This window comes from Pseudodesulfovibrio sediminis (assembly GCF_020886695.1).
In the GTDB taxonomy this organism is placed as follows: Bacteria; Desulfobacterota; Desulfovibrionia; order Desulfovibrionales; family Desulfovibrionaceae; genus Pseudodesulfovibrio; species Pseudodesulfovibrio sediminis.
The window spans coordinates 3,140,201-3,255,543 of the sequence record NZ_AP024485.1; the positions used below are offsets into that span (position 1 = coordinate 3,140,201).

The 115,343-nt window shown below is 55.8% G+C and carries 101 protein-coding genes (2 of these 101 running past the window's edge); 42 read left to right on the forward strand and 59 right to left on the reverse strand.

All coding sequences use genetic code 11. From position 1 onward, the window contains the following. Window positions 1–333, reverse strand: partial view of a TadE family protein gene (locus tag SRBAKS_RS14885; protein WP_229591679.1) — the 5' portion only. Its footprint begins 69 nt before the window's first position; the window shows 333 of its 402 coding nt (coding positions 1–333); the start codon lies at window positions 331–333; its stop codon lies off the left edge, out of view. A 380-nt stretch (window positions 334–713) separates the two neighbouring features. On the opposite strand from SRBAKS_RS14885, the gene SRBAKS_RS14890 reads away from it, so the two are divergent. Genes SRBAKS_RS14890 through SRBAKS_RS14925 form a run of 8 tightly spaced genes read left to right on the forward strand, consistent with a single transcriptional unit; the run spans window position 714 to window position 6,945 of the window. Next, window positions 714–1,019: a c-type cytochrome gene (locus SRBAKS_RS14890; protein WP_229591680.1), complete on the forward strand. Its 306-nt coding sequence runs from the start codon at window positions 714–716 to the stop codon at window positions 1,017–1,019. Window positions 1,020–1,027: 8 nt separating this feature from the next. After that, window positions 1,028–1,957, forward strand: a complete 930-nt coding sequence (locus tag SRBAKS_RS14895; RefSeq protein WP_229591681.1) for an SCO family protein — start codon at window positions 1,028–1,030, stop codon at window positions 1,955–1,957. Beyond that, the gene (ctaD, locus tag SRBAKS_RS14900) at window positions 1,957–3,564 is read left to right on the forward strand and encodes a cytochrome c oxidase subunit I (RefSeq protein WP_229591682.1); all 1,608 of its coding nucleotides are present in this window, start codon (window positions 1,957–1,959) and stop codon (window positions 3,562–3,564) included. Before SRBAKS_RS14895 ends, ctaD begins: the two co-directional genes overlap by 1 nt. Further along, entirely contained in the window at window positions 3,557–4,153 is a 597-nt protein-coding gene (locus SRBAKS_RS14905) for a cytochrome c oxidase subunit 3 family protein (RefSeq protein ID WP_229591683.1), read from the forward strand. The genes ctaD and SRBAKS_RS14905 overlap by 8 nt, the downstream gene beginning before the upstream one ends. Window positions 4,154–4,164: 11 nt before the next feature. Next, a complete protein-coding gene (locus tag SRBAKS_RS14910) occupies window positions 4,165–4,455 on the forward strand; it encodes a cytochrome C oxidase subunit IV family protein (protein WP_229591684.1) in 291 nt (96 codons plus the stop codon). Window positions 4,456–4,458: 3 nt separating this feature from the next. Next, a complete protein-coding gene (gene coxB / locus SRBAKS_RS14915) occupies window positions 4,459–5,676 on the forward strand; it encodes a cytochrome c oxidase subunit II (RefSeq protein WP_229591685.1) in 1,218 nt (405 codons plus the stop codon). Further along, window positions 5,673–6,503 (forward strand): protoheme IX farnesyltransferase, encoded by an 831-nt coding sequence (locus SRBAKS_RS14920; RefSeq protein ID WP_229591686.1) that lies wholly within the window; start codon window positions 5,673–5,675, stop codon window positions 6,501–6,503. The genes coxB and SRBAKS_RS14920 overlap by 4 nt, the downstream gene beginning before the upstream one ends. 16 nt (window positions 6,504–6,519) lie before the next feature. Beyond that, the gene (locus SRBAKS_RS14925; RefSeq protein WP_229591687.1) at window positions 6,520–6,945 is read left to right on the forward strand and encodes a DUF4079 family protein; all 426 of its coding nucleotides are present in this window, start codon (window positions 6,520–6,522) and stop codon (window positions 6,943–6,945) included. Between the two features lie 75 nt (window positions 6,946–7,020). Here SRBAKS_RS14925 and SRBAKS_RS14930 read toward each other — a convergent pair whose 3' ends face one another. The 3 genes from SRBAKS_RS14930 to xylF all read right to left on the reverse strand — a co-directional run bounded on the left by SRBAKS_RS14930 (window position 7,021) and on the right by xylF (window position 10,170). Continuing rightward, window positions 7,021–7,779 (reverse strand): ATP-binding cassette domain-containing protein, encoded by a 759-nt coding sequence (locus tag SRBAKS_RS14930; RefSeq protein ID WP_229591688.1) that lies wholly within the window; start codon window positions 7,777–7,779, stop codon window positions 7,021–7,023. 9 nt (window positions 7,780–7,788) lie between these two features. Beyond that, window positions 7,789–9,012, reverse strand: a complete 1,224-nt coding sequence (locus tag SRBAKS_RS14935) for a sugar ABC transporter permease (protein WP_229591689.1) — start codon at window positions 9,010–9,012, stop codon at window positions 7,789–7,791. A 135-nt stretch (window positions 9,013–9,147) separates the two neighbouring features. Then, complete coding sequence (gene xylF, locus SRBAKS_RS14940; RefSeq protein WP_229591690.1) at window positions 9,148–10,170, reverse strand: D-xylose ABC transporter substrate-binding protein; 1,023 nt, start codon at window positions 10,168–10,170, stop codon at window positions 9,148–9,150. 592 nt (window positions 10,171–10,762) lie between these two features. Between xylF and SRBAKS_RS14945 the strand changes: the two genes are divergently transcribed. From SRBAKS_RS14945 to SRBAKS_RS14965, 5 genes are all read left to right on the forward strand, one after another. Then, entirely contained in the window at window positions 10,763–11,977 is a 1,215-nt protein-coding gene (locus SRBAKS_RS14945; protein ID WP_229591691.1) for an ROK family transcriptional regulator, read from the forward strand. A gap of 56 nt (window positions 11,978–12,033) precedes the next feature. Then, window positions 12,034–13,341 carry a xylose isomerase gene (xylA, locus tag SRBAKS_RS14950; protein WP_229591692.1) on the forward strand — a complete coding sequence of 436 codons (1,308 nt, stop codon included), beginning with the start codon at window positions 12,034–12,036 and terminating at the stop codon, window positions 13,339–13,341. Window positions 13,342–13,399: 58 nt separating this feature from the next. Beyond that, a complete protein-coding gene (xylB, locus tag SRBAKS_RS14955) occupies window positions 13,400–14,899 on the forward strand; it encodes a xylulokinase (RefSeq protein ID WP_229591693.1) in 1,500 nt (499 codons plus the stop codon). Window positions 14,900–15,170: 271 nt separating this feature from the next. Next, entirely contained in the window at window positions 15,171–15,695 is a 525-nt protein-coding gene (locus tag SRBAKS_RS14960; RefSeq protein WP_229591694.1) for a peroxiredoxin family protein, read from the forward strand. A gap of 12 nt (window positions 15,696–15,707) precedes the next feature. After that, window positions 15,708–16,295: a peroxiredoxin gene (locus tag SRBAKS_RS14965; RefSeq protein ID WP_229591695.1), complete on the forward strand. Its 588-nt coding sequence runs from the start codon at window positions 15,708–15,710 to the stop codon at window positions 16,293–16,295. Window positions 16,296–16,300: 5 nt separating this feature from the next. On the opposite strand, the gene SRBAKS_RS14970 is transcribed toward SRBAKS_RS14965, so the two are convergent. The 11 genes from SRBAKS_RS14970 to SRBAKS_RS15020 all read right to left on the reverse strand — a co-directional run bounded on the left by SRBAKS_RS14970 (window position 16,301) and on the right by SRBAKS_RS15020 (window position 29,556). Then, window positions 16,301–17,017: a response regulator gene (locus SRBAKS_RS14970; RefSeq protein ID WP_229591696.1), complete on the reverse strand. Its 717-nt coding sequence runs from the start codon at window positions 17,015–17,017 to the stop codon at window positions 16,301–16,303. Then, window positions 17,014–19,026, reverse strand: coding sequence for an ATP-binding protein (locus SRBAKS_RS14975; protein WP_229591697.1), 2,013 nt, complete (start codon window positions 19,024–19,026; stop codon window positions 17,014–17,016). Before SRBAKS_RS14975 ends, SRBAKS_RS14970 begins: the two co-directional genes overlap by 4 nt. Beyond that, the gene (locus tag SRBAKS_RS14980) at window positions 19,023–20,246 is read right to left on the reverse strand and encodes an ABC transporter substrate-binding protein (protein ID WP_430708944.1); all 1,224 of its coding nucleotides are present in this window, start codon (window positions 20,244–20,246) and stop codon (window positions 19,023–19,025) included. Before SRBAKS_RS14980 ends, SRBAKS_RS14975 begins: the two co-directional genes overlap by 4 nt. 249 nt (window positions 20,247–20,495) lie before the next feature. Further along, window positions 20,496–21,224: a 4Fe-4S dicluster domain-containing protein gene (locus SRBAKS_RS14985; protein ID WP_229591698.1), complete on the reverse strand. Its 729-nt coding sequence runs from the start codon at window positions 21,222–21,224 to the stop codon at window positions 20,496–20,498. 12 nt (window positions 21,225–21,236) lie between these two features. Next, window positions 21,237–24,269: a formate dehydrogenase-N subunit alpha gene (gene fdnG / locus SRBAKS_RS14990; protein ID WP_229591699.1), complete on the reverse strand. Its 3,033-nt coding sequence runs from the start codon at window positions 24,267–24,269 to the stop codon at window positions 21,237–21,239. 26 nt (window positions 24,270–24,295) lie between these two features. After that, window positions 24,296–24,529: a hypothetical protein gene (locus SRBAKS_RS14995; RefSeq protein ID WP_229591700.1), complete on the reverse strand. Its 234-nt coding sequence runs from the start codon at window positions 24,527–24,529 to the stop codon at window positions 24,296–24,298. 200 nt (window positions 24,530–24,729) lie between these two features. Further along, window positions 24,730–25,614, reverse strand: coding sequence for a transposase (locus SRBAKS_RS15000; RefSeq protein ID WP_430709133.1), 885 nt, complete (start codon window positions 25,612–25,614; stop codon window positions 24,730–24,732). Window positions 25,615–25,652: 38 nt separating this feature from the next. Continuing rightward, on the reverse strand, window positions 25,653–26,540 hold the full coding sequence (locus SRBAKS_RS15005) for a formate dehydrogenase accessory protein FdhE (RefSeq protein ID WP_229591702.1): 888 nt from the start codon (window positions 26,538–26,540) through the stop codon (window positions 25,653–25,655). Between the two features lie 232 nt (window positions 26,541–26,772). Next, a complete protein-coding gene (gene fdhD / locus SRBAKS_RS15010) occupies window positions 26,773–27,552 on the reverse strand; it encodes a formate dehydrogenase accessory sulfurtransferase FdhD (RefSeq protein WP_229596993.1) in 780 nt (259 codons plus the stop codon). A 116-nt stretch (window positions 27,553–27,668) separates the two neighbouring features. Further along, window positions 27,669–28,823, reverse strand: coding sequence for a M20 family metallopeptidase (locus tag SRBAKS_RS15015; protein ID WP_229591703.1), 1,155 nt, complete (start codon window positions 28,821–28,823; stop codon window positions 27,669–27,671). A gap of 328 nt (window positions 28,824–29,151) precedes the next feature. Next, window positions 29,152–29,556, reverse strand: a complete 405-nt coding sequence (locus SRBAKS_RS15020; protein ID WP_229591704.1) for a response regulator — start codon at window positions 29,554–29,556, stop codon at window positions 29,152–29,154. 579 nt (window positions 29,557–30,135) lie between these two features. Between SRBAKS_RS15020 and SRBAKS_RS15025 the strand changes: the two genes are divergently transcribed. The 8 genes from SRBAKS_RS15025 (at window position 30,136) to SRBAKS_RS15060 (ending at window position 38,044) form a co-directional block, all read left to right on the forward strand. After that, window positions 30,136–31,854 carry a sensor histidine kinase gene (locus tag SRBAKS_RS15025; protein WP_229591705.1) on the forward strand — a complete coding sequence of 573 codons (1,719 nt, stop codon included), beginning with the start codon at window positions 30,136–30,138 and terminating at the stop codon, window positions 31,852–31,854. Continuing rightward, window positions 31,847–32,278 (forward strand): response regulator, encoded by a 432-nt coding sequence (locus tag SRBAKS_RS15030; protein ID WP_229591706.1) that lies wholly within the window; start codon window positions 31,847–31,849, stop codon window positions 32,276–32,278. The genes SRBAKS_RS15025 and SRBAKS_RS15030 overlap by 8 nt, the downstream gene beginning before the upstream one ends. A gap of 24 nt (window positions 32,279–32,302) precedes the next feature. Beyond that, on the forward strand, window positions 32,303–32,689 hold the full coding sequence (locus tag SRBAKS_RS15035) for a response regulator (RefSeq protein ID WP_229591707.1): 387 nt from the start codon (window positions 32,303–32,305) through the stop codon (window positions 32,687–32,689). Then, window positions 32,686–33,099: a response regulator gene (locus tag SRBAKS_RS15040; protein ID WP_229591708.1), complete on the forward strand. Its 414-nt coding sequence runs from the start codon at window positions 32,686–32,688 to the stop codon at window positions 33,097–33,099. Before SRBAKS_RS15035 ends, SRBAKS_RS15040 begins: the two co-directional genes overlap by 4 nt. A gap of 21 nt (window positions 33,100–33,120) precedes the next feature. Then, window positions 33,121–34,401: a sulfite exporter TauE/SafE family protein gene (locus tag SRBAKS_RS15045; protein WP_229591709.1), complete on the forward strand. Its 1,281-nt coding sequence runs from the start codon at window positions 33,121–33,123 to the stop codon at window positions 34,399–34,401. A gap of 1 nt (window position 34,402) precedes the next feature. Further along, window positions 34,403–35,089 carry a hypothetical protein gene (locus SRBAKS_RS15050; RefSeq protein ID WP_229591710.1) on the forward strand — a complete coding sequence of 229 codons (687 nt, stop codon included), beginning with the start codon at window positions 34,403–34,405 and terminating at the stop codon, window positions 35,087–35,089. A gap of 127 nt (window positions 35,090–35,216) precedes the next feature. Beyond that, window positions 35,217–36,707 (forward strand): PAS domain-containing sensor histidine kinase, encoded by a 1,491-nt coding sequence (locus SRBAKS_RS15055; RefSeq protein ID WP_229591711.1) that lies wholly within the window; start codon window positions 35,217–35,219, stop codon window positions 36,705–36,707. Continuing rightward, window positions 36,704–38,044 (forward strand): sigma-54-dependent transcriptional regulator, encoded by a 1,341-nt coding sequence (locus tag SRBAKS_RS15060; RefSeq protein ID WP_229591712.1) that lies wholly within the window; start codon window positions 36,704–36,706, stop codon window positions 38,042–38,044. Before SRBAKS_RS15055 ends, SRBAKS_RS15060 begins: the two co-directional genes overlap by 4 nt. A 31-nt stretch (window positions 38,045–38,075) precedes the next feature. Here SRBAKS_RS15060 and SRBAKS_RS15065 read toward each other — a convergent pair whose 3' ends face one another. From SRBAKS_RS15065 to SRBAKS_RS15125, 13 genes are all read right to left on the reverse strand, one after another. After that, on the reverse strand, window positions 38,076–39,353 hold the full coding sequence (locus SRBAKS_RS15065) for a mechanosensitive ion channel family protein (RefSeq protein WP_229591713.1): 1,278 nt from the start codon (window positions 39,351–39,353) through the stop codon (window positions 38,076–38,078). 245 nt (window positions 39,354–39,598) lie between these two features. Beyond that, a complete protein-coding gene (gene aguB / locus SRBAKS_RS15070; RefSeq protein WP_229591714.1) occupies window positions 39,599–40,480 on the reverse strand; it encodes an N-carbamoylputrescine amidase in 882 nt (293 codons plus the stop codon). 9 nt (window positions 40,481–40,489) lie between these two features. Further along, complete coding sequence (locus tag SRBAKS_RS15075; protein WP_229591715.1) at window positions 40,490–41,557, reverse strand: agmatine deiminase family protein; 1,068 nt, start codon at window positions 41,555–41,557, stop codon at window positions 40,490–40,492. A 19-nt stretch (window positions 41,558–41,576) separates the two neighbouring features. Then, window positions 41,577–43,010 (reverse strand): aminobutyraldehyde dehydrogenase, encoded by a 1,434-nt coding sequence (locus SRBAKS_RS15080; RefSeq protein ID WP_229591716.1) that lies wholly within the window; start codon window positions 43,008–43,010, stop codon window positions 41,577–41,579. Between the two features lie 11 nt (window positions 43,011–43,021). Next, window positions 43,022–44,377 carry a putrescine aminotransferase gene (locus tag SRBAKS_RS15085; RefSeq protein ID WP_229591717.1) on the reverse strand — a complete coding sequence of 452 codons (1,356 nt, stop codon included), beginning with the start codon at window positions 44,375–44,377 and terminating at the stop codon, window positions 43,022–43,024. Window positions 44,378–44,429: 52 nt separating this feature from the next. Then, complete coding sequence (locus SRBAKS_RS15090) at window positions 44,430–45,992, reverse strand: amidohydrolase (protein ID WP_229591718.1); 1,563 nt, start codon at window positions 45,990–45,992, stop codon at window positions 44,430–44,432. A 57-nt stretch (window positions 45,993–46,049) separates the two neighbouring features. Then, window positions 46,050–47,099, reverse strand: coding sequence for a polyamine ABC transporter substrate-binding protein (locus SRBAKS_RS15095; RefSeq protein ID WP_229591719.1), 1,050 nt, complete (start codon window positions 47,097–47,099; stop codon window positions 46,050–46,052). Further along, entirely contained in the window at window positions 47,092–47,910 is an 819-nt protein-coding gene (locus tag SRBAKS_RS15100; protein WP_229591720.1) for an ABC transporter permease, read from the reverse strand. Before SRBAKS_RS15100 ends, SRBAKS_RS15095 begins: the two co-directional genes overlap by 8 nt. Window position 47,911: 1 nt before the next feature. Beyond that, window positions 47,912–48,832 (reverse strand): ABC transporter permease, encoded by a 921-nt coding sequence (locus SRBAKS_RS15105; RefSeq protein WP_229591721.1) that lies wholly within the window; start codon window positions 48,830–48,832, stop codon window positions 47,912–47,914. Beyond that, a complete protein-coding gene (locus SRBAKS_RS15110; RefSeq protein ID WP_229591722.1) occupies window positions 48,825–49,847 on the reverse strand; it encodes an ABC transporter ATP-binding protein in 1,023 nt (340 codons plus the stop codon). The genes SRBAKS_RS15105 and SRBAKS_RS15110 overlap by 8 nt, the downstream gene beginning before the upstream one ends. 11 nt (window positions 49,848–49,858) lie before the next feature. Then, entirely contained in the window at window positions 49,859–51,640 is a 1,782-nt protein-coding gene (locus tag SRBAKS_RS15115; protein ID WP_229591723.1) for an aldehyde ferredoxin oxidoreductase family protein, read from the reverse strand. Window positions 51,641–51,643: 3 nt separating this feature from the next. Then, complete coding sequence (gabT, locus tag SRBAKS_RS15120) at window positions 51,644–52,948, reverse strand: 4-aminobutyrate--2-oxoglutarate transaminase (RefSeq protein ID WP_229591724.1); 1,305 nt, start codon at window positions 52,946–52,948, stop codon at window positions 51,644–51,646. A gap of 383 nt (window positions 52,949–53,331) precedes the next feature. Further along, window positions 53,332–55,038 (reverse strand): sigma 54-interacting transcriptional regulator, encoded by a 1,707-nt coding sequence (locus SRBAKS_RS15125; RefSeq protein ID WP_229591725.1) that lies wholly within the window; start codon window positions 55,036–55,038, stop codon window positions 53,332–53,334. A gap of 210 nt (window positions 55,039–55,248) precedes the next feature. Here SRBAKS_RS15125 and SRBAKS_RS15130 point away from each other — a divergent pair, with 210 nt between their 5' ends. The 3 genes from SRBAKS_RS15130 to SRBAKS_RS15140 are packed head-to-tail and all read left to right on the forward strand — an operon-like array spanning window position 55,249 to window position 56,872. Beyond that, window positions 55,249–55,722 (forward strand): MauE/DoxX family redox-associated membrane protein, encoded by a 474-nt coding sequence (locus tag SRBAKS_RS15130; RefSeq protein ID WP_229591726.1) that lies wholly within the window; start codon window positions 55,249–55,251, stop codon window positions 55,720–55,722. A gap of 22 nt (window positions 55,723–55,744) precedes the next feature. Further along, complete coding sequence (locus SRBAKS_RS15135) at window positions 55,745–56,278, forward strand: rhodanese-like domain-containing protein (RefSeq protein WP_430708945.1); 534 nt, start codon at window positions 55,745–55,747, stop codon at window positions 56,276–56,278. A gap of 45 nt (window positions 56,279–56,323) precedes the next feature. Then, entirely contained in the window at window positions 56,324–56,872 is a 549-nt protein-coding gene (locus SRBAKS_RS15140) for a C-GCAxxG-C-C family protein (protein ID WP_229591727.1), read from the forward strand. Window positions 56,873–56,895: 23 nt separating this feature from the next. Here SRBAKS_RS15140 and SRBAKS_RS15145 read toward each other — a convergent pair whose 3' ends face one another. The 17 genes from SRBAKS_RS15145 to SRBAKS_RS15225 all read right to left on the reverse strand — a co-directional run bounded on the left by SRBAKS_RS15145 (window position 56,896) and on the right by SRBAKS_RS15225 (window position 74,428). Next, on the reverse strand, window positions 56,896–57,816 hold the full coding sequence (locus tag SRBAKS_RS15145; protein ID WP_229591728.1) for a metal ABC transporter solute-binding protein, Zn/Mn family: 921 nt from the start codon (window positions 57,814–57,816) through the stop codon (window positions 56,896–56,898). A 201-nt stretch (window positions 57,817–58,017) separates the two neighbouring features. Then, window positions 58,018–58,278, reverse strand: a complete 261-nt coding sequence (locus SRBAKS_RS15150; RefSeq protein WP_229591729.1) for a glutaredoxin family protein — start codon at window positions 58,276–58,278, stop codon at window positions 58,018–58,020. An 11-nt stretch (window positions 58,279–58,289) separates the two neighbouring features. Beyond that, the gene (gene nadB, locus SRBAKS_RS15155; RefSeq protein WP_229591730.1) at window positions 58,290–59,876 is read right to left on the reverse strand and encodes an L-aspartate oxidase; all 1,587 of its coding nucleotides are present in this window, start codon (window positions 59,874–59,876) and stop codon (window positions 58,290–58,292) included. A gap of 7 nt (window positions 59,877–59,883) precedes the next feature. Next, window positions 59,884–60,750, reverse strand: coding sequence for a hypothetical protein (locus tag SRBAKS_RS15160; RefSeq protein ID WP_229591731.1), 867 nt, complete (start codon window positions 60,748–60,750; stop codon window positions 59,884–59,886). Window positions 60,751–61,240: 490 nt separating this feature from the next. Next, complete coding sequence (locus tag SRBAKS_RS15165; protein WP_229591732.1) at window positions 61,241–61,585, reverse strand: hypothetical protein; 345 nt, start codon at window positions 61,583–61,585, stop codon at window positions 61,241–61,243. Window positions 61,586–61,722: 137 nt separating this feature from the next. Continuing rightward, on the reverse strand, window positions 61,723–62,199 hold the full coding sequence (locus SRBAKS_RS15170) for a ferritin-like domain-containing protein (protein ID WP_229591733.1): 477 nt from the start codon (window positions 62,197–62,199) through the stop codon (window positions 61,723–61,725). 86 nt (window positions 62,200–62,285) lie between these two features. Then, on the reverse strand, window positions 62,286–63,122 hold the full coding sequence (locus SRBAKS_RS15175; protein WP_229591734.1) for an FAD/NAD(P)-binding protein: 837 nt from the start codon (window positions 63,120–63,122) through the stop codon (window positions 62,286–62,288). 21 nt (window positions 63,123–63,143) lie between these two features. Continuing rightward, window positions 63,144–64,199: a 4Fe-4S dicluster domain-containing protein gene (locus SRBAKS_RS15180; RefSeq protein WP_229591735.1), complete on the reverse strand. Its 1,056-nt coding sequence runs from the start codon at window positions 64,197–64,199 to the stop codon at window positions 63,144–63,146. Beyond that, complete coding sequence (locus SRBAKS_RS15185; protein ID WP_229591736.1) at window positions 64,199–65,152, reverse strand: 4Fe-4S dicluster domain-containing protein; 954 nt, start codon at window positions 65,150–65,152, stop codon at window positions 64,199–64,201. Before SRBAKS_RS15185 ends, SRBAKS_RS15180 begins: the two co-directional genes overlap by 1 nt. A gap of 22 nt (window positions 65,153–65,174) precedes the next feature. Then, the gene (locus tag SRBAKS_RS15190) at window positions 65,175–65,636 is read right to left on the reverse strand and encodes a hydrogenase iron-sulfur subunit (protein ID WP_229591737.1); all 462 of its coding nucleotides are present in this window, start codon (window positions 65,634–65,636) and stop codon (window positions 65,175–65,177) included. Next, window positions 65,603–67,582, reverse strand: coding sequence for a CoB--CoM heterodisulfide reductase iron-sulfur subunit A family protein (locus SRBAKS_RS15195; protein WP_229591738.1), 1,980 nt, complete (start codon window positions 67,580–67,582; stop codon window positions 65,603–65,605). The genes SRBAKS_RS15190 and SRBAKS_RS15195 overlap by 34 nt, the downstream gene beginning before the upstream one ends. A 31-nt stretch (window positions 67,583–67,613) precedes the next feature. Further along, window positions 67,614–68,513: a CoB--CoM heterodisulfide reductase iron-sulfur subunit B family protein gene (locus SRBAKS_RS15200; protein ID WP_229591739.1), complete on the reverse strand. Its 900-nt coding sequence runs from the start codon at window positions 68,511–68,513 to the stop codon at window positions 67,614–67,616. Next, window positions 68,510–69,070 (reverse strand): 4Fe-4S dicluster domain-containing protein, encoded by a 561-nt coding sequence (locus tag SRBAKS_RS15205; protein ID WP_229591740.1) that lies wholly within the window; start codon window positions 69,068–69,070, stop codon window positions 68,510–68,512. Before SRBAKS_RS15205 ends, SRBAKS_RS15200 begins: the two co-directional genes overlap by 4 nt. Before the next feature lie 176 nt (window positions 69,071–69,246). After that, entirely contained in the window at window positions 69,247–70,428 is a 1,182-nt protein-coding gene (locus SRBAKS_RS15210; protein ID WP_229591741.1) for an iron-containing alcohol dehydrogenase, read from the reverse strand. A 308-nt stretch (window positions 70,429–70,736) separates the two neighbouring features. After that, a complete protein-coding gene (locus SRBAKS_RS15215) occupies window positions 70,737–72,086 on the reverse strand; it encodes a sigma-54-dependent transcriptional regulator (RefSeq protein ID WP_229591742.1) in 1,350 nt (449 codons plus the stop codon). Window positions 72,087–72,089: 3 nt separating this feature from the next. Beyond that, window positions 72,090–73,286: a two-component system sensor histidine kinase NtrB gene (locus SRBAKS_RS15220; protein WP_229591743.1), complete on the reverse strand. Its 1,197-nt coding sequence runs from the start codon at window positions 73,284–73,286 to the stop codon at window positions 72,090–72,092. Next, entirely contained in the window at window positions 73,286–74,428 is a 1,143-nt protein-coding gene (locus SRBAKS_RS15225; protein ID WP_229591744.1) for an iron-containing alcohol dehydrogenase, read from the reverse strand. Before SRBAKS_RS15225 ends, SRBAKS_RS15220 begins: the two co-directional genes overlap by 1 nt. 367 nt (window positions 74,429–74,795) lie before the next feature. Between SRBAKS_RS15225 and SRBAKS_RS15230 the strand changes: the two genes are divergently transcribed. Beyond that, a complete protein-coding gene (locus SRBAKS_RS15230) occupies window positions 74,796–78,194 on the forward strand; it encodes a PAS domain S-box protein (RefSeq protein WP_229591745.1) in 3,399 nt (1,132 codons plus the stop codon). 93 nt (window positions 78,195–78,287) lie between these two features. Here the strand turns inward: SRBAKS_RS15230 and SRBAKS_RS15235 are convergent, their stop codons facing one another. The 4 genes from SRBAKS_RS15235 to SRBAKS_RS15250 all read right to left on the reverse strand — a co-directional run bounded on the left by SRBAKS_RS15235 (window position 78,288) and on the right by SRBAKS_RS15250 (window position 83,881). Beyond that, window positions 78,288–81,386, reverse strand: coding sequence for an efflux RND transporter permease subunit (locus SRBAKS_RS15235; RefSeq protein WP_229591746.1), 3,099 nt, complete (start codon window positions 81,384–81,386; stop codon window positions 78,288–78,290). A gap of 2 nt (window positions 81,387–81,388) precedes the next feature. Then, on the reverse strand, window positions 81,389–82,480 hold the full coding sequence (locus SRBAKS_RS15240) for an efflux RND transporter periplasmic adaptor subunit (RefSeq protein WP_229591747.1): 1,092 nt from the start codon (window positions 82,478–82,480) through the stop codon (window positions 81,389–81,391). Further along, entirely contained in the window at window positions 82,480–83,148 is a 669-nt protein-coding gene (locus SRBAKS_RS15245) for a CerR family C-terminal domain-containing protein (protein WP_229591748.1), read from the reverse strand. Before SRBAKS_RS15245 ends, SRBAKS_RS15240 begins: the two co-directional genes overlap by 1 nt. A gap of 253 nt (window positions 83,149–83,401) precedes the next feature. Continuing rightward, window positions 83,402–83,881 carry a methylated-DNA--[protein]-cysteine S-methyltransferase gene (locus SRBAKS_RS15250; RefSeq protein WP_229591749.1) on the reverse strand — a complete coding sequence of 160 codons (480 nt, stop codon included), beginning with the start codon at window positions 83,879–83,881 and terminating at the stop codon, window positions 83,402–83,404. A gap of 389 nt (window positions 83,882–84,270) precedes the next feature. On the opposite strand from SRBAKS_RS15250, the gene SRBAKS_RS15255 reads away from it, so the two are divergent. From SRBAKS_RS15255 to SRBAKS_RS15315, 13 genes are all read left to right on the forward strand, one after another. Then, on the forward strand, window positions 84,271–84,855 hold the full coding sequence (locus SRBAKS_RS15255) for a TetR/AcrR family transcriptional regulator (protein WP_229591750.1): 585 nt from the start codon (window positions 84,271–84,273) through the stop codon (window positions 84,853–84,855). 13 nt (window positions 84,856–84,868) lie between these two features. Then, complete coding sequence (locus tag SRBAKS_RS15260) at window positions 84,869–86,995, forward strand: SulP family inorganic anion transporter (RefSeq protein WP_229591751.1); 2,127 nt, start codon at window positions 84,869–84,871, stop codon at window positions 86,993–86,995. A 22-nt stretch (window positions 86,996–87,017) separates the two neighbouring features. Further along, window positions 87,018–88,235, forward strand: a complete 1,218-nt coding sequence (locus SRBAKS_RS15265; protein WP_229591752.1) for a response regulator — start codon at window positions 87,018–87,020, stop codon at window positions 88,233–88,235. Window positions 88,236–88,253: 18 nt separating this feature from the next. Next, window positions 88,254–89,981: a sensor histidine kinase gene (locus SRBAKS_RS15270; protein ID WP_229591753.1), complete on the forward strand. Its 1,728-nt coding sequence runs from the start codon at window positions 88,254–88,256 to the stop codon at window positions 89,979–89,981. A gap of 4 nt (window positions 89,982–89,985) precedes the next feature. Further along, window positions 89,986–90,336 (forward strand): response regulator, encoded by a 351-nt coding sequence (locus SRBAKS_RS15275; RefSeq protein ID WP_229591754.1) that lies wholly within the window; start codon window positions 89,986–89,988, stop codon window positions 90,334–90,336. A 14-nt stretch (window positions 90,337–90,350) separates the two neighbouring features. Continuing rightward, window positions 90,351–90,995, forward strand: coding sequence for a sensor histidine kinase (locus tag SRBAKS_RS15280; RefSeq protein ID WP_229591755.1), 645 nt, complete (start codon window positions 90,351–90,353; stop codon window positions 90,993–90,995). A 35-nt stretch (window positions 90,996–91,030) separates the two neighbouring features. Continuing rightward, entirely contained in the window at window positions 91,031–91,459 is a 429-nt protein-coding gene (locus SRBAKS_RS15285) for a response regulator (protein WP_229591756.1), read from the forward strand. Between the two features lie 257 nt (window positions 91,460–91,716). After that, window positions 91,717–92,136, forward strand: a complete 420-nt coding sequence (gene rbsD / locus SRBAKS_RS15290) for a D-ribose pyranase (protein WP_229591757.1) — start codon at window positions 91,717–91,719, stop codon at window positions 92,134–92,136. Window positions 92,137–92,148: 12 nt separating this feature from the next. Further along, window positions 92,149–93,651 (forward strand): ribose ABC transporter ATP-binding protein RbsA, encoded by a 1,503-nt coding sequence (gene rbsA / locus SRBAKS_RS15295; protein ID WP_229591758.1) that lies wholly within the window; start codon window positions 92,149–92,151, stop codon window positions 93,649–93,651. Further along, window positions 93,648–94,625 carry a ribose ABC transporter permease gene (rbsC, locus tag SRBAKS_RS15300; protein ID WP_229591759.1) on the forward strand — a complete coding sequence of 326 codons (978 nt, stop codon included), beginning with the start codon at window positions 93,648–93,650 and terminating at the stop codon, window positions 94,623–94,625. Before rbsA ends, rbsC begins: the two co-directional genes overlap by 4 nt. A 19-nt stretch (window positions 94,626–94,644) precedes the next feature. Further along, window positions 94,645–95,523: a ribose ABC transporter substrate-binding protein RbsB gene (rbsB, locus tag SRBAKS_RS15305; protein ID WP_229591760.1), complete on the forward strand. Its 879-nt coding sequence runs from the start codon at window positions 94,645–94,647 to the stop codon at window positions 95,521–95,523. A gap of 66 nt (window positions 95,524–95,589) precedes the next feature. Continuing rightward, on the forward strand, window positions 95,590–96,516 hold the full coding sequence (gene rbsK / locus SRBAKS_RS15310; protein ID WP_229591761.1) for a ribokinase: 927 nt from the start codon (window positions 95,590–95,592) through the stop codon (window positions 96,514–96,516). A gap of 6 nt (window positions 96,517–96,522) precedes the next feature. Beyond that, window positions 96,523–97,527 carry a substrate-binding domain-containing protein gene (locus SRBAKS_RS15315; RefSeq protein WP_229591762.1) on the forward strand — a complete coding sequence of 335 codons (1,005 nt, stop codon included), beginning with the start codon at window positions 96,523–96,525 and terminating at the stop codon, window positions 97,525–97,527. A 258-nt stretch (window positions 97,528–97,785) separates the two neighbouring features. On the opposite strand, the gene SRBAKS_RS15320 is transcribed toward SRBAKS_RS15315, so the two are convergent. From SRBAKS_RS15320 to modA, 4 genes are all read right to left on the reverse strand, one after another. Next, the gene (locus tag SRBAKS_RS15320) at window positions 97,786–99,054 is read right to left on the reverse strand and encodes a DEAD/DEAH box helicase (protein ID WP_229591763.1); all 1,269 of its coding nucleotides are present in this window, start codon (window positions 99,052–99,054) and stop codon (window positions 97,786–97,788) included. Window positions 99,055–99,486: 432 nt separating this feature from the next. Further along, on the reverse strand, window positions 99,487–100,212 hold the full coding sequence (locus SRBAKS_RS15325; RefSeq protein WP_229591764.1) for a Rossmann-like domain-containing protein: 726 nt from the start codon (window positions 100,210–100,212) through the stop codon (window positions 99,487–99,489). Window positions 100,213–100,220: 8 nt separating this feature from the next. Beyond that, on the reverse strand, window positions 100,221–100,889 hold the full coding sequence (locus SRBAKS_RS15330; RefSeq protein ID WP_229591765.1) for a molybdate ABC transporter permease subunit: 669 nt from the start codon (window positions 100,887–100,889) through the stop codon (window positions 100,221–100,223). A 5-nt stretch (window positions 100,890–100,894) separates the two neighbouring features. Beyond that, window positions 100,895–101,623, reverse strand: coding sequence for a molybdate ABC transporter substrate-binding protein (gene modA, locus SRBAKS_RS15335; RefSeq protein ID WP_229591766.1), 729 nt, complete (start codon window positions 101,621–101,623; stop codon window positions 100,895–100,897). Between the two features lie 189 nt (window positions 101,624–101,812). Here modA and SRBAKS_RS15340 point away from each other — a divergent pair, with 189 nt between their 5' ends. Next, window positions 101,813–102,874, forward strand: a complete 1,062-nt coding sequence (locus tag SRBAKS_RS15340; protein ID WP_229591767.1) for a TOBE domain-containing protein — start codon at window positions 101,813–101,815, stop codon at window positions 102,872–102,874. A 23-nt stretch (window positions 102,875–102,897) separates the two neighbouring features. Here the strand turns inward: SRBAKS_RS15340 and SRBAKS_RS15345 are convergent, their stop codons facing one another. From SRBAKS_RS15345 to hutC, 5 genes are read right to left on the reverse strand one after another with little or no spacing between them, the layout of a single operon-like run. Further along, the gene (locus SRBAKS_RS15345; RefSeq protein ID WP_229591768.1) at window positions 102,898–104,625 is read right to left on the reverse strand and encodes an HAL/PAL/TAL family ammonia-lyase; all 1,728 of its coding nucleotides are present in this window, start codon (window positions 104,623–104,625) and stop codon (window positions 102,898–102,900) included. An 8-nt stretch (window positions 104,626–104,633) separates the two neighbouring features. Then, on the reverse strand, window positions 104,634–105,566 hold the full coding sequence (locus SRBAKS_RS15350; RefSeq protein WP_229591769.1) for a formimidoylglutamase: 933 nt from the start codon (window positions 105,564–105,566) through the stop codon (window positions 104,634–104,636). Beyond that, window positions 105,563–106,780 carry an imidazolonepropionase gene (hutI, locus tag SRBAKS_RS15355; RefSeq protein ID WP_229591770.1) on the reverse strand — a complete coding sequence of 406 codons (1,218 nt, stop codon included), beginning with the start codon at window positions 106,778–106,780 and terminating at the stop codon, window positions 105,563–105,565. Before hutI ends, SRBAKS_RS15350 begins: the two co-directional genes overlap by 4 nt. 13 nt (window positions 106,781–106,793) lie before the next feature. Further along, window positions 106,794–108,446, reverse strand: a complete 1,653-nt coding sequence (hutU, locus tag SRBAKS_RS15360; protein ID WP_229591771.1) for a urocanate hydratase — start codon at window positions 108,444–108,446, stop codon at window positions 106,794–106,796. A 24-nt stretch (window positions 108,447–108,470) separates the two neighbouring features. Continuing rightward, window positions 108,471–109,184, reverse strand: a complete 714-nt coding sequence (hutC, locus tag SRBAKS_RS15365; RefSeq protein ID WP_229591772.1) for a histidine utilization transcriptional repressor HutC — start codon at window positions 109,182–109,184, stop codon at window positions 108,471–108,473. A 381-nt stretch (window positions 109,185–109,565) separates the two neighbouring features. On the opposite strand from hutC, the gene SRBAKS_RS15370 reads away from it, so the two are divergent. Genes SRBAKS_RS15370 through SRBAKS_RS15380 form a run of 3 tightly spaced genes read left to right on the forward strand, consistent with a single transcriptional unit; the run spans window position 109,566 to window position 112,983 of the window. Next, on the forward strand, window positions 109,566–110,816 hold the full coding sequence (locus SRBAKS_RS15370) for a response regulator (RefSeq protein ID WP_229591773.1): 1,251 nt from the start codon (window positions 109,566–109,568) through the stop codon (window positions 110,814–110,816). 9 nt (window positions 110,817–110,825) lie between these two features. Further along, window positions 110,826–111,971 (forward strand): HD domain-containing phosphohydrolase, encoded by a 1,146-nt coding sequence (locus tag SRBAKS_RS15375; RefSeq protein WP_229591774.1) that lies wholly within the window; start codon window positions 110,826–110,828, stop codon window positions 111,969–111,971. A gap of 22 nt (window positions 111,972–111,993) precedes the next feature. After that, window positions 111,994–112,983 (forward strand): HD domain-containing phosphohydrolase, encoded by a 990-nt coding sequence (locus SRBAKS_RS15380; protein ID WP_229591775.1) that lies wholly within the window; start codon window positions 111,994–111,996, stop codon window positions 112,981–112,983. Here SRBAKS_RS15380 and SRBAKS_RS15385 read toward each other — a convergent pair. Beyond that, window positions 112,980–115,343, reverse strand: partial view of a PAS domain-containing sensor histidine kinase gene (locus SRBAKS_RS15385; protein WP_229591776.1) — the 3' portion only. The gene runs 231 nt beyond the window's last position; only the last 2,364 of its 2,595 coding nucleotides appear in the window; its start codon lies beyond the right edge, outside the window — the gene reads right to left on this strand; the stop codon is at window positions 112,980–112,982. The genes SRBAKS_RS15380 and SRBAKS_RS15385 overlap by 4 nt on opposite strands.

Below are 115,343 nucleotides of genomic sequence, written 5' to 3' on the forward strand. Positions count from 1 at the left end.
GCCGAGAATCAGAAATTCGAAAGGAACTGCCACGGTGACGTCCACGGGTTGTTCCGGCTCTCGGATGCCGATGGAGATGTCAGAGGTCTGGTTGATACCACCGATTTTCAGCTCCTTGAGGATGGTTTCTTCGATCTGGGTTTGCGTGGCCTCGTTCAGGATGGCGACACGGGCGCCCTCAAAAGCCGCGTCTCGCACGACACTCTCGGTCCAGAATAGTCGGGCTGCATCCATGATTCCCACCAGGAGCATAATGAATATGGGCAGCAGCAGAGCCATCTCAACCGCGGCCAATCCATGCTTGTGTTGTGTTTTTTTTCTTCGATGCCTCATGAGTCGCTCCTGTTTGTTGCGCTGGTACGGACGCATGTAATTATAGTCTGTGAAGCAAGGGGTATGCCATGAATAATGGATGTAAATTTTTTACTTAACCTATCTGATTAAATGAGAATAAAATTTGTGACCGGATTGCTGTTTGCGTCGTAATCCGGTGGGGAAAGCCATAAGAAATGGAGTCGTTTTCGGCCAATAATCCAAGAATTGTGGACTTGAACGGTGGGGTAAGAGTGCCTCGGGAAGCGGAGACGGGCCGTGTTCTGAACCGGAAGGAGAGGGGGAGCCTGTTAAAACAAATAACTGTTTACAATAAAAGAGCCTTTGGCGTATTAAGGGAATACCGATTGGAATCAACCATTAAATGACATGAGGGAGTAATGAAGAAAATACTTGCCATCCTGACCATCGTGTTCTGCTTTGGCGTGACCGCTGCCTTTGCCGTTGACGGTGCGGAGCTGTATAAAACGCGGTGCGCCAAATGCCATCGTGACGGCACCGAATCCTCCAAGGCCGGTGGCGGTGTAGTGCTTAAAGGGCAGAGCGCCGAAGAGATCGAGATGAAGCTCAACGGCTACCTGGAGGGCTCCTACGGTGGAGCGAAAAAGAAGACCATGGCCCGCGTGCTCAAAAAGTTCTCACCTGAAGAGCTCAAGGCTATGGCTGCGCACATCTGTACTCTTTAGGAGGGACCATGCGCAGTCTCTTCCTGATACTGCTTGCGATGACCATCCTGGCCGCTCCCGTGTGGGCGGCCAGTGATGGTGAGCCCATGGACATGGCCGCTCAACCAGCCATGGACCATTCCGAACATGACAGCATGGCCGCTCAGCCTGCCATGGATCATTCCGAACATGACAGCATGGACGCAATGGATGGCATGGGCGCAGCTGACCATGACCACGAAAAGATGATGGAAGAGGCCGAGAAAGCGGACCTTCCCGTGGGTATCGACGAGAAACTCGGGAACATGCTGCCCGACGTGGAGTTCATGGATTCCACTGGCAAGCGCGTTTCGCTGCACGAGCTGATCGACATCCCGGTCATTCTCCTGCCCATCTATTACCGATGCCCGGACGTCTGCAATCTGCTCCAAGGGTCCATGGCCTCCATCCTGCCGGATGTGAAGCTGCAACCCGGCAAGGAGATCAGGATTGTTTCCCTGAGTTTTGATCCGCGTGAAAAACCCAAGGACGCGGCGCGCGCCAAGCGAAACTATCTGGCTCTGGCAAACGGCTATCCGTCGGACCAGTGGTTGTTTTTGACCGGAGACATGCACGCCATTGACGCGGTCCTGGATTCCATCGGGTATACGGTGCAGAAACAGGGCGGCCTGTGGGCGCATCCTGTGGCGGCCATCGCCATAGCCCCCGGCGGCAAGGTGGTGCGGTATCTGTATGGCACCACGTTCCTGCCTTTTGACATCACCATGGCAGGCACCGAAGCCGCTGAAGGCAAGGTCGGCCTGTCTATCAAACGACTCCTGTCCTACTGTTATAACTATGATCCGGACGGACGACGCTATGTCTTTGATATCCTGCGCGTCTCCGGCTTCTCCATCCTCGGGTTCGTGGTCATTTTCCTGGCCTGGCTGATCTTCGGGGGCAAGAAAAAGAGGCGCTGATGGTCGTTTCCCAAGGTTTTATGGCGCCCGGAGACAAATCCTGGGTACGCGAGTGGCTCTTTACCATCGATCATAAGCGCATAGGCATGCTCTACCTCTGGAGCATCCTCGCGTTTTTTGTGGTGGGCGTCTTTCTGGGGCTGCTCATACGGCTCGAACTTTTTTCGCCGGGCAGGGACCTGATCGGGCCGCAGGTCTATAACGCGGTCTTCACCCTGCATGGGGTGATCATGATCTTTCTTGTGGTCATTCCGTCCATTCCGGCGGCCTTTGGCAATCTCTTCCTGCCGCTGCAACTGGGCGCGGAGGACGTGGCCTTTCCCCGGCTGAACATGTTTTCGTTCTGGTTGTATGTCATTGGCGGGGCCATTGCGTTGACCTCGCTCTTTACGGGCGGGGGGGCACCGGACACCGGCTGGACTTTTTATGTGCCGTTTTCGGCGGTGACCACCACCAATGTCTCGGTGGCGGTGCTCGGGGTCTTTGTCCTTGGGTTCTCGTCCATTCTGACTGGCCTGAATTTCATTGTCACCATCCACCGGCTCCGCGCTCCCGGTCTCAAGTGGCGACGGCTGACGCTGTTTGCCTGGGCCTTGTATGCCACGGCCTGGATTCAGGTGCTGGCAACCCCCATCCTGTCCATCACCGTGGTTCTCATCGCCATCGAGCGTCTGCTCGGCATGGGTATTTTCGATCCGGCCCGAGGCGGTGATCCGATCCTGTACCAGCACCTCTTCTGGATTTATTCGCACCCGGCTGTCTACATCATGATTCTGCCCGCCATGGGCGTGATCTCGGATATCATCCCGGTCTTCTGTCGCAAGCCCATCTTCGGCTACAAGACCATTGTGGGATCAAGCCTGGCCATCGCCTTTGCCGGTTCACTGGTCTGGGCGCACCACATGTTCGTGTCCGGCATGTCCGATACGGCGGTCATGGTCTTCTCGCTCCTGACATTCGTGGTTGCCGTGCCTTCGGCCATCAAGGTCTTCAACTGGGTTTCCACCCTGTACAAAGGGTCTATCCGGCCCGAACCGCCGCTCATTTACGGGCTGGGTTTCATCTTTCTCTTTGCCATGGGCGGCATCACCGGGCTGGTGCTCGGCTCTGCCGGAACCGACATGCACGTCCATGACACCTACTTTGTTGTCGGCCATTTTCATTATGTGATCTTCGGCGGCACCGGGTTCGGCATGTTCGCGGCCATCCACTACTGGTTCCCCAAGATGTACGGGCGCATGTACAACAAGAAGCAGGCCAATATCGCCGCCGGATTGCTGCTGGTCGGCATAAACGGTCTGTATTTTCCCATGTACCTGCTCGGTCTGGCAGGCATGCCGCGCCGCTATTACGACTACCTGCCGCAGTTCACGGAATTGCATCGGCTGTCCACCTATGGATCGTGGTTCACGTTTGCCGGGCTGGCACTCATGATCTACAACCTGATCAGATCTCGCTACCATGGAGCCCCCGTGGGCAGGAACCCGTGGCAGGCAGCCACACTGGAGTGGACGTTGCCTTCGCCGCCCCCTTCCCACAACTTTGACGTGGAACCGGTGGTCACGCACGGTCCCTATGCATTCAGCGAAGTGAGGGACGATGACTGATCACAGGGACTATCAGGGCGCGAAGATGGGCATGTGGCTCTTCCTGTTTACGGAGATTCTGCTCTTTGGCGGATTGTTCGTGCTCTACTCGGTGACGCTGGGCCGGTTCCCGGCCGAGTTCCATCAGGCGAGTCAACTGCTGGACGTGACCATGGGCACCACCAACACCGTGATTCTGATCACCTCCAGTCTGTTCGCGGCCCTGGCCGTGACCGCGCTGCAAAAGGGCAACGCAAAGCTGGCGCAAATCTTCATTGCACTGACTATCGCGTTTGCCTGCGGTTTTCTGGTCATCAAATACTTCGAGTGGACGCACAAATTTCACGTGGGCATCTATCCCGGTTCACCCGATATCGCTGACTGGGCACCGGGCAAGCAGGCGTTTTTCTCCCTGTACTTTGCCATGACCGGCCTGCACGGCATCCACGTGGTCATCGGCATGGCGGTGCTCAGCTGGGTTTCCTGGCTCATCCGGGTGGGCAAGTGCACGCCAGAGTATTTCGTGGCTCTGGAGAATGCCGGGCTCTATTGGCATCTGGTTGATCTGATTTGGATATACCTGTTTCCGTTGTACTACCTCATCACCTAGGCTGGTCGATTATGAGCAATACACACAGTGAACACCATGGGCCGGGCTACGGGCTGTTTATCGCCATCTGGGGCGTACTCATGTGTCTGACCGTGGTTACGGTCTGGGCCGCGAGTATTGATCTCGGCTTTTTGAATGTGGTTGCGGCCATGACCATAGCTTCTACCAAGGCGCTGCTGGTGACGTTTTTCTTCATGCACCTCAAGTACGAGAACATAACCCTGAAGACCATGGTCCTGCTGGCCTTTGTGATCCTGGCCATCTTTATCGGTTTCACCTTTTTTGATACAGCCTACAGGTAAGCCATGTATCCACAAGTCTTCTCAGCAGCCAAAGGCGTGGATCAGGCCTTCCTCATCATCTTCGGGTTCAGCGTGTTCATCATGCTGGCCATCACCTTTGTCGCCCTCTTTTTCATGTGGCGTTACAATTACAAACGCAACCCCGTGGCTACCGAGATCAAGGGTTCCATTCTGCTGGAGATCATCTGGACCGCGCTGCCGACCATCATCGTCATGGGCCTGTTCTGGACCGGCTGGACCTCGTTCAAGGCCATGCGCACCATCCCGGATGACGCCATGGTCGTGCAGGTGGAAGGGCGTATGTGGTCCTGGCTGTTTACCTATGACAACGGCAAGACTTCCAAGGAGCTGGTGGTGCCCATCAATACTCCGGTAAAGGTGGCGTTGACGGCCAAGGATGTCATCCACTCCTTTTATATACCGGCCATGCGCGTCAAATGGGACATGGTCCCGGGCATGGACACCGCGGCCTGGTTCGAATCGGACACGACTGGTGAGTTTGATATTTTCTGCGCGGAGTATTGCGGTCTGAAACATGCGGACATGATGGCTGTTCTCCGGGTGGTGGAGCAGGCCGAGTATGATGCGTGGCTGGCTGACTCCGGTCAGGCAGACGTTGATCAGGGTTTTGCCCTGCTCGAAGAATTCGGGTGCTTTGATTGTCATTCCATGGATGTATCCGAAGACGCGGCTCCCACCTTGCTGAATCTGGCCGGTCAGGAGCGCACCGTGGTCCTGCCCGACGGCTCCGAGAAGGTCGTCACCGCAGACGCCGCATACGTGAAGCGGTCCGTGCTTGAGCCGGGGGCGGAGCTGGTCAAGGACTGGGACGACGAGATGCCGTCCTATGCCGATGAAATTTCCGCGGAACAGCTCGACATCATGGCAAAATATCTGCTGTTGCGCGGCAAGTCCCACCCAGGCGAAGGCATGGCTGATGAACAGGGGTGTTTTGGCTGTCATACCACCAATGGAGATGAGGATGTGGGGCCGACATTCCTCGGGCTTTACGGCTCGGAGCGGAAGGGCACAGGGCCGGACGGCAAGCCTGTCACGATCTCGGCGGACGAGGCATATCTCAAAACGGCCATTGTTGATCCAGCGGCCTTTATCCCCGAAGGATACGAGGACGAAATGCCCATCTATGACGATATTGATCAGGAAACCCTGGACGGTCTGGTGGACTACATCAAAAGCCTTGGCGGGGAGGCTGGTCAGTGATCCGTGATATTTCCTCGCTCATGCGTCCGTCTGTGAGCCTGGCTGTTGCGGCCGGTACGCTGTTTGGTGCGCTCTATCGCGGCTCGGCAGAGACCGGGAGCGTTGTCGAGGCCGTGATCGGTGCATTCATTCTGTGCGGTGGCTGTTCGGCCCTGAACCAGATTCAGGAGCGGGATCGCGATGCGCGCATGGAGCGGACACGCCACCGGCCCGTTGCTGCCGGGAGGCTGACGGTCAACGAGGCCTGGCCGTTGTCGCTGGCCATGATTCTCAGCGGATTGGTACTTTTCTTTCTGGCCGGAGGCTGGACGCTGCTCATGCTCGGCATGGGCATACTGCTGGTGTATAATGGAGTGTATACGCCCTTGAAACGGGTGACGCCCACCGCGCTTCTGGCCGGAGGCTGTGCCGGGGCCGTGCCGCCGCTGGTCGGCTGGCTGGCTGCCGGAGGAGATGCGCTGGACCCGCGTATCCTGAGCGTGACCGCCATTTTCTATCTGTGGCAGGTGCCTCACTTCTGGCTGTTGGCGGAAAAGCACCGCGCCGATTACGAACGGGCCGGGTTCGCCATGCTCCATGCGGCACTGCCTCCCCAGGTGCGTTCCGTACTCATGGCCCTGTGGGTGAGCGCGTATTTCATCGGGCTGGGGTGTCTGGCCGGGTTGTCGGGAGCCGCCTCATTGCAGTGGGTGGTTCCGGTTTCATTTCTGCTGGCGGGCGGCGTGGTTGTCGGGCTGGTGGTCACTGGGCGCATTCGTCCTGCAACGTTTGCCATGCATGCATCCCTGCCTCTGGGACTGATGGCGCTTTTGTTGAACCGACTATAATAAAGAGAGTGATACTATGTTGTGGCTACATCCGTTCATTCAGGCGACTGCGCTGATTCTCGCGACCTATGTCATGTATATGGGGATCAATCGTTTTCGTTTCCAGCACTTGAAGCAGAAGGCAGCCTTCAACTGGAAGCGTCATGTTCTGCTTGGTAAGATGGTCAACTGGCTTTGGCTGATAGGGTGGCTTCTCGGTCTGTATATGACCTTTACCAGTTGGGGGTCCATTAATCTGACCGGCGGCCATTATGTGATTGGAACACTCATGGTGCCGTTCATTATTGTCAGTCTGGTCACTGGATTTATTCTGCAAAAGCCCAGCGGCAAGCGTCCCGGTCTGGCGTTGACCCACGGTGTAACAAATGGAGTGCTTTACTGCATGGCCCTGTTCCAATCATTTTCGGGCATGGAAGTCGTTAAACTCTTTCTTTTGGAATAATGCGTCTGTCTGCTGATCACGAAAAAGGCCGCCCCATATGGGGGCGGCCTTTTTATTTTATTGGTGATGCCTGGTTCAGGCTGCTTCGGACTGACCGGGGTTCTTACCCAGAATGATCATTCCGAGCACTTCATCCTTGGTGACTTCATCTGTGCGTCTGGTGCCCACCAGCTTGCCGTTCTTGATGACCGAGACCCGGTCTGCGAGGTCGAAGACATCATGCAGGTCATGGCTGATAAGGAAGATGCCGATGCCCTCTGATTTGAGTTGTTTGATCAGTTCGGCGACCATGGCTGTTTCCTGTGGGCCGAGGGCCGCCGTGGGTTCGTCCATGATCAGAATCTTGGCATTGAAATAGATGGCCCGGGCAATGGCCACGGACTGCCGTTGACCGCCGGACATGTTGCGGACCGGGTCGGTGATATTGGTGAAGTTGGGGTTGAGCCGCTGGATAACCGAACGCGCTTCCTGTTCCATGCGCCTGTCGTCCAGCGTGCCGTAAGGTGTCATGATTTCACGGCCCAGAAAGAGATTGGCCGGTGCATCCAGATTGTCTGACAATGCCAGGGTCTGATAAATGCATTCGATGCCGTATTTGCGGGAATGGCGGGGGCTTTTTATGTCCGCTTTTTCGCCGTTGATGAGGATGGTGCCCTCGTCGCAGGGGATGGCACCGGACAGTGTCTTCATGAGGACGGTCTTGCCTGCGCCGTTGTGGCCGAGCACGCCGACCACTTCGCCGGGCATGAGGTCGATGGATACGTCCTGTACTGCGTGCACGCCGCCGAAACGCTTGCTGATGTGGCGCATTTCAACCAGTGGAGTCTGACTCATGATGCGCTCCTATCGTCTGTTCTTGTTGTAGACTACATCAAACCACACGGCCACGATGAGGACCATGCCGATGACAACCTGCCGCATGGCGGATGAAACGCCGAGCAGGACCATGCCTGATTCCAGGGACTGCATGATCAACGCGCCGAGGATGGCCCCGGCAATGGACCCCAGCCCACCGGCCAGCGATGTGCCGCCGATGACAGCCGCCGCGATGACGTTGAGTTCCGCCATCATGCCCATGGAGTTGGCCCCTGCATTGAGTCGCGCCGTGGTGATGACCGCGGCCACGCCGCACAGCACGCCCATGACGCCAAAGATATACATGGTCACCCGTTGCACATTGATGCCGGACAACTCCGCCGCCTCCGGATTGCCGCCGATGGCAAACACATAGCGACCGAATTTGGTGACCTTGGCGAGCAGGGTCATGATCGCCACGACGCCGATGAGAATAAGTACCGGAATGGGGATGCCGCGAGGAATTTCGGTGCGCGGCTTGTAATAGGAATTCATGATCAGGACAAAGCCGCAGATCAGGCCTATGCCCACGGCCAGGGTCAGTAGATCCGCCCATATGGGCTTGGGTTTACACCCGAATTTGATCCGTTTCGTCCGATTCCGGCATACGCGAAAGAGCAGGATCGCCACGCAGATGGCGCCGAATATCCAGCTTCCTGTGGCACCGATGGAGCCGTGGATGCCGCCGCCGAGGAGCTGGTACGTCTTGTCCATGGGCGCGATGGTCCGTCCGTCCGTAACGAGGTAGGCCGCACCGCGGAAGACGAGCAGGCCACCGAGCGTGACAACGAATGCCGGGACGCCGCGAAAGGCGATCCACCAGCCCTGCCACAATCCGATCAGGCCGCCGAGCAGCAGGCCGCAGACAACGGTCGTCGGCCAGTTCCAGGCCGCGCCCAGCGTAAAGACATGTACTTGCAGGAAGGCGATGACCATGCCGGTAAAGCCCATGACGGAGCCAACGGAAAGGTCGATATGACGGGCCACGATGACGAGCACCATGCCTGTCGCCATGATGCCGACCACGCTGGTCTGTACGGCCAGGTTGTACAGGTTGCGCGCCGTGAAAAAGATGCCGCCGGTCATGTAGTTGAGCGTGAGCCAGATGACGAGCAACGCTCCGATCATGGCGAGCATGCGGGTGTCGATCTCCAGGTCTGCGCTCAGTCGCTCAAACAGCGAGACTTTGGTCTCTTGCGTTTGGGAATCCATACGATTTTTAATCCTGAAATATGTTGCTGTGTACTTTCTGCATACCCTGCATAAGGTGGTCCTAAAGGACCGGCGGGTCGGGGAAAGGGACGCTCTGCAGCGAGCGTCCCTGGTATGTACTATGACGTCAGCGGGTTAGGGGCATTGGCCTTCAACACCCTGACACAGGACCTCTTTCTTGATCCAGCCAGCTTCGACAACCACGTTCAGGTTGGCCTTGGTCACGGGTACCGGGGCCAGCAGAATGGCATCCATTTCAATGCCCTTGGCGCCGCCGGACCACTTGATAGTGCCCTGCGGGGTCTTGCCCTGAGCCAGTTCGACAGCGATCTTGGCTGCGGCAGAACCCAGTGCGCGGGCGTCCTTCCAGACGGAGACGGTCTGGGTTCCGCGAGCAACGCGGTTCAGCGCGGCATGGTCGCCGTCCTGGCCGGAAACCGGGGTGATGCCTTCCATGCCCTGAGCGGTAAGGGCGGCGACAACGCCACCGGCAGTACCGTCGTTGGAAGCGACAACAGCGTCGATCTTGTTGTCATTGGCGGTCAGAATCTGTTCCATGTTGCGCTGGGCCACTTCCGGCTTCCAGCCATCAGTGCCCTGTGCGGCGACGTTCTTGATCTTGCCGGCCTTGATGGCGGCGTCCAGCACTTCAAGCTGTCCTTCATACAGAAATTCGGCATTGGGGTCGGTAGGTGCGCCCTTGATAAAGGCATAGTTGCCTTCGGGCTTGACGGCTAAAACTGCGCGGGCCTGCATGCGGCCGACTTCCTTGTTGTCAAATGTCAGGTAGAAGACGCCTTCTTTTTCGATGAGACGGTCATAACCGACAACGGGGATGCCTTCGGCTTCGGCCTTGGCAATGGCGGGCATGACAGCGTCAGAGTCCCAAGCAAGGATGATCAGGGCATCGGCGCCGCGAGCGAGCAGGTTCTCGACATCGGCGATCTGCTTTTCAGCGGAAGCCTGAGCATCTGCCATGATGTACTTGGCGCCCATTTTTTCAAGCTGGGCCTTGATGGCCGCTTCATCTGTTTTCCAACGCTCTTCCTGGAAGTTGGACCAGGAAACGCCGACGATCAGATCCTTGGCCATGGCGTTCGCACCAAAGGCCAGGATCACCAAGGCAGCCACTGCCATGACAATAAGTTTTTTCAACATGTGGGGTTCCTCCTTTCCACAATAATTGTGTGTCTTCGTCCCGGACAGGGAACCATCAGATATGGCCACCTGCCCCTTTTCGCACTCAACGCTCCGATCTCTCAGAACATCCGCAACTGAATCCTCAAAACGGGACAACGGGCATCGGCTACAGCCGCTTTCATCTGCCTCCCAGCATATGAAAATGCCTCATCATGGGATGAATATTGCCAAAAAAAAATGTTGGTTGCAAGAATTAATTCTCTTAATAAACTATATATTTTCTCACTGTTTCCGGTTTTTTGTATTATGTTGAAATGTTTTTGTAACTAATTGTTTTAATTGCGTTATATTGAAATTAATTGTATCGCTCACTGAGCCATGTCGTTGTGCTTCGTGTGTTCTTTCTTTCCCCCATTGTCTTGCATTGCACTATTTTCCTTGGTAATCAGGGTTTAGAGATTTCAGAAAAGAGTTTTTTGCTGCATGAGTGAAATGTCGATAACATACTGAAATGGTGCATTTTACTGGTTTTCATGAAGGTGTGAACTCATGCAAGTGATTGACCTTATGAGAGAAATTTAAATTTTGTGAATGAATTAAAGAGGGGGCCATGATCAAAGTTGCGAATCGTGATTTCACCCGAGCCGTAAATCAATTCAATATATTGAACAGGATACGTGAAGCCGGACGTATTTCTCGTGTGGAAATTGCGGAACAGACCGGTCAGAGTCGCGCCTCGGTGACCAATATCACTGCAGCCATGATCGAGCAGGGGCTTATTCGTGAAGAACAGTCCGGGGACAAGCCGTCCAGAGGACGTCGGCGGATCATGCTCGCCCTCAACCCGGATGCCGCTTTTGTCGTCGGGGTCAAGATATCCGAGCTTCAGGTCAGTTTCGCTGTTGTCGATTTCATTGGCGATGTGAAATCTTCATTGATCATGCCCATCCGGGTCAGTGAGCGCAGTGAGGAGATCGTGGCGGACTTTATCGAAGACGGCGTGCGTCATTGCGTGAAGGATGCCAAGCTGAATATGGAAGACATCGCCGGATGCGGCGTGGCGGTGTCGGGTTTCGTGGATTCGGCCAGCGGCACCTGTCTGTGGACGCCCCTCAAGGAAGGACAAAGCCTGATACGGCAATTGTTGGCTGAACGGTTGAACATGGATGTTTTTCTGGAGAACGACGCCAACTCGGTGACCGTGGCCGCGCAGTGGTTCGGCCAGGGCAAGGGTGTTGATGATTTTCTGGTGGTGACCATGGAGCACGGTGTCGGCATGGGCATTGTCGTGAACGGCAACATGTATCGAGGGCATAATGGAATTGGCGCGGAATTCGGCCATGTTGTCATGGTGCCGGACGGCGAGCCGTGTCGGTGCGGCAAAAACGGCTGTATCGAGTCCTATGTGAGTGATGGTGCGATACTTAGGCGATCACGAGCGTTTCTTTCCAGACGACGGGGGGAGAAACCGGATCTGGATCAGTTGACCATTGAAGATGTGACCGCCATGGCAAAAAACGGCGACGCCGGACTGAAAAAAATCTTTCGCGAGGCCGGGACGATCCTCGGGCAGGGTATTTCCGGGCTGATTCAGATTTTCAATCCGCAGAAAGTCATCATCATGGGCGAAGGCGTCCGTGCCGGTGATCTCGTGTATGCGCCCATGCGGCGAGCCGTGAAGAAATTCGTCAACGCCGAACTGTACGAGGCAACGGAGATACTCCTTCAGGAATGGCATGACGACGATTGGGCGCGTGGTGCGGCCGGGTTTGTCCTGAGTGAATTGTACAAGTCGCCACTGGACTGTATTCGTCGGGCAAAATAGCCTGAAAGAATAATCAATAGATAATAAAACCAGCCTGATAGATGGAGGTTCTTTCAATGAATGAATTTTTCCCCAAAGTGAAGAAGATCGAGTTTGAAGGCAGGGATTCCACCAATCCGTTGGCGTTCAAGTTTTATGATGAAAGCCGGGTCGTGGCCGGCAAGACCATGAAAGAGTATCTTCGATTCGCGGTCTGCTACTGGCACACGTTCAAATCTCAGGGAGGCGATCCCTTTGGCGCTCCGACCTTTGAGCGGGACTGGAATCAGGGCACTCCCATGGAAGTGGCCGAGAAGACGCTGGCCGCCAACTTCGAGTTCATCACCAAGCTCGGTGCGCCGTATTATTGTTTTCACGACCGCGACATCTCGCCCGAGGGCGAAACCTTCAGCGAGTCCTGTTCCAATCTGGAAACCATTGTGGGCAAGGCCAAGGGGTATCAGGAGGACACAGGCGTGCAGTTGTTGTGGGGCACGGCCAACCTGTTCAGTCATCCCCGGTACATGCATGGTGCTGCCTCCAACCCGGACCCGCATGTCGTGGCCTGTTGTGCCATGCAGGTCCGTCAGGCCATTGCCGCAACACAGGAACTCGGCGGGCAGAACTATGTTTTCTGGGGTGGGCGTGAAGGGTACGAAACCCTGCTCAACACGGACATGAAGCGGGAACGCGCCCAGATGGCCGCATTCTTCCACATGTGCGTGGACTACGCCAAAAAGATCGGTTTCACGGGCCAGTTTCTCATTGAACCCAAGCCCAAGGAACCTACCAAGCACCAGTATGATTACGATTCCTCCTCAGTGCTTTCCTTTCTGCGCGAATTTGATCTGATCGATCATTTCAAGCTCAATATCGAGGCCAACCATGCCACGCTGGCCGGTCATTCCTTTGCCCATGATCTGGCCGTGGCTGCCGAGGCGGGCAAGCTCGGCTCCATTGACGCCAACACCGGCGACCCCTTGCTGGGCTGGGATACAGACCAGTTCCCCACTGATATCAACGACGTCACCCGGGCAATGCTGGTGATCATCGAGGCTGGCGGACTTGGTTCCGGCGGGCTGAACTTCGACGCCAAACTGCGTCGGGGGTCCATTGACACCGAAGACATGTTCCACGCCCATATCGGCGGCATGGACACCTTTGCCCGCGGACTGCTGACGGCACAGGCGCTTATCGAAGATGGACGTATCAACGAATTCAAGGCCAACCGCTATGCCGGTTGGGACACGGGATTCGGCAAGTCCATGCTCGACGGCAACGAGACCCTGGAATCCATGGAGGCCAAGGCCATGGAGCTGGGCGAACCAAAGCGCGTTTCCGGCAAGCAGGAGATGTTGGAGAATATTCTCATCAACGCCATTTAGGTCACGTACAATGGGGGGGCTTTGTAAGAGGCTCCCCTTCTTTTTTGGGAGTAGAGACATGAGCCAGCTTTATATCGGTATCGATTCGGGGACGCAGGGGACCAAAGCGGTTGTGCTGGACAGTGATTCCGGCGAGATATTGGCCGAAGCCTATGCCACGCATGCGTTGCTGGAAGACAGTACCGGGTTGCGTGAGCAGGACCCGGCGTGGTGGATTGCGGCCTGTGAGCAGGTGCTTGGTGAAGTCACGTCAAAGGTGGATGCGGCCAGCATCAGAGGCATAGGCGTGTCCGGCCAGCAGCATGGGTTCGTGCCGCTGGACGTGGATGGCAACGTCATTCGTCCGGCAAAACTGTGGTGTGACACGGCCACCACTGAACAATGTGCGTCCATCACCGAAAAAATGGGTGGGCCCGAAGCCGTGGTCAACGCCATCGGCAACTCGGTGGCTGCCGGGTTCACGGCGTCCAAGGTCGTCTGGCTCAAAGACAATGAGCCTGAGAATTACGAACGGTTGGCCACCATTCTGCTGCCCCATGACTATATCAATTTCTGGCTCACTGGAGAACGCAAGACTGAGTGCGGCGACGCTTCAGGGACTGCCTACTTCGACGTGGCAAAGCGGGGCTGGAGTGAGGAAGTTCTCGCGGCCATGGACCCTTCCGGCAAGCTGGCCGAATGTCTGCCTGAACTCATTGAATCGGACCAGCCCATCGAGGTGGTCCAGCCGGAACTGGCTAGAAAATTCGGACTGGCCGCAGACGTGCTCGTATCGTCCGGTGGCGGCGACAATATGATCGCGGCCATTGGTACGGGCAACGTGGCTCCCGGCGTGGTCACCGCTTCGCTCGGCACATCCGGTACCATTTATGCCCATGCAGACAAGCCTGTCATCGACCCCAAGGGCGAGCTGGCTGCGTTCTGTTCATCCGCTGGCGGTTGGCTGCCGTTGATCTGCACAATGAACGTGACCGTGGCCACGGAGCTGACCAAAGCGGTACTGGGAAAAGATACTGTTGAACTGAACGCTTTGGCCGAAAAAGCCGGAGTGGGCGCGGGCGGTGTCATGTTGCTGCCTTATTTCAATGGCGAGCGGACCCCGGCGCTGCCCGGTGCCACAGCCTCGTTGCACGGCTTGACTCCCGGCAACTATACTCCGGAGAATTTGTGCCGGGCCGCCATGGAAGGGGCCACCTTCGGTCTCAAATACGGTCTGGATGTACTCAAGCGGCTCGGTGTCAATCCCACTGAAATCCGTCTTGTTGGCGGTGGAGCCAAGTCGAAGCTCTGGCGGCAGATCGTGGCCGACGTGTTCGGTTGTCCGGTCGTCCGGCCTGTGGTCGAAGAAGCGGGGGCCCTCGGAGCCGCCATTCAGGCTGTCTGGTGTGTGCAACGGGCAGGGGGCGCTGACGTCGCTCTGGCGGATCTCACGGCGCAGTATGTGACCATGGACGCGTCTGCTGGGGCCATGCCTGTTGCTGAACATGTCGAAAAATATGCTGATTTGTATGAAAAATATCTGGCGCTGGATGCTGCCATGCGTACTCTGAACGCATAATCCGGCATACCAAATATCAATAGAAAAATCCTGCAATGCTTAGATGTTGTGGGGCTTCTTTGTTGTGGGTGGGGCAAGTCTATACACCGGAAGCGCTGGATTGGAATATGATGTGCGTCACAGAGTAACGCGCCGAGATTCAGAGAGGGTGTTAAACCGAGATAATGATAATCCCTATTGCTGAAAAAGTTAAAGTTGAGCATTTTAGGAAAAGGGAAAATAACTCAACTGCCGTCTGTAAACGCGGACGACATCATATTGTGAGGAATATATGAAACGTTTGGCACTGTCCTTCATGGCTCTGCTGCTTATGGCAACACCTGTTCTGGCTGCCGATATCTTTCCTGACCTGGAACTCAAGGGCGGCATTTCTGCTGATGCTGCCGCGTACCTGGGAGTCTCCGGTTCACAGATCAAGGTGTCCTCCATTCAGGCGGACTATCTCTTTGTGGAGATCTACTCCATGTATTGTCCCATCTGTCAGCGGGATGCTCCCAGAGTGAATACTCTGTTTCAGGAAGTGGCCGCAGCAGGGCGGGACAATGTGAAGTTCATCGGCGTGGCCGCGGGCAACACCAATTTCGAGGTCAACTTCTACAGGAAGAAGTTCTCCGTGTTGTTCCCGTTATTTGAAGATGAAAATTTTTCCTGCCACAAGGCTGTTGGCGGTGTGGGGACACCCTCCTTCTACCTGGTGGATCTCAAGGCTGGGCGTCAGATTCTCTTTTTCCAGGAAGGAGCGATCAAGGATGAGGCCGCCATGCTCAAGATGATCCTGGATACAACCGCACCCTAGCGGAGGTGAACTATGAATCGATTGATTATATTTAGTATATTGTCCCTTGTGCTGTTTGCCGCTGTGGCTGTTGCCGGCGGTAAACCGGGTTTTGAACCAGTACCCGCCCCGCATCTTGCTCCCAATGATTCTGTGCTCAAGGTGAATGTGGGGGATACGGCTCCGGATTTTGCGCTGCCTTCCGTAAAGGGAGAGATTGTCCGTCTGAGTGATTTCAAGGGTAGGAAAAACGTCGTGATTTCCTTTGTCCCTGCGGCCTGGACACCGGTCTGTTCCGATCAGTGGCCCGGCTACAATCTTGCATTGGAGATGATCAAGGCGCAGGACGCCGAACTCATCGGTATCAGCGTGGACAATCTGCCGAGCCAGATTTCATGGATCAACGCCATGGGTGGGCTCGATTTTACGGTGCTGTCCGATTTCTGGCCGCATGGCGCGACCGCTTCACAATTCGGCGTTTTAAGGCACGATGGTATGGCCGAACGTGCCCTGTTCGTCATTGACAAACAGGGTGTCATTCGCTTCATCGATGTGCATGATATCAACAAACGTCCCGATCTCGGTGCCTTGATAGGGGCGCTTGAGAAAGTGAACCAATAACCTGATTACTGAGCGGCCAGGGCTTCTTCGACAGTGTCGAAAAGCTCGGCCAGCTTGGTAATGCCCACACTCGCCAGCACGGCTTTGAAATTGGATGACAACCCCGAAAGGATGACCCGAACATTCTGGTTTTGATCCTGCTGAAGCAGGTCTGTGAGACCGGTGATACCGGCTCCGTTCAGCGAGGCGTTCTTCTCGAAATCGATGAGAATGACGTCTTTCCCAAGGGCCTTGGCCTTTTCGAATGTTTCGGAAAGGTGGGGTATGGTTGTCGCCGTGACATTGCCGCGCACTCCGATAATGGCCGTATTGTCCTGTTCTTCAAATTCGATCTGTTCCTCTTCACTTCTGGCAATGGCCAGCCGTTCATCTGTCCGTTTGAGGGCGAGCTCCAGTGCTTCGCGTTGGAGCGGCTTGTTGATGAAGTCCGTGGCGTCCAGGTTGAGCGCCTGGAGGGCAAGGTCCATGTCGCCATGTCCCGTGATGACGATAACCTCCGCATGCGGACTGATCTTCTTGATCTCCTTGAGTGCCTCAATGCCATCCATGACAGGCATCTTGATGTCAGTGAGTACCAGATCGGGGCGTTCGGCGTCATAGAGATTGACGCCTTCCTGACCATTCTCGGCAGTCAGGACTTCGTAGCCATATGCCTGCAACAGCAGGGTAAACATTCTCAGAGTGGGTTGTTCATCGTCAATGATGAGTACTTTTTGTATCATGCTTTGGAGCCTCCTCGCACTTTGGCAGCCGGAAATTCCATGCGGAAGATCGTGCCTTTATTCATAACGGACTGAATACGGATTTCACCGTGGTAGTCCTTGACTATTCCATAGGTAATGGCCAGGCCGAGACCCATGCCCTGTCCAACACTTTTGGTGGTGTAAAATGGTTCAAAAATCTTTTGTCTATCAGCCTCGTTGATGCCGCAGCCGGTGTCTTCCACTTCGCAGAAGACGCGATTGTTCGCGGCCCCGGTGCGGATGGAAATGCGTCGTTCAGTCTCCATATCCTGTGGTGACGAACGGTCATTGACGGCATCCCTGGCATTGGTCACCAGATTGAAGACCACCTGCTGCAAGCGGTTTGACTGGGCCAGTACCGGGGGCAGCCCTGTTTTGAGATCGAGTTCGAAACGGATGTTGTCCAGCTCGAATTGTCGTCGGATCATGGACAGGACAGCTTTTATGGGTTGGTTGAGGTCGACTTTTTCTTCTATGAGGTCGGACCTGCGGCCAAAGGAACGCAGGGTGTTGATGATCTCGGCTGCGCGATCAACCTGGGTTGAAATATCCTCGACCACCTGCAGATAGTGCGCCTTGGGTACGTCCAGATTTTCTTTTTCGGCCATGGCGAGAAAGTCGCTGCCCATTTTGATGGCATTGAGGGGCTGATTGATCTCGTGGGCCACACCCGCGCTCATTTCGCCAAGGGATTTCATCTTGCCTGCCTGGATGAGCTGGGCGTCTTTTTCTATGAGCTCGGTGATATCGGTCACGGCAATGATAATGGCGTGTCGGCCCCGGTAGGATATGGGGCAGGCATGCATGTTCACGAAGAACGGATCACTGTTGTTCTTGTAGTGGAGCAGCTTGGGGAAGTAGACGCATCCACCTCCACCTTCGGAGAAATAGGTCATGCAGCCGGGATTGTGCTCTGGGCCGAGGTCAACGAATTTCATGCCGATAAGTTCTTTTTTCGAATAACCGTACAATTCCTCGGTGCGCGGGTTGGCGTCACGGATTTCGCCGGTGTCGCAGTCCACGACAAAGATGGGGTCCGGGCCGGAGTCGAAAAGGGACCGGTATTTTTCCTCGGATTCGCGCAATCTGCGGCGGTAGAGCTTGATGGACCAGACCATGTTGCGGAACGAATCACTGAGCTGCACCACCTCGTCGCCTTTGTGTTTGCGATAAAAGGCGCAGTCTGCGCATTTGCGGTGGGTTCCGGCAGGGGCTTCTCCGCTTTTGGATTGGTCGAAATGCCAGCAGGGGAGGTCCGTGTTGGTGAACGCCGGGCATTTGGAGGCGTCCCAGGCGCCGTCCGCGCCGCTTTGGAGTGGGATGTCAAAGTTGCCTCGGCTGATTTCATCGGACAACCGGGTCAAGTCGGACACCGGTTTGGTGATGTACTTGGAGAGCCAGGAGCTGAGCACAACCGTGATGATGATCACGGCCGAGATGAAGCCGAGAAACGCCACGCGCAGTTTGCCGACAAGGGAATCGATGTGGCCCTTGTTCAGGCCGACATGCACGGTTCCGATGCGATACAGCCCCTCGTTGATGGCGGCAGCCAGGTCATATATGGGTTCGCCATTGAGCCGGACCAGTTTGATGGAATCGTGCTTGCCCTTGGGAATGGTGTTGGTGCGAATGGTATCCGGCAGTTTGCTGATCAGCGTATGCGCCAGTATCTGGCCCTGCTGGTTTTCGATGAATATATAGGCTACCAGGTGCTTGCGCTGCCTCAGTTTTGCCTCGTCGAAGATGAGTGTCAGGAGCTGGGGAACGTCGTTATCCAGAATGTGTGAGCCGCCGCGTTCCGCCACGGAGTGAGCAATGGCATACCCGCGCATTTCCAGTTCATGGGTGAGCGAGCTGACCAGGATGTATCTGGAGATGAGGGCGATGGCCACGGATATGAAAAGGACCGCTGCCAACATGGAGAACAGCAGTTTTTCGCGGAGGCCGATCAGGGCGAAGCGGGTGGTGAATTGCTCCCGTATACTCATTGAAGCGCCTCCATCTTCTGCTTCAATCCGGGCCAGTCCGCAAAAGGCACGAAATGATCACCTTCAAGGCGGGTAAAATAGATGGTCTCCATGCCCTGGCGATCTTCCGGGCCATAGGTGATGGACATGCCTGGACCAAGGGGAAGGTTCTTGATGGATTCAATGGCGTCGATAAATTTTTCACGGGTCAGGTCACGACCGGCTTTGCGCAGCCCTTCCACCAGAACCCGGGCGTTGAGAAACCCCTCAAGCCCGACGAAGCTGGGGGTGTCGTCCGGGAAATACTGGTTGAGCAGATTGACATAATCGGAGGCAGCCCCGGAATTCATGGAGATAGTGGACGGGGGAGGGACCACCTGCGACATGAGCACATTTGCCGGTGAAGTGGTCTCGATGCGTCGGGCAAGCTCTTCCGCGCCCACAAAGGAGACCGTGTAGAAGATGGGGTTGTATTGATGTTCGCGGGCCAGGTTCACGAAGCGGGCGCATGCCCTGTAGGTGCCGATCATGACCACGGCCTCGGCTCTTGTCGTCAGAATGCGATCCAGTCCTTCCTCCACATCCTGGGTTCCCCGAATATAGGATCCGCGAGCCACCGGCTCCATATTGAATTTCTTGAGGGCCAGCTCCGTGCCGATCAGACCGTCGAATCCATAGGCATCATATTGGTAGAAGACGGCGATTCTGTTGATGTCCAGGTCCTTGACCAGATGCGTCACGGCGGCTTCGGTCTCCTGATAGTAGGAGGCCCGTATATTGACGACATAGCGGTTGAAGGGGTCCCGCAGGCCGTTGGCGCCGGTGAACATGCCGATAAGGGGAATCCGGGCCTCTTCCACCAGGGGGAGCGCTTTCACCGTGGTGGGGGTGCCCACATAGCAGAATAACGCGAACACCGAGTTGTCGATGATGAATCGCTGGGTGTTTGCCAGGCATTTGGGCGGGTCGTATGAGTCGTCTTTGGCCTCAATTTCTATGGTCCGGCCATGGACGCCGCCTGTTTCATTGATATGATTGATATAGGCGTAGGCACCGCGAAGGGTCTGGGTGCCGAGATACCCGGCATGGCCGGTCAGCGCCAGGGAAGAGCCGAGCCTGATGGTGGTGTCGGATACGCCGGGAACATGAGAATCTGCGGACGAGGAGTCGTCCGAGGCGTTGCAGCCTGATAATGCCAGGATCAGGCACAACAGGCAGGGTATCCAGATCAGGTTTCTCACGTCTTGGCTCCAGCGGTTACGAAGCATAAGCAACTCGTTTGATTACTTGCTCATCAGCCAAAAGACAAGGAAGGCCTATTCCCTCAGGAATTGACCCCGACGAAACGGCTCGCCGGGGTCTGGAAAAACTCCGCTCGCTTGAGCGCCATGTAGGTCCTCACGACGGATGCGTACGGAGGGGTTCTTTGCTGAACACCATGAATGATCCGGTGCGGATCGTTACCGATCCGCACCGGGTTGGTGTTGTCGTTACGACGTCATGTTCTTGACCGGGCGTCCCAGCTTGGCCAGGAACTGTTTCCTGGACATGGGGCCGCGTTGCCGGATGGAGGAGGCGTCTGCGGACAGGGACTCATAGTAGCTGTCCGGGTCGGTCTGCACCAGATAGATAACGCGCACGCTGTCGGCGTCCACCAGCTCCGCATCGGGGTATCGCTTCTGCGCTGCTTCGAGACGCTTGTCCGCAAGGGCCAGCATTTCTTCGCGGTCGCCGAAGTTCATGGCGCCGGTGGGGCAGGTCTGCACACAGGCGGGCAGCAGCCCGATCCTGACGCGGTCAATGCACATGTCGCATTTGACCACCTGTCCGGTTTCCTCGTTGACACGGGGAATGTCGTAGGGACAGGCCATGCCGAAGCCGTCCTTGTCCGGTTCCTGCGCTGTCAGTTCGGTATAGACCACGGCACCGGTTTCCTGGTCATGGACGATGGAACCGGGAACGGTCATGGCGTCCAGGCAGGGCGGCTCGACACAGTGGCGGCACTGTTCCGGGAAGAACAGCCACTGCATGTTTGCGTTGTCACCCACTTCCTCGAAGCGGACCAGCTTCAGGGTCACGCCGGACAGATCCTTGGGGTTCTGGTGAGAGCCCCAGTTTTCGGTCTTTTCAGCGGGCAGCTTTTTCCATTGCTTGCAGGCAACCTGGCAACCACGACAGGCAGTACATTTGGTCAGGTCGATGAAGAATGTCTTACTCATGTCTTAACTCCTTTACATCTTCTTGACGTTGACCATGAACGCCTTGGTTTCGGGGATACCCGTGTTCGGGTCACCAACGGACGGGGTCAGGATGTTCGCGGAATCGCCGCCATCCTTGGGCCATGTCCAGCCAAAGTGCCAGGGCAGGCCCACCTGATGGACGATGGTTCCCTGCACTTCAAACGGCTTCAGTCGTTTGGTGATGATCGCCTTGGCCCAGATGGAGCCTCGGAGTGATTCCACCATGACCTTGGTGCCGTTTTCGATCCCTCTGAGTTCGGCGAGTTCCGGGCTCATTTCCACGAAGACCTGGGGTTCACACTCGGTGAGCCATGTGCAGTTTCTGGTCATCAGACCGGTCTGCCAATGTTCGGTCACGCGGTAGGTCGTGCCCACGAACGGGAACTTGGGATCACAGACAGCCTTTTCTTCGGTGTCGAAGGAGAGGGCGGTCGGGTTATGCAGGGTGCCGGAGAAGGGATGTGACTTCACCGGACATTCCAGCGGTTCGTAGTATTCGGGGAACGGACCATCTGCGCGGCCGGGGCCGTACAACTGGCCGAAGCCGTGTTTGCGCATGATGAAGGCGTACTTGGAGCCGGGGGCCCAGCCGCCATCGGGCACATCGCCCTTCCACTTGGTTTCGGGGCCGGTCCATTGGATAACAGGCTTTTCCGGGTTCCAGGGGTTGCCCTTGAGATCGACGGACGCTCTGTTGTAGAGGATGCGGCGGTTGACGGGCCAGCACCAGGAGAAGTTCGGATAGAGTCCGATCTTTGCCTGCTCCGGGGTCTGGGTCAGGTCGCGGCGAGCGGCCATGTTGCCCTTGCTGGTGTACGAATGACAGTACAGCCAGTTGCCGGAGGCGGTGGAGCCGTCGGCCTGCAGGTAAGCGAAGCTGGGAACCAGGTCGCCCTTCTTGAACTGCTTGCCCTTGACTTCCACGTCACGGGTGAAGTGGCCGTTGATCAGTTTTGCGGTCTTGTGCGGGTCGAACACTCCATCGGTGGCGATGGCATCCCAGGTAAGCCTGGTGATGGGTTCGGGGTATACGCCGCCTTCCTTCTTGTACAGGTGCTGAATCTCTTTCATCAGCTCGTACATGAGGTCGCCGTCCGGCTTCAGGCCGTGCGGAGAATCCGGGCCTTTGTAGCGCCATTGCATCCAGCGACCGGAGTTGGTGATGGAACCTTCCTTCTCAATGGAGACCGCGCAGGGCAGGAAGAAGACTTCGGTTTTGATTTTCTTTGGATCCATGCCGGGGCCTTCCCAGAACCAACCGGTTTCATTGGGGAAGATGTTGACATTGACCATCCAGTCCAGATTGGCCATCGCTTCCCTGTTCTTGTTGGCGTTGGCGCCGGAACAGGCGGGGTTCATGCCCCATGCGAACAGTCCCTTGAACTGGCCCTTATCCATCTTGTCGAACAGAGTCAGCCACGAGTACTCGGCGGCCGATGCGGAATCGAGTCTGGGAAGGAAGCCGTAGGCATCCGCCGGCGTGTCATCCTGCCACATGGACTTGATGAGCGAGGCGGAATATTTCGGATAGTTCTGCCACCAGTTGGCGGATTTGGGATCATGGGAGACAGGCGTGTATGCCTTGTCATACGCTGCCAGGGTGTCCTGTCCTGCCTTGGGAGTCTTCAGGTAGCCGGGGAGGATGTGGTAGAGCAGACAGTGGTCGGTGGAACCCTGAACGTTGGATTCACCGCGCAGGGCATTGACGCCGCCGCCAGCGATACCGATGTTGCCCAGCAGGAGCTGGATCATGGCCATCGTACGGATGTTCTGCACGCCGACGGTATGCTGGGTCCAACCCATGGCGTACATGATGGTACCGGCCTTGTTGGGTTTACCTGTGGCAGTGTAGAGCGTGTACAGTTCAGTCAGCTGTTTCTTGCTCACACCGGAGATGGTGGAGACCTCGTCCAGATTATACCGTTCGTAGTGTTTCTTCAGCATCTGATAGACACACTTGGGATCTGTGAGGGTCGGGTCCTTTTTCGGGTTGCCGTCGGCATCCATGGCAAAGGCCCACTGGGACTTGTCGTAGGATTTGGTTTCGGCGTTGTATCCGGCGAAGATACCATCATCGAATTTGTATTTGTCACCGATGATGAAGGATGCGTTGGTGTAATCGACGACGTAATCCTTGAAGATCAGGTCGTTGTCCAGGATGTACTTGATCATGCCGCCGAGCACTGCAATGTCGGCGCCGGAGCGGATGCCCGCATACATGTCGGCTTTTGCCGAGGTCCTGGTGAAGCGTGGGTCGACGTGGATGAGGGTAGCACCCTTTTCCTGCGCCTTGGTCACCCACTTGAAGGAGATGGGGTGGTTTTCGGCAGCGTTACTGCCCATTATAAGAATACAATCTGAGTTCTGGATGTCGATCCAGTGATTGGTCATCGCACCGCGTCCGAACGACTCTGCCAGAGCCGCAACAGTTGCGCTGTGTCAGATACGAGCCTGGTGTTCCACATACACCAGACCAAGGCTGCGGAGCATTGTCTGGTAGGCCCAGCACTCCTCGTTATCCAGAGCGGCGGAGCCTACGGAGGCGATACCGTCGCAGCGATTGACAATCTGGCCTTTCGCATTCTTTTCGGTCCATGTTGCGTCACGTGTTTTTTTCACGTTGTGGGCGATTCTTTCGAGTGCCCATGCGAGTTCGACTTTTTCAAATTTGTCGGAATAGGGTGCCCTGTACAGGACGGAATCCGGGCGGCGGTCGTTGTCGGCCAACTGCCAGATGGATGCACCCTTGGCACACAGAGCGCCTTCAGAGACGGGGTGATCGGGATCACCTTCGACGTTGATGGCTTTCATGGTTTTCAAGGATGTGTTGACGACGAGGCCACAGCCCACTGCACAGTAACAGCAGATGGATGTGGTTTGTTTGCTCCACTGCGGGGACATGGCGGCAGCGCGATCGACCATGGGAGCCGCTTTCGCCTTACAGCCAAGCCCGAGTCCGCCAAAGACCGTGGCCGTGGCCGCGACAGCGGAGAGCTTGAGGAAGTTTCTTCGATTGGTATGCATTCGACCTCCTGAGGTTGTGTACGGACTCAACGTCCGCGAATCTCGCGTCCCAGGGACACGAGCAAATCATAGCCGCACAACTGCGGAACATGGGAGGAAGCAGGCAGGAAGGAGATGCCGCAGTCGCCCCGTTGGCGAGTGCTCGATGGCGTCATTCCCTGCGCAGCGACCTGGACCATGTCCGTGCCAAAGCCCAGCCCGGCGAAAGGAATGTCCTGGGCTTCGGGTGCAGTTGCCGTTTGATTGTTAAAAAACCGCATAAGCGTACCTCTCCAATTTGGGTTCTATGATCTTGTTATGGATGAGGCGAGGAAACACAGCAATGAACCCCGTCTTATGTCGATTTTCACACAGGCGGATTCAGAAGACTTTGAGGTAAGTGGGCGATATGAGTGCGTTTCAATTATGTCAAAAATGACATAAATTGATAACTATACCATGGTTTGACACCCAGAGGGGCTTATTCCATGGAAGGAACCAGCGCGCAGAGATAGGCGGCCAGTATTTCGGGCAGGGCTTTGTCGCGGTTATTGAACCGGAATTCAAGTTCTTTCATGTAGAGGGGGAAGCGCTGGCAGGAAATGCCTCGGAATCGTTTTACGCGGGATTGGGCGTATTTCCAGAAATCGTCCTGCACTTCGTCAATGTAGGGCTGTTCGTCGTAGCGGCGAATGACATTGTATGGCAGCGAATCGTTGCCGCAGAACATGAGGGCGTCATATTCCTTGTACCGGTCGGAGTAGACAAGGTTGCCCGTGCGGATGAGCTTCAGGTGGAAGTTCATGTGAAAGTGAAACAGCGTCTCCGCCTGAAGACCGAGGACGAGATCGATGAAGACCATCTTATCCTTGCGCAGGATGCCGTAGACCGGGATGGTGTCCATGCGCATCTCCCGAGGGCCGCCCGTGAGCCGGTTCCCCTTGAGATAGGAATCCAGCCCTGTGGCCGGACTGATGAGCTGGCGCGCGTCAATGGCATGGGCCAGGATGGCGAATCGGATCGCGGTGAGCGCCTTGTACACAGTATTGTATGAAAGCGAGAGTTCCTGTTTCATCTGATGGACGCTTTTCTCTTCAACGAACAGGGTGACCAGTCGCAGCCATTCGCTGGGGCTGAGCGCACCGTTGTTGATCCATCGACAGGAAAAGGGCTGGAAGGTGTATTTGCAACTGGCGCAGCGGAGCCTGTCCCCTGACAGGGTGTAGACTTTTCGGTGACCGCATCGCGGACAGAAAGGGGCACCTGTGGGCCATAAATGGCCCAACAGGTATTCCCGCGCCTTGTCGTCATCGTGCAGAAGCGTCTCAAAGCCCCCGGCAATGTCCGGCGTATACGCATGGGGTATGGTATGCGAATTAAGAGTCACCGAAGCATGGCCCCCCTTTAGAAGCCCCAGGCAGACAAGGTTGCCCTTTTGTAGCCTTGACCGGCCGCCACGTAGTCGAGTGCCAGGGAATCCAGGTCATCCAGGATGGGCACGGCAATACGGTCCAGATCGCGGAAATCTATTGTCTTGATATATGTTTTGCAGGTGTCGCAGACATCGACACGGAAGCCGGGCTCTTCTTCTACGGTGAAGAACGTCAGCTTTTTCTGGTCTTCTTCGCCACATACGGGGCAGGCAATGCGCTTGACCCGGTATTCGTGACGGCAGAAGGAACAGGTGCAGTGGCGGAACCCTTCTTTTTCCCTGAGCGTGGAGATCAGGGGCAGGCTGCCGCAGATGGGGCAGGTCCCGACCGGATTGACTTTGACCTCGGGCAGGTTGGGAGCCAGTTGCGCGCCCACGGCCTCCAGTGACGGGCTCAAGGAGGCAAAGGCGAGGAAGGACAACGTGCGCGGGGCCTCGGGCATGCGTTCAGCCCAGGGCGCAAAGAATTTGTGGTCGTCTTCAAGGAATTTTTGAAACAATTCGTCTGAGGTCAGGTCGTTGGAATCAAGCGCTTCCCTCACGGCCCGGGCTCCATCGCCCAGAGGGCCGCCCATGTCGACAAGCAACGTGATAAACGTGCCGAGCAGCTTTTCGGCCTGGGGCTTGTCGATGGGAAAATCCTCGCGGCCCAACAGCGGTACACCTTGCAGCACGGCTTCGGGTGAAGCAAAGTGCTCGATGCCAGGGAGCGTAACCTCTGATTCGGCTCGGGCTTCCAGCTGTTGTGCGGCCACAGCTTCGAGCAGATCTATCAACTCTGTGGAAATATATGATTTCTTCTTCAGTTGAGTAATCTTGCCTTTGAGCCTGCGCCGAGAATCATCCAGATTAAATTCCATGGTGTATCCTTTGGGTATTTTCCGAATTTTGAAAACGGTATGGCTGTCAACGTATCTTGCCAAAGATGTGACACTTGCTCAAGGTTTGGCACTAAAAGGTGATAAAAGTAATAAATAAAATATGTTCTGGTGTACCTGATTATGTCTTTTTTAGCATAATTCGAGAGAAAAAAGGAAAAAAAATGCAGTTTATAACAGGGTGTGACAACGCCGTTTTTTGAGGGGGGCGAGGCTAGAATCCGATGATCCTGCCCTGGTCGTTGTAGACCCAGAAACTGTCGTCCTTGATGTTGCCGATAAGCGTGATGCCGGTCTTGCGGGCCAGCTCTACCGAGAAGCTGGTGGCCACGGCCGTGGAGGCCAGTATGGGCACACCAATACGGCATACTTTAAGGAGTATTTCCGAGGCTATACGTCCTGTTGAGACGATCATCTTGTTCTCCACGGAAACGTTGTCCAGGAAGCACTGTCCACAGATCATGTCTATGGCATTGTGGCGTCCGATGTCCTCCCGGAACAGGAGCATTTTGTCCGGGGTACACAGGGATGAATTGTGGCATCCACGGGTGGTGTTGTAGAGGGTGGAGCGGCTGTGCAGTTCTCTGGCCAGGGAAAGAATTTGTTCCGGTGTGACTTTTATATCGCCTGTCAGTCTCCGTTTGGAGATAGTGGTTACATTCCGACCGAAATTGGTTCCCTTGCCACACCCGGAGGTGATGGAGCGTTCCATGATCCGATCCTTCCACGGGTCATGGCAGGTCTCGACTTCAGCGACCAGTCGATCCCCTTCGTCCCTGACGGTCAGGTCGGTGATCTGGTCCGGACTGGAGATGAATGCATCGGACTTCAGGAACCCGATAGCCAGGTATTCAGGGTACTTTGCCGTGCAGAGCAGAGTGACGACCTCTCGCCCGTTAAGCATAATGGTCAGTCCGGTCTCCCGAATGGACGTGATATGCTTTTTGGCAAAGCCTGTTTTGTACTCGTGAATATCGTAATCGAATGAATCCATGCAGTTCCCTCCGGCCAGTGTGGCCTGCATGGTACGGAATATACCGCATGGATTCATTGTGGGGCAATCCTGCCCCATTTACCCCGGCTTTTACACCGAAGTGGATCGCCCCCCCGTTACTGATATTTTTTGTGTCCGTTGATAATGGACACCGCTGTCAGCAGGGCGCTGTGCATCATGGAGTCGGCAAACATGTATTCGTCCACGGTATGCAGCTTGCCGCCAAAGGGGCCGAGGCCATCCAGCACCGGGATGCCGATTTCCGAAATGATGTTGGCGTCGGACCCGCCGCCGCGAAAGTTCGGGCGCACATCCATGCCCAGCTCCCGGGCCGAGGCTTCGACAACCGAGTACAACCCGAGGTTGGCCTCGGTTTCCATCATGGGCGGGCGTTCGATGACGATCTCCACATTGCAGGCTGTGCCGTCCACTTCGGTGGAGTTCACGATATCGTTGATGGCCGCCCAGACGTGTGCGCGGTGCGCGGGAGAGGTGAACCGTGTCTCCACCCGTGCCGTGGCATGCGCGGCCACGGTGTTCGGCCCCACGCCGCCTTCGATGACGCCGGAGTTCAGCGTGGTGCCGTCGTCGTACCCGTTCAGTTTTTCCATGGCCGTGATCTTGTGGGCCAGGGCCACGATGGCGCTGGGGCGGGGCACCGGACAGTGTCCGGCATGTGCCGCCTGCCCTGTGGCCGTGACGTCAAAGACGATGCGTCCCTTGCGTCCGGTGATGATCTCGCCGCCCGGGCCGCTGGACTCCATGACAAAACAGAAATCGGATTTTCTGGCTTCTTCAGTGATGAGTACGCGGGAATTGGGGGAGCCGGTTTCTTCATCCGAGTTGAAGACAAAGCCTAGAGGGATATCGTCCAGCCCTGCTGCCTGGAGTGCCCGGGCCGCAAATATGGCGGTGACGATGCCTGATTTCATGTCGATGACGCCGGGTCCGTAGATGGTGCCGCCGTCTTTGCGGTATGTATCGAACCCCATGTCCGGGGGAAAGACCGTGTCCATGTGCCCTATCAGGAGCGCGCCGCCGCCTGTATTCAATCGAGCGGCGTTCGCGGCCACCACATGATCGCCGCTGACAGGCTGGGAGTCGATGCGGGTCGTGAACCCCATTTCTTTCACGGCACGCAGAAAGACGTTCGCCACCGCGTCCACGCCCGGCTTGTTGGCTGTCCAACTGTTGATATTGATTACCTTCTCCAGGAGATCGAACATGGCCTGCTCGTTCTCTGTCAGAAACTGTTTAATGGTCTGTATCATGGTCTGTATTCCTGTGTTCAGAAGCTGATAGTGCGATGTGGAGGGAGGGTACGCCCGGGCTGGACATTATTCAAGGGAACAGAAGGGATGGGCAGAGATATCTGAACAACTCCGCATGGAGAATGCTACTGCTTCATTTTGCAGGGTTTTCGCAAAGGAAAAGCCTGTGGTGTGAGCCACAGGCTTTTGTGGGGTGATGCGGGTGAACACGGGGAGAGCCGGTATATTCACATCACATCGGTTGCTACACTCGTTCAGTCGTTTGTCTATGCGTATCCTGTTGTGCGAACAGGCCCCACCTCTCAGCGCCTGAGTCGTCCTTGTGGTGTCAGCTGATCCGACACGGCGGCTTCTTGCCATACAGCGGCACGGGTTCGGCGGCGTTACGTATTACCGCTGTCAGAATGTCAACATGGACGGGCTTGGTCTGGTAATCGAAGGCTCCGGCCCTGAGGCAGTCCATGGTCTCCTTTGGGTTGTCGTCAGTGAGCATGATCACCTTCACGCCCGGAAAAGTGGCGCGGAGGACCTTGATCTGTTGCAATCCGCCGAGACCGGGCATGTTCATGTCGAGCACAGCCACATGGCAAGGAGCCTCTTCCAGTCCGTTGAAGGTTTCATTGTAGTTCGTTGCCGTGTTTACGGTATAACCGTATTGTTCAAGTCTTTCGGTTAAAAGGCTGGCAAAGCCTGTGCCGTTGTCAAACACGAGAATGTGTACCTGATTGGCCATTGGTTCTCCTTGTCCTTCCCCTTTCATGTAATCAGGTCCAGATACAATGACCGTGCCAATGGTTGGGCCAGTTCGAAATTTCTACAATAATATATTGAAGTAAATTCGCTCTGTTTATTCATTTAATTCAAGTTATTATATGGTCACTCGCGGAGTTTTCAGGGTTGAAGAATAAAATATTGTGTAAAGGGGAACAGAGAGTGTGTCGTCAAGGTTGAACGACAAAGTGGGGTGAAACGCCCCGTTTTTTGATGGCAGGAGCGAAAAATGAGGGGCTCAGTCGCTCTAGAGGTGCGTTTTATCTGTCGGTACATTTTGTACCGGTGATACAAATTGCACCGATTCGTGTGAGGTCAATGTGATTAGCCCGCTTTTTCTGGCTGGGTAAAGGTGTGCCATCCTCAACGACGGGTGGAGAGAATTGTAAGCTAACACGCCATATTCCTTGTTATTAATGAAAATGTGTGGATTCTTCAGTGTAATCTGATATGTGAAAAGTGGCACATACTTTGCCTATGTTTGTGCAGGAATCGGTTGGAGCCGGTGATGGAAGTCAGAGTGACATAAAGAGAGTGAGCCATGCATCCAGAGAAAAAATCCTCATATGAAGGGTTGTCCCGCAACATTGTGTTGACCGTGATTACTGTCTCCATGGCTCCGTTGATTCTCGTGGGTGGCCTGATTTTCCATCAATTCCGTTCCATATATAGAGTAAAGGTCTATTCGCATCTCTGCGAGGTGGTGGACAAGCACAAGGATACGGTAAACACGTTCCTGTTGGAAAAGCTCAATGAGGTGCAGTATCTCAGCCGCGCCTATTCCTATGCCGAACTGACAGCTCCCGGTGTCTTGAGTGAAACCCTGCGCGGCATGCAGCAGCAGTATGGCCGCATTTTTGTGGATCTCGGCATAGTAGACGAACAGGGCCGTCAGGTGAGCTATGCAGGGCCGTTCAATCTGCTCGATGCCGACTATGCCGAGGCGGACTGGTATGTGAACTCGCGCGACCGCGCATCTTCCATCAGTGATGTCTTCCTCGGGTTGCGCCAGTCGCCCCATTTCATCATTTCCATCAATAGTGAGGACGCGGATCGCAAGTGGACCCTGCGTGCCACCATAGATTTCCTGGCCTTCACCCATCTGGTGGAGAACATCCGTATCGGTGAAACCGGGTACGCCTATATTCTCAACTCCGAAGGCGTGTTTCAGACCCGGCATGCGGACAACCGCGAGCAGCGGCTGACGCTGACGCCGGTCAAGAACATTCCCTATCCGGAAGCGCCCCAGGGGGTGACCATCAGCGAATCGGAAGGCAGCGACGGCGAGACCTATCTGACGATTTCCTCGGACCTGAAGAACGGTGAGTGGCAGTTGGTCTACCAGCAGAGCGTGGCCGATGCCTTTTCCGACATGTCCCGTACCGAAAACATTACGTTGCTGGTCTTTCTGCTGGGCGGTCTCTGCATCGTGGTCATGGCCGTTGTCGTCTCCCGCAAGTTGGTACATCGGTGCAAGTTCATTGATGCGGAATCCGAACTCCTGAACAGGCAGATGGTCGAGACCGGCAAGCTGGCCGCCATTGGCGAGCTGGCAGCGGGCATAGCCCATGAAATCAATAATCCCGTGGCCATCATGATCGAGGAGGCGGGCTGGGTTTCCGATCTGCTTGAAGACGAAGGCGGGGAACTGCCGTCCTGCAGTGAGATTGACCGTGCCCTGGCTCAGGTGGCGACCCAGGGGCGTCGGTGCAAGGATATCACCCACAAACTGCTCAGTTTTGCCCGGCAGACCGATTCCAGGGTGGGCGAAGTCGATCTGCCTTTACTCATCCGTGAGGTGGTGGAGATATCCATGCAGCAGGCGCGCTGCGTGCGGGTGGAGTTCTCTCTTGATCTCGATGAGTCGGTGCCCTCGGTTCATGCCTCGGTCACGGAGTTGCAGCAGGTGCTGTTGAACCTGATCAACAACGCCATTCAGGCCATGGAATCCGATGGCGGAACCCTTGCCATTGCCTGTTTTGCCGACAGTAGTCATGCGATCATGGAAGTGGCTGACACCGGCCCCGGTATACCCGCCGCCAACCTGAGCCGGATATTCGACCCATTTTTCACCACCAAGCCGGTGGGCAAGGGGAGCGGCCTCGGCCTCTCCATATGTTTCGGAATCATCCATCAGATGGGTGGAGAGATAGATGTCGAGAGCACTGTGGGCGTGGGGACCCGATTCACCATTCGGTTGCCGCTTCCGCATGTCTCCCATGAACAGAAAACCGTAGCAAAGGAGATTCACCATGTCTGATGCCACCGTGCTTATTGTGGACGATGAGGTGGGGTTCGTCAGTACCATGTCCAAGCGTTTGAACATGCGCGACATGGTCGTTTACACTGCGTACGAAGGGGCCGCTGCCATGCGGCAGCTCGCTGAGCACGCTGATATCCAGGTCGTCATTCTGGACATGAAAATGCCCGGCAAGGACGGGCTGACCGTGCTTCAGGAGATCAAGGAGCTCTACCCGCTGGTGGAGGTCATCATGCTTACGGGGCACGCCACTGTCCCTACGGCTATCGAAGGTATTCAGCACGGCGCGTTCGATTATCTGATGAAACCCTGTAGTTTCGACGGGTTGACCGAGAAAATTCTGCAGGCCGTTGCGCTCAAGGAAGAGCATGAAGGTGAAGCGATTGAAGCGCGTGTAAGTGACATAGCCAATCGAATGGCGTAATGGAACAGGTAATAGCGAATACAAATGACTGATCGCACGAACGTCAAATTGCTTGTTGTGGACGATGAAACCGGGTTTGCCGAGGTGCTGTGCAAGCGTATGACCCGTCGGGGTGTACACGCCATGCCGGTGGCCAGCGGCGAGGAAGGGGTGCGGCTTCTCAGGAAGCATGAGTTTGACGTCGCTATTGTGGACCTCAAGCTTCAAGGTATGGATGGCATTGAAATATTGAAATTATGTACGATACTGGCCCCGGAGATGGCCGTGCTCATGCTGACGGGGCACGGCAGCGTGGAAGCGCGGAATACGTGCATGAAGCTGGGTGCGGCCAGTTATCTGTCAAAGCCCGTTGATTTCGAGCGGCTGTACTTGAAGGTGCTGATGCTTGGGGGCGCGAAGGTGGATGCATGAACAGGATCAGGGTTCTTCTGATCGACGACGAGGTCGATTTCACCGCTCCCCTGTCCAAGCGTTTGGGCAAACGGGGGTTCGCAGTGCGGACCGTCGCTGGCGGGCAGGAGGCCCTGCAGGCCCTGGCCGAAGAAGAACCGGAAGTCGTTTTGTTGGATATGAAGATGGCTGGCATGGATGGCATCAAGACCCTGAGCGCTCTCAAGCGGAGCCACCCTTTGGTGGAGGTCATCATGCTCACAGCGCATGCGAATACGGATATCGTTATCTCAAGCTTGGCGATGGGAGCGTTCGATTACCTCCTGAAGCCGGTGGAGTTGGAAAAATTGGTTCTCAAGATAGAGGATGCGGCATTTCAAAGAAAAAAGAACCTGAGACATGGCAATAGCTGTGACAACAGGCAAGAATAACAAAAGAAAGAGAGGAGAGTTATGCGTTTTTTTACTGAATGGGGAAGATTCATGATGGCCGGGGCAGGCGCCATGGCCAAGTGGGAGATAGCCAACGCGGAGTCCATTGTGAGCAGTCGTAAAAAGCTGTTGCTCATCGCACTGCTGGTCATCCCCATCATCCTGGGCGGTATCGCCTTTGCCGACGATATCGGACCGGTCCTGCCTAACCTGCTGGGCGGCAAGAAAGCCTACAGCCCGGCGTTCTACTCTCTGGGTATCTTTCTTGTTTCCATTGCCATCGGCGTGGGAGCGGGACTTATTACCGGCTGTATCGGCGCGGGCGGCGGGTTCATCATCGCTCCGGCTCTCATGTCCGCCGGTATCAAGGGTATCCTGGCGGTGGGTACGGACCTGTTCCATATCTTTGCCAAGGCGATCATGGGCAGCGTCATTCACCGCAAGCTCGGTAACGTCTCCGTGGCGTTGGCTGCCGTGTTCCTCATAGGAGCGGTCCTCGGTGCGACTGCGGGCGGCGTCATCAACCGTGTATTGTATGAGATCAACCCGGTTCTGTCCGACGCATTCATCACCTCCATCTATTCGCTCATGCTCGGCTTCCTGGGCTTCTATGCCCTGACCGACTTTCTGCGCTCCCGCAAGGCCGGTGGCGCAGGCGATGCGCATGGTGGCGAAGAAGGGGCCGACCTAGGCGCCATGTCCAGGTCCCTGCAGGACATCAAGTTCCCGCCCATGATCTCCTTTGACAAGGATCTGGTGCCCGGCGGACGCAGGATTTCCTGGATATTCCTGGTGCTGTCCGGTGCCCTCGTGGGTCTGGCTGCGGGCATCATGGGGGTCGGCGGCGGCTTCCTGACCTTCCCGATTTTCGTCTATGTCCTCGGTGTATCTTCCATGACCACCGTTGGCACGGACATCTTCCAGATCGTGTTCACCGCAGGGTTTGCCTCGGTCTCACAGTATGCCATTTACGGCTTCATCTTCTACACATTGGCCATGGGCATGCTCATCGGCTCATTGCTCGGCATCCAGATCGGTGCGCTGGTCACCAAGGTCGTGCCTGGCATCACCATCCGTGGTTTTTATGCCATGGCCGTGCTGGCCGGTTTCATGAATCGTATCTTCGCACTGCCCGGCAAGCTGGGTGAAATGGGGGTCATACCTGTTTCTCCGGGGCTGGGTGCAATCTTGAGTGACATAGGCATATGGCTCTTCTTCATTGTCATCGGCGGGTTCTCTGTCTGGGTCATCGGCACGTTCCTCAAGAATATTCCTGCGCTCAAGCGCAAGGAGGTCCTTTAAAATGATATATAACAAGAAAGAATTCTACGGTGGAGCCGTACTCCTGATAGCCTTCTTCGTGGTCTTGTATCTGATGTTCCAGCCGATGTTCTCAGGGCATAATGCGATGGAATATCTCGATAACCTCTATAACTCGATTTCCAAGGGGTCGGTGTATTACATCCCTGCCCTCAAGGAAGAGGTGGCCCCGTATGCGAACAAGCAGGTCTCCATGGATTTGGCGTATGACACCGAGATAGAGGCGTCACAGTCAGCCCTTCTGTTCACCCGGGCAGGGGCGCAGGCGCAGGTGGCAGGCAACACGTTGCGGGTGTCCGGCTCTCTGGGGGGCATGCTGAATACCAGTCTGGCAGACGCTGAGGCCATGTATCACAATGATGGCAAGACCATCACCGCCAGGTATGACCTGGAACCCCGACGGGCCATGTTCAACTGGTGGACCAGTCTGAAGCTCATGGACAAGTCGCTGAAGTCCCATCGTGAATTCGCGGCGGCAAAGGTGATTGGCAATGTGGGCAAGAAGGCTGTTGAGGCTTCATATAACTATTTCAAGGTTGAACCTGTCCAGATCATGGATCAAATTGGAATGGTTGTTTTTTCACTGGCGTTTTATGTTTTCTATACTTTGTGGTATGGCTTTGCCATCCTCTTCCTTTTTGAAGGGTGGGGACTCAAGCTCAGTCATTAATTCCCGTTAATTCTACCATACCCAAACCAGGGTGCGGCTCGGCAGCCTCAGGGCGCCGGGTCGTACCCCCCTGGTTGGTTTACTTTCAAGGAATTTCATTTTATTTGAGGATGATGAGGAGCGTACAATGAACCTCCAGAATTACTACGAGACTGTCATGGAACTCAGCCATGGCATCGTGGTCACCCTCGATCTTGACGGGCGCATCATCCATGGCAACGCCGAACTGGAGGCGCTCTCCGGGTATTCCATACAGGAGCTTGCCGGCCGTGATTGGTTTGTCACCTTCATCCATAAGGGTGAGCGTCGGATGGCGCGCCGCGCGTTGTTTGAGTCCGCACATGGTCAGGGCGTCTCCGCTTTTGCCGGAGTGATCACGGCCAAGGACGGCGATATCGTCTACGTCAACTGGAATCTCAAACCCCTGACGGATTACAACGGGGAGGCCGTTTCCCTGCTGTGCGTCGGTCAGGATGTGACAGACCTGGTCCTTCGCGAAAAAGGATTGTTGCGCGAGCGGTTTACGCTCCTTGAACGAACCAAGGAACTCAACTGCCTCTACGAACTCAGTTTGCTCTCAGCTGATGTTGATCAGGAGCTGGAAGTGCTGCTGACCAAGATGATCGACCTGTTGCCGTCCGCGTTTCAGAACCCGGCCATGACGTTTATCCGTCTGAAGCTGGACCAGCGCATCTGGGAAACGCCGGGATATGTGGACACGGATCACATGCTTACCGAACAGATCATGGTCAACAAGGAGCGGCGTGGGGTGTTGTCCGTGGCCGTGCGAGAGAAGGGACGCGGCCGTGTCGCCTTCATTGAGGACGAGATGGATCTCTTTGCCACCGCGGCCCAGCAGATCGCCGTCACCATCGCCAAGAAAGAGACCCGCAAGGCCAAGCATGAGCTGGAGCGTCAGCTCAGGCAGTCCGACCGACTGGCCAAGATCGGGCAGTTCTCGGCCGGTGTGGCCCACGAGATCAACGAGCCTCTGGCCAATATTCTGGGTTTTGCCGAGCTGGCTCTGCAGACGCCCAACCTGTCCGGACAACTGGTCACGGACTTGAACAATATCGTGGATTCTTCCCTGCATGCCCGCGAGATCATTCGTAAGCTGATGTTCTTTGGCCGACAGTTGTCGCCGCAGTTCGTGACACTCAATTTCAATGAGGCCGTGGAGCAGGCGCTGCGAATCACCGAGGCAGGGGCCATGCGGAATGACATCACGATCATCCGGGATTTTGATGTGTCCCAGCCCGTGGTCAGCGCGGACCCGCAGCACGTCAAGCAGGTGGTGGTCAATCTGGTGGTCAATTCCATCCAGGCCATGGAGCGTGGGGGCAAGGTGAACGTACGAACATGGTCCAATGATACGGATGTGTATCTCATTGTGGAGGACACCGGGACAGGGATGGAGCCGGAAGTCCTCAAACAGATTTTCACTCCCTTTTATACCACCAAGGACGTGGACAAGGGATCAGGGCTTGGCCTTTCCGTGACACATGGTATAGTCAAGGCACATGGCGGGTTCATTCAAGTGGACAGCAGGCCCGGTGAGGGTACGCGGGTGGAAGTGGCCATCCCCTGTCCCAACAGCAACAAGGGTGTTGACTCATGAGTGATGCCATACGCATTCTGGCAGTAGATGATTCCAGGGCGACCCTCGAGGTGCTCAAGCGCAATCTTGAACCCGAAGGCTACCAGGTCTTTACCTGTGAACGCGTGGATGAGGCGCTGTCTCTGCTCGATGAGTTGGACATAGACCTGGTGATCACGGACTACCGGATGCCCGAAGCCACCGGGCTGGACCTGATCAAGCACGTCCGAGCCAATCATCAGGACGTGGATATCATGATGATCACCGGGTATCCTTCCATCCCCGGCGCTGTCGAGGCCATCAAGGACGGCGCGGGCGAGTACCTGGCCAAGCCTTTTACCACCGAAGAGCTGTTATCGTCGGTCACGCGCATCGTTGACCGACTCCGCCGCAGACGCGTGCTCTCCACCTCGGATACGCCCCCGGACAATTTTGGGATTATCGGTAACTCACCGGAAATGCAGCGAGTGTTCAGGCGCATACAAAAGGCCGCTTCCACAGACGCCAACGTGCTTATCTCAGGAGACTCCGGCACCGGCAAGGAGCTGGTGGCCCGTGCCGTGCATTACAACTCCAATCGGCGAACCGCATCATTCGTGCCCGTCAACTGCACGGCCATTCCAGACAGTCTGGTGGAATCCGAGTTGTTCGGTCACGTCAAGGGCGCGTTCACCGGCGCCAAGGATTCTCGGGCGGGATTCTTCGAGATCGCCCACGGCGGTTCGATCTTTCTGGACGAGATCGGCGATGCCAGCCCCAACATGCAGGCCAAGCTGCTGCGCGTGATCCAGTCCAAGGAATTTTCCAAGGTCGGTTCCAGTCTGGTGCATACCGTGGACACCCGCATACTGGCCGCTTCGCACAAGGATTTGAAGCAGTTGGTGGAGGAAGGGGGCTTTCGTGAGGATCTCTATTACCGCATCAACGTGGTGGATATCCCGGTTCCGCGCCTGTGTGAGCGGGGTGATGACATTCTGGTGCTCATCAATCTGTTCCTGACCAAGTTTTCACAGGCCATGAACCGTGTGCCGCCCAACCTGACGGATGAGGCCCTGCATGCGTTGCGTACCCATGCCTGGCCCGGCAATGTTCGTGAACTGGAGAATCTCATTCAGCGGCTGGTGGTCATTGTGGACCATGACCCCATCGAGGTCACTGACCTGCCTGATTCCATGCGCTTCAGCCTGCCAGTGGAGGGGAGCGTCAACCGTTCCCTGGCCGAGGTGGAGTACGAGCATATCCGCAATGTGCTGACCATGGTCCGGGGCAACAAGACCCGCGCGGCAGAGGTGCTGGGCATCAACCGCAAAACCCTGCGGGAGAAGCTGAAGAAGATGGAGAGCGGGAAGGGGCAATAGGGTGCCATTTTCCCGGTGCAGTCCTCGGGGACTATCCCAGCGAGCCTGACTTGATGTGCAGATCGCGCTGCGGGAAGGGGATCTCGATGTCATTTTCCTTGAACAGATCCCAGATATTGAACAGGACTTCACTGGTGACGTTGCCCACACCGTCTTCGGCGTCTGCAATCCAGACACATAACTCCATGTCCACAGAGCTGTCTCCAAAGCCGGAAAGGCGGGCCAGTGGAGGTGGGGTGCGCAGTATGCGTTTGATGCCCTTTGTGGCGTCTTCCATGATTTTTTTGACTTGATGGATGTCGGACGCATAGGACACGCCCACCGGAATGACCAGACGGACATTGGTATTGGAGTAAGACCAGTTGATGACCTCATTGGTGATGAGTTTCTCATTGGGAATGAGGTATTCCTTGCCGCTGCGGGTCAGGACCGATGCGTAGCGGGCGTGCATGTAGCGAACCGTACCGAAAACGCCGACCAGTTCGATGACATCGCCGGGCTTGATGGACTTGTCGAGCAGCAGCAGGATGCCGGAAATATAGTTGGCAAAAATGGTGCGCAGGCCGAAACCGACGCCGACACCAAGGGCGCTGGAGAAGATGGTCAGGCTGGTCAGGTCGAGTCCGATGCTGGACAGGGTGAAGAGCAGGGCCGCGGTATACAGGCCGATGTTGATGAGTTTGTTGATCAACACCTGCAGTGAGGGAGACAGGGTGTGTGAAGTCTCGATCCGTTTGGCCGTGAAGGTGGAGATGACCCGGGCCAGTTGCAGGCAGATGGCCGCCAGAATCAACCCCTTGATCATGCCGTAGACCGAGATGGTGTTGCCGCCCATGGACAGGGACATGGTCTGGAGATAGCTGGTGATATAGCCGAGCAGGCCGACGATGTGGAGCAGGGCCAGCCCCCAGACGCAGAAGGCCACCAGCCGGGAAATCGCCCTGTTGGGAATGATGTAGGTGGACAGTCGGATAGCCACCCAGGCGATGGATAGATCGCTGGCGGCAATGATCCAGCGGGGAAAGTCATCCTTCATGACAAAGAAGCTGATGCATATCTGGGAGTACAGGAAGAAGGTCAGGCTATGGGTTACGGAGGCGGTCACCGAGAAGAGGGAGCGCAGGAACTCGTTGGAGACAGAGGCTTTGACCCAGCGACGGAACATGGGGCCGATGACAAGACCGAGTGAAAAGACCAGCACGACACCGAACAGAATGCATACCCACTGCGTTATGGCGTTGGGGGTGAGGAAATTGGTTTGCAACCAGTTCAGGAGGTTGTCGAGGTAGATTTCGAGGTTCTTCTGCATTTCATTCCTTGAGTGCATTGGCGGTAGGGACCGAGCGTCCTTTCTGCTGTCCGATGCATGTCGAATCCAATCCGGATTGACATGGAAATCTTTGTGGACGTCCCCATTCTTAGCGCATCCCGAAAAAATTTCCAATGGCAAATGGTGCGGTCCGGCGTCATGAGGGAGCAGTCAACCATCCCACGGCGTACACGAAAAAGCCCCGCAGCAAAGAAGAACTGCGGGACCTGATGGAGAGTCTGTTGTTATCCGATCTTTGTTTTCCCATCCAGCGTCATGACCGGTGCATAGTGCTGAGGCCTGCGATCACGGAAAAAACCCCAGCCCGCGCGGAAGTTGCGAATTTCGTCGAAATCCACTTCTGCCAACAGCACCCCTTCGGTCACGCGGTCGGCATCGGCGATGAGTTCGCCCATAGGATCGGTGATGTAGGATGAGCCATAGAAGGTCAACTCGACATCGTCGTCTATTTCTGTGCCGATGCGGTTGGATGCACACACAGGCATGACGTTGGCGGCGGCGTGACCCTGTTGGGTCCGTCGCCAATGGGGCATGGAGTCACACTCCGGCATGGTCGGTTCGGAACCGATGGCCGTGGGGTACATGAGTACGTCCGCGCCCATGAGCGCCATGGCACGGGCGGCCTCCGGGTACCACTGGTCCCAGCAGATGCCCACGCCGACGTTGCCATGGGCCGTTTCCCACACCTTGAATCCGGTGTCTCCGGGGTTGAAGTAGTATTTCTCTTCGTATCCCGGCCCTTGGGGGATATGGGTTTTGCGGTAGAGGCCGAGCATGGTCCCGTCCGCGTCCATCATGGCCATGGAGTTGTAGTATGCCTTGCCTGCGCGCTCAAAGAAACTCACAGGCAGGACCACGCCCAACTCCTGTGCCAGAGTGGAGAATCGTGCCAGAAGCGAATCTTTCAGAGTTGCTTCGTGGGCGTAGGCAAAATAGTCATGTTTCTGGGTTTTGCAGAAGTAGGGCCCCTCGAACAGCTCCTGCAGGAGGATGATCTGAGCACCCGAGGACGCGGCCTTGCGTACCAGGGATTCCGCCTTGTCCACGTTGGTGGCAAAGTCGTCGCCGCACGCCATCTGGGTGACGGCCAATGTCGTTTTACTCATTGCGCGCTCCTAAAACACGGGCAGCGGTGCGCCTTTGGGCTGCTGCTGGGTAATGCAGTGGATACCGCCGCCACCGGCGAAGATGTCGATACTTGGTATCTGGATGACTTCGCGGGTGGGGAAGGCGTCGCACAGTATCTTGTAGGCCACTTCATCCATGGGATCATCAAAGGAAGACATGATGATGCCTCCGTTGCACATGTAGAAGTTGATGTAGCTCAGGTCCATGCGCCAGTCCCCGTGGTAGCGCGGAGCGGGTTCGGGGATACGGATGATTTCAAGGGAGCGGCCCTTGGCATCCGTGGCTGCTTCAAGCCGTTTGATGGCGTCCTGGGTGACCGCGTAGTTGTTGTTCTCCGGGTCGGTGCAATCATGCACCATGACCACACCGGGACGAACGAAACAGGCGAGGATATCCACATGCCCGTTGGTCTCGTCATCCTCCAGACCATTGCCGAGCCAGATGACCTTTTCCGTACCGAGGTAGGCATGGAAGAGGTCTTCGAAGTCCGTGGCGGAGAAGCCCGCGTTGCGGTTGGGGTCGAACTGCACCTGCTCAGTGGTGAGCAGGGTGCCTTCGCCGTCAGTGTGGAGACCACCCCCTTCGATAATGAAGGGAGCAGCATACCTGCGCATGTTCAGGTGTTCCAGCACATGCAGCCCCATGGGTTCATCATATTTGCCTTCATATCGAGCTATGTGACCCCAGTCATTGAATATCCAGTCGACTCCGGCCACGCCGCCCCTGCCGTCCACCACAAAGGTGGGAGCCGAGTCGCGGGCCCAGGAGTCGCGGGTGTCCATGGGAACCAGCGTGGTGAAATCGCCGCAGTAGTACCTGGCGTCCTCCAGCAGCTCCGGGCGGCACATCATGTAGACCGGCTCGAACCGGGAGATCGCCTTGGCGACTTCCGCATAGGCGCAACGGGGTTTCTCCATGCCGCGCCAGACGCCCGGCTTGCATGGCCAGATCATCCATGTGGCTTCATGCTCGGCCCATTCGGCAGGCATGTGCAGACCGTCGCAGATGGGCGCACGGACGGGGATACGGATAGGTGTAACAGGAGTGTTCGCCATGGGTATTCCTTCAGTATTACTAATCAACGGTGTTGATCATGACATGTTTGGTGACCAGATAATCGCCCACCGCCTCGGCAGAGAGATCCTTGCCGAACCCTGACTGTTTGAAACCGCCATGCGGGGTCTCGGAAGCCAGCGGCAGGTGGTCGTTGACCCATACCGTGCCGAACTCCAGAGCGCGGCAGACGCGCATGGTCCGGGCGACATCGCGAGTGAAGACAGAGGAGGCCAGCCCGAAGTCGACGTCATTGCCCAGGGCAACGGCTTCTTTTTCGTCCCCGAAACTCTGGATGGTTATCACGGGACCGAAGACTTCTTTTTGCACGATTTCGGAATCCTGGGCAACGTCGGCGATCACCGTGGGCTGGAAAAAAGCGCCGGGACCGTCAATGACCTTACCGCCGCACAGGATGGAAGCACCGTCTTTTTCGGCGCGCTCCACAAACCCGGAAACCATGTCCAGGTGTCTGGCGGAGATCATGGAACCCATTTCAGTGGATGCGTCGAACGGATCGCCGACCTTGACCTTTTCCATGGCCGCGACCATGGCCTCGCGGACATCCGATTCAATGGATGTGTGACAGATGATGCGGGTGGCGGCGGTGCAGTCCTGGCCGGAGTTGCAGTACGCGGCCAGTGACAGTTTCTCGGCCACAAGGGAGATATCGGCGTCTTCAAAGACAAGGGCCGGGGCCTTGCCGCCCAGCTCCAGGTGCACGCGCTTGACGGTGTCTGCCGCGCTTTTCATGACCGCCACGCCCGTCTCGGTGGCACCGGTCAGGCTGACCATCCTGATGTCGGGATGGGTGGTGAGCATGTGGCCTACATTGCCCGCGACCACGTTGACCACGCCGTCAGGGATGCCTGCCTCGGCAGTCAGCTCTCCAAGCATGAGGGAGGTGCGCGGGGTCAGGGACGCGGGTTTGAGTACGGCTGTGCATCCGGCGGCCAGGGCAGGGCCGATTTTCCAGACGCCCATGAGCAGCGGGTAGTTCCACGGCGCGATCTGTCCGACCACGCCCACGGGGTCGCGGCGGTAGATGGAGGTGTATCCTTCGGCAAATTCACCGGCATGATGGCCACCTGTATCTCGGGCGGCGGCCGCAAAGAAGCGCAGATTGTCTATGCAGAAGGGCAGGTCCGCACCCAGGCTGAGGAATTCATAGGGCTTGCCTGTGTCTTCCGATTCCACCCGCGCAAATTCTTCCATGCGGGCCTCAAGCAGGTCGGCCAGCTTCCAGAGGGTCGCGGACCGGTCGGCCGGGGTCAGCCCGGACCAGCGACCGTCCTCAAAGGCGGTCTTGGCGGATTCCACTGCACGGAGGACGTCCTTCTCCCCTGCCTTGGCCACAGAGGCCACCACAGCCCCGGTAGCCGGATTCTCAACATCCATCTGCGCGCCGTCGGCGGCGTCAGTCCATTGGCCGTTGATCCATAATTTCATATCCATAGCGGGTCTCCTTAGTTCTTGGGCAGGGTCTTGATGACGTCTTCCATCTTGTTCAGCGCTTCATCCAGCAGTTCGTAGGGGATGTTCAGCGCAGGCTCGAAACGGATGCACTTGGCGTTGGTCAGGGTGCCTGCGGTGATGACGCCGCGGGCGAACAGACCGGACGCCACGGCGTAGCCGATTTCATCGCTGACGAACTGCATGCCGATGAGCAGACCGCGACCGGAGATGGTGTCGAAGATTCCGGGGTAGGTGTCAGCCATCTCGTTCAGCCGTTTCTTGACGTACTCGCCCTTTTCCTTGGCCTGTCTGGGCAGATCTTCCTCATGCATGACCGTAAGGGCGGCGAGGGCAGACGCGCAGGCAAGCGGGTTGCCGCCTGTGGTCGTGGTGTGCATGAACGGGTTCGGTTCCATGACTTCCCAGATCTTGGGGGTGGAGAAAAAACCGGACATGGGCACCACGCCGCCGCCGAGGGCCTTGCCGAAGCACATGATGTCAGGGGTCACATCCCAGTGATCCACGCCGAAGATTTCACCGGTGCGGCCAAATCCGGTCTGGACTTCATCGGCGATGAGCAGCACGCCGTATTTGTCGCAGATCTCACGCAGACGCGGCCAGTAGTCATCCGGGGGCACGATGGCACCGGCTTCACCCTGGATGGGTTCGGCCACGACACCGGCGATGTCGTCGCCCACGGCCAGGGCGTTCTTCAATTCCTGCTCGACAGCGTCGGCATCACCAAAGGGGACGTGGCGCACACCTTCCAGCAGGGGCAGGAGCGGGGCGCGGTAGTCGTTCTTGCCCATGAGGGACAGGGACCCCAGCGTCTTGCCGTGGAACCCCTTGAGCATGGAGATGAACCCTTTCTTGCCGGTGTAGAACTTGGCCAGTTTCATGGCACCTTCAACGGCCTCGGTGCCGGAGTTGGCAAAGAAACCGTACTGGATGTCGCCGGGGGTGAGGTGGGCGATGACGCGGGCGAGTTTGGCACGCAGCGGGTCGAGCATTTCCTGGGAGTACTGGGGCGAGCGATCGAGCTGTGCCTTGACGGCTTCCACGATCTTGGGGTGGCGGATGCCGTAGCTGTAGAGACCGAAACCGCCGAGGATATCGATATATTCGCGCTCAAGAGCGTCTACCAGTATGGAACCCTGCCCTGTCCATTCGGTCACGGCAAAGGAACCGGCCTCGGTGACGGACTTGCGGTATTCCAGAAAACCTTTGTTGATGTAGTCGCGGAAGTTTTCGACAGTCTCCGTGGCAATGGCCTTGCGGTCGTCGAGTGAAACTTCACCGACAGGTTGCTTGATGATGTCCACAAAGTCTGTCGCTTCCTGAAAGGCTTTCTTGATGTCGCGTGTCATGATTCTTCTCCGAACTGTTTATCTATTTGTATTTATGTGCTTTTGATTGATTCTAGTTGGCATTGGAGTCAGGCCCGTCCCTGACGTCTTCCACGGGTTTTCCCTCCACGATGGTCTTAATGATCTTGATGTCCCGGATAGCTTCCGGGGCCACGGTCGTGGGGTCGTGGGCCAGGATCACGAGGTCGGCATATTTACCTGGCTCGATGCTGCCGCGCTCTTTTTCTTCGAACGCACTGTAGGCGGCGTCGATGGTGAACATGCGGATGGCCTCCGTGGGCGTGAGCCGCTCCTCTTCGATGGGGTGAAGGACGGCGGCCTGGATGCCGGTCAGCGGGCCGTGGGGGGTGACAGGACAGTCTGAACCACCGCACATGACCACGCCTTCTTCACGCATGGTCCGGTATGGGTGAATCCAGCGCAGACGCTCCTTGCCGAACCTGAGTTCGTAGTCGTCCATGTCAACCAGATAGGGGAAAAATGCGGGCTGCATGCCAGCCAGAATGCCGGCCCTGCCCATACGCTCCACCTGATCCCGTGTCGGGATTTCACAGTGCTCGATGCGGTGGCGATGGTCGTCGCGGGGGTGTGCTGCGAGGGCTTTTTCCATGGCAGAGAGGACCTGCTCAATGGCGGCGTCGGTTTCGCAGTGGATGGCTACCTGCAATCCCTGCTTGTGAGCGCGCAGGATGAAGTCGTCCATGACCTCCTGCGAGAAATTCAATGTGCCGCAGTTGCCCGGCTGATCAAGGTACGGCTCGAACAGGGCGGCGGTATAGGCGTCGATGGCGCCGTCTGCGCAGATGCAGCCGCCGATGCGGGTGAGGTCCAGATCCACTGTCTCTTCAATGTCCATGACCTGATTCCAGAGCACGGTATGCACCGGGAGTTGGTCCGTGTTCCTGATCACCATCTGGGTGTCGCCGGGGCCGAACTCGCCGCCTTCCAGACAATGCAGGGTAGTGATGCCCTGTCGGATGGCCGCTTCGCATGCCTTGCGGAAGCTGGCCATTTTGACGTCTTCGGGCGTGAGGGAGGAAACAGCCGGGAACACATGGGTCACGGCGCCGGGGTCGCGCACCACGCCGGTGGGCTTGCCGTCGTCACCGAGGTCCATGCCGGGCAGGTCGGGCGGCAGGTTCAGAATATCCAGCGCCGTGGAATTGAGCGCACACATGTGCCATGAGGAATGGACCACCATGATGGGGTTGTCCGTGCAGACCGCATCCAGTTCTTCCTTGAGCGGAAGGCGCTTCTCCTTCAGCCCAAAGTCGTTCAGTGTGTACCCGAGAATCCAGGCACCCGGCTTGGCCTGTGCAGCGACTGCGCCGACCTTTTCATAGACAGTGTCCAGCGTCCTGGTGTTCAGAAAATCGATGCCGTTCAGGACCTGGCCAGTGAGACCAAGGTGCTGGTGGGAGTCAATGAAACCGGGAAGGACAGTGTGTCCTTCAAGGTCAATGACAGGCCACTTCTCGTCCATAAAGGCGGCCATGTCGGAGGTGGAGCCGACACTGCGGATACGTCCGTTTTCCACGGCTACGGCCGTGTGGCGGGAGTCCTTGTCATCCATAGTGAGGATGGTTCCATTCAAAAGCAGATAGCGATCATTCATGATAGTTGTGGGGTGGTGGCCGGAGCATGCGCTCCGACCACCGGTTTTATTGATGAATTAACGGGATTTAACCATGGTCCAGATTTGATCATACATCTTGTTGTCATTGCCCAGATCCTTGATGAACTGCAAGGACGGCATGTAGGATTCTTCAGGATAGATGGCCGGATTTTTGAAGTCTTCAGGTGTAATGAACGGGAAGGCGGCCTTATTCGGGGTGGCGTACTGGGTCCAGTTGGACAGCTTTGCGCCGACTTCGGGTTTCAGTACCCAGTTGATGAAGGTGTATGCCAGGTCCGGGTGGGGGGCGCCGATGGGAATGGACATGTTGTCCACCCAACCGATGGTGCCGCCCTTGGGGTTCACGAAAGCGCAGGTGTCCGGGTTATCGGCCACGGCGCGCAGGGCGTCACCATTGTAGACGATAGCGGCAATGGCGGTGCCTGCTGCAACCTTGGAACGGCCACCGGTACCGACGTCAAAGCCAGCAAAGTACTTGTCGTGTTTGGCTTCAAGCATCTTGTCCATGAGTTTCTTGAGTTCGGTCTTGTCCGTGGTGTTGACGTCCATGCCCATGTAACACTGGGCCACGCCGAGCATCTCGCGCACGGAGTCGATGAAGATGAACGCACCTTCACGTTTGGCGGCATCGAACATGACGGACCATGTGCCGTCGAAATCCTTGATCTTGTCCTTGCGGTACATGAGTCCCAGGGTGCCCCACTGATAGGCCACGGTGTACTTGTTGCCGTCATCCCATGCCGGGTTGATGAAGGTGTCCTGCAGGTTCTTCAGGTTGGGAAGCTTGGAGTGATCCAGTTCCTTGAGCAGATCGAGTTTGATCATGGCGGGGATGATGTAATCGGAGGGGACCACCACGTCATACTGGTTTTTGCCGCCGGCCTGGAGCTTGGCGACCATCTCTTCCATGGACTCGTAGTATTCCACCCTGACCTTGATTCCGGTGTCTTTCTCGAAATCGGTCAAAAAGTCTTCAGGCATGTACTCACTCCAGATGAGCAGCCGCATCTCCTCGGCGGCAAAGGCGCTGGGAACCAGCATCAGAACAGTCAGGACCATCATGGCAGCGAACAGAAGTTTACGCATGGGAGTTCTCCTTCTTTTTGGAATTGTTGGATATTTTCTCAGAAATGACAACCAGTAGTATTGTCGCCAGCAACCCGACAGTGGACAGGGCGTGAATCCTCGGCGTAATGCCGCGATGCACTTCCGCGTATATGTACAGCGGCAGGGTTACCGAGGTGGGACCGGCGGTGAAGAAACTGATGATGAAGTCATCAAGGGAAAGGGTGAAGGCAAGCATGGCGCCGGACACGATGCCGGGGGTGAGCATGGGCAGTATGACCTTGCGCATGGTGTACCAGTTGCTTGCGTAGAGATCTCTGGACGCTTCCTCGATCTCGTTGTTGAAGGCGGCAAGGCGGCTCTTGACCACCAGCGCCACAAAGGCGACCTGGAAGGTGACATGGCCGATGATCATGTTCAGCAGGCCGGGTTCGAAAATGGACGAGACATAGCGCAGGGTGGCAAAGGCGATCACCAGTGCGCCTGCGAAAACGATTTCCGGTGTGATGACCGGCATATACAGGTTGAATTCGAAAAAGGCCGACGTCTTTTTGTTCCAGGGAAAGCGGCTCATGCCGATGGCCAGAGCCGTGCCCACGACCGTGGCGATGATGGTGGACACGAAACCGAGGATCAGGGTGTTCCAGACAGCTTCCAGAATCTGCTCGTTACGGAACAGCTCCAGATACCACTTCCAGGTGAATCCCTGCCAGGTCAGTCCGAAACGGGAGTTGTTCACCGAGAACGAGGCCACGGCCATGAGCGGGACATAGAGAAATGCCAGTGTGCCCAGTGCGCAGGCCGGGATGAAGAATGATCGTGTTTTTCTCATGCTAGACCACCTCGATGTCTTGGCCTTTACGGCGGAACAGGAACAGACCGATGAGCGTCAGGGCCATGAGGGCGAGGGAGACCGCCGCACCAAAGGGCCAGTCGCGGCTCTTGCCGAACTGCTGCTGGATGAGGTTACCCACCAGCATGTATTTTGCGCCGCCCAGGAAGTCGGGGATGAGGAACATGCCCATGGCCGGGACAAAGGTCAGTATGGCTCCGACTGACAGACCGGGCAGGGTCTGGGGCAGGATGGCCTGCATGAAGACCCGGCGCTTGTCGGAGTAAAGGTCGTAGGCCGCCTCGACCAGCGACCAGTCAAGCTTCTCCACGCTGGAGTAGAGCGGCAGGACGATAAACGGCAGGAAGGCGGAGATCATGCCCATGTATACGGCAAAGGATGACGGATAGAGCGGGCTGCCGGCAGGGATGAGCCCGAGCACGGCCGCGAATTTGGCGATGGGCAGGTCCGGAGACAGGACGAGCTGCCACGCATAGGTGCGGATGACCAGGTTGGTCCAGAACGGGATGATCACCAGCGTCAGCCAGATATACCGTGTATGCTTGGGCTTTTTGGCAATATAAAAGGACAGCGGAAACGCCAGGGCCGTGCAGACGACCGTGGTCACCAGCGCCACCCACAAGGAGCGCGCCAGGATATAGAGATAGTCCGGGGACCAGCCGAACAGGCCGTACCCGGCCAGTCGGGTGTAGTTCTCGAAGGTGAAGATCCACTGAATCTCGCCATATCCGCCGCGCGTGGCAAAGGACAGGGCGATGAGGGCCAGGGCCGGAATGGTCAGGAACATGAGAATCCAGAACAGCCCCGGAGTGATGTGGAGCAGTCCGCGACGCCTGAGGGCGCGCCGGGTGGTCATTTCGCCGAACCAGATGCGGGTGCTTGATTGTGTGTGTTTAGTCATCGATGGCCACCAGTGCTTCCTCAAGCAGTTCGACCCAGACCTTGTCGCCCACGGCAAGTTTCTTGTGCGGTGCGCAGCGCATGCGCAGTTGGCCCGGTTCCAGGGTGATGTCCAGGAAGGTGCCGCGATAGAATGTCTCCGTGATCGTGGCCAGTACGCCGTTTTTTTTCGGCTCTTCATCGCGCAGACGGATGCCTTCCGGCCGGATGACCAGTGCGCCCCGTTTCCACTGGGGCAGGGTCGGCAGGGTCAGTTTGCCCACAGACGTGATGATCTGGTCGTTGCGGCGTTCCGCTTCCAGAATGTTGGCCGTCCCGATGAATTCGGCAACGAACCGGCAGTTGGGGCGATCGTAGATGGCGCGGGGTGAGCCACATTGGAGCACCTCGCCATCCTTCATGACCGCGATGCGGTCGGATACGGTCAGCGCCTCGTCCTGGTCATGGGTGACGAGGATGAAGGTCTTGTTCAGTTTTTGCTGAAGGCGTCTGAGCTGAACCTGCAACTGGGTACGCAGCTTGGCGTCCAGAGCGGACATGGGTTCGTCTAGGAGCAGCAGTTCCGGCTGGCAGACCAGTGCGCGGGCCATGGCCACACGCTGACGCTGCCCGCCCGAGAGCTGGTCCGGGAAGCGGTCGCCGAAGTCGGACAGCTCCATCATGTCCAGTGTCTTCTGGACCTTCTGTTTGATCTCGGACTCAGGCTTCTTTTGGGAACGAAGGCCAAAGGCCACGTTGTCCGCGTTGGTCATGTGTGGAAAGAGGGCATAGCTTTGAAAGACCGTGTTCACGGGCCGTTCGTTTGCGGGTTTGTCTGTGATGGGCAGTCCGTTCAGGAAGACGGAGCCGGAGTCGGCCTGCTCAAGGCCCGCGATGATGCGCAGCAGGGTGGTCTTGCCGCAGCCTGACGGGCCGAGCAAGGTGAAAAGTTCGCCTTTCTTAACCGTTATATCCACGTTCTTGAGCGCCTGGACGTCACCGTAACTCTTGTGAACCGCGTATGCTTCTAAGGTCATAATCTCTTCTCCTACTTGGTGGTTGCCGTGGGTTCGGACTGGGGATTCCCGGAAATGTCCCAACCGCGCAGGCTGTAGTAATCGCTCAACAGGAGGGCGTATTCCTCCCGGGTTATAACGTGGCCCGTGGGCAGCGCTTCATGCAGTTTTCGTGGCAGTAAATCGTGGTCGGGCGTGAGCCCTTCCTGGATGTTGAAGCGGCGGGTGTTGTCCACCACGTCGGACGCTGCCTTGCGGAGGGCCGCCTCGGTCCATGTCTCTCCCGTTATCAGGGTGAGCAGTTCGGCAAGCTGTTCCCAACCATACATGTCGCGGTAAAAGCGGCAGAGTATGAGACAGTCGAACAGAACCAGCCGGTCTTCAAAATTGATGAGCATATCCGCTTTGCCGTCTATGGTCTCCGGCGGAATCATGCCGGACAGTTCCGGCTTGTAGAACGTGGTCCGCAGATGGCAGGCGCCGCGCGGAGAGGTGCCGTAGGACAATCCCATGCCCTTGAGAACGCGAGGGTCGTATCCGGCAGGCTCCATGCCCTTGACGTGGACGGCCATGTCTTCGAGGTCGAGTTTTTTGGCGGCTTTGGCAATGCCGTCCGCCAGGATGTCCCCCAGCCCATCGCGGTTGGCGATCTGATCGAGCAGGGCGGAGATGGCTTCGCCGTCACCGTAGGTCAGTGGCGCATCCAGTCGGCCCTGGCTTGACGCTTCGGCCACGAGGCCGCACAGGTTTCCGGCGGAGATCGTGTCCATGCCGAGGCGGTCGCAGAGATCATTGAGGTGGGCGATTTCATCCATGCCCCTGATCATGCACAGGCCGCCGAAGGCGTAGATGGTCTCGTACTCGGGGCCTTCGATCTGGAGCCCTTTGTGGGGGCCGGAGACGATGCGCGCCTTGCGTCCGCACGCCATGAAACACTTGAGGCACGCATGGGGCGTGATGTCATGTTGCTCGTGAAAGGTGTCGCCGCTGATATGTTCCCAGTGATCGCAGGTGCCGGATGACCAGTAGCGGGTCGGGAAGGCCCCGGCCGTGTTCATGAGCTCGACCATCAGGGTCGTGCCGCGAGCCTTGTACGCTTTGGTTGCCGGAGAATCCCTGTGTTCGGTGATGAACTGCTTGGCAAAGGCCTTCAGCCCCTTGGGGTCGGCTATTTCCCGTTTGCGGTCGCCGCAGAACACGATGCCTTTGACTTTCTTGGAGCCGAGGACCGCACCCATGCCGCTACGACCGGCAGAGCGCCAGTAGTCGTTTTCGATGACCGAGAAGCTGACCAGATTTTCACCGGCCGGTCCGATGACCATGGCGCCGGGTTTGCCGAATCCGTCCCCTGTGGGAGCGAACCGGGCCAGTATCTCGTCTTCGGTCTGATAGGTCTCCACTCCGGCCAGGTCGGGAACGTCATGGAAATCACAGCCGTCCGGGTGGACCGCCAGGGCGAGCAGCGTATCGGACGCGCCCGTGATGATGACGGCATCAAAACCTGTTCGGTCGATGGCTTCAGGCGTTTTTCCCCCTGAATAGGACTCTGCGTAGAACCCTGTCTGCGGAGATTTGGAGTAAACGCCGTAGCGGCTTCCGCCCCATGCCGAGGTGCCGCAGCAGGGGCCTGTGGTCACGATCAGGTAGTTGCCTGGGGCAAGGGGGTCGACACCCGGCGTGTTCAGCTCCAGGAGCAACCGGGTGCCAAGCGCCTTGCCTCCGGGCAGAGGCAGGCCGAGGTCGGGCAGCGGATCAATGGAAAATGTCCGCGTGGTGACATCGATGGTAAGTACGCGACCGAAGATCCCTTTCATGGATTAACCCTTGGTTACCGTCTCAAAGGCCGCTTCCATGATGGAGAGGCCGCGTTCAAGCTCTGCGTCGGTGATGGTCAGGGGCATGAGCGTGCGGATGACGTTGCCGCCATTGCCGCAGGAGAGCAGAACGAGTCCGTTTTTGGCGCACTCCGCCACCACGGCCTTGGTCAGATCCGGGGCAACGGTCTTGGTCGTGCGGTCATGGACCAGCTCCAGGGCAAGCATGGAACCCAAACCGCGGATATCGCCGATGCAGTCGAATTTCCTGGCCCAGTCTTCAAAGACGGCTCTGACCGTGGTGCCGAGTTTCCGAGATTGTCCGGGCAGGTCGTCGCGCTGGGCGATTTCCAGAGCCGCGAGGGACGCGGCACAGCTGACGGGGTTGCCGCCGTATGTGCCGCCCAGACCGCCGGGTTGCGGGGCGTTCATGAGATCGGCGCGTCCCGTACAGGCGGAGATGGGCATACCGCCGCCCAGGGACTTGGCCGATGTCAGCAGATCAGGGATCATGTCCCACTGTTCTATGGCGAACATGGTGCCGGTGCGGCCGATGCCGGACTGGACTTCATCCGCGATGAACAGGATGCCGAACTCTTCACAGATTTCCTTGATGCGGGGGAAATATTCCTTGGGAGGCACCACGAACCCACCTTCTCCGGCCACCGGTTCCAGAATGATGGCGGCCACGGATTCCGGGTCCACCATGTCCACAAACCGTTTCTTCAGCAGTTCCGCACATTCGATGTTGCAGCTCGGGTAGGAACAGCCCACGGGACAGCGGTAACAGTATGCGTAGGGAATGCGGTAGACTTCAGGGGCATAGGGGCCGAAACCGGCCTTGTAGGGCTTGATCTTCGCGGTCAGGGTGGAGGCCAGCAGGGTGCGGCCATGGAACCCGGAGCCGGATGCGATGATGGCGGGGCGACCGGTGGCGTAGCGGGCGACCTTGATGGCGTTTTCAACGGCTTCCGCGCCGGAGTTGAATAATCCGGTCATCTTGTCGAAATCGCCGGGCGTCAGCGCATTGAGTTTTTCCGCTACCGCGACATAGCCTTCATACGGCATGACGTGGAAACAGGTGTGCAGCATCTTGGCTGCCTGTTTCTGCACCGCGCTGACCACTTCGGGATGGCAATGCCCCACATTGTTGACGCCGATGCCGCTGGCAAAGTCTATATATGTATTGCCCTCTACATCGGTTACCGTGGCGTTGCTGGCCGAGTCTGCATAAATGGAAGTGAGGTTGATCACGCCGCGGGGAACGGCTTTGTTTCGTCTCTGAAGTAACTCATCTGTTTTGATCATGATTTCACCATTAGTATATCGTGTTGGAATGCATTGACTGACGATATAATAGCAAATGGTGGTCCCGTTAGTATTTCTCCTTTTATATTAAGATGTTATGCATATGGCAGGGAAGGCGCTTCCCCTGTGTTGATTCAGTATTGAATCGAACAACAAGGCTAAATTATTTAAATTATTAGATTAAATGTTGATTCAATTATGAATCAAAGCGATAATTTACAAGATTGTTACTGTTGATTGGTAAATCAGCAATTATATGAGGGGAATTGAACATAAAGTGTCAAAAAAGATAAAGCCTGCACTTCATTATTGTGTATTGCGACGATGATTGTCAAAAATGTCAATTTAGCTACATTTTCAAATTTCTTTGATTCAATATTGAATCAAGCGTCGCGCAGATTGTATCGCTTCATTTTTCGGACGACCGTGGGCTGGCTGATGCCCAGATATCCGGCCATCTCTCGCGTGTTGTTGCAGGCGGTCATGGCCTGTCGGAGCATCTTGCGCTCCAGTCGTCCTACCTCTTCAGACATGGTCCCGATTTCACGGCCTTTTTCGCCTGTTCGTTCAAAGATGTCTTCAAGATATTCGTCCAGATTATCTTCTTCGCAGATGACCACGGCTTTCTTGAGTACGCCGATGAGTTCGCGGACATTGCCGGGAAACGGGTGTTTTTGCATGATTTTCATGCCGGCCGTCCCGATTCGTTTCGAGGTTTTGAAGATAGTATTGAATTGATTGAGGTAATGGTTGGTCAGCTCGAACACGTCTTCAGGACGTTGTCTTAGCGGTGGTATGTTCACAGTGAAGGTGTTGAGCCTGTATAACAAATCCCGGCGAAATTCCTTGTGCTCGACAAGAGCTTTCAGGTTGCGGTTGGTGGCCGCGACAATGATGCAGTTGACGCGTTTCGGCTGGCTCGCTCCCAAGGGGTAATATTCGTGATCATCCAGGCATTTGAGCAGCTTGGCCTGCATGTCCAGAGGGATTTCACCCACTTCATCCAAAAAGAAGGTCCCTCCGGCAGCCAACTCAAACATGCCTGATTTGCCTTGCTCCGATGCCCCGGTAAACGCGCCTTTCTCATAGCCGAAGAGTTCGGCCTCAAATAATGTTTCCGGCAGGGTGGCGCAGTTTACCTGAATAAAGGGCTTGTCTCTGCGGGGGCTGGTGTCATGGATGAACTTGGCGAGCAGCCCTTTGCCGGTGCCGGATTCGCCCATGAGCAGGATCTCCGATGTTTCGAATTTGGCGAGTTTTTGCGCGGTTTCCATGGCCTTGCGCATGGATGTGCTCTCGGCCACCACATGTCCCTTCTTGAGTTCCATGAGGGAGAGGCCGGTCAGCTCGGCTTCGGCTTTTTCCTTGGCTTTGCGGGTCTGGGCCAGCGTGCTGCGGAGTTCGTTGAGATCGGTGATATCCCGTTCATTGAGCACGACAAGGCGTATGCTCCCGTCTTCATTGAATGTGGGAGTGCCGGTCACGATGAGTTGGCGTCCGGTCTTGCGGACTTGCTGCAGGACAGAGATGCGCCGTTTTTTCTTGAGCACTTCAAGGGTGGCGGATCTGTCTATGAAGCTTTCCTTGACGAGTTCCGCGACATTCTTCCCGATGGCCTGAGCCGCATAGATCGAGTTGAGGTTCTCGGAGGCCTTGTTGATGTCCAGCACCACGCCATCGCCATCTGTTATCCAGATGCCGTCACTGGACGTCTCGAACACCGCTTCCATGTGCGCGGCCAATCGTTTGTATTCCTTTGTCTGGGTAACGCCGCTTTCCTCATTGCTCGGGTGAACGGATATGAGGGTGCCCACTATCTCGTCGTTCATGAGAATGGGATTGGTGACCACAGTGAATTTCCCGGCTGTGGCGTGTTCGAATTCCGTGTCTGTCGTCTGGTCGACATCGATACCAGGGATTATCCGGGCCAGTTCAAGGCCGTACATCTCGCCGGGTTCATAGTCGAAAGCCTGATCGGCAGATGGTGTCGCGTACACAACCTTCCGGTCGAGAGCCACGGCAATGACCGGGACATCAAGATGGGAGAGAATCAAATGAAAAGGTATATCAACCGAGGGGTTATGCGGCATTTTTTCGGCTCCTGAAAGCGGTGCTGATTCAATAATGAATCGTTTGTTTCTATAGAAACTCCATGCCTGTGTCCAACCCTATTCGAGTCAGAGATGTACGCATATTAGGAAACCACCAGGAATAGATAGACAGAATCTATCCATTGCACCCCCGTTTTTAAGTAATTCAATTTGTTGCAGGTATTGCAGCATGGTAGTTGTTGGTGCATCATGCATCGTATTGTTTTGTTCTTCACATCCATCTGGACCTATCGGGTTGCGCGTCTCGTGCTCGGCCTGATGTTTGTTGTTGCCGGCGTTATCAAGCTCGCTGGGCCATACCAGTTTGCCATCGTCATTGACGCCTTCGGTCTGGTCCCTCGTTTTGCCCTTATGCCTCTGGCCTATCTCATCCCTGCCATCGAAGTAATCGCCGGGATTGGATTGATTCTGGACAAGCGCGGTAGTCTTCCTGTCATCGGGGGGATGACCGTGCTGTTCCTGTTCGTGTTGGGATATGGGTTGCATCTGGGGCTGGACATCGATTGCGGGTGCTACGGTCCCGGCGATCCGGAAGCAGAAGCCTTCAGTAGTTTGCGTGATTCTTTCTACCGTGATTTGTGGCTATTGACCGGGGTGGTGTTCTGTTATTGGTGGCGATGGATGTCAGTGCGGGGCCAACCCGCTTCATCGTCTGAATCGTAAAGAAGTTCCTAGGAGGAAACATATGTTGAGTAAATTGAAATTGATTGCATTTGTGGCTGTGTGTTGTGTCATGGTTGCCGGTACGGCCTTTGCGGGCTTCTTTGGCGACAAATTCGAAGACGAGGTCGTCAAGGAAACAGGCGCAGTGAAGCTGGTCCGTGAAGTTCAGAAAGGTGGATACGACGTCGTCACCACTGAAGAGCTCAAAGGATGGATTGACGCCGGCAAGAAAATGATCATCGTGGACACCATGCCGTATGAAGCCAGTTACAAGAAAGGGCATGTACCCGGCGCAGTGCCGTTTGAATTTCCTGTTCCTGACATGACCGAGTGGGACACTGCCAAGACCGCAGACAAGACCCAGGCAGATTACGAAGCATTGCTCGGCGCTGACAAGGATGCACTCATCGTTGTTTACTGCGGGTTCGTGAAATGCACGCGCAGTCACAATGGCGCGGTGTGGGCCAAGAAGCTTGGCTATACCAACGTTGTTCGTTACCCTGGTGGCATCTTTGCCTGGAAGGGTATGGACTACCCCGTCGAAACGGCAGAATAATTAAAGGAGACTGCCCCGTATCACATGATGCGGGGCAGGATTTGTATGCTGAAAGAATCACAGCTTGTACTCAGTGAGACCGTAGCCAAAAAGGCCGAGTCTCTGTACCGCTCGCGGCAACACCTCTGTGCTGACGCCATGTTGCTGGCGTTCAACGGAGCCTTTGACGGTGGATTGACCGAGCAGCAGGCCGTGGGACTGACTTCAGGCATGTCCATAGGCCAGGGCGATTCCGGCTGTCTGTGCGGGGCCGTGGCCAGCGGTGCGCTGGTGCTGGGGTTGTTTCTGGGCAAGGATGGCGCCTATCGCAATGCAGCCACGATACGGTCGGCGGTCAACGATCTCCACACCCGTTTTAAACGGGTGAACAAGTCCACCTGCTGTCGGGTATTGACCAAGAAGGTCAAAGATGACCAGAAGGCGCATTTCGAGCAGTGTGCCCGGTACACTGGCGAGGCCGCGGGTATTGTGGCCGATATTCTTTTCGAACGCCGCCCTGAGTTGATTGATCGCATCAATCAGGCGTATGTCACCAAACACGACTCCAAAACCACGGGCATTATTCGTCTTCTCTTCAATCGTCTCTTCCGCTAATTCTCCATATATTCCATGGGCCCCTAGTGTGAGGCGGCCTGTCTGAATGCCTCGGCTGCGTGTCTGAGGTTGTTGGCCCAGTCGTCCGAGAGCGGGTCCAGAGGGATGACCTGCGCGTCCAGTTCCGTGGCGATGACCTGTGCGCTCTTCTGTGAGAATTGCGGTTGGACAAAGACTACGTGAACGCCCTGTTCGCGGCCATGTTTGATGATTTCGATGAGATGGCGCGGGCTGGGAGTATTGCCGTTTGCCTCAATGGGGAGCTGATGCAGATTATAGCGTGCGGCAAAGTAGCCCCACGAAGGGTGGAAGACCATGAAGGATCGTCTGTCCTCGGGCAGAGTGGCGAGCGTCTTGGCAATGGCACTGTCGAGCTGGTTGATCTCGTCAAGGAGCGCAGCCAGGTTGGCTTCGTAAACCGACGCATGTTCCGGGTCGATCAAGGCCAACCCCTTGCAGGTGTTTTCAGCGATGGTCCGCGCCCGCATAGGGTCCAACCAGATGTGCGGATCAAGAATCCCGTTGTCTTCATGGTCTTCGTGGTCATGCTCCATCGCCTTGTTGTCATGGTGGTCATGCTCTGCCATGGGCAGTTTTTGGATACCGTCCTGGGTGTTGATGACCCGCAGTTCCCTATTGGCCGCCCGGATGCGATCCAGCCAGACCGCTTCAAGGTTGATGCCAATGGCAAAATACGCTTTGGACTTGGAGAGCGCGGCCATTTGTCTGGGGGACGGCTCATACATGTGCGGATTGGCTGCCGGGCCGACAAGAACGTCCACCTGGACCATCTCCCCACCGATTTTCTGTACGAAATATTTCTGCGGCATGATGGAAACGAAAACCTGCATCCCGGCGTGAGCGAATGTCGGGTAGAGGGGCAACAAGGTCCCGAGCAGGCAGGCTGCGATAAGGATTCTGGAAAGGGGGATACGTGTGTTCATGATACTTCCTTGACGCTGTATGATTGAAACCATGCAGTACTATGCAACAGGTTTGTTCGGAGGAGTCAAGCAGTAATGAATACCAAAAGTGCATCCCCTGATACATCGCCAAGAGTGTGTGTGAGATCTCGGCGCGAGAGCAGGGGATGGGCTTGATGGGCTCAGGCTGTTCAGACCTGATGGGAGAGATCGGCTAACGTCTTAATCGGCCTCCACTAGCTCACGAATTTTATCTTTTTTAAACCCCAGCACAACATCGTCGCCAATGACTATGGTGGGGAATGAAAGTTCTGAATTGACGCTGCGCAACATACGCATGGTGTCGTTTCGTTCATCACCGGACAAGCGGTCGGTGAAAACACATTTGAAACCGTCAATGCCAAGCATTTCGGTCAGAAAGTCACGGGTATTATGGCAATGGACACAGGTGCTCAGCGCGTAGAGGGTGACATCTTTACTCATAGTTCTCTCCGTTATCCGTTGTCCTGCAGATGGTGGCATCCGAGGGATCGCTTGTTGCTCAAGGCAGACATGGCGACAATGTTGGCCGCAAAACATCCGTGGTAGAGGTCAATGAGCGGCTTGGAAAGCGGCGTGGTCTTGTAGAAAAGAGTCAGGTCCTTGATAAGAACGCGCAGATCCTCGCAGGCGCGTGACAGGCGCTGGTCCGTGCGGTTGATGCCCGCATAGTTCCACATGGTGGAGCGGATGTTCATCCAATCCTGGGCGATGAGTGCGGGGTCTTCATTCTGCGTTTGCCCCGGGTGCTGCCAGTCAGGGATGGAGTCCTTGAGCCGACGGTTCACGCCACGTTTCGAGGTCAGTTTCTTGCCGATGGAGTCACCGGCGTTACAACCCCAGAGTACGCCTTCAAGCAGCGAGGTGCTGGCCAGACGGTTGGCGCCATGCACCCCAGTGCATGAGCATTCGCCGATGGCGTACAGACGCTCCAGGCTGGTCAGCCCGTTGAGGTCGGAGTAGACGCCGCCGCAGTGGTAATGCGCCGCCGGGACCACCGGGATGGGGTCGTTGTCGATGTTGATTCCCAAGTCCAGGCATCGTTTGTAGATGGTGGGGAATCGCTGGGAAAGATTGTGTTCCACCGGACGGCAATCCAGGAAGACGCAGTCTTCGCCGGAGCGGTGCAGCGTATCCACGATGGCCCGTGACACGACGTCGCGGGGGGCAAGTTCCAGGCGCGGGTCATAGCGGGACATGAACCGTTCGCCCTTGCTGTTGACCAGATGTGCGCCTTCTCCGCGCATGGCCTCGGTAATGAGGAAGAGGCGTTTGGAGCGGTGGAAGAGGGCCGTGGGGTGAAATTGGACATACTCGGCGTTCATGAGTCGGACACCGGCCCGATGGGCCATGGCCAGGGCTGACCCCAGCGAGCACTTGGCATTGGTGGAGTGCAGGAACAGCCTGCCGGCACCACCTGTGGCCAAGACCGTGTAGTCGGCCAGGAGAGTCTCCACCGTGTTGTTCGACTCGTTGTAGACATAGGCGCCGAGACACTGGTTGGTCCGGCTGTATCTGAAAGAGAGCGACGTGGTGTGATGCAGGCTGGTGACCAGGTCCACGGCGGTACGGCCGGACAGGACCTTGATGTTGGGTTCGGCCTGGATCGCTTCGGTCAGCTTTTCCATGATGGCCTTGCCGGTGTAGTCGCCGCAGTAGAGCACCCGGTAGGCGGAGTGCGCTCCTTCACGGGTCATGTCCAAATCGCCGTTTTCCTTGCGTGCAAAGGGAACGCCGATGCGGTCGATGAGCATCTTTTGCACCGCACCGGGGCCGTGCTTGGACAGATGATTCACTGCTTTGGTGCGATTGTGTTTGCAACCGGCCTTGAGGATGTCCTTACTCAAAAGAGCCGGGCTGTCATCATAGCCGCGTGCGACAATGCCACCTTGAGCATAGGCGGTGTTGCCGTCTCCGAGGTTGTCCCCGGCGGTGAGCAGCAGGACTTCGTGTCCCTGCGCTGCGATATTGAGAGCACAACAGGCACCGGCGATACCTGAACCGATGACCAGCGCCTGTGTTGTAAATCTGGATTGAAGCATGAGTGCCTTACTTAATACAGGTTGGAGAGATATATCCGCAGGCAATACCATTATTGCGCATGCAATTCGGCACGACCATAACGCTGTTCTCTTCAACCTTCCAGCTTTTGATTGCGCAACATTCTTCCATGATCTCAAGGGCTTTTATAAGCCTTGTCGGGAACAGATGTTTGGACCTGGCAGGAGCGCCGCACAACGCGTGCAGACTGTCGGTATCGGCCACGAATCCGCCCTTGAATGTCATGACCGCGCCATGGAGCCATTTGGCTAGGCCGTTGCGTCTGAAATAATTTCTTGTTTCCACATCCAGAGACAGATTGCGTTCGTGTTTCAATGAAGAAACGATGTCCGTGTTGACTTCAACCAGGCAGTTGCCTTCCTTTTCGTCAAGGAGAACCCGGTCGATGAGCCGTGTCATGTAGCGGTATCCTTTGCCGATGATCATGATGGATCCGGTGTGCAGGCGCCACAGGCTGGAGAAAACGTGATCCTGATTCATCTCGGTGTTGCGCAGGTTCATGGAGCGCAGCAATTTGCCCGGCTCGATGAGGACCTTCTGCGTGTGGCCATTGACCACGGAAGAGCGGGTCACGCAATGGATGAGGACATCCAGATCCCACTGGTCGAAGGTCTCGCCCGTGTAGGTCGTGGTTTTGTCGCGGGCCAAGGTGACCAGCCGTTTATCGTGAACAAATTCGGATGCGGACATGAAACCCGCAGTGAACAGATCTGAGAGAAGGTAGACCCCGAGCCGCTGCTGGCGGAAACTCGTGCTATCCTGCACGGTGCCGAAAAGATCTCTACGCCCGGACGCGTAAGAACTGAGCTGGGTGTTCATGCCTATTGAATCGTTAACATTCATAGTATCAAACATACTTCCCTCCATCAAAACCGGGGTTGTTACCGGTTCGTCAGTCGTCATTTTCCAACAGTTATATTTGCAGAAAATCAGGGGCATTTGGCAATGCCGCTACCAATTTCCACATGTCGACAAATGTCTTGTCGTTAATCTCAACTGAGTGAGATGTAATAATATAGTATTTGGTTGCCGGTCAGGCAACACCTTAAAGTGGTCCGTCGGAAAAAAAACACCAAATTTCAAATAGTTTCGGATCAATTTTCTGCTTAGAAAACTGAATGATTTCGATATGAAAAGCGCGATCATGGCGCGCCACTGGTGCAAGGGAACGAAGATGGAGGGCGCTTGCGTACGGACACTCAGCAATGTCTGCTGCGATGCTACTCTAGGTAGTATGTCCTGATAGCTGTACATTTGTAAGCCCTTCGGCGGTGAGAGGTTAATGTGAGTCCGGCCCGGAAGGGGGGAAAGTTCCCCCCTTCCTGGGACGGGGTTATAGTGGAGGTTAGAAGGCGAATGGTTGGTCAAGGGGCTTCAGCGACACGAGGCTGACCAGCGGATGCGGGATCAGTTGTTCACAAGAGAAGTCCTTGAGGTCTCTGTCGTACTCCGTGGAGGGACAGATAGGTAATTGCGATTCGATGTAGTCATCGAACTTGAAGAAATTTTGCGTTACTACATAGTCGTCGCAGTGATCTGTGATGAGTGTGAGAGCGGTAATGGAGGCGTTTTTTCTACGCGTGTAAATGCGGTGATCATCCTGGGCATTGCGCTGCACGATGATGTTGCGACTGGCGTTAGCGCAGTCGGCATCGGGAGTCCCAAGGTTGATATGGTAGATCTTTTTCATCAAAAGCCTCCAATGTGTTGATACAATCGCTTGTCAGGCAGGTGAATGTCTGTAAGCGCGCTTCCCCCAGTCAACGTCAACCACCGGAATCAAGGGTTTTGCCTGCATTCCAGTAGGCAAAACCCTGAATACCGATTTTAGGAATTAAGGCGTTCCTTTAACTGACGAAGGTGATTGCGTTCTTCGTCAGCACACTGCTGTACCGCATCTTTTTCAGATTCGGGTACGAGCTCCTTCATTTCCAAGAAGAAGAGCAATGTGTCTTTTTCAAAGCTCATGGCCATACGAATGGCTGTGTCTTCATCAGCGGCATCAGCCATGTATTTTTCAGCCAGGCCGCCACTGAACAATGCGTGCGAATCAATCAGTGCATTGAGATAGGTGGTATATTCTTCTTCATTGGACCAGGCAGGAAGTTCAACCGAACCCAGGCGTTCAAGCAGGGCACTGAAGATTTCTTCGTGCTTGGTTTCTTCTTCTGCCAGGTAGCGGAACAGATCTTTGGTCTCTTCCGACTGGGCAGCGTCAGCGGCGCGGTTGTAAAACTGCCGGCCTTTCCTTTCTATCTCGACGGCAACTTTTGCAATTTCATTTGCATGAAAAAAGTGAGCCATGATTTCTCCTGTCGATTCTAGTATATTTCAAAATGGTTAATAAGGCTGAAGCGGGCGGTTGAAAGACCGCTTCAGCCTGTTCATTCTTACAGTTCGTTCGGGATTTCCTTGAGTTCCTTGTAGGTGAACACAGGGCCGTCGATGCAGACGTACTTGTCGCCGATGTTGCAACGACCACAGATACCGATGCCGCACTTCATGCGCTTTTCAAGGGTGGTCAGGATCTGTTCGTCCTGGAAGCCGAGTTTTGCCAGGGCCTGCAGGGTGAACTTGATCATGATCGGAGGACCACAGGTGATGGCCACGGTGTTTTCCGGGGACGGGTTCATTTCCAGCAATACGTTGGGAATGAGGCCCACGGAGTGTTCCCAGCCTTCGGCTTCGGCATCGATGGTCAGGCGGCATTCGAGGTTGTCGGCCGCGGACCATTCGGGGACTTCGTACTTGAAGGCCATGTCCTGAGGAGAACGTGCGCCGTAGAGTACGGAGATTTTGCCGTAGTCTGCACGGTTGTCCAGCATGTACAGCAGGAGCGTACGCAGGGGAGCCATACCGATACCACCGCCGACGAAGACGATGTCTTTACCCTTGAGTTCTTCATACGGGAACCAGCCGCCCAACGGGGCGCGGACGCCAACCTGATCACCTGCGGACAGGGAGTGCAGTTTGGAAGTCACTTCACCGCAGCGCATGACGCTGAACTGCAGGTAGTCCATGCGGGTCGGCGGCGAATTGATGACAAAAGTGGACTCACCGGTGCCGAACACCGAGAGCTGGCCTACTTGTCCGGGATGGAACTTGAAGTTCTTCATCTCTTCCTCATCGTTGAGCACGATGCGGAAGGTTTTGATATTCGGTGTTTCCTGAATGGTCTCAATAATGGTCCCAATGGCAGGAAGATACGGATTGGACGCGTTAGTCATGGTAGATTCCTGTAACAAGGGTTAACCCTCCTGCGGTGCAGGAGCGGCAATGGCGTTCAGCACAATGGCCCTGATATCCACGGATGCCGGACAGCTCTTGATGCAGCGACCGCAGCCGACACAGGCGATGTTGTCGCCATGCAGGGAGGGGTAGTAGCTGAACTTGTGTCCAACACGGTTTTTCAGTCGATGAGCCTTGGTGGGCCTGGGGTTGTGACCACTGGCCTCCATGGTGAACTGGGAGGACATGCAGTTATCCCAAGTGCGCAGTCTCACGCCTTTCATACCGAATTTTTCATCGGTGATGTTGAAGCAGTAGCAGGTGGGGCACAGGTAGGTGCATGTGCCGCAACTGATACATTTGGCCGACTGGGCTTCCCAGAAGTCCGCGTCGTCGAACAGCTCCAGGAGTTTGTCCTTGGCGGCCGATACATCCTGGGCTTCGCCCATGGCTGCGTTGGCAGCGTCCTTGACGGAGCCGGCTTCAGCGCTCTTGTCTGCGCCATCGGGCAGGGAGCCTTCATTGAGCATCGCCTCGCCACGATCGGTGACAGACTCAAGCAGCCAGCCGCCGTTGACTGGAATCATCTGGACATCGGAACCAACGGGATCGGCAGGGCCGCCGCCAACCCAGTTGCAGAAACAGGTGGTGGCGGGTTTGGTGCAGATCAGGCTCACAAACAAGGTATTCTCACGGCGTGCCAGGTAGTTGAGGTCTTTGATGGTGTCGGTTTCGTACACTCTGTCGAATGTATTGAATCCGGCGGCATCACAGGGACGTCCACCAACCACAACGGCGGGGGTGTCGTCTCTGCGTTCAGTGACTTCGACCATCACCTTGGCAGGCTGTTCGGGATCTTTTTTGTATTCAAAGGTCAGCAGAGGGTCACACTGCGGGAAGACCGAGCCTCTGGGAGCAGCCGTAGGGCGAACCTCAAGCACGGGGGCCACGGATTCCTGGAAGGGGCTGAATACAACGGCATCGCCTTCACGCATGGGAACCAGGGTGCGGTACTTCCCGTTGAGCTCTGCCAGCCACGGGACGAGTTGGTCAGTTGCAAGGAATTTGGCAGCCATTACCAACCTCTCTCATTGATGTTGTCTTCTTCGACCTTGAATGCCATCAGCGGCGGCTTGGCATCGATCTTGGTGCCGGCCTGGTAGTCGAAGGTGTTCTTGATTTCTTTATTCATCTTGCGGCGGAGCAGCAGGAGCGGGATTCCTACGGGGCAGGAACGTTCGCATTCGCCACATTCGGTGCAGCGACCGGCAAGGTGCATGGTGTGGATCATCTGGAAGAACCACTTGTTCTGCACCGAGTCGTCCTGGGAGAGCCAGTGAGGATCACGGCTCTGAGCTACGCAGTGATCGCGGCAGACACACATGGGGCAGGCGTTGCGGCATGCATAGCAGCGTACACAACGGTCCATCTGGGCGAGCCAGAAGTCCATGCGTTCTTCGCGGGGCTTTTCTTCGAAGTCCAGAACATCCTGATACGGGTCATCGATTTCTGTAGGTGTGCTGTCACCGATGAACACGTCGGACACCAGCGCGCTGTGGAATTCGCAGCGAGTGCACTTGTCTGCGCCGACATCTGCCAGGGAAAGCTCCTTGGTTGCGCCGTCAGCAGTGACAGTGATGGACTTCGGAGTCACATCGACCTTTTCTATATAGTCCAGGGTGCCGATGGTGCGGGCGACCTTCTTGGTGGAGATGACGCCTTCGCAGGGCAGACCGAAAATGGTCAGGTCTTCCCGTACGAGCAGTTTTTCCTGGAGCAGCTCGATGATGGAGCGGCTGTCGCAACCCTTGACCACGATACCGACTTTCTTGCCTTTGAGGCCGGTCAGATATGTGGACAGGTTGTGCACGCACAGCGGTCCCCAGGTCAGCTTGTCCACGTCTTCCTCTGTCCGCATGAACAGCGGGGTGGCGCGCAGGGGGTCAAATCCCTGTTCCCAACCGATGACCACATCCAGATCGGGAAGCTTTTCTTTTATCTTTGCTTTTAATTCGTCCAAATATTGCATGTAATTACTCCATTGAGACCGGTTACATCGCTGCCATGGCGGCTTTGGCCTGAGCCAGCCGTTCGGCGTTGATCTGGGGAGCATGGCCGAGTTCATGAATTTCCTCGGTGAACTTGCTGACCACGGTCTGCCACTTCTGGCCTTCGGATGCCGATACCCATGTGTATGAGAAGCGGCGTTCGTCTATGCCCAGGATGGGAAGGAAGTTTTTCAGGGCTTCCAACCTGCGCCTGGCGTAGAAGTTTCCTTCCGAGTAGTGACAATCACGAGGGTGACAGCCGGAGACCAGCACCCCGTCCGCTCCGTTGATCAGGCTCTTCATAATGAAGAGCGGATCGATGCGGCCTGAACAAGGAACCCTGATGACGCGAAGGTCGGTGGGTTGCTGAAAACGGCCTACACCTGCGGTGTCGGCACCGCCATAGGAGCACCAGTTACAGAGAAATCCGACTATTCGAAGCTCTGTTGCAGCGTCTGCTGACATAAGACATTGACCTCCGCGAGAATCTGATTATCGGTGAAGTGTTGCAATTGAATGGCCCCCTGCGGGCAGGTGGAGGTGCAGATACCACACCCCTGGCAAATGGTCTCGATGACGTTGGCCTTGGGCATGCCGCGGAAATCTATCTCTTCGATAGCGCCGAACGGACATGTCTCAATGCACTTGCCGCAGCCGATACACCGTTTGATGTCGACTTCCGAGATCTGGGGATCGCTTTCCAGCTGATCCTTGGAGAAGAGTGCCAGCACCTTGGCGGCCGAGGCGCTGCCTTGACCGACTGAAGTGGGAATGTCCTTGGGACCCTGGCAACAACCGGCGAGATACACACCAGCGGTGTTTGTCTCAACAGGCTTCAGCTTGGGATGGCTCTCCATGTAGAATCCATAGGAGTCGTAGGAGATGCGCAGTTTCTCGGCCAACTGGGGTGCGCCCTTGGATGCCTCGGCACCAACGGCCAGGACCACCATATCGGCTTCGACTTCAACCTGAGTACCCATGAGGGTATCGGCGCCGCGGACGATGTATTTATCGCCCATGGGGTAGATCATGGAAACACGGCCGCGAATATACTTGGTGCCGTATTCTTCCATGGCACGACGGGTGAACTCGTCGTACATCTTGCCCGGAGCGCGGATGTCCATGTAAAATACATAGGACTGGGACTCGGGCATGTGGTCCTTGGTCAGGATGGCCTGCTTTGCAGTATACATGCAGCAGAAACCGGAACAGTAGGGACGTCCAACGGACTTGTCGCGTGAGCCGACACATTGGATGAAGACCACGTTCTTGGGTTCCTTGCCATCGGAGGGACGCTTGACGTGTCCGCCGGTGGGCCCGGAAGCCGAGAGCAGCCGCTCATATTGCATGGATGTGATGACGTCGGCGTAGCGGCCGCCCCCGTACTCCCCGTAGCGAGTATGGTCGAAGAGATCGTACCCGGTGGCGACGACTATGGCGCCGACAGATTCGGATACGGGCTCGTCCTGCTGCTCGAAGCGAATTGCCTTGGTCGGGCAAATCTTTTCACAGACACCGCATTTGCCATTGGTCAGCTTGCGGCAGAATTCTGCATCAATAGTTGCTTTTTTCGGAATGGCCTGCGGGAACGGAATGTTGATCGCCGTGGTTGTTCCGATTTCTTCGTTGAACACATCGCGGGATTTTTTGGAGGGACATTTTTCCGTGCACAGACCGCAACCGGTGCAGGCTTCCCAATCCACGTACGACGCTTTCTTGTTCACTGTAATATCAAAGTTGCCGACGTAGCCCTGAATTTCGGCTATCTCAGCGTTTGTGTACAAGGTGATGTTCGGGTGCTGGGCGATGTCGACCATCTTGGGGCCGAGAATACAGCTCGAACAGTCAACGGTGGGGAAGGTCTTGTCCAGTTTGGACATCTTGCCACCGATAGAGGGGGTCTTTTCGACCAGAACGACTTCCAGTCCGCCGTCCGCACAGTCCAGAGCCGCCTGGATACCGGCGACGCCGCCGCCGACGACCATGACGCGCTTGTTGACGCTGAAGGACTTCGGGGTAAGACCCTTGTTGTGAACCAGCTTGGCAGCAGCCATACTCACAAGGTCAATGGCCTTTGCGGTATTGGCTTCGGTGTCCTTGCCGATCCAGGAAACATGTTCGCGGATGTTGGCCATCTCAAACATGTATTTATTCAGTCCGGCCCTTTCCACCGTGCGGCGGAAAGTGGGCTCATGCATGCGGGGTGTACAGGAAGCAACGACGACGCCGTCAAGTTTGTGTTCCTTGATGGCTTCGATGATGCCGTCCTGACCCGGTTCCGAGCAGGCGTACATTGTATCGCTTGCAAATGCCACATCAGGCATTTTTCGGGCCTCTTTGGCCACTGTTGCGACATCGACGGTACCTGCAATGTTGCTACCGCAATGACAAACAAAAACTCCTATCTTCATGCTACTCGACGCTCCTTAGCAGTTCAGCTCGTTATGAGGCGTTAGCCTGTTGCGCTTCTTCCATTTTACGAAACGCCTTGGAGGGCGGAACGCACAGCTTGTCCATCTGCAAGCTCTTGGCATCCAGGCCCAGGGCCTTGCCGATGAGCTGTGTATAGTAGAATACCGGCATGTCGTGCTTGCTGCCTGTGAGCGAATTGACCTGGCTCTGTCTGAGGTCCAGGTTCATCTGACACAGCGGGCATGCAGTGACAAAGGCGTGGGCTTCCACGTCTTCGGCGGCGTCCAGCAGTTTGCCGGACAACTTGGCGACGATGTCCTTGCGGGCAACGCCGAAAGATGCGCCACAACATTCAACCTTCAAGGGGAAAGGAGCCACATCTGCGCCCAGGGCGGCCATGAGTTCGTCCATGGCGATGGGGTTCTCACAGTCGTCGAAGTTCATGACTTCAGGCGGTCTGTTCATGATGCAGCCATAATAGGGAGCGAGTCGGAGCCCTTCCAGGGGCTTGACCACTTTTTCGGCGACTTTTTCCACGCCGACCTGCTCGTGAAGGAGCTGAAGGACGGACATGATGGGCAGTTTGTTTTCAACCGGCTTTTCCAGCAGTTTGTTGACCTTTTCCTTGAATGCTTCGTCTTCCATACGGTGACTGGCAGTCTTCAGGTTGGTCAAACAGCTGGGGCAAGGCGTGATGATACCCTGTACGTCCAGTTCTTCGGCCTGGGCAATATTGCGGGCCGAGAGCGCGGAGGAAAGAGTGTGGTCCACGGTGTGTGCCGGGGTCGAGCCACAACAGCTCCAATCGGGAATATCCACCAGTTCGACACCCAGAGCCGCACAGATGGCGCGGGTGGATGTGTCGTACTCGAGGGATGTTCCTAGCCCGGAACAGCCAGGGTAGTATGCGAAAGTAAGGGAAGAACTCACGAGTCGCGCTCCTCATTGTAGCGTTTGAATATATTGGCCACTTCCTGCTTGCCGACGATGCCATGCGGCGTGAAGGCGAGCTTGCCTTTGGGCAAAATTTTGGGGGCCAGATCCGAATCGGTCATGAGCCGACCGGTCTTGGTCATGTAGGAAACCATCAGGCCCATTTCAAAAACCCGTCCGTGCTTTTCCACAGAAGCGAGGAAACTGTCGGTAAAGGTCTTGACCTGAGGTTCGGGTGCCTTGCCTGCGCGGCGGGCCATGTGACGCAGGACGTCCATGATGCGGGCCACATCAATTTCGTTGGGGCACCGGGTCGTGCAGGATTCGCACGTGGCGCACAGCCAGAGGGATTTGCAGGAAAGAACGGTTTCTCGTTGTCCGGCCTGCACAAGGCGCATGATCTGACTGACGGGAATATCATAAAAAGAGGTATACGGGCACCCCGCTGTACAGTTGCCGCATTGGTAGCAAAGACTAACGTTCTGCTTGCTTTCCTTCTCCACTTCGTCGACGAAGTCGGCGTCATAGGAGTTGCTCAGAGATACTATGTTCATATGGTGTGTCCGCAGGGTTTTCGAAGGATGGACATCCTTCAGGTTGAGGTGAATCCGGGCCGCGTTCTCGCAACGCGTTGCACGCTGCCGCAGGCCTGGTTGCCTGAATGAAATGAACTAGTAAAATAAAAGCCCGGGGAAGGGCAACCCTTCCCCGGGAAATCTAAACAGTTTTTTTACAGAGCGGCCTCGTAAATGGCGGCAACGTCTGCATCGGTAGGACAACGGGGGTTAGTGAAACCACAAGCGTCTTTCTGTGCGTTACCAGTCATGGTAGCGATGTCTTTAGCCTTGACGTCCTTGCCGTACTTCTTGCCAAGAGCAACCAAGCCATCGGGGATACCGACGTCGAGGGACAGCTTCTTGATAGCGTCGAGAGCCAGTTCAGCAGCGGCGCGCGGGGACATACCATCGACGTTCTCACCCATGATTTCGGCCATCTTCACGAAGCGGTCGACTTTGGCGATCAGGTTGAAGGCTTCAACATGAGGCAGCAGGATTGCGTTGCATTCGCCGTGGGGCAGGTCGTAGAAGCCACCCAGCTGGTGAGCCATTGCGTGAACGTGACCCAGAGAAGCGTTGTTGAATGCCATACCTGCGAGGTACTGTGCGAAACACATGCCTTCACGAGCAACGATGTCGGAACCGTTGGCAACTGCGGGACGCAGGTGAGTGAAGATCAGTTCGATGGCTTTTTCAGCACAAGCGTCGGTCATCGGGGTAGCGATGGTGGAGACGTAGGCTTCAACGGCGTGAGTCAGGGCGTCCATACCAGTGGCCGCGGTCAGTGCCGGGGGCATGCCAACCATCAGCAGGGGATCATCAAGAGCGATACCAGGAGTGACGCGCCAGTCGACGATAGCCATCTTAACCTTGCGGGAAAGATCGGTGATGATGCAGAAACGAGTCATTTCAGAAGCAGTACCAGCAGTGGTGTTCACTGCAACGTAAGGAGGCATGGGGTTGGTGGACTTGTCCACGCCTTCGTAGTCGTGAATGGTGCCGCCGTTAGCGACGACCAGGCCAACGCCCTTACCGCAGTCGTGAGAGGAACCGCCACCCAGGGTGATCAGGCTGTCGCACTTGCCTTTCTTGTAGACTTCAACACCTTCAGCAACGTTGGCGTCGGTCGGGTTCGGGATGGTCTTGTCGTAGACTTCGTATTTGACTTTGGCGTCATCGAGGATGTCGGTGATCTGTTTCAGGATACCGGTGGCAACGATGCCGGGGTCGGTAACGATCAGGGGCTTTTTGCCGCCGAGAGCAGAAATCTTACCGGGGATCTCTTTGGATGCTCCGATACCGATGAGAGTAACGCTGGGAATGAAGAAACCGTTAACTTGTTCTACTACTGCCATGATACAACTCCTGAAATAGGGTTTAGGGTGAGAAACGGATAAATTCCGTAAAAAATAACCTACGCAGTTGGGTCCTCTTAGAGCAAAGCGTGTGCCAAAAGTAAAAGCCCTTGTTAAACAGGCGGTTATCTTTTTAGGATGGATTTCCCATTTCAAGTTTGGGGCAAAATGGCCCATGTAATTGATGGAGCTTGTACTATGTTAGTCGTAGTCGAGAAACTTTTTCTCCGAATGTACAGTGACTTGGAGAGCTGTGTGTCGTTTTGATACAGTTTTTGGGGGAGGATGGGTCAAAATGTCTTGAGGGGCTATACGCTTTCGATCCCGTATTTTTGAATCTTGCGGTAGAGTGTTTTTCTACCGATCCCAAGAGCGTCGGCAGCCTTTTGCCGGTTGCCAGTATATATAGATAATACACGAATGATGTGCTCGCGTTCAACGCTTTCGAGAGACATGGGAGGACTTGTCGGTTCAGGGTCGTTGCAGGTTCCGACGACCTCGGGGGGAAGGGTGTTGTCCGTGATCACGTTGGTGTCAGACAGAATCAGGGCGCGCTCCAGAACATTGCGCAACTCCCGGACATTGCCCGGCCAGTCGTAATTGAGCAGGTGGTGCAAGGTCTTTTGCGGCATGACAGCCGGTTCCTGGCCCGGGCTCAGCAGATTCAGGAAGTGCTCGACCAGCAGGGGGATGTCCTCTTTCCGCTTTGAGAGTCGCGGAATGTGGATGTTGAAGACATTGATGCGATGGTACAGCGCCTCGTTGAACTCGCCCTTTTCCACGGCCTTGCCCAGATCGCGGTTGGTGGCAAACAGGAAGCGGACGTCAGCCAGGCGTTCTTCGTTGTCGCCCATACGGCGATAGGTCTTTGTTTCCAACAGGCGGAGCAGGGAGGCCTGTACGTCGTCCGGCAGATCGCCTATTTCATCCAGAAAGAGGGTACCCTTGTGCGCAACGGAGATGAGGCCGTCGTGGCCTTCTGATGCGCCGGTGAACGAGCCTTTCTTGTGACCGAAAAGCTCGGACCGGACCATCTCCCGTTGCAGCATGGCGCAGTTCTTGATGATCAGGGGGTGAGCGGAGCGCTTGGAACGGCTGTGGATGGCGTGGGCCACCACGTCCTTGCCTGCGCCGCTTTCGCCGGTGATGAGGACCGGCACTTCCGACGGGGTCAGCTTCTCAATAAGAAAATTGATGCCCTTGATGGGGTCGGAACGACCGATGAGGTGGGTTTTCTGGGTGGTGTTTTCCTGAGTGTGTCGCAGCCCGCGGTTTTCACGGTGCAGACATACCCGTTGGTAGGCGCGATCCAGAACCAGCTCCATGCGGTCGAGCTTGAAGGGCTTGGTGATGTAATCAAAGACGCCCAGACGCATGGCCTCCACAGCGCTGTCTATGTCTCCGTGACCCGTGATGAGCACGAACTCCAGATCCTGCTGGGTCGATTTGAACTCAGTATATAAATCCATGCCGTCTGCGTCTGGCAGGCGGATATCCAGAATGATGACGTCATACCGCGTCTTGGACAGAAGCTGGCGTGCTCGCTTGGCGTCTTCAGCGGTGTGCAGGATGCGTTCGCTGGATTCGAGCTCCCTTTTCAGGAGTCTGCGGATGGATCGTTCATCATCCACGACAAGGACATTATAGGGTGACGGCATGCACTAATCCTGTTGAATGGGAAGGGTTACCCTGAATAGTGAGCCTTTCCCGGTTTCACTGAGCACGTCAATTTCGCCGTTGTGCTCCTTGACGATGTTGTAGCAGGTGGACAGCCCGATACCGATGCCTTTGCCAACCGGTTTGGTGGTAAAGAACGGGTCGAACAGGCGATCCTGGATCGCGGGCGAGATACCCGATCCGGAATCCTCCACTTCAAAGACGATGGCGCCGCTGCTGATCATGCGGGTGCGGACGCTGATGGTGCCTTCCTTGCCCTGCAGGGCGTCGGTGGCGTTGGTCATCAGGTTGAGCATGACCTGTTTCAGCCGGGGTTCATCCGCATAGATGAGCGGCAGGTCTTCACTCAGGTCGATGTCCAGAGTGAGCTTGCGCGAGCGTTTCAGGTGGTAGCCCAGGATGTTGAGCGTTTCCTTGACGACACCGTTGACGTTGACGATGCCGAACACCGAGTTGGCCGGATGCCCGAAGTTGAGCAGGCTTTTCACGATTTCCTGGCAACGGTTGCACTCTTTGAGAATGGTATCCGTGTATTCTGCGAACTCTTCCTTAAGGTCTGTGGGAACGTCTTCGGGGAGCTTGTCCAGACGGCGTTGGATGCCCTCGGCGTAGCCTGAAATGGCCATGAGCGGGTTGTTGACCTCATGGGCGACGCCTGTGGCCAGGGTGCCGACCGTGGCCATTTTTTCTGCCTGATAATATTTGGCCTGGTATTCTTTTTCCATGGTCACATCGCGCTTGAAAATGAGTACCCGGTTTTCCGAGCTGCCCGTGCTTTTCAGCGGAGACGCGATCATTTCGAACTGGTGTTTTCTTCCATCGATGCGGAAGAAGGCCAGCTCCTTGCACACCTTGTTTGTGGACAGGGAGCGGAATGCCGGACACTCGGGACAGGCGTCAACCGAGTTGCGGAACAGTTCGTAACAATACTTGCCTTCAGGCTCTACACCCTTGAACAGTTTGCGAAAGACGTGGTTCACGGAGATGATGCGCAGATTTTCCGAGAGAACCATCATGACGTCGGTAATGCCGTCCAGGATGGCTGCGATTTCCCTGCGCTGGCTTTCGGATTCCTCGTTGGCCGCTTGCAACTCCTCGATGGTGTGCTGGAGTTCCTGGAAGAAACCGAGCTTTGAGTGCTCGATGCCTATTAGGTCACTGAGTGTCGTTGACGGAGTCATTACCAGGCCTCCTCACAGATGGTCATGAGATCTTCCCAGGTTGCCGGTCTCGGGTTAGTGAGATGGCAGGCGTCATGGGTGGCCGTGACACAGATTTTTTTCAAAGTTTCCTTCTCGGGCACGAGGTCGCGTAAACGGGTGTTGATGCCCAACTCCACAAACAGCTTTTCAAGGCAGTCTATGCCCAGCACCGCTGCTTCCTTGGTGGAGCAGATGTGGGAGCCGGAGATGATCCTGCCGATTTCGCCCATTTTGCCGACGCAGGAGGGGAGGTTGTAGCGCATGACCTCTGGCAGGAGCACGGGGTGGACCCAGCCGTGGAGCACATCGCAGATACCACCCAGAGAGTGGGCCAGGGCGTGAAGCGATCCAAGACCCGCGTTGCTGAAGGACATGCCCGCAGCGGTAGAGGCGATGGACATCTGCTCCAGCGCCTTGAGGTCGCGGTCTTCGGCAGCGGGCTTGATGTTGTTGATGATCAGTTCGATGGCCTTGAGCGCCTGCATTTCAGTGAACGGGGAGGCGAGCTTGGAGACATAGGATTCCACGGCGTGTGCCAGGGCGTCAATGCCTGCCGCCAGAATGAGGCTGCGGCTCTGTGTGATCAGGAGTTGCGGGTCGATGATGGAAATGTTCGGAACGAGGGAGCGGCTGATGATGGACATTTTCACTTCGCGCTCAACATCGGTGATGATGCAGAATTGGGAAATGTCCGAGCTGGAGCCTGCGGTGCTTGGTATAAGGATCATGGGCGGCAGGGGCCGCATGATGCGGTTGGCGCCTTCGTAGTCGCGAATCTGGCCGCCATTGCCCGCTATGATGCCGATGCCTTTGGCTGTGTCCATGGCGCTGCCGCCACCGAGTGCGATGATGACATCACACCGTGCTTCGAGGTACTGCTTGGCGCCGCTGTGAACCTGTCTGTCACGTGGGTTGGAGTTGACGTCATTGAAGTAGACACACTCCAGATTGTTGGCTCGCAGGATGCCCTTGACCAGATCAACCCAGCCTGACTCCTCAACGCCTGAATCGCTGACAAAAAAGATTTTCTGCGCACCTACGCGCTTGGCACACTCTGCCAGATGCGTAATGGAACCGCTGCCGAAAATAATATCCGGGATGGCAAATTTTGTACTGATCATGATGGATAATCCTGCTCCCTGATCGTCGATGTGTGGCGATCATATAGTGATAATACCGAATTTCGCCGCCACAGTGAACGTCATTTCAGGGCAATTTGCAATATCTTTCCCACGAGGCTCCTGATCCGTACAGCAGAGAGACTGGGGTGTCCGTTCATTGATAAGGGCGTTTGAAGAACCCGAAAAGGGCCCTTTTCCCTTGTTTGATCTATTGCTGAACGGAGTTCGGCGGTTGGAGACAACGCCTTTGGCGGTGCAGGTCTGGTGAACCGCATATTTCTTTTTTCAGTTCCAATCTATAATTGTATTTTAGTGAGTCCTCTCTACCATGGAGAGAGTTGTTTATCAGAGTATGGTGGAGGGTAGAATGAAACGCATTAGTGCGCTTTTGGGATGGGGCATAATACTTGTCGGGGCATACTGGTTGTCGCGCTTGAATGTGGTCGTGTTTCATTCCGCCATTGAGCTTTTCAGCATTACCGTTTCCATCTGTGCGTTCATGGTTGGTTGGAACTCGCGCCACTTGAACAAGAATTCGTATCTGGTTTTCATTTCCATCAGCCTCCTGCCCATCGCCGTGCTGGGCTTCCTGCATACTATTTCGCTGGAATCCATGGACGTTTTTCCCGGACACGGCGCAGACATCCCGATACAGTTCTGGGTCATTACCCGATATCTCATCGCCATCAGTTTTCTTCTGGCTCCCGTTGTCATCGGCAAACAGGTTCGATTCGTAGCCGTATTGGTCGGATTTTCCGCGGTGGCCGCGTTAGCCTCGGCCGCTGTTTTCCTTAATGCGTTCCCTGTGTGCTACCAGAAAGGCGTTGGATATACACCGTTTAGAATCTTTTCCGAATACATCATGATCGGCCTGTTTTGTCTCGCTGCATGGTCGCTCTACAGAAAACGTCATGTGTTACTCAACGATATCTGTGGTCTGACGCTTGGCGCGATGGCGCTCTTTATCATGCGAGGATTGGTTTTTGTCGGTTTTCAGGGAACCTATGATTTTGTTTATTATCTGGAACATGTCTTCGAACTCATTGCCTATTACCTGTTGTATCTCGCCATTGTCAGGACCGGTATCAAAAAGCCGTATGAGAGCCTTTCGAGAGACCTGATCAGCAGTGAACATCGGTATCGGACGCTTTTTGCGTTCAGTCCTTTCGGGATCATTCTCATTGAACCGAAGACCCGGGCCATCCATATGGCAAATGACAGTTCCCGGAACATGTTCGGGTGTGGGCCGGATGACCTCCCCTTTGAATGTGTGGAGGATTTGCATTCGGATGAATTTCGTCAGTCAGCCATGGAGGTCTATGCCGAACACGCGAGTAGGAAGACCTGCAAAACAAGCGGTGTGCTCTTTCGCAAGGTGGACGGAACAACCTTTTATGCCGATGTAACGACCTCGGCCATGGAAATGAACGGCAAGGTTCTGTTGGTCGTCTTCCTTGAAGATGTGACAGAGAGCCGTGTTGCGCAGGAAAAGCTGCGAAAGAGCGAACGGAGGAGCAAGGAATTTGTCGCCGCTTCGCCTGTCGGTATTTTCGCCATAGATGAGCATGGATGGTATAAGGAGATCAATCCGGCTGGGTGCGCCATGCTCGGGTATACGTCCGAGGAACTGCTGACCATGAATATGGCGGATGTCGATGCTTCGGGCGAGGGCGATCTCGACAACATGCTGGAGACGCTTTTTGACGCCGGCCAGTTCAAGGGCGAGCTGCGGGTGAGACGTAAAGACGGTTCCTACAGGGATGTCATGCTGGACGCGGTCTTGCTTGATGACGGGTTCTTGCTCGCTTTTTGCGAGGACATCAGCGACCAGAAACAAGCGGAGCGGAAGCTGCGTGAGAGCGAAGAACGTTTCAAGGCGCTGCACAACGCCTCTTTTGGCGGGATTGCCATCCATGACAAGGGGATCATTCTGGAGTGCAATCAAGGCTTGGCCGAGACCACGGGATATACGCTTGAAGAGTTGACAGGCATGGATGGGTTGCTGTTGATCGACGAGTCCTATCGGGATCAGGTCATGGCAAATATCCTTGCTGAAAACGAGGAGCCTTACGAAGTCCAGGGCGTGCGAAAGTCCGGGGAAGTGTACCCTGTGCGGCTCGAAGGGAGAAATATTCCTTACAAGGGAAAGCGGGTCCGTACGGTTGAATTCCGGGACATCACCCAGCAGAAACAGGCTGAGAAGGCGCTGCTGGAGAGTGAAGCCCGATTCCGCTTGCTCTATATGGACGCGCCCGTTCCCTACCAGTCGCTGGACGCCAAAGGGAACATTCTCGAAGTCAACAGGAAGTATTGCGACGTTCTAGGCTATGAACGGGAGGAACTGCTGGGCAGGAACTTCAGCGAATTGCTGCACCCGGAGTGGCAACAGCATTTTGTTGATAATTTCCCACGTTTCAAGGCTGTTGGTGAGATTCTGGGGGTTGAATTTGAAATGCAGCGAAAGGATGGAGAGTATATTCTCGTAACCTTTAACGGGCGTATCGGAAAGCAGCCCGACGGCCAGTTTCTCCAAACCCACTGTGTGTTCCGGGATATTTCAACGGAACGGGCTACCGAAGATCATTTGATTCAGGCAAAGAATGCAGCCGAGGCGGCCAGTCAGAGCAAATCCGAATTCCTTGCCAACATGAGTCATGAGATTCGCACTCCGCTCAATGGCGTGCTGGGTATGCTGCAACTGCTGCAGACCACTTCCCTTGATTCGGAGCAGCATGAATATATCCATCTGGCTGTCCAGTCATCCAGGCGATTGACCCGTTTGTTGTCGGATATACTGGACTTGTCCAGAGTGGAGGCCGGGAAGCTGGTTCTGTTGAACGAAGCGTTCAGCCTGAAGGAGAAGCTGGAGGAAGCCGTTGAATTGTATCGCCCCTTGGCCATGCAGGCGGGCATTGAACTGCTTTTGAATCTGGACCCCGAACTTCCTTCTTGGGTGACGGGAGACCCAACACGTTTGCAGCAGGTGCTGGCCAATCTGGTGGGTAATTCCATCAAGTTTACCACGGAGGGGAGTGTGTCGGTCTCCGTCACTCCCTTGTCCGACGCGTATGTCGACAATCCGGGCATTCTTTTCTCGGTGGTTGATACCGGTATCGGGATACCGGATGACAAACTCGGCAAACTCTTTTCGGCGTTCACCCAGGTCAGCGAAGGGTACTCGAGAAAGTTCCAGGGTGCCGGGTTGGGTCTGTCCATCTGCAAGCGACTCGTGGACCTCATGGGTGGGGGCATCGCCGTTGAGAGCGAAGTCGGCACAGGAACGTCCGTGCATTTTCGCATCCCGTTTCGTGAGGTGGCGGCTCCGGTTGAGGACACGCCCGGCACGGATATTCCTGCTCAAAAGTCCATTCATTCGGCTGGTTCATCATCCTTGTATATCCTGTTGGCCGAAGACGACCGCGTCAGTCGACTGACTGCCATGCGTCAACTGGAAAAGATGGGACATATGGTTGTGCCTGTCGTCAATGGAAAAGACGCCATTTCCGCATTGAAGGAGAGTCGTTTTGATCTGATTTTGATGGACGTGCAGATGCCGGTCATGGATGGCCTTGAGGCCACCCGAACCATTCGTGACGGTGCAGTAGGCGACCGCGCCAGGGATATCCCTATCGTGGCGTTGACCGCCTATGTCATGGATGGCGACAAGGAACACTTCATGAAGGCCGGAATGACCAACTATCTTTCCAAACCGGTGGACATGCAGAAATTGACGAAAGTGCTTGAAAAACTGTTTCCTGACACCTGATGTCTGTCGGCCACCCCAGGCTGACGTGAAAGCATAAGGCAGTGCCCCGCAGAGAATGGTCTCTGCGGGGCACTGTTTTGTTCGGCTTCAGGGTTAGTTCTGTTTCATGGGGATGTCGCTCCCCTTTTTGACCACGGCCGGGTCCCATGCATAGCCCTTGAATCCCTGTTTGAAGAACAGGGCATACAGGACCGGGCAGAGGACCAGGGTCAGGATCGTGGCAACGGCCAGGCCGGACATGATCAGGTTGGCCATGGGGCGCCACATTTCGCCGCCCTGCAATGAGAGCGGGATCATGCCGATGATGGTGGTCGTGGCGGTCATGATGATGGGACGCGAGCGTTCCATGGCCGAAAGCACGATGGCATCGGCCAGCTCAAGCCCTCGGCCACGCTGAATCTCTATGCGGTCAATGAGCATGATGGCGTTGTTCACGATGATGCCCAATAGCGAGATCATGCCGAGCATGGGCATGAACCCGAAGGGCGCGTTGGTGGCCAGCATGCCTGTGGAGATGCCGATCATCATGGGCGGCAGGGTCAGCAGGATGATGAGCGGGCGTCTGATCGAGTTGAACTGGAAGATGAGGACGAGCACGAGCAGGCCCATGGCCAAGGGCATGTTGGCGTTGATGGCCGCCTGGGATTCCGCACTCTTTTCGAACTCGCCGCCGTACTCGACCGTATAGCCAATGGGCCATTGATCATCGGCCATATAGGTTTCCAGAACCGGACGGACGTTGCGGAGGATGGAGAGGGCAAAATACCCGTCGGCCACATCCGCCTTGATGGTGATGGCCCGTGACTGATCCCTTCGTCTGATGTCGGACGGCTGCCAATCCAGCCGTGTGGTGGCTATCTGGCTCAGGGGTACGCTGGTGCCGTTTTCATAGGAATAGACATTGAGGCTTTCGAGCTTGTCCAGGTGCCCACGGAAACCGCCGTCGTTACGCAGCATGATCGGGATGACCGTGTCGCCGTCGCGATAGTCCGAGGCACGCAGGCCGCTCATGGAGGTCTGGAGGCTGACGGCTACGTCAAAGCTGGACAGTCCTGCTTCACGCGCCTTGTCCTGATCGACCTCCACCATCATTTTCTTTGTCCATTGGCCCCAGTCGTCCCAGACACGGGTGATGCCCGGCTGGTCTTCGACCACCCCCACGATCTTGTCACGCAGGGCGTACAGGGTGGAGATGTCCGGGCCGGAGAGCCTGATTTGAATGGGCGCGCCCACCGGCGGGCCGTTCATGAGTTTCTTGAGGCTGACGTCGGCATCCGGGAAGTTGGTATCCAGTTCTGCCCGGGTACGCTTGATGATGCCGTCGACGGATTCAACTGATTTCGTGTTGACCACGAACGTTGCCAGGTTGTCGTTCTGTTGTTCCAGGTTCACAGGCAGGTACCAGCGGGGGCCGCCATGGCCCACGAAGACACCGACGCTGGCCACGTCTTCATCGGCCAGCAGGAATTTCTCCAACCGGGCCACACGTCTGTTGGTGGTGGTGATATCCGTGCCGTAAGGCTGCCAGAAATCAATGGTGAACTGGGCTCGCTCGTTTGGAGGGAAGAACATCTTGGGTACGAATTTAAAGGCCCAGAACGCCACGCCGCAGCACAGGAACATGCCCACGATGAACGCGGTCCGATTGCGCAGGCAGGCCAGCAGGAGAGCGCGATATGCGCGGTACAAACGGCTGGTATAGGTCTGTATGATGATCTTCGGCTTGAGAATGTAGTAGCACAACATGGGCACCATGGACATGGACAGCCCCCAGGAGCAGACCAGTGTCAGGGAGACCACCACGAACAGGGATGCACAGAATTCGCCGACCGGATGTTCGGCCATGGGAATGGGCAGAAAGGCGAACACGGTGGTCAGGGACGCGGCCAGCAGCGGCATCCACAGCTCGGACACAGCGCCGGTCACGGCCTTGAGGCGGTCTTCGCCTGAAGCCAGACGGACCAGGATGGCTTCGGAGACCACGACCCCGTTATCCACCAGAATACCCAGTGAGATGATGAGCGAGGCAATGGAGATGCGTTGGAGGCCTACGTCGAAATAGGGCATGAGCGCGATGCACCCGAGCATGGCCATGGGCACCAGCGAACCGGCGATGAAGCCGGTGCGCAGTCCGGCAAACAGCAGGATGATGACTACAACAAAGACAAATGATTCCACAAGGTTGATCATGAAATCGTTGATAGCCGCGTTGACGTAGTCCGGTTGGAAGACCACGATTTCGGCATCGAGCCCCTGATACATGTCGGCGCGCAGTTCTTCGAGGCGTTTGGACACGCGGTCACCCAGTTCGGTGATGTTGCCGCCGTCTGCCATGGATACGGCCAGCATCAGGCCGGGTTTGCCGTTGAACCGGGTCATGTTGGACGGCGGGTCGGCAAAACCGCGGGAAACGGTCGTCATGTCGCTGAGACGAACGGAACTCTTTTGTCCCGGAGGCCGCAGGGCCAGGGAGTATATGTCCTCCACGCCGTTGAACTCGCCGGTCGGTTCGATGGTGATCCGTTCCGGGCCGACCTGGCTGGAACCACTGGGCTGGATGGTGTTCTGGCTTTCGATCATCTGGGCCAGCGCAAAGGGGCTGATGCCGGCGGCAGCCATGCGCGAGTTCGTGAAATCGACATAGATGCGTTCGGCCTGGACGCCCCAGCGGTCCACCTTGCCCACGCCTTTGATCTTGAGCAGTTGATCGCGCATGTCGTCTGCCGCGTCCTTGAGCTCTCGGTAGGAAAACCCATCGCCGGTCAGGGAGATGACAATGCCGAAGACGTCGCCGAATTCGTCATTGACCATAGGAGTGTAGGCCTCGTCTGGCAGATTGGGTTTGGCGTCGTCCACCTTGTTGCGGAGTTTCTGCCAGATGGGGGTCATGTTCTTGATGGAGTCGAGGAACTCCACCTTGACGATGGACAGCCCGGTCATGGACTGGGATTCAACGGTCTTGACTTCGCTGATTTCGCGGATCTTCTCTTCAAGCTTGTCCGTGACGAGCTCTTCAACGCGCTGGGGGGATGCACCGGGGAACACCGTGGTGACAATGGCCGTGCGGATGATGAAATCAGGGTCTTCATCCTTTGGAATGGAGAAGAACGTCATCACTCCGCTGACCGCGATGATCAGGAAGAGTGCTATGGAGGTGCGATTGTTTTCAATGCACCATCTGGCGAGATTCATGGCTAGCCTTCCTCACCGTTTTTATGAAAGCGCACCTGAAGCCCTTCCTTGAGTCGGTGCACGCCGCGGATGACGATGATGTCTCCGGGGTTGACGCCTTCACGAATTTCAAGGCCCTGTGAGGAGAGATCGCCCACTACCACCGTTTTCTTGGAAACTGTGGAGTCCTTGGTGTTCACCACCCAGATGGAGCGGGTGCCGTCGGTTTCGCCGAGGACCGCTACTGCGGGCAGGTAATACACATCTGTTGTTGATTCCCGTCCAAGGAAATCCACATGGCCGGACATGCCGCTTCGGACCAGCTTCTCCTTGTTGTCGAGGTAGACTTTGACCGGGTAGGTTGACCCGGAGGCGGAGTCCACGCTGACTTCCATGACCGTGCCTTTCATCCTGTGCCCCGGCAGGGCGTCGAACAGCACTTCCACGGGATCGCCTTCGTGCACCTGCGAGATCAGAATGTCGGGAATGGCCACGTACATCTTCATCTGGCGGCCTGCGTTGAACGACGCCACGGACTGTCCCGCAGAGACGTTCTGGTGAATTTTGCTTTCCACTTTGCCGATCCATCCATCAAAGGGGGCGCGCAGTGTCGTGTAGTTCAGGTGTTTGCGCGCTATTTCGAGTTTTTTGGACGAGGCACTGAGTTGGGCTTCATACGATTTGAAGTCCGCTTCTATCTGGTCCAGTTCGCCTCGGGAAATGACCCCGCGCACAAACAGCTCGGTGTTGCGTTTCATGTCGGCTTTTGCGCGGACGTAGTTGGCGCGGATCTGTTCCAGGTTGGCGTTGGCCTGCCGTACTTCCAGTTCATAATCAGCGGGATCAAGCCGGGCTATGATTGCGTTCTTGCTGAATCGACGGCCTATCTGATCACCGGGGAAGGCTATGATCTTGCCCCCCACCCGAAAGGAAAGGTCCGTCTCAAGGGCGTCTTCGGCGACGCCTGCGAAAGTCCACTGCTTGCCCTGGTTGAATGCGCTGACGGTCATGGTCTTGACCGGGCGAATCGGGGCTTTCACTTCGGCCGGTTTCTTGTTGCAGCCCTGTATGATGAACAGGGAAAGCACAATGGCGAGAACGGTGAATTTATGCATTATGCAATCTCCATATGCAGCCCGAGAAGGCCGCGGATGCGTGTTTGCAGGATGGGGGTGATGGTCTCCAGATGGTCCGCGTATGAAGTCCACCCAAGACGTTTGGTTATGATGGATTGGCATTCGAGAAATTTGATGATGATGCCGATGATGCAGTGAGAGCTGATAAGCACATTTTCTTTTGGAGTATCGGGCGGAAGGACCGTTTTAACGAGTATCCGCAAAGCGCTCAGGGTTGGATCAAAGAACTCTCTTTCCAGCTTGGGATAGAGTTCGGAAGGGTACGCCATTTCCCGCGAAATAATGACTGCCCGCCAGAGGTAATTGATATCAGACAGGAGCGTGTTCACCAGCTGGCCGACAAACCAGTTGACAACCAGCGCTTTTTTGGCCGTATCGGAGCCTGCCTTGTCCAGCCTTTCCTGTACCTCTTCGTATGACGGGAATATTTCATCCCGCACCTCTATGATCTCTTGCATTATGGCTTCGTACAGTCCGGCCTTGCCGCCGAAATGATAACTCACCGTGGCGAGATTGACCTCGGCCTCGGTGGCCAGCGTGCGCATGCTGACGCCGCTGTATCCGTATTGGGCGAATAACCGCGCACCGGTCTCCAGCAACGTGGCCCTGGTTTCTTCGCCCTGAATTTTTTTACTGACCTGTGACATACTCGATACTCCTGAATGCGGCATGCGATTTTGCCATGCTTTAAGGGAATTCTTACAGCTATACATAGATTATGTCAAACGTTCGTTTTGTATAAAATTAAAAAATAATAATTGTATAAAGGTAATAAAATTAGTGTGTTATGTTTGTATTGGCGCGCAGCGAGAGATCGAAAGTGGGTTTTTTGCATACTGTTTTGGAGCCGGAGGCAGGCGCGTAGTGCGCTCGATGCCCGACGCGTTATTTTGGCTCAGTTCAGCACTTGATGCCTTCGATCGAGAGGAGTTTTTTCTTGGTTTCCAAGCCAAGGGCATAGCCGGTGAGTGTGCCGTTGCTGCCGATGACACGGTGGCAGGGCACGATGATCGGGATGGGGTTTTTAGCGTTGGCCATACCGACGGCCCGGCAGGCGTTGGGGTTGCCAATGCTGATGGCAATGTCCTTGTAGCTGCGAACCTGACCAAAGGGAATGGCGCGCAATGCAGCCCAGACCTGTTGCTGGAATGCGGTCCCCTGTGGATTGAGAAGGACGTCGAATCGAGTCAGTCGGCCATCGAAGTAAGCCAAAAGCTGTTCTTTTATCCCGGCAAAAAAAGTCTCGTCCTGCACCCAGTCCTTGTTGATTTCAACAGTCCGGCTACTCTGTTCGGTGTTCATGTGCAGGGTGGTCAGACCTTCTTCGTTACCCACTAAGGCTATCTCGCCGACGATTGTATTGAATCGGGTGTACCGCATCTCGGTTCTCCATTTTCGGTTTTTGACAAGGCCGGAGGCACAGGCTGTTTATTGTTGTCGTGTGCGCCGGTTTGCATAGGGACCGCATAAAAATCCGCGTCCCGGTGTAGGATCCAGGGTTTTCCCGCTCTCTGCAAGTGGTTTTTGCAAGGGAGGGGATGATTGTAAAAAATCCAAATTTCACAATTGAAAGAGCATTTTTTTCCAAATTTTTTACTTAGCAATGATGGGGAGAGTGTGTTTAATCAATGATTATAGGTCGATCTTCATAAAAACTGAGCGTATACTCAGTTTGGGAGTTTTCTTTGACATGTGAAGAAAAGAACAAGTACAAGCGAAGAGAAACTGAGTGAGCACTCGGTTTTCGAGAATAAGGATGGATACGCCACTTGAAGAAGAAAGAAGCCATACTCAAAGTAGCCACGGTGCTGTTTGCGCATCAGGGGTTTGCAGATACGTCGGTTCATGAACTGGCAAAGCTGACCGAGGTTGCCGAGGGAACCATCTTCTATCATTTCAAGAGCAAAGAAGGGTTGCTGCTGGCTATCCTGGAGAAGACCAGAGACGAGATAGTTAACCAGTTCGAACAGTTTTTTGAGAACAGACCGTTCGAGTCCGGTTTCGAGATGGCAGAGGAGGTCGTCTCGTTTTATCTTTATCTGGCTGGATTCATGGAAGACAAGTTCCTTTTGCTGCACAGGCATTTTCTCTACAAATTCTCCGAGTCCAATCCGGAGTTCAGGGAAAACCTTGAGGCAATTTACAACTGTTTGGTCGATATCTTCGAGAAAGCTATCACCAAAGGACAGGAAGACGGTTCCATAAATCAGGAAATCCATTCCCGAAAATCCGCGCTCATTCTTTTTACCATGGTAGATGGTCTGGTTCGGTTCAAAAACTACAACTTGTATGATGCGGGTGCGTTGTTCAACGAATTAATGCGAACATGTCGTAGAATGTTGCAGGCTTCATAGAGGAAGAGGTTGAATGCTTACTAAAATTTTCCCGTTTATTGACTGGTTCAAAGGGTACAACATGGCAGCGTTTCGCGCGGATGCCATTGCAGGGCTGACTGTTGCCCTGGTGCTCATTCCACAATCCATGGCGTATGCTCAACTGGCCGGTATGCCCGCATATTACGGTCTGTACGCTTCTTTTCTTCCACCGCTCGTCGCTGCGCTGTTCGGCTCCAGCCGTCAGTTGGCTACCGGTCCGGTGGCTGTTGTCTCACTCATGACGGCAGCATCGCTGGAACCGCTAGCCACGGCCGGAAGTGAAGGGTACATCGCCTACGCCATCCTGCTCGCGCTCATGGTCGGTCTGTTCCAGCTCCTGCTCGGCGTGCTCAAGCTCGGGTTGGTGGTCAACTTTCTGTCGCACCCGGTGGTTAACGGCTTCACCAATGCCGCGGCCATCATCATTGCCTCTTCCCAGCTCTCCAAGATGTTTGGCGTGTATGTGGACAAGGCAGAGCATCATTACGAAACGATCATTCGTGTGGTGGAAGGGGCTTTTCACTATACCCACTGGCCAACATTGGGCATGGGGGTACTCGCTTTTGCCATCATGATCGTGCTTAAACGGTTGAATCCGAAGATTCCCAACGTGCTGGTCGCGGTTGTCGTGACCACGGCGCTGTCCTGGGGCCTGGGTTTCAATCATGATGCCAATGTCTCCGTGGCAAGCATTCAGGATACTGCGATTCAGCAGTCCATCACACAGTTCAATTCCACCATCTCGGGGATTGAAGCTCTGTCAACCGAGCGTACCGCGCTCAACGGCCAGTTGGACAAAGCCAAAACCGACAAAGACCCCGTGCGTGTTCTCGACATGGAGCACGACATCAATGTGGTCAACGTCCAGATTTCCCGACTCAAACTTGAGGCGCACACGCTCCGTGAAGCGCTGCGTTCCACGTTGTTTGAAGGCGTGGAAGAAGCGGGCGGAAACATGGCCTTCTATGTCCAGGGCGCAGTACCTGCCGGTATGGAAGGCGATGGTCGAGTCTGGCGCGTGAAGGTGGGAAACAACACGCTTGATACCTCCAAGCTGAAGATGATGGGCGGCGGCGCAGTTGTTGGCACGGTGCCCTCCGGTATCCCGTCCATCTCCGCACCGAAGCTGGACCTGAAGGTCATGCTGCACCTGTTGCCTTTTGCGGCCATCATTTCTCTGCTCGGTTTCATGGAAGCCATTTCCATCGCCAAGGCCATGGCCGCCAAGACCGGGCAACGTCTTGATCCCAACCAGGAACTTATCGGTCAGGGCCTCGGCAACATCCTCGGCGCCTGTGGCAAGTCCTACCCCGCATCCGGTTCATTCTCCCGATCGGCGGTCAACCTGCAGGCCGGGGCTGTCTCCGGTATGTCCAGCGTCTTTACCTCGCTCATGGTCGTTATTGCCCTGCTGTTCTTCACGCCGCTGCTCTATCATCTGCCTCAGGCAGTGCTGGCCGCAGTCATCATGATGGCCGTCATCGGGCTGATCAACGCCTCAGGTTTCATCCACGCATGGAAAGCACAGTGGTATGATGGCGCCATCTCCATTCTCTCCTTTGTCTGCACATTGGCTTTTGCCCCTCATCTGGACAAGGGCATCATGGTCGGTGTGGCGCTTTCCCTGGCAGTATTCCTGTACAAGTCCATGCGTCCCAAGGTCGCCAACCTGTCCCGCACCGAGGACAAAGCCCTGCGTGACGCCACAGCACACGGTCTTCGTGAATGCCAGCACATCGCGCTGGTCCGTTTCGATGGCCCGCTGTTTTTTGCAAATGCCAGTTTTCTGGAAGACCAGATCACTGATCGTATGGTAGCAAGTGACAAGCTCAGACATATCATTATCGTGGCCAACGGCATAAACGACATCGACGCATCGGGCGAGGAAGCGCTCTCCCTCATTGTGGATCGAGTTCGCGCTTCCGGCCTGGATATCTCCATGTGCGGTGTTAACGAGGCGGTCATGGCCGTGCTTGAACGCACCCACCTGTTGGAGAAGATCGGTGAAGATCATGTCTATCCGACCATGGAATCCGCCATCTGTGCCACGCACGAAAATGCACACAGGGATGGCCTGGAAGATAACTGCCCGCTGACAACCGTTTGCCGTCTCACCTAGTCGGGACGAAAAGGGAGTAAATATGTCTGTAATTACCGCATTCAACGGCCTTTTCTCAGAAGCTGGAGTCGTGATCAAGCGCGTCCTTGACGCCACCGATTACCGGCTCATCACCGATCAGGAGATCGTGGCTGACGCCGCAAAGCTCTCCGGCATGTCCGAGGGCAAGATCGCCCGAGCCTTTCAGGCCAAGGCTTCCGTATTCAACGCATTCAGTCATGAAAAGGAGCGGGCCATTGCCTGGCTCCGTCTGGCCATGGCGCACAAGCTCATTGACCAGGACAAGCTGTTGTTTTCCGGTTTCGTTGCTCATTTACCTTCGGTCAATATTGATCACATCCTGAAGGTTTGTCTCATCTCCGAGATGAAAGACCGTCTGGCTGTGGCCGAACGCACGGAAGGGTATGCCGAGAAGCACGCCGCGAAACTCATTCACAAGGATGACGAAGACCGCGTCATGTGGGTCAAGAACCTCAAGGACACCGATGATCCCTGGGCCGGTTCGCTCTATGATCTCGTGGTGCCTGTGGGCGCTTCCGGCGTGGAGCAGAGCGCCGACCTCATCGTGGAACAGCTGGCCAACGCTGCTGTTCAGGTGACGGACGCCTCCCAGGCTCAGGTCGCTGACTTCCTGCTGGCTGCCAAGGTCGGAACCGTGCTGGCCGGTGAAGGCCACAACGTCCTTGTCTCCGCCTCGGGTACAGCCGTGACCCTGACCATCAACAAGCATGTTCTGATGTTGGAACGGCTCGAACGCGAGCTGTCTGAAATCGTGAGCAAGGTCGATGGCGTGGAGTCGGTTGAAACGCATGTGGGCAAGGGCTTCCACCAGACCGACATCTATCGCAAGGCGGATTTCGATATCCCGTCCAAGGTGCTGCTGGTCGATGATGAACGTGAGTTCGTCCAGACCCTGTCCGAGCGTCTGATGATGCGCGACATGGGTTCTGCTGTCGTCTACGACGGTGAAGCCGCGCTGAATCTGATGCAGGAAGACGAGCCGGAAGTCATGATCCTCGACCTGAAGATGCCCGGCATCGACGGTATTGAGGTGCTGCGCCGCGTCAAAAACGACTACCCCAATATCCAGGTGATCATTCTGACAGGTCATGGGTCTGAAAAGGATCGTGAAATCTGCATGGAGTTGGGCGCATTTGCCTATCTGCACAAGCCCGTGGACATCGATGTGTTGAGCGAGACGCTCAAGGCAGCCAACGAAAAGGTCCAGAGCAAAGGATAACTATAACCGGGTGGCGTTATGTCGATATTCAACAAGATCAGACCACAGTTCTGGGAGACCGGCTCCAATGTCGGCCCAGGCAAGTCGCTGTTCAACTACCGTCGCATTTGGCGTATCGCCATTGCCGTACTGGCAGTTGTTGCCCTTGTCCCCCTGTGCGTCATGGCTGTTATCGATTATAACGTCACCCGGAATTCGCTTGAATCCGAGTCGCTACTGCGCACGGCCCGGACCACTTCCAACACCCGCCGTACGGTAGCGTTCTTCTTGCAGGAGCGCCAACAGGCACTCGATTTTCTGGCCATGCACCAGGGGCTTGAAGCGCTGCGGGATTGCGAGAATCTCGGGCGGGTGCTTGATTCCCTGAAGAGCAGCTTCGGCGGTTTCGTGGATATCGGCATTATCAACGATCAGGGGCTGCAGATCGCCTACATCGGTCCGTATGATCTGATCGGCCGCAATTACCGTGATCAGGAGTGGTTTTCAAACACAATGGGACAGGGGGATTACATCAGTGGCGTTTTTCTCGGATTCCGAGATGAACCGCATCTGGTTATTGCCCGCAAGATCGTGGATGAAAAATCAGGCAAGAGTTTTATTTTAAGAGCGACGCTCGACACGGAACAGTTCAATTCCATTCTGTGGTCTTTGGATCTCCCCAAGGGGGGCGATGCCTTTATCGTGGACCGGGAAGGTGTTCTGCAAACGCCGTCAAGACTGCACGGGTCATTGCTGACCCAGGTGAGTCTGGCTGTTCCGGGATATTCCGAGAAGACCAGTGTCGAACAGATCGTGGACAAGGACGGCACGGACTTGACCGTTGGATATGTCTACATTCGCGGCACGCCGTTTATTGTCATGGTGGTCAAGAAAACCCGGGAGCTGATGAGCCTGCTGCAGACCATTCGCATGGAACTCATGTGGCTCATGGCTGTCAGCATCGCGATTATACTGCTTGTTATCGTGTGGGTCGCCACTTACATGGTCAACAAGATCTATATTGCGGACCAGACCCGGGCACAGGCGCTGCACCGTATGGAACACACGAATCGCATGGCCTCCATTGGCCGACTGGCAGCGGGCGTGGCCCATGAAATCAACAATCCGCTGGCCATCATCAACGAGAAGGCCGGTCTCATCAATGACCTCTTCGAGTTCAAGGAAGAGTACGTTCATGACGAGCGCCTGTTGAATAATATCAAGTCGATTATTGACTCTGTGCAGCGATGTGGCAAAATTACCAAACGTCTGCTCAGCTTCGCGCGTCACATAGATATTGATATGGATGCCATCAAGTTCAAGGAGCTGGCAGAGGAAGTTATTGATTTTCTGCGCAAAGAGGCGGAGTATCGGAGTATCTCAATCACTATGGATATTCCAGAGAATCTGCCGGAGTTCATATCCGACCGCGGCAAGTTGCAGCAGATTTTTTTGAATTTGGTCAACAACGCCTTCCAGGCCATGAACGATGGCGGCAACCTCGCCATCAGCGCGACGCCTTCTGATAAGGACTCGCTGGTGTTCACGGTTCGGGACGATGGCTGCGGCATCCCGGCGGAAGACAAGAAACGTATTTTCGACCCCTTCTTCTCCACCAAGAAGAGAACGGGCGGCACCGGGCTGGGGCTCTCCATTACCTATGGATTGGTCCAGGAGCTGGGCGGCTCCATGTCAGTGGAGAGCGAGGTCGGCGTCGGAACGGAATTTATCATAACCATGCCCTTGAAGGCCCCGGAAAAGGCTTAATGATATGAAGATTTTATTAGTTGATGACGAAGTTGAGCTGGTCTCGGCAATGGCCGAACGTCTTTCGTTCCGCAGCGTGGATGCGGACTGGACCGACAACGGTGAGACAGCCCTGAAAATGGCTGCGGAAACCGACTATGCCGTGGCGGTTCTGGATATGAAAATGCCCAAAATGGGTGGTCTTGAACTCCAGGAATCATTGGCTGCCGAGCATCCGGATATGAAGTTCATCTTCCTTTCCGGCCATGGGTCCGAATCCGATTTCAAGGCCGGTTGTGCCGCTGGATGCAACTATCTGATCAAACCCGTGCAGATCGAGAGTTTGATGGATAAAATACAGGAAGCTCTTGCTTAGGCAGAGGAGACAAAATGACTCAGACACCAGCCGACACCCGCCAGGGGCTGCAATTTTTCGGTCGCATCAGCGCCTCTGTGTCTCATGAGATCAAGAATGTCTTTGCCGTCATTAACGAAGCGGCGGGATTGATCGAAGATTTTACGCTCATGGCCGAGCGTGGCATGCCTATCGACCCGGAACGGTTGAAAAAGGCGGCCAACTCCATTCAGGGCCAGATTCGACGCGGTGACGGCATCGTGAAGAATATGAATGCCTTTGCACATTCCACGGATGAGGATGTTCGCGAAATTGACCTCGTGGACACGCTCTCACTGACCGTGGCCCTGACAACCCGTCTCGCCGACATGAAACAGGTCAGCCTGTCCATGGGAGAATGTCCCCCTGTCTCCCTGCGGGCCAATGCCTTTGATTTGATGCAGTTGCTCCACTCCTTCATTGCAGCTGCTCTCGAAAACTTGACAGCGGGCGATTCTCTGGTCATGAGTGTCAAGCCATTGGAAGGCGGGGCATCGTTCTCCCTTTCCGTACCCGGAAAGGATGCCCCGGTCGTACTCGAAACCATGCTTTCATTTCCCTCGCAGGCTATTTGTGCCAATATGGAATTAAATGAAAGCGCCGGGACCTGTGAACTGCGCCTCAGCGCTTCACAGCCCTGAAACCTTACATTCATACACTCCTCAGGAGAAACGAAATGAGTGAAAAAGTACTGCTTATCGATGATGAAGTGGAATTCCTTGAAGCCCTTTCCGAGAGAATGGAACTTCGTGGAATGGATGTCGTCACCGCCGAGAATGCTCAGAAAGCCGTGGCGGCTCTGGACAGCGGAGAGTATGATGCCATTGTTCTGGATCTCCAGATGCCTGATATGAACGGCATAGACATGCTCAAGATTATCAAGGAGAGCCACCCGGAGATGCAGGTCATCCTGCTTACTGGCAAGGCTACCCTCGAAGCTGGTGTGAAGGCCATGAAGCTTGGGGCCATGGATTTCATGGAGAAGCCCGCAGATATCGACTCGCTGACTGAGAAAATCAAAAAGGCGCAGGCTAAGAAGATGGTTATCGTGGAGAAAGAGACCGCCAAAAAGGTCGACGACATTCTCCGTAGTAAAGGCTGGTAGGCTCCATTCACAAATGCCCGAAAAGGGCACCAACCGTGTACGGCAATTCTTTCGAAGAAACCATACAGGTATATGCAATGAGGTCAGGTGTTTTTCACCTGGCCTTTTTGTTTTTCTTGCAGTCGTAATCCCAGAAAATGCGCCCCATGAATGTGAGGTCTCCGCAACATCGAAACGTTTGCGCAAACGTTTCGATCTGTGTTACGACTCTGTGAATTCAGCATATGTTGATTCATTCAAATCAGTTAGAGGACGGTATGAAGAAAGCGAAGCTCATTAACTCCGAGATATCGTATGTCATCGCCAAGCTTGGGCATTTCGACTGCCTGACCGTTTGTGATGCCGGGTTGCCGGTACCGCCCGGAGTGCAGCGTATCGATCTGGCCGTGACCGAAGGGGTGCCTTCTTTTATGGATACAGTTCGGGCGATTGTTTCCGAACTGCAAATCGAGAGTGTGGAGCTGGCCAAGGAGTTTCCGCAAGCAAGCCTGGGCTGTTATCAGGAGCTGGCTGATTTTCTGAAACAGACGGGGGTGGAGCGTGGCAGGGAAATGCCCGTGTTTTTCGTTCCGCATGAAGAGTTCAAGGTCAACTCGGCCAAAAGCGTTGCCATCGTTCGAACCGGGGAGTTTACCCCGTACGCCAACGTGACCTTCACATCAGGCGTTGTCTTTTAGGTCGGGGGAATCATGAGCGAACTGCTCAGACTTGAGAATATCGAAAAGAGTTTTCCGGGCGTCAAGGCGCTGGATGGCGTCAACCTGTGCGTGAACGCAGGAAAGGTCATGGGATTGGTGGGGGAGAACGGCGCGGGCAAATCCACCCTCATGAAAGTGCTGACCGGCATCTACAAAATGGATGGCGGCACGTTGCGTTATCTCGGGCGGGAGCAGGCGTTCAACGGCCCCCGGGAATCCCAGAAGGCGGGCATCAGCATCATCCATCAGGAACTCAACCTGCTGCCGGAACTCTCCATTGCGGAGAATATCTTTCTTGGCCGCGAGCGCGTCGGCTTCATGGGGCGGATTCTCTGGAAAGAGATGTACCGCATGGCGGACGAGCTACTTGCCAAACTCGGCGTGACCCGATCCTCCCGCACGCGACTCGGCGACCTGGGCATCGGCGAACAGCAGATGGTGGAAATAGCCAAGGCCATTTCCTTCGAATCCCGGGTCATCATCATGGACGAACCCACCGATACCCTCACAGACACCGAGACCGAGGCGTTGTTTGCCGTGATCCGTGAGCTGCGCGAGACCGGGCACGGCATTGTGTATATCTCCCACCGACTCAAGGAAATTTTTGCAATCTGCGATGACGTCACTGTTTTGCGCGACGGTCAGTATATCAGTGAAAGCGACGTGTCCGACATCACGGAAGATCAGCTCATCGAGATGATGGTGGGGCGTCGGCTGGAGGAGCAGTTCCCCCGCGTGTATGTGGAGCCGGGGCCGACAAGCCTGGAGGTGAAGCATCTGTCCGGGCCGTGTCTCAAGGATATCTCTCTGGCCGTTCGGGAAGGGGAGATTCTCGGCATTTCCGGGCTCATGGGGGCAGGACGCACCGAGCTGATGAAGGCGTTATTCGGGGCATACCCTGTGGAAGGGGGCGTAATCTCCATGTTTGGCGAGGAGGTGCGTATCGCCTCTCCGCAGGATGCGCTTGAGGCGGGCATTGCCTATATCAGCGAAGATCGCAAGGCGGACGGGCTTATTCTCGGCCTGTCGGTCAAGGAGAACATGACCCTGACCGCCCTGGAGGGTTTCTGCTCGGTCCTGGGCCATATCGACCAGTCAAAGGAGCGGGAAGCCGCGGATCATTACATTGAGGCCTTCAATATTCGGACGCCGTCACGGCGTCAGGTCGTGGGCAATCTGTCCGGCGGCAACCAGCAGAAGGTCGCCATCGTCAAGGGGCTCATGGATCAACCCAAGGTGCTCATTCTCGATGAGCCGACCCGCGGTGTGGATGTGGGAGCAAAAAAGGAAATCTACCAGCTTATCAACGCATTCAAGCAGAAAGGGATGAGCATCATCCTCGTCTCTTCGGAGATGCCGGAAATTCTCGGCATGAGCGATCGTATCATTGTCATGCACGAGGGGCGTTTGTGCGGTGAATTCACTGCCGAGGAAGCTGATCAGGAAATACTCATGGCCTGTGCCATAGGCAGGACACGGAAGGAGGCTGCATGAGCGCAGCAAAAAGGCAGGGAAACGGGCAGGAGCAGCAGGTCTCCATCAAGGACAGGCTGATTCAGCAGAAGACGCTTATCGCGCTGGTGGTGATGGTCGTCATTGTTTCGTTCCTGAATTCCAATTTCTTCACCACGGGCAATATCCTCAATATCCTGCGACAGACCGCCATCAACGCGATCATGGCCGTGGGCATGACCCTGGTTATTCTGACGGCGGGCATTGACCTGTCGGTGGGGTCGGTGCTGGCCCTGTGCGGCGCCATCGGTGCCAGTCTGATCGCGGCTGAGATGCCGGTGATGCTGGCTGTGGGAGCGGCGCTTGGTGCCGGTGCTGTGCTCGGAGCAGCCAGCGGCGTGGTCATTGCCAAAGGCAAGGTCCAGGCCTTTATCGCCACCCTGGTCTCCATGACCCTGGTGCGCGGACTGACCCTTGTGTACACGGACGGTCGGCCTATATCCACGGGCTTTACGGACACGGCGGATGCCTTTTCCTACATCGGCACCGGGTATCTGTTCGGCATTCCGGTTCCCATCTGGATCATGGCCGTCACCTTTGCCGGGGCCTGGTATCTGCTCAATCATACCCGTCTCGGGCGGTATATCTATGCCCTGGGCGGCAATGAAGCGGCCACTAAACTCTCCGGCATCAACGTGGATACCATCAAGATCACGGTCTATGCCATTGCCGGATTCCTGTCGGCGCTGTCCGGCCTCATCGTGACGTCCCGGCTTTCGTCCGCCCAGCCAACCGCCGGGTATGGGTATGAGCTGGATGCCATCGCCGCCGTTGTGCTTGGCGGCACCAGCCTCATGGGCGGTAAAGGCACGATCATGGGAACCCTGTTGGGTGCCCTTATTATCGGATTTCTCAACAACGCATTGAATTTGCTTGATGTGTCTTCCTATTATCAGATGATAGCCAAGGCTTTGGTTATTCTTTTAGCGGTCTTGGTCGATACGAAAAGCAAGTAGAAAACACCATAAGGAGCGTATGATGAAAAAACTTTTGACCCTTGCCATTGCCCTGGTTCTGACCATGGCGCTCGGCGTGTCTGCACAGGCCAAGGATACCATCGCACTGGTGGTCTCCACCCTGAACAACCCGTTCTTCGTCACCCTGAAAGACGGTGCCGTGAAACAGGCCGGTGACATGGGCTACGAGATCATTGTTCTGGATTCCCAGAACGACCCGGCCAAGGAGCTGGCCAACGTGGAAGACCTGATCGTTCGCGGCGTCAAGGCCGTGCTCATCAACCCCACTGATTCCGATGCGGTTTCCAACGCCATCCGCCTGATCAACAAGGCTGATATCCCGGTCCTGACCCTCGATCGCGGCGCTTCTCGCGGCACGGTCGCCAGCCACATCGCTTCCGACAACGTCGCCGGTGGTGAGATGGCCGGTAATTACATGGCAGAAAAGCTCGGCAAGGGTGCCATGGTCATTCAGCTTGAGGGGTTGGCTGGTACTTCTGCCGCACGCGATCGCGGCGCAGGCTTTGCCAAGGCTGTCGAAGCCAACGGGTTCAAGGTGCTGGCTTCCCAGCCTGCCGATTTTGATCGTACCAAGGGGCTGAATGTCATGGAGAATATGCTTGCCAGCCACGGCGACGTGCAGGGTGTTTTCGCACAGAATGACGAGATGGCCCTCGGCGCCATCCGCGCACTCAAGGCCGCAGGCAAGTCTGTTGTTGTCGTTGGTTTCGATGGCACGGACGACGGTGTTGCCGCGGTCAAGCGTGGCGACATGGCTGGTACCATTGCTCAGCAGCCCGCGCTGATCGGTTCTCTGGGTGTTCAGACCGCAGACAAGGTCCTCAAGGGCGAGAAGGTCGAAGCGTACATTCCTGTCCCGTTGATGGTCGTCAAGTAATACCGTATTCTAGGTGCGCCGGGACGTCCGGCGCACCATTTTCACCTCTTTCCTCGGAGCCTTCACATGGCCGCAAGCAAACTGATTGTTCTCGGCAGCGTCAATGCCGACCATGTCCTGCAGGTGGACACGTTTCCCCGTCCCGGGGAGACGGTCATCGGGCACGGGTATCAGGTCCTGCCCGGTGGCAAGGGAGCCAATCAGGCCGTTGCCGCGGCCCGTCTCGGTGCGGATATCGGTTTCATCGCCTGTGTGGGTGACGATGATTTCGGGCATCGCATGATCGAGCGGTTTAACGAGGACGGCATGGAGACCTCGGCGGTCATGGCTGTTGAAGGACTGCCCACCGGTATCGCCCTCATTCAGATTGCCGCCAGTGGCGAGAACAGCATCTCCATTTCCGCAGAGGCCAACGCGGCGTTGACCCCGGAGGTTCTGGCTCCTCACATGACCATGCTCACGCAGGCCGAGACCGTGCTCATGCAGCTTGAAAGCCCGTTTGAGACCATTGAGCTGGCCGCGCGTACCGTGAGAAAAGCAGGGGGCAGGGTCGTGCTGAATCCGGCTCCGGCCCGTGCGCTCCCGGATTCCCTGCTGGCCGAGCTGGACATGATCACGCCCAACGAGACCGAGGCGGAGATGCTCACCGGCGTGGGTGTCGAGACCGAAGCGGACGCACGGAAGGCCGCTGATATTTTGCATGACAAAGGGGTTGGTGTCGTTTTAATAACCCTTGGCGAGAAAGGGGCTTATGTAAGCTCCTCCGAGGGTGCCAGGCTGGTGGAGGGGTATTCGGTCACTGCCGTGGACACCACGGCGGCCGGTGATACCTTTAACGGCGCGCTGGTGACCGCTCTGCAACAGGGCAAGTCCATGGATGACGCCATCCTTTTTGCCCACGCTGCGGCTGCCATTTCTGTCACCCGACTGGGAGCGCAACCTTCCATTCCGAGGCTGGAAGAAGTGACCGTATTCATGAAGAACAACGCATAGGAAACCATGGCCACCATCAAGGACGTAGCAAAGCTCGCAGGCGTGTCGACATCAACCGTGTCGCATGTTCTGAACGGCACCCGTTTTGTTCGCGAGGAAACCTGCGAGCGGGTGGAGAACGCCGTGCGCGAGTTGAGTTACCGGCCGTCCTCCATTGCCCGGAGCCTGAAAGTCCAGCAGACCAAGACGCTGGGCATGCTGGTCACAGCGAGCCGCAACCCGTTTTTTGCCGAAGTCGTGCACGGGGTCGAGCGGCAGTGCTACAAGCGGGGCTACACCCTTTTTCTCTGCAATACCGAAGGTGACGTGCAGCGCATGGAAGCCAACCTTGACGCGCTGGAAGAAAAGCGCGTGGATGGCATGCTGCTGCTGTGCGGCGAGGTCAACAACGACATCATCACGCTGCTGGAAGCCGAGCGGTCCGTGCCTATCGTGGTCTTTGACTGGGGGCCTCAGTCGGACACCGTGGACCGTATCTATGACAATTCGCCGCACGGCTCGCGTCTCGCCACCGAGTATCTCATCAACATGGGGCACACGGCCATCGGGTGCGTGACCGGTCCCAGGGGAAGACGGTCTGCCGAGGAGCGGCTGGCCGGGTTCCGTGAGACCATGCGTGCAGCCGGTCTGCCCGTGCGCGAGGAGTGGATTGTCGAAGGGGACTATGAGTGCGAGGGCGGCGTCAATGCCATCAATCAGCTCCATGCACTCCCGGAAATGCCGACCGCCTTGTTCGTCTGCAACGACATGATGGCCATTGGGCTCATCAGCCGGGCCGCGCAGTTGGGGTTGCATGTACCTCAGGACCTTTCCCTCATCGGGTACGACGATATATACATCGCCGGATATACCTCGCCGTTGTTGACCACCATCCATCAGCCCAAGGAAGAGATCGCAGCCATGGCCGTGGATACCCTCATCGACCGCCTGGTCAGCAAGCGGGCCAAGGGCAAGATGATCAAGATCGAACCGAGCCTGGTTGAACGGAATTCGGTGCGTAGACTGAAATAATCTGACAATCAGTCCACAACAATTCTCCAACTCCCTTTTTCCGATTTAAAACGAACACAACCGGTGTTGCACCCGCTCGACAGGCGGAGACAACACTGTTTCGCGTGTTTTGGTTTTTACAAGCCGAACAGTAATTGAATTACAGTATACTAAATGTGTATTGAGTAGGCGTTACTGTGATCAGTGCCTTGGTGGTATGCGCAAAAAAAGGCGAGCCCTTTTGGACTCGCCTTTGTAGATGGTGTGCGGAGGTGGCAGCTAGGCTGCGGCCCTGCGTCCTCGGTTGGAGCGTCCCTGATTGGTGTTGCGTCCCTGGCTCGCTCCCCGCTTCCGGGAATTGGAAAAGCGGCCTTTGGGCTTGTTGGCCCGAGTGTTGCGCGGATCCGGCTTGGGGCTGGCAGCGTTGTGGTCAAAGCCTTCAATGGAGCATTGCTCCATGGTGATGTTCATGATCCGTTCGATGGAACGGATCTGGGAACGCTCATCCGGGGTGACGAGGCTGAGTGCGCTGCCGGAACGTCCGGCCCGGCCTGTACGGCCGACGCGGTGGGTGTATGTTTCCACTGTGTCCGGCATGTCAAAGTTGATGACATGGGAAATGCGGTCGCAGTCAATGCCGCGAGCAGCGATATCGGTAGCCACCATGATGTCGAACTGGCCGGACTTGAATCCGTCGAGCGCTCTCTGGCGCTGTCCCTGACTCATGTTGCCCTGAAGGAATGTGCATTGACGTCCTTCGTTGCAGAGCTTGCGGGCCAGGTTCTTGGCCTTGTGCTTGGTACGGGTGAAAATCAGCACGCTCTCATGGTTGGTCTCGGCCAGAATTTTGCTGAGCAGGGAGACCTTGAGATGCGCGGGGGCTTTGTATTGCGCGTGATCCACAGCTTTGACCGCTACGGTATTGGCGACCTGGACCGTCTTGGGACGGTTGAGGATGTCCTCGGCGAGGTGGCGGATATCGTCGGGCATGGTCGCGGAAAAGAGCAGGTTCTGCCGTTTTGCAGGCAGTTTGGCGAGGATGCGCTTGATGTCGGGCATGAAGCCCATGTCGAGCATGCGGTCTGCTTCGTCAAGAACCAGGGTGTCGATGTTGTTCAGGGAAACCTTGCCCATCTTCATGAGACGGACGAGACGACCGGGGCAGGCCACGATAATGCGGGAAAAGCCAAAGGCCTTGATCTGGGGGTTCATTCCCACGCCGCCGATGACGGCAGCGCTGCGGACACCGGTCTGCTTGCCGAGATTGACATAGCTTTCGTGGATCTGCAGGGCCAGCTCGCGGGTGGGAGCCAGCACCAGAATGGTGGGTGCGCCCTTGGCAGGCATGCGTTTGTCCAGCAGGCGTTGCAGGGTGGGCAGGGCAAAGGCAGCGGTCTTGCCGGTGCCGGTTTGGGCCAGACCCATGACGTCATGTCCTTCAAGGACAAGCGGTATGGCCTGGGTCTGAATGGGGGTTGGCGTTGTATAGCCACAGAATTTGATGCCGGCGACAAGTCGCTGGTCAAAGGAAAAAGAAGTAAAAGTCATAACAACCTTCGTGTGAAAGGAAATAAAGACGACGGCGCGCGACAGCGGTCGTGTCCGGGTAACCGGATGTATGTATTGGGTGGCTCTGGTACGTGGAGTAAATCTTGATCGGCCTCTGCGAAACGCAAGGTGCCCAATGGGGGCAAAGAAGTAGTCGTGCGTCCAGTCACGCTGAGCTCTCCTTTTATGAACTGATCGGCGAGGAATGTAAAGCATTAAATATTCTGAAACTTTTCTCCATAGGATTGAGACGGTTGGCGTTACAAGCGGGATTGATTGCCTGGCCTTGAACGCAATTTGGGCCGGCACAGGGAGGTGTGCCGGCCCATAACATGCCTCAATCAAGCTGGGAACAGGTCTCAGTTGCCCGGCCCATTTGTTGTGGGTCGGAGGAATGAAGAGAGCATGTAGTCAAGCCGTCAGTTGTGCGCCTCAGCTGCTTTGGGGACAGAACCGTTCCCATCCCATGAGGGAGGCGGCTCCTGAAATGGTTGTGCCGTAAAAAAGTACAGGTTTGTCCGTGAGAAACAGGTCAATGGAGCTGTTGGCCAGGGTGGTGCCGGTGACAAGCAGGAGATCGCACCATTCAATGGCGTCCTGTGTCGCGTCGCCGCCTTCCACCAGAACGCCCCGTTTGGTCTGGCCGATATTGTCCGGGTCGAGATCAATGAGTCGAATGTCGGTTTTCTGGTTCAGGGCTTCGGCCAGGGCTGGCTGGAAGCCGATGATGGTGATGCGGCAGGTGCCGTATTTCTCTTTGATATGGTCAAAGACGTGTTGGGCACATTGTTTGGGGCCTTCGTCCTTGCAGTGGATGGTGCCTTCGGCCTTTCCCAGAGAGCGGGATACGGCGTTGAGGGTCGAAACAAACACGGCGCGATTGAAATTGTTGTCAAAAGGGAGCGACGCCACTTCGAGCAGGGTGCCGGAAAAATTGCCGTAATTATCGGTAAAAGCCTGGCCCCGTTCGTTGCGAAAGGTGGCTTCCATGAGTTTTTCCTTGCCCTGTTGAATGGGAAAGTCGGTTTCTTCCGGGGTGCCGATGGCTTCCTTGACGGACAGCGGCCCCGCAGACACGGTAATGCTTTCGTTCAATATGTTCTCTTTCTCCCAGAGCGCAAGCGCCTTGGTACGAACTCTCTCCAACGTGGGTTTCATGCTTTCTCCTACACGGCTGACAGCCGTTTTAATGCAATAAAAATGATCAGTGAAAATATGCCGATTATGGAGGAGAGCACAAGCGCCCGCTCAAACTCTCCGCTGAACACGGCATTGTAAATTTCCAGGGACAGGGTGTTTGTCTTGCCGATGATGTTGCCGCCGATCATCAATGTGATGCCGACTTCACCCAGCGACCTGCCAAGGGCGAGAAACCAGCCCGACGCCACGTTGCGGCGCACATTGGGCAGCAGGACCAGCCAGAAAGTCTGCCAGTCGGTTTTGCCGAGCACCTGTGAGACTTCGGCCATCTGTTTCAGATCACCGCGCAGCGCGGCTTCCACCGGCTTGACCATGAGCGGGAGGCCGGAAACGAAAGACGCCAGCACGACACCGGTAAAGCTGAACACGATATCCACGGGCAGGTTCTGCCCGATAATGCCTGCCCGCCCCAATACCATAAGCAGGATGAATCCGGTAGCGATGGGGGGAAAGACCAGCGGCAGGGTCACCAGAAAATCCACAACCGAGCGTACCGTTCCTTTGCCCGAGGTGAGATAATATCCGAGCAGGACGCCGCATACAAGATGCAGCGCTCCGGAAACGGCGAGTACTTTCACTGTGAGCAAGAGCGGCGCAGTGGTCTGTGTCTCTGTGAGTATCTGTAAAAAATCCATGCTCCCTACAATCCGTGTTTCTTGATGATTGCCCGGGCTTCTTCCGTATTGAGGAAAGCGAGGAATGCCTTGGCCTCATCAGTGTGTGTCGCTGTCTTGAGCATGGATGCAATGATCGTAATGGGCGAGTAGCCTTCTTCGTCTATGATGACGAAACCGCCCAGTTTGTTCTTCACCTTGAGCGCATGCGTGAGGTTGAGGAAGCCCATGTCGACTTCGTTGGTGGTCAGGTAGGAAAAAACCTGGGGAACAGTGGAGACTTCCACCAGTCTGGCCTGGATGGCCGGCAGTCTGCCGCTGGAGAGCAGGAATTCGCGAGCGGCCTTGCCATAGATGGCCTTGTTGGTGTCGGGCAGCGCGATTCGTCCGGCGGCCGGGTTGTCCAGGTCTTTCACCTTGGAAAATTTTGAGGACTTGGCAAAGGCCAGGACCAGCCGGCCTCGTCCCAGGTCGACGGTGGAGGCCATGGGCATCCGCGCTTTGGTCAGGAACTTCTGGTCACCCAGTACTATGTCGACCTGCCCGCTCTGTTTTGCCTGTGTAGTAACGCGGGCCATATTCCCATAAATAAGGTCCAGTTTCTGTCCACTTTTTTTAGTATAGGCCGCGTTGAGTTCATTGACCATCTCCTTGTACCCTGCTCCGGATGCAAGAACAGCATTTTCTGCTGCTGCAACAGTCGTCATCATAATAATGAACAGAGCGGACAATAGAATAGTTTTGATGGCATGCATGGCGTGTTCCTCAAAATAAAGTTGTAATCATCGTTGCATTATTGCGTTTTTTCTTGTTGTAAAAGATGCGTAGGGTAGTCCTGTATTCCAAGGTTGTGTCCTTTGATTAATTCACCTATGATTTGTTCCGTTATAGTACAACCCTGTCACGCGAATGATAAAATTCGTGACAATCGAGAGAGCAGACCTATGAAAAACGCCAAACCGACCGGGAAAGTATGTCCTCGGGAATTCTTCAGCGTAGCCGAAGATGTGAGTTATCTGGAAGCCGTTCAGTTAAAGGAGTTCGAGAGGTCCTTCGTACAATGGAAAGACGCCGCCAAACGGATGGACAGCATTCGTGCGAGAACTCGCATGTGGCTCATATTTTTGCTGTTACGGCACACCGGTGCCCGACTGGGGGAGATTTTGTCCCTGGATGATATCACTGCTTTTGATATGGAACATTCTTCTGTGCGCATCGGACGAGAAGGGAGGGAACGCGAAGTCCCGCTGCCCGAAGGCGTGTGCGCCGAAATCCAATCTATTCTCGAAAGTCCTGTGGGCTGTGGTCTGCGCGGGTGCCTGTTTGCTGTCGATCCGGGCTATTTTCGGCGCATCTGCTATGCGCGCGGCAAGGAATGCGGGTTATCCAAAGATCTGGTGCGCCCCAAATCCCTGCGCAATTCACGGGCCGTGGAGATGCTGCGCAGCGGTATCCCCATCACTGTCGTCAAAGAGATCCTCGGCCAATCTTCGCTTAATCTTACCGCCAACTTTCAGCAATTTTCACAGGGAGATATCCTCTCCATAGTGAGCAACGCCCACCAGACCATGCGCAAGCAGACCAGTGCGCGAAATTCCTTTGTGGGCCATGTCGTGGACGTGAAAAACGATTCGGTCATGGCAGAGGTTGTTCTGGAGACCCGGTTCGGCAGGCGTATCAGCGCCGTCATCACCACGGACAGTTTGACCAACCTGAAGATACTGGTGGGCAGCCCTGTCATCGCCACGGTCAAGGCGCCGTTGGTGAACGTGCTGAAATGCGGGGATACCCCCTTGGGCAGCGCGCGGAACCGGTTCAGAGCCACTGTCGTGCGGGCCACGGCAACGCCGGTGCTCTCAGAAATCCTGGGGCGGCTGCCTGACGGTACCGATGTTTGTGCGCTCATTTCAGCGCAGAGCGCGAACGAGCTTGATCTCCACTCCGGCGATGAAGTGGAGTTCTGGTTCAAGGCGTTGTCTGTTGTGTTGAATACCGTACAGCTCTGATCAGTCCCGGCGTAGGGTCTGCGCTATTCCCACTTCAGCTCAAGGTTTTCTCTGATGGCTTCAATGATGCCGCCTCCGGCCAGGAAGGTGGCCAGTCCGGCCACGTCTTCCGCAAGATAGCGATCCCGTTCGACCACGGGGAACAATCCTTTTTCACCTATGATCCGGTACAATGTCTCGCAGGCCGGGCTGAAGGTCTTTTCCGCGTCCGTCAATGGATGCTCGCGGATGACACAGGCGTCGAAGACCACACCTTTGCCCTGTCCGTTCATGCGGGTTTTGAGACCACCGAGTTCTTGGTTGACCCACTCAGGGATTTCCGTTTCCGTGGGGATGGTCTTGAGTCGTTTGCGGATGGCGATGGCTTGAAGGATGTATGCCAGCTCAATGGCCATGATGTGGGAGGCCTTGGGGATGGTCTTCAGCAGACGGACGGCAAGGCCGGTGCCCATGCTCACATGGTCTTCCTGTCCCGAGTTGGTCGAGATGTTGAAGAGGTGGCTGGGCATGGCATCGCCCCAGATGGAGTTGAGCAGCGAGGCCGAAGCGTATTCGAGCATCATCATGCCGCTGGACATGGAGTTCTCATCTTCGGTCAGATCCGGCCATTTGAGATCGCGCCCAAGCCCCTTGTTCCGTTTCGGATCGACGAATCGTACCGAACGCTGGTGGGACAGGCTGGCCATGACGCCCAGCGCCTGCATCAGGCTGTATACCTGCACAGCCACCGGCATGCCGTGAAAATGGCCGCCTGAGATCACGTCAATATACTGATCGTTTTCGTCAGCCAGAAGGATGGGGTTGTCCGTGGCGGAGTTGGCTTCGATGAGCAGGCTTTTCTCGGCCTGCGTGATGAGGTCGTGGGCCGCGCCGAGTACCTGCGCCGCGCAGCGCACGTTGTACGGGTCCTGCACCTGGCCGTCGGTCTTGAAGTCGCGGTGGGCGTTGCGGATGGGGGAGTCCTGCATGAGCTGCCAGATCCAGTCCGCCACCTGCACCGCGCCGGGATGCGGGCGCACGGCATGAAAGTCGGAACGGTAGTAGGTGTCCGGTGCTAGCATGACCTGCGCGGTCAGGGCCGAGTTGATGGCCGCGCTTTGCAGCAGCACCTTGAGCTGGTGGCAGGCCACAAGGCCGATCGCGTTCATGAACTGGACACCGTTGGTCAGGGCCAGCCCTTCCTTCATTTGCAGTTTGAGAGGCTCAAGGCCGGCTTCCTGCATGGCTTCGGCACTGTCCATGACGGCGCCCTTGTAGGTCACCTTGCCTTTGCCGATAAGGGCCATGGCAATATGGGATAGCGGGGCAAGGTCGCCGCTCGCGCCCACGGAGCCGAGTTCCGGCACCTGCGGCGTGATGCCCGCGTTGAGCAGGGCCAGAATGGATTCGGCCAGGTCAGGCCGCACGCCGCTGAATCCTCGCGCCAGGGAGTTGGCGCGGAGCAGCATGGTCACGCGGACCACAGTTGCATCCATGGGTTCGCCAGCGCCGACAGCGTGGGAGAGGATCAGGTTTTCCTGAAGCTCGGAAAGATGTTCCGCCTTGACCGACAGGTCCACGTTATGCCCGAACCCGCGGTTGAATCCATAGGCCGGGAATTCCTGTTCCGTGATGCTTGTTTCGATCTGCGCCCGCCGCTCGGTGAGCATGGCGCGGGTGGCCGGTGCCATACGGACGGTCGCTTCGCCATGGCCCACGGCCATGATCTGCTCCAGAGTCAGGTGCTGTGTGTGATCTATGATGACGTTCATGGGATATCCTATTGGTTGCCGTAAATGAATGCGTACACAGCCAGGGCTGCGAGACGCGCCGTGCGGCCGTCGATGTCAAAGTTCGGGTTGACCTCGGTGATCTCAAAAACCGCTGTGTTGCCCTGAGTGCGGCAGCGATCGGCGAATTCGAGGATGTCGCGGGCGCTGAATCCTACCGGGCAGGATGCGCTGACACCGGGGGCATCGGATGCGCGGACACTGTCCATGTCCAGCCCGGCGAACAGGGGCGCGGTGCCGAGTCGCGTGAAAAGATCGGTGAAAAACGGTGTGCCCCTTTGTGCGTGGATGGCCGTCAGGGGGTGTATGTTGACGCCCATGGCGCGGGCGTCGTCCAGATAATGGGGCGCGTTAGCCCAGGTCTGGATGCCCACTTCGTACAGGTGATCGGGGAGGAGTGCGCCTGCGTCGATGAGGTTGCGATAGGGCGTACCGGAGTGGCGTCTGTCGCTTATGCGCATGTCGAGATGGGCGTCCATGTTGATGGCCGCGTACTCGGGATATACTGCATGGACTCCACTGGCGTCCGGCAGGGAAATATCATTGCCGCCGCCCAGGCTGATGACGGTCTTGCCTGCCGCAAGCAGGGCGGTGACCATTGCCTGCTGACGATCGTGTATGGCTTCCAGCTCGCCGCTCACGTCCATGTCGCCGAGGTCCACGATGGTGTTACCTTCCGTTGTGGCGGGCTTGAGCTTGTAGAACATCTGCCGGATGGCGGCCGGAGCCTGTGCTGCGCCGGGTCGTCCATGGTTGCGGGCCACGCCCTGATCCTGAGGGCAGCCGATGATGACGTGGGTGGCGGCATTCAGGTCGTCCGGGGATGTGGACACCACGTCCCGGAGCAGGATGTCGTTGTCATCATGTGACGGTCCGGGCATCTCCGGTGGAGTCAGCAGGGAAAGCAGGTCGGTATGTATCATACAAGTTGCCCCTTCTTGATCACGGTGTGGATGTGGTTTTCCCCATAAAAATAGGCCACGTCCCGGTGGTCGTCGCTGTCGAGCAGGAGCAGGTCCGCCTGCCAGCCCGGTGCGATGCAGCCCACTTTGTCCAGACGCAGGGTGTGGGCGGCATTGCGCGTGATGCAGGTCAGGGCCTCGTCCACGCTCAGTCCCATGCGCATGCAGGCCAGTGACATGACCAGTTGCAGGGACAGGGACATGTTGGAGCCGGGATTGAAATCCGAGGCGAGCACGGGCAGGCAGCCGGAGTCGATGACGCGACGACCGGGCGCAAACGGAATATCAAGGAAAAGTGAGACACCCGGCAACATGACGCAGCCGATGTCGGTACCGGCCAGCAGGGCGATTTCTTTGTCGGTGACCACTTCGAGGTGGTCCACGGACACGGCGCCAAGCTCTATGGCCGCCTCGATGCAGCCGATGGAATGGAACTGGTTGGCGTGCAGCCGGGGGAGCATGCCGAGGGTGGAGGCGTGCTCCATTATGTCCATGGATTCCGCAGGGGTGAAGTAACCGTGCTCACAGAAGACGTCACAGAACCGGGCCAGTGTGCTTGCGTCGGCGAGCATGGCCTTCACGTCTTCGATGTACGCGGCCTTGTCCACGCCCTTTGGAACAGCGTGCGCACCGAGGAAGGTGGGGATAAGATCCACCGGGTGTTCTTCGTTCAGCTCGGCCACCACGCGGAGCATCTTGAGTTCCGTGGCTGCATCGAGCCCATAGCCGGACTTCACTTCCATGGTGGTGGTGCCCTGACGCATGGCTCGATCAAGCCGTTCTCTGGCCAGCGCCTTCAGTTCGTCCTTGGACGCTTCCCGTGTGGCCTTGACCGTGCGGGCAATGCCTCCGCCTTGAGCCGCGATCTCTTCGTAGGTCGCGCCAGCGGTGCGCATGGCGAACTCATCGGCGCGGTTGCCGCCGAAAACGAGATGGGAGTGGGCGTCCACGAATCCGGGAACGACCGCCCTGTTCAGTGCATCCACGATGACGGCAGCGTCGGTTTGTGCGCGCGCTTCAAGGTCACGGGCAGGAGCGATTTCCTGGATGACGCCGTCTTTGACGTAAATGGACATGCCCGAAGTCACGGAGAGTCCCATGGCGTCCGGCCCTGAGAGTGGGCCGGATCGAGGCGTGATGATCCGGGCAGGATCTTTGATGAACAGAGCGGTCATAAGTACCCCGTTGTTAATCGATCATGGGCAGGTTCAGCCCTTTCTCTTTAGCACAATCCACGGCTGATTCGTAGCCCGCGTCTGCATGGCGCATGACACCTGTGGCCGGATCGTTCCACAGGACGCGCTTGATTTTTTCGTCGGCTTCCTCCGTGCCGTCGCACAGCATGACCAGCCCGGCGTGCTGGGCATAGCCCATGCCAACGCCGCCGCCGTGGTGGAAGGAGACCCAGGTTGCGCCGGAAGCGCAGTTGAGCAGACAGTTGAGCAGAGGCCAGTCGGATACGGCGTCAGAGCCGTCTTTCATGGATTCGGTCTCGCGGTTGGGGCTGGCCACGGAGCCGGAATCGAGGTGATCGCGGCCAATGACCACGGGCGCCTTGAGTTCACCGTTGCGGACCATTTCATTGAAAGCGAGTCCGAGGCGGTCGCGGTCGCCGAGGCCGATCCAGGCGATACGGGCCGGCAGTCCCTGGAAATGGATGTGCTTCTGGGCCATATCGATCCAGTTGTGCAGATGCGGATCGTCAGGGATAAGCTCCTTGACCTTGGCATCGGTCTTGTAAATGTCTTCGGGATCGCCGGACAGGGCGACCCAGCGGAAGGGGCCCTTGCCCGTGCAGAAGAGGTCGCGCACATAGGCTGGCACGAATCCGGGGAAGTCAAAGGCGTTTTTCAGGCCTGTATTGAAGGCTTCCTGACGGATGTTGTTGCCGTAGTCCACGGTGGGGATGCCCATGGCCTGGAAATCGAGCATGGCCTGCACGTGCGGGACCATGGACTCGCGGGCGGCCTTCATGACGCCTTCTTCATCGGTCTTTTGTCGGGCTTCCCATTCCTCCACGGTCCATCCGGCGGGCAGGTAACCGTTGAGGGGGTCGTGGGCGGACGTCTGGTCGGTGACCGCATCGGGTTTGATACCGTCCTTCACGAGCTGGGGATAGATTTCGGCGGCGTTGCCGAGGACGGCCACTGTGACGGCTTCGCCGGTCTCACGGGCTTTGTCCATGATCTCGAGGGCGTGCTCCAGGCTGTCGGCCTTCATATCCACATACCCGGTGTCGAGGCGTTTCTGAATACGCTCTTCACGGCATTCGATGGCGATCATGGATGCGCCCGCGAACTTGGCTGCCAGCGGCTGTGCGCCGCCCATGCCGCCGAGGCCCGCGGTCAGAATCCATTTGCCTTTCCAGTCGCCGTCGTAGTGCTTGTTGCCCATGGAAACAAAGGTCTCATAGGTGCCCTGAATGATGCCCTGGCTGCCGATGTATATCCAGGAGCCGGCGGTCATCTGGCCGAACATCATCAGTCCCTTGCGGTCCAGTTCGTTGAAATGTTCCCAGTTCGCCCAATGCGGGACGAGGTTGGAGTTGGCGATGAGCACGCGCGGGGCTGTCTTGTGGGTGCGAAAGACGCCCACGGGTTTGCCGGACTGAACGAGCATGGTCTCGTCTTCCTCAAGTTCCCTGAGGGTCTCGATGATCTTGTCGAAGCACTCCCAGTTGCGGGCGGCGCGACCGATACCACCATAGATGATGAGGTCTTCGGGGCGTTCGGCAACCATGGGGTCAAGGTTGTTCATGATCATGCGGAGCGGGGCTTCGGTCTGCCAGCTCTTGGCGGAAATTTCGGTGCCTGTGGGGGCGGTAACGATGCGTTTTGACATGGGATACCTCTTTCGTTGATTTATCTATTTCGTGCCGGGGGTAAACACGCCGCCAAAGCTGTACCGGGAGCCCGGATAGAGCAGTTCGGCATAGGAGACGAGCGTGTCGCCGGACCATGTTTTGCGTTTGAGGAGCAGGCAGGGTTCGTTGTCCTGAATCTGGAGTTGTTCCTGTTGTTCGGAGTTGGGGAGCACTGCCGTCAACTGGTGCTCGGCTTTCTGGAGAGGGGCGACCTTGATCAGATACTGATGAGCCGATGTCTCCGAGAAATTCAGTTCGAGATAATCGGGAGCCATGTCCAGATTGACGTATCTGTCTTCCAGCTGCAGAGGCAACCCGTTCTCGAAATGGATAACCTTGGACCGGGCGACGGTGTTCGCTGTTTCCGGTCCGAAGACATGCGTGGTCACCGGGGTGGGGCCTTCGCGTTCAAGATACCGGAGCTCGCTGAAATAGGTGCCGCCACGGGCTTGGATCTCTTCCGCGATGTCGGAAATCTCAAGCAGGTCCTGGCGCGGTATCTGTTTGGCGACAAAAGAGCCTCTGCCCTGTTCGCGGTAAATGTGGCCTTCGGTCGCCAGTTCCTTGATGGCCCGGTGGACCGTCATGCGGCTGGCCGAGAACTGCTCCATGATTCTGGCCTCCGAAGGAATCTTGTGATCACAGGGCCACGATCCATCCTGGATATGGGTCAGTATATGATCGCGAATACGGGCGGATAAGTTGGGTTTGCTCATGTTTTTTACGATTGATATATGTGTTTGTGTTAAATGTATATACAATTCGACACGCACAAGGTCAAGAGTCGTGTTGCACGGACACTCCGGGGTATGTTTTATAACATTTTTAATTGCGTTGTATTTTACGGGATATTGGTGGTAGTTTGTAAGCAATATAGTGTTCTCATATCCGTAAGGGATGTATTGTGTTCCAAGGTGTGATCCTGGTTGGGCGCAATTGCACGGTTGTTATGCAGGGAGCAGTGGTTGGAATAAGGGGAATAAGCGGTCTGCTTTCACAGCGAGCTGTATACGCTGCCGGACGAAACATGATGTTTTTTTATGTATAGGGAGCGCGGATATTTTATTCGATCGTTTCTGATTTAGGGGGGGGAGTACATGAGTGATAATCCACATATTCTGTTTGTTGACGATGAGGCAAATGTCCTTGCGGCGCTCAAGAGAATGCTGAGGTGCAAGCGAGATGAATGGGAGATGTCCTTTGTTGGCTCTGGCGAGCTGGCAATGGAACAATTGCGTCGTTCCCATTTCGATGTGGTGGTTTCCGATATCCGCATGCCGGGCATGGATGGTGCGGAGCTGCTTTCAAAGGTTCGCGATGAGTTTCCGGGCATCATACGAATTGCCCTGTCCGGTCAGGTTGACATCAACGAAGTGCTTCGGAGTATCCGGGCGGTGCACCAGTATATCTCGAAACCCTGTGAGTCCGCATTCCTGATTGAGAAGATCGAAGGGACATTGCTTTCCAAGAATGTTCTTGTTGATCAGAATTTGCTCAATGTTATCACTGAAATAGAAGCATTGCCGGTCATTCCGCAGGTGTTCAAGGATATTGAGGATGAGATGCGGAAGCCGGAGCCGTCCATTGAGGTCATTGCGGAATTTGTCAGCAAGGATGTCGGCCTGGTTGCCAAAATACTCAAGTTGATCAATTCGCCCTATTTTGGACTGACTGCGCATGTGGATTCGGTGCAGAAAGCTATTACGATGCTTGGTTTGAATACTTTGAAATCATTGGTTATTTCAACATATCTGTTTATGTTGTATGATGAAAAATTATTTCCTGATTTTTCTCTGGCCAAGCTGTGGGAGCACAGTTTTCGTGTGTCCCACATAGCGCAGATGCTGGCGGAATGTGATGGTGCTTCCAGAGATGTGGCCTCCCAGTGCAGGATTGCCGGCATGTTGCACGACATTGGTAAATTGATCCTTGTCTTTTCATTTCCGGACAAATATGCCGAGATATTCGAGCGTGTACAGACCAATGGTGGTCCTCTCTATGCCGTTGAGATGGATGTGTTGGGGACTACGCATGCAGAGACAGGAGCATATTTGTTGGGGTTGTGGGGGATTTCAAATTCGGTCGTGCATGCAATCAGTCATCACAATGAATATACTGAACTGAATGACAGCGTTGCGATGTATTTGTACGTTGCGAATATCATTGATCACCAGACCTTTGTTTTAAACGAAAACTATAATCGTATATCGTTTACTCCGAAGATCGGCTCTCGGGAACTTGTGAAAGAAAGGCTGACGACATGGTTGCAGTATCTTGATGAGCATTGGGACGGTATGGCTGGATGTGACAACAGGAGTGAAGAACTGATCGCTGCGATGCTGTGGTAGGAGCATGCTATGGAAGCTAGAATCCTTCTTGTTGACGATGAGCCGAATATATTGTCGGCATTGAGGCGTCAGTTACGAGAAAAGTACGATGTTGAGACCGAGACTGACCCCACGAAGGCGCTTGCGGGTCTTGACCCCAGAAGACCATACGCGGCAGTCGTGTCCGACTACAAGATGCCCAAGATGAACGGCATCGAATTCCTTCACGCCTTCAAAGGCAAATCTCCGGATACGACCCGACTGATGCTCACCGGTCATGCAGATCTGGATAATGCGATGCGTGCTGTTAATGATGGCAATGTTTTTCGGTTTCTGACCAAGCCGTGCGACAAGGACAACTTGCTGAAGAACGTCGATGAAGGCGTCAAGCAGTATGAGTTGGTCACCGCCAAAAGGGTACTGCTTGAGCAGACCCTCAAGGGCAGCGTGGAGTTGCTGAGCGAGATTACTTCGCTGGTCAATCCCAAGGCTGGTGAGCGGATCAACCGTGCCCGGAGATATGTCAAATATCTTGCCGAAAAAGTGGGCGTCAAGGATATGTGGCGTTATGATATTGCAACCATGCTGTCGCAGCTCGGGACATTGATTCTTCCTCCGGGCACGCTCGACAAACTGTTGAGCGGAAAGGATTTGTCTGGCGAAGAACTGCAAATGATCGAAATGCATCCCGTCATTGCCAAGAGTCTACTGTCCAAGTTGCCCCGGCTGTCTCAGATCGGTGAAATGATCTCCTATCAGCTCAAGGGATTCGACGGGTCGGGTACGCCTCGGAACGCGATCAAGGGTGAAGATATTCCCCTTGGAGGGCGTATCCTGCGCATCGCATTGGATTATGATCTTGCTCTCCAGCAGGCGGAGACCCCTCAAAAGGCCTTTTTGCGCATGGAGCGTGACAGCGAGCCGTATGATCCCGAGTTGATGTATTATCTTGAAAGCATGCTCGGGGTCGAAGCGCGTTACCAGATCAAAACAGTGTCGCTTGTGGAGCTGTTTCCGGGAATGGTGCTCCATGAAGACGTGGTCTCCCTTCAGGGGGCCATGTTACTGCGCAAAAGTGTTGAGTTGGACAAGGACAAGATCGACCGGATTCACATGTTTATGAAGCATGTGGGGATTCCCGATACAATAACAGTGTTGGTGCCAGAGGTAGCATAATATGACAATGTCAGGCGGTTCATTGCCACGTGTCCTTTTGGTTGATGATGATAAGAATCTGCTTGATAGCCATAGACGGGTGTTGCGGAACCATTTCGATGTCCATACAGCTCTGGGCGGAAAGAGTGCCTTGGAAATGGTCGAATCCGATCAGCCGTTCGCGGTTGTGGTTTCGGATTTCAAGATGCCCTTCATGTCCGGCGTTGAGTTGCTTGCAAAGATCAAGGAGATTGCTCCCGAGACCGTGCGTATGGTTCTGACTGGCTATGCGGATCTGGAAGTAGCCATAAGCGCCGTGAATCGGGGAGATATCTTTCGTTTTCTGACCAAGCCGTGTGACAAGGACACATTGATGAGTGCGCTCAAAGCGGGCGTGGAACAATACGAGATGGTCCAATCGGTTCATGAATTGGCCGTTATTCAACGGCTCAAGGATGGCCTGGAGAGTACCCTGCGTGCATTCATCAGGTTGGTGGAATTTCGGGACCCGTACACAGCCGGGCACATGGATCGGACTGCGGAGATCGCCACACTGATCGCTGAAAAAGTGGGGCTGTCATCGGATAGGATAGAAGGACTTCGTCTGGCTGCCATGGTCCATGATATCGGGAAGATCGCTATTCCGTCCGGCATCCTGAACAAGCCCGGAATATTAAATGACGCTGAGTTCGCCCTGATCAAGACACATTCACTGGTCGGCTCCGAAATATTTGAATTGATGGATACCGGGTGGCCTATAGCTCGTATCATCCTTGAACATCATGAACGGCTTGATGGTACAGGGTATCCCAATGGGTTGTGCAAGGAAGACATTCTGGAAGAATCACAGATTTTGGCCGTGGCGGATGTCATTGACGCCATCATGACGCACAGGCCGTACCGGTTAACACTTGGGCGCAAGAAGACCATCGAGGATCTTGAAGCCCAAAAGGGAATCAGTCTCAATGCGGAAAGCGTGGAGGCCGGCATTGAATTGTTGCAGACAGAACAGATATTTAAGGATGTTACCTAGGCCGTTCCGTCAACAGGTAGCTTGATAGTGAACGTCGTTCCCTCGCCTTCTGTTGTGGAAACATCAACAAGCCCGTCATGCATATTGACAACGACATTGTAGGTGATGGCCAGCCCCTGGCCGGTCCCCTTGCCCACTTCCTTGGTGGTGAAGAAGGGGTCGAACACCTTGTTGAGAATATTTGTCGGGATACCCATTCCGGTGTCGGTAACTTCCAGCACGGCGTAGTTGTCGAGCTGGTAGGTCTTGAGGGTAATGGTGCCGCGAGCCTTGTCTTCACCCTGTGTGGCTTGAATGGCGTGGGAACCGTTGACGATCAGGTTGAGGACAACCTGTCCGATCTCACCCTTGAGGCACTCGATCTGGGGGAGCGATTCGTCCAGATCAAAGTTGATTTCCGCCACATATTTCCACTCGTTCGTGGACACGGTTGCCGCATCACGAACGATGGTATTCAAGTTGTGATAGCTCTTGTTCACCTCGCCTGGATGCGCAAGCTGCTTGACGGATTTGACGATTGCAGAGATGCGCTGGAGTCCTGTCACTGACTCCTGCAGGGCATTGGGAATATCTTCATCAAGATAGGAGAGCTCCTTTTCATCAATGGCCCGCTCCGCCAGCTCCAGAACATGCTGTGTCGCCGGAGTCGTTTCCATCTCCCTGAGTTCCTGGATGACTTCATTGCCCCGTCCGATCATCTCGGAGTATGATTTGAAGGAATCTTCCAGAAACTGGAGGTTGGTAGTGACATATTGGGCCGGGGTGTTGATTTCATGGGCTATGCCCGCCGCGAGTTCGCCGATGGATTCAAGTTTTTGTGACTGGCGCAATTGCGCTTCAACAATAAGTTGTTCTGAAATATCATGGGAGACATTGACGTAGCCAACGATCTTCTTGTTGGCATCCCGGACCGGGCCAATGGAGGACTCTATGGTATACCGCTTGCCGTCCTTTCGGGTGTTGATAAAACGCCCTCGCCAGACTTCGCCTGCAGTAATTGTCTTGTAGAGGTCCTTGTAGAATTCCTTGGTATGCTCGCCACTTTGAAGTATTCTGGGAGTTTTCCCCAATGCTTCTTCCTTGGAGAATCCCGTGATTGTTTCGAACGCAGGGTTGACGTAGGTTATACGCGTTTGAAGATCAGTTATTAAAATTATTTCAGAGGCTTGTTCTATGGCCGCTGTCAATCTCTGTCGTGATTCCTCTGCATCCTTAAGCGCGGTGATGTCGGTGAAGGTCAGCACCATGCCGACAATATCATCTTCGGTATTCTTGAGTTCGACAATTTGCCCCAATACCCAGATCTGCTTATCGTCTTTGGCGTTGATTCTGAATTCTTTTCGCTTGCGATTCTTGCTGGAAGCGGAGAACCATTTTTGCATGATGTCGTGTCGATCTCTGGCGTCGATCCTGTTGAACCAGCCATTGCCTGCCAAGCCGGAAACCGGGGTGCATGTAAGCTTGTGCATCCGCTCGTTGGCATAAATCAAACTGCCTGAAGCATCGGTAATGATGATGCCGACAGGAGACGCTGAAGCTATTCCCCTGAAGCGTTCTTCCACTTCCCATCTTGCGTCGTTGGCCTGGTGAGTGCTGGTAACATCGTTTCCCAGGCAGAGCAGCTCCGTGATTTCACCCTCTTCCGTAATGGGTTTGAAAGACCATGAAACCCAGCCCGTGGTTCCGTTTGTTTTGTTTATCGCCATCTCAGAATGCGCAGTGTCAGAGTTAAAAGACGCTAAGATATCTTTGAGGAGCATGCATTCAGTTGAGGCATCTGTCAGGTGTTTGAAGTTCATGCCGATAAGTGTGTCGTTTTCAGTCGAAAGTTGTGATCGGGCATAGGTGTTGGCAAAGGTTATGTTGCCTTCTTTGTTGAGTCTGAGAATGAGTGTGTTGGACCCTTCGACCAGGTCTCGGTACTTCTTTTCACTGGTGCGTATGTCCTGAATGATGGGCTCACTGACTTTGAAGAAAATGGTGAGACATATTGTTGTAAGAAAAAGACCGAGGAGAAAGATGATGATATTTGCCCGGATGAACGGGGTCCTGATTTCGCTGATATCAATTTTTGCCACTAACCCCAAAAGGTCATATTGCAGATATACAGGGTAATAGGCCGCAAGGACTTCTGTCCCTTTGTAATCTATGCCTATCATGGTCCCGGTCTCGCCCTTGAGCGCGTGATTCATGGGCTGGGCCAAATCCGCGTCAGTGGCCATGAACTCCAGTGGAGAGCCTTTGGTTACAGTCTCTCCATTGACAATGAGGAACTGGATATTGTTGCCCACCCGTTTGGCTACGGTAAACTCTCCTGAATTGCTTTCCCGCTGAAACTGGCGGTGGGCGAAACTGAGATG

What these genes read in the sequence shown, in the direction of transcription:
- SRBAKS_RS14890 (WP_229591680.1), top strand. Translation starts at nt 714, where the DNA reads ATGAAGAAAATACTTGCCATCCTGACCATCGTGTTCTGCTTTGGCGTG.
- SRBAKS_RS14895 (WP_229591681.1), top strand. Translation starts at nt 1,028, where the DNA reads ATGCGCAGTCTCTTCCTGATACTGCTTGCGATGACCATCCTGGCCGCT.
- ctaD (WP_229591682.1), top strand. Translation starts at nt 1,957, where the DNA reads ATGGTCGTTTCCCAAGGTTTTATGGCGCCCGGAGACAAATCCTGGGTA.
- SRBAKS_RS14905 (WP_229591683.1), top strand. Translation starts at nt 3,557, where the DNA reads ATGACTGATCACAGGGACTATCAGGGCGCGAAGATGGGCATGTGGCTC.
- SRBAKS_RS14910 (WP_229591684.1), top strand. Translation starts at nt 4,165, where the DNA reads ATGAGCAATACACACAGTGAACACCATGGGCCGGGCTACGGGCTGTTT.
- coxB (WP_229591685.1), top strand. Translation starts at nt 4,459, where the DNA reads ATGTATCCACAAGTCTTCTCAGCAGCCAAAGGCGTGGATCAGGCCTTC.
- SRBAKS_RS14925 (WP_229591687.1), top strand. Translation starts at nt 6,520, where the DNA reads ATGTTGTGGCTACATCCGTTCATTCAGGCGACTGCGCTGATTCTCGCG.
- SRBAKS_RS14930 (WP_229591688.1), bottom strand. Translation starts at nt 7,779, where the DNA reads ATGAGTCAGACTCCACTGGTTGAAATGCGCCACATCAGCAAGCGTTTC.
- SRBAKS_RS14935 (WP_229591689.1), bottom strand. Translation starts at nt 9,012, where the DNA reads ATGGATTCCCAAACGCAAGAGACCAAAGTCTCGCTGTTTGAGCGACTG.
- xylF (WP_229591690.1), bottom strand. Translation starts at nt 10,170, where the DNA reads ATGTTGAAAAAACTTATTGTCATGGCAGTGGCTGCCTTGGTGATCCTG.
- SRBAKS_RS14945 (WP_229591691.1), top strand. Translation starts at nt 10,763, where the DNA reads ATGATCAAAGTTGCGAATCGTGATTTCACCCGAGCCGTAAATCAATTC.
- xylA (WP_229591692.1), top strand. Translation starts at nt 12,034, where the DNA reads ATGAATGAATTTTTCCCCAAAGTGAAGAAGATCGAGTTTGAAGGCAGG.
- xylB (WP_229591693.1), top strand. Translation starts at nt 13,400, where the DNA reads ATGAGCCAGCTTTATATCGGTATCGATTCGGGGACGCAGGGGACCAAA.
- SRBAKS_RS14960 (WP_229591694.1), top strand. Translation starts at nt 15,171, where the DNA reads ATGAAACGTTTGGCACTGTCCTTCATGGCTCTGCTGCTTATGGCAACA.
- SRBAKS_RS14965 (WP_229591695.1), top strand. Translation starts at nt 15,708, where the DNA reads ATGAATCGATTGATTATATTTAGTATATTGTCCCTTGTGCTGTTTGCC.
- SRBAKS_RS14970 (WP_229591696.1), bottom strand. Translation starts at nt 17,017, where the DNA reads ATGATACAAAAAGTACTCATCATTGACGATGAACAACCCACTCTGAGA.
- SRBAKS_RS14975 (WP_229591697.1), bottom strand. Translation starts at nt 19,026, where the DNA reads ATGAGTATACGGGAGCAATTCACCACCCGCTTCGCCCTGATCGGCCTC.
- SRBAKS_RS14985 (WP_229591698.1), bottom strand. Translation starts at nt 21,224, where the DNA reads ATGAGTAAGACATTCTTCATCGACCTGACCAAATGTACTGCCTGTCGT.
- SRBAKS_RS14995 (WP_229591700.1), bottom strand. Translation starts at nt 24,529, where the DNA reads ATGCGGTTTTTTAACAATCAAACGGCAACTGCACCCGAAGCCCAGGAC.
- SRBAKS_RS15005 (WP_229591702.1), bottom strand. Translation starts at nt 26,540, where the DNA reads ATGGAATTTAATCTGGATGATTCTCGGCGCAGGCTCAAAGGCAAGATT.
- fdhD (WP_229596993.1), bottom strand. Translation starts at nt 27,552, where the DNA reads ATGGATTCATTCGATTACGATATTCACGAGTACAAAACAGGCTTTGCC.
- SRBAKS_RS15015 (WP_229591703.1), bottom strand. Translation starts at nt 28,823, where the DNA reads ATGATACAGACCATTAAACAGTTTCTGACAGAGAACGAGCAGGCCATG.
- SRBAKS_RS15020 (WP_229591704.1), bottom strand. Translation starts at nt 29,556, where the DNA reads ATGGCCAATCAGGTACACATTCTCGTGTTTGACAACGGCACAGGCTTT.
- SRBAKS_RS15025 (WP_229591705.1), top strand. Translation starts at nt 30,136, where the DNA reads ATGCATCCAGAGAAAAAATCCTCATATGAAGGGTTGTCCCGCAACATT.
- SRBAKS_RS15030 (WP_229591706.1), top strand. Translation starts at nt 31,847, where the DNA reads ATGTCTGATGCCACCGTGCTTATTGTGGACGATGAGGTGGGGTTCGTC.
- SRBAKS_RS15035 (WP_229591707.1), top strand. Translation starts at nt 32,303, where the DNA reads ATGACTGATCGCACGAACGTCAAATTGCTTGTTGTGGACGATGAAACC.
- SRBAKS_RS15040 (WP_229591708.1), top strand. Translation starts at nt 32,686, where the DNA reads ATGAACAGGATCAGGGTTCTTCTGATCGACGACGAGGTCGATTTCACC.
- SRBAKS_RS15045 (WP_229591709.1), top strand. Translation starts at nt 33,121, where the DNA reads ATGCGTTTTTTTACTGAATGGGGAAGATTCATGATGGCCGGGGCAGGC.
- SRBAKS_RS15050 (WP_229591710.1), top strand. Translation starts at nt 34,403, where the DNA reads ATGATATATAACAAGAAAGAATTCTACGGTGGAGCCGTACTCCTGATA.
- SRBAKS_RS15055 (WP_229591711.1), top strand. Translation starts at nt 35,217, where the DNA reads ATGAACCTCCAGAATTACTACGAGACTGTCATGGAACTCAGCCATGGC.
- SRBAKS_RS15060 (WP_229591712.1), top strand. Translation starts at nt 36,704, where the DNA reads ATGAGTGATGCCATACGCATTCTGGCAGTAGATGATTCCAGGGCGACC.
- SRBAKS_RS15065 (WP_229591713.1), bottom strand. Translation starts at nt 39,353, where the DNA reads ATGCAGAAGAACCTCGAAATCTACCTCGACAACCTCCTGAACTGGTTG.
- aguB (WP_229591714.1), bottom strand. Translation starts at nt 40,480, where the DNA reads ATGAGTAAAACGACATTGGCCGTCACCCAGATGGCGTGCGGCGACGAC.
- SRBAKS_RS15075 (WP_229591715.1), bottom strand. Translation starts at nt 41,557, where the DNA reads ATGGCGAACACTCCTGTTACACCTATCCGTATCCCCGTCCGTGCGCCC.
- SRBAKS_RS15080 (WP_229591716.1), bottom strand. Translation starts at nt 43,010, where the DNA reads ATGGATATGAAATTATGGATCAACGGCCAATGGACTGACGCCGCCGAC.
- SRBAKS_RS15085 (WP_229591717.1), bottom strand. Translation starts at nt 44,377, where the DNA reads ATGACACGCGACATCAAGAAAGCCTTTCAGGAAGCGACAGACTTTGTG.
- SRBAKS_RS15090 (WP_229591718.1), bottom strand. Translation starts at nt 45,992, where the DNA reads ATGAATGATCGCTATCTGCTTTTGAATGGAACCATCCTCACTATGGAT.
- SRBAKS_RS15095 (WP_229591719.1), bottom strand. Translation starts at nt 47,099, where the DNA reads ATGCGTAAACTTCTGTTCGCTGCCATGATGGTCCTGACTGTTCTGATG.
- SRBAKS_RS15100 (WP_229591720.1), bottom strand. Translation starts at nt 47,910, where the DNA reads ATGAGAAAAACACGATCATTCTTCATCCCGGCCTGCGCACTGGGCACA.
- SRBAKS_RS15105 (WP_229591721.1), bottom strand. Translation starts at nt 48,832, where the DNA reads ATGACTAAACACACACAATCAAGCACCCGCATCTGGTTCGGCGAAATG.
- SRBAKS_RS15110 (WP_229591722.1), bottom strand. Translation starts at nt 49,847, where the DNA reads ATGACCTTAGAAGCATACGCGGTTCACAAGAGTTACGGTGACGTCCAG.
- SRBAKS_RS15115 (WP_229591723.1), bottom strand. Translation starts at nt 51,640, where the DNA reads ATGAAAGGGATCTTCGGTCGCGTACTTACCATCGATGTCACCACGCGG.
- gabT (WP_229591724.1), bottom strand. Translation starts at nt 52,948, where the DNA reads ATGATCAAAACAGATGAGTTACTTCAGAGACGAAACAAAGCCGTTCCC.
- SRBAKS_RS15125 (WP_229591725.1), bottom strand. Translation starts at nt 55,038, where the DNA reads ATGCCGCATAACCCCTCGGTTGATATACCTTTTCATTTGATTCTCTCC.
- SRBAKS_RS15130 (WP_229591726.1), top strand. Translation starts at nt 55,249, where the DNA reads ATGCATCGTATTGTTTTGTTCTTCACATCCATCTGGACCTATCGGGTT.
- SRBAKS_RS15135 (WP_430708945.1), top strand. Translation starts at nt 55,745, where the DNA reads ATGTTGAGTAAATTGAAATTGATTGCATTTGTGGCTGTGTGTTGTGTC.
- SRBAKS_RS15140 (WP_229591727.1), top strand. Translation starts at nt 56,324, where the DNA reads ATGCTGAAAGAATCACAGCTTGTACTCAGTGAGACCGTAGCCAAAAAG.
- SRBAKS_RS15145 (WP_229591728.1), bottom strand. Translation starts at nt 57,816, where the DNA reads ATGAACACACGTATCCCCCTTTCCAGAATCCTTATCGCAGCCTGCCTG.
- SRBAKS_RS15150 (WP_229591729.1), bottom strand. Translation starts at nt 58,278, where the DNA reads ATGAGTAAAGATGTCACCCTCTACGCGCTGAGCACCTGTGTCCATTGC.
- nadB (WP_229591730.1), bottom strand. Translation starts at nt 59,876, where the DNA reads ATGCTTCAATCCAGATTTACAACACAGGCGCTGGTCATCGGTTCAGGT.
- SRBAKS_RS15160 (WP_229591731.1), bottom strand. Translation starts at nt 60,750, where the DNA reads ATGTTTGATACTATGAATGTTAACGATTCAATAGGCATGAACACCCAG.
- SRBAKS_RS15165 (WP_229591732.1), bottom strand. Translation starts at nt 61,585, where the DNA reads ATGAAAAAGATCTACCATATCAACCTTGGGACTCCCGATGCCGACTGC.
- SRBAKS_RS15170 (WP_229591733.1), bottom strand. Translation starts at nt 62,199, where the DNA reads ATGGCTCACTTTTTTCATGCAAATGAAATTGCAAAAGTTGCCGTCGAG.
- SRBAKS_RS15175 (WP_229591734.1), bottom strand. Translation starts at nt 63,122, where the DNA reads ATGACTAACGCGTCCAATCCGTATCTTCCTGCCATTGGGACCATTATT.
- SRBAKS_RS15180 (WP_229591735.1), bottom strand. Translation starts at nt 64,199, where the DNA reads ATGGCTGCCAAATTCCTTGCAACTGACCAACTCGTCCCGTGGCTGGCA.
- SRBAKS_RS15185 (WP_229591736.1), bottom strand. Translation starts at nt 65,152, where the DNA reads ATGCAATATTTGGACGAATTAAAAGCAAAGATAAAAGAAAAGCTTCCC.
- SRBAKS_RS15190 (WP_229591737.1), bottom strand. Translation starts at nt 65,636, where the DNA reads ATGTCAGCAGACGCTGCAACAGAGCTTCGAATAGTCGGATTTCTCTGT.
- SRBAKS_RS15195 (WP_229591738.1), bottom strand. Translation starts at nt 67,582, where the DNA reads ATGAAGATAGGAGTTTTTGTTTGTCATTGCGGTAGCAACATTGCAGGT.
- SRBAKS_RS15205 (WP_229591740.1), bottom strand. Translation starts at nt 69,070, where the DNA reads ATGAACATAGTATCTCTGAGCAACTCCTATGACGCCGACTTCGTCGAC.
- SRBAKS_RS15210 (WP_229591741.1), bottom strand. Translation starts at nt 70,428, where the DNA reads ATGGCAGTAGTAGAACAAGTTAACGGTTTCTTCATTCCCAGCGTTACT.
- SRBAKS_RS15215 (WP_229591742.1), bottom strand. Translation starts at nt 72,086, where the DNA reads ATGCCGTCACCCTATAATGTCCTTGTCGTGGATGATGAACGATCCATC.
- SRBAKS_RS15220 (WP_229591743.1), bottom strand. Translation starts at nt 73,286, where the DNA reads ATGACTCCGTCAACGACACTCAGTGACCTAATAGGCATCGAGCACTCA.
- SRBAKS_RS15225 (WP_229591744.1), bottom strand. Translation starts at nt 74,428, where the DNA reads ATGATCAGTACAAAATTTGCCATCCCGGATATTATTTTCGGCAGCGGT.
- SRBAKS_RS15230 (WP_229591745.1), top strand. Translation starts at nt 74,796, where the DNA reads ATGAAACGCATTAGTGCGCTTTTGGGATGGGGCATAATACTTGTCGGG.
- SRBAKS_RS15235 (WP_229591746.1), bottom strand. Translation starts at nt 81,386, where the DNA reads ATGAATCTCGCCAGATGGTGCATTGAAAACAATCGCACCTCCATAGCA.
- SRBAKS_RS15240 (WP_229591747.1), bottom strand. Translation starts at nt 82,480, where the DNA reads ATGCATAAATTCACCGTTCTCGCCATTGTGCTTTCCCTGTTCATCATA.
- SRBAKS_RS15245 (WP_229591748.1), bottom strand. Translation starts at nt 83,148, where the DNA reads ATGTCACAGGTCAGTAAAAAAATTCAGGGCGAAGAAACCAGGGCCACG.
- SRBAKS_RS15250 (WP_229591749.1), bottom strand. Translation starts at nt 83,881, where the DNA reads ATGCGGTACACCCGATTCAATACAATCGTCGGCGAGATAGCCTTAGTG.
- SRBAKS_RS15260 (WP_229591751.1), top strand. Translation starts at nt 84,869, where the DNA reads ATGCTTACTAAAATTTTCCCGTTTATTGACTGGTTCAAAGGGTACAAC.
- SRBAKS_RS15265 (WP_229591752.1), top strand. Translation starts at nt 87,018, where the DNA reads ATGTCTGTAATTACCGCATTCAACGGCCTTTTCTCAGAAGCTGGAGTC.
- SRBAKS_RS15270 (WP_229591753.1), top strand. Translation starts at nt 88,254, where the DNA reads ATGTCGATATTCAACAAGATCAGACCACAGTTCTGGGAGACCGGCTCC.
- SRBAKS_RS15275 (WP_229591754.1), top strand. Translation starts at nt 89,986, where the DNA reads ATGAAGATTTTATTAGTTGATGACGAAGTTGAGCTGGTCTCGGCAATG.
- SRBAKS_RS15280 (WP_229591755.1), top strand. Translation starts at nt 90,351, where the DNA reads ATGACTCAGACACCAGCCGACACCCGCCAGGGGCTGCAATTTTTCGGT.
- SRBAKS_RS15285 (WP_229591756.1), top strand. Translation starts at nt 91,031, where the DNA reads ATGAGTGAAAAAGTACTGCTTATCGATGATGAAGTGGAATTCCTTGAA.
- rbsD (WP_229591757.1), top strand. Translation starts at nt 91,717, where the DNA reads ATGAAGAAAGCGAAGCTCATTAACTCCGAGATATCGTATGTCATCGCC.
- rbsA (WP_229591758.1), top strand. Translation starts at nt 92,149, where the DNA reads ATGAGCGAACTGCTCAGACTTGAGAATATCGAAAAGAGTTTTCCGGGC.
- rbsC (WP_229591759.1), top strand. Translation starts at nt 93,648, where the DNA reads ATGAGCGCAGCAAAAAGGCAGGGAAACGGGCAGGAGCAGCAGGTCTCC.
- rbsB (WP_229591760.1), top strand. Translation starts at nt 94,645, where the DNA reads ATGATGAAAAAACTTTTGACCCTTGCCATTGCCCTGGTTCTGACCATG.
- rbsK (WP_229591761.1), top strand. Translation starts at nt 95,590, where the DNA reads ATGGCCGCAAGCAAACTGATTGTTCTCGGCAGCGTCAATGCCGACCAT.
- SRBAKS_RS15315 (WP_229591762.1), top strand. Translation starts at nt 96,523, where the DNA reads ATGGCCACCATCAAGGACGTAGCAAAGCTCGCAGGCGTGTCGACATCA.
- SRBAKS_RS15320 (WP_229591763.1), bottom strand. Translation starts at nt 99,054, where the DNA reads ATGACTTTTACTTCTTTTTCCTTTGACCAGCGACTTGTCGCCGGCATC.
- SRBAKS_RS15325 (WP_229591764.1), bottom strand. Translation starts at nt 100,212, where the DNA reads ATGAAACCCACGTTGGAGAGAGTTCGTACCAAGGCGCTTGCGCTCTGG.
- SRBAKS_RS15330 (WP_229591765.1), bottom strand. Translation starts at nt 100,889, where the DNA reads ATGGATTTTTTACAGATACTCACAGAGACACAGACCACTGCGCCGCTC.
- modA (WP_229591766.1), bottom strand. Translation starts at nt 101,623, where the DNA reads ATGCATGCCATCAAAACTATTCTATTGTCCGCTCTGTTCATTATTATG.
- SRBAKS_RS15340 (WP_229591767.1), top strand. Translation starts at nt 101,813, where the DNA reads ATGAAAAACGCCAAACCGACCGGGAAAGTATGTCCTCGGGAATTCTTC.
- SRBAKS_RS15345 (WP_229591768.1), bottom strand. Translation starts at nt 104,625, where the DNA reads ATGAACGTCATCATAGATCACACACAGCACCTGACTCTGGAGCAGATC.
- SRBAKS_RS15350 (WP_229591769.1), bottom strand. Translation starts at nt 105,566, where the DNA reads ATGATACATACCGACCTGCTTTCCCTGCTGACTCCACCGGAGATGCCC.
- hutI (WP_229591770.1), bottom strand. Translation starts at nt 106,780, where the DNA reads ATGACCGCTCTGTTCATCAAAGATCCTGCCCGGATCATCACGCCTCGA.
- hutU (WP_229591771.1), bottom strand. Translation starts at nt 108,446, where the DNA reads ATGTCAAAACGCATCGTTACCGCCCCCACAGGCACCGAAATTTCCGCC.
- hutC (WP_229591772.1), bottom strand. Translation starts at nt 109,184, where the DNA reads ATGAGCAAACCCAACTTATCCGCCCGTATTCGCGATCATATACTGACC.
- SRBAKS_RS15370 (WP_229591773.1), top strand. Translation starts at nt 109,566, where the DNA reads ATGAGTGATAATCCACATATTCTGTTTGTTGACGATGAGGCAAATGTC.
- SRBAKS_RS15375 (WP_229591774.1), top strand. Translation starts at nt 110,826, where the DNA reads ATGGAAGCTAGAATCCTTCTTGTTGACGATGAGCCGAATATATTGTCG.